99 protein-coding genes, 3 pseudogenes and 1 other annotated feature (1 of these 103 running past the window's edge) are annotated in these 115343 nt (G+C 47.3%); of the genes and pseudogenes, 26 read left to right on the forward strand and 76 right to left on the reverse strand.

What is annotated here, in order from left to right:
* Window positions 1–436 (forward strand): IS630 family transposase (locus tag KJS69_RS18570; protein ID WP_213585295.1); only part of this gene is annotated, 436 nt, incomplete at its 5' end.
* A 902-nt stretch (window positions 437–1338) separates the two neighbouring features.
* Here the strand turns inward: KJS69_RS18570 and KJS69_RS18575 are convergent.
* Window positions 1339–1659 carry a hypothetical protein gene (locus KJS69_RS18575; RefSeq protein WP_213585296.1) on the reverse strand — a complete coding sequence of 107 codons (321 nt, stop codon included), beginning with the start codon at window positions 1657–1659 and terminating at the stop codon, window positions 1339–1341.
* A 241-nt stretch (window positions 1660–1900) separates the two neighbouring features.
* On the opposite strand from KJS69_RS18575, the pseudogene KJS69_RS18580 reads away from it, so the two are divergent.
* Window positions 1901–2941 (forward strand): annotated as a pseudogene (locus KJS69_RS18580) (IS630 family transposase).
* Between the two features lie 50 nt (window positions 2942–2991).
* Here the strand turns inward: KJS69_RS18580 and KJS69_RS18585 are convergent.
* Complete coding sequence (locus KJS69_RS18585) at window positions 2992–4182, reverse strand: MFS transporter (RefSeq protein WP_213585297.1); 1191 nt, start codon at window positions 4180–4182, stop codon at window positions 2992–2994.
* A gap of 119 nt (window positions 4183–4301) precedes the next feature.
* Window positions 4302–4886 carry a TetR/AcrR family transcriptional regulator gene (locus KJS69_RS18590; protein WP_213585298.1) on the reverse strand — a complete coding sequence of 195 codons (585 nt, stop codon included), beginning with the start codon at window positions 4884–4886 and terminating at the stop codon, window positions 4302–4304.
* A gap of 275 nt (window positions 4887–5161) precedes the next feature.
* Between KJS69_RS18590 and KJS69_RS18595 the strand changes: the two genes are divergently transcribed.
* Together KJS69_RS18595 and KJS69_RS18600 are read left to right on the forward strand one after the other, a co-directional pair.
* Window positions 5162–5479 (forward strand): BBE domain-containing protein, encoded by a 318-nt coding sequence (locus tag KJS69_RS18595; protein ID WP_213585299.1) that lies wholly within the window; start codon window positions 5162–5164, stop codon window positions 5477–5479.
* 394 nt (window positions 5480–5873) lie between these two features.
* Window positions 5874–6509 carry a LysE family translocator gene (locus KJS69_RS18600; RefSeq protein ID WP_213585300.1) on the forward strand — a complete coding sequence of 212 codons (636 nt, stop codon included), beginning with the start codon at window positions 5874–5876 and terminating at the stop codon, window positions 6507–6509.
* Between the two features lie 202 nt (window positions 6510–6711).
* On the opposite strand, the gene KJS69_RS18605 is transcribed toward KJS69_RS18600, so the two are convergent.
* Window positions 6712–7281, reverse strand: coding sequence for a hypothetical protein (locus tag KJS69_RS18605; RefSeq protein WP_213585301.1), 570 nt, complete (start codon window positions 7279–7281; stop codon window positions 6712–6714).
* 177 nt (window positions 7282–7458) lie between these two features.
* Between KJS69_RS18605 and KJS69_RS18610 the strand changes: the two genes are divergently transcribed.
* The gene (locus KJS69_RS18610; RefSeq protein WP_213585472.1) at window positions 7459–8061 is read left to right on the forward strand and encodes a TetR/AcrR family transcriptional regulator; all 603 of its coding nucleotides are present in this window, start codon (window positions 7459–7461) and stop codon (window positions 8059–8061) included.
* A 534-nt stretch (window positions 8062–8595) separates the two neighbouring features.
* Entirely contained in the window at window positions 8596–8802 is a 207-nt protein-coding gene (locus KJS69_RS18615; protein WP_249730602.1) for a hypothetical protein, read from the forward strand.
* 313 nt (window positions 8803–9115) lie between these two features.
* Here KJS69_RS18615 and KJS69_RS18620 read toward each other — a convergent pair whose 3' ends face one another.
* The 8 genes and pseudogenes from KJS69_RS18620 to KJS69_RS18655 form a co-directional block, all read right to left on the reverse strand.
* A complete protein-coding gene (locus KJS69_RS18620; protein WP_213585302.1) occupies window positions 9116–9691 on the reverse strand; it encodes a PadR family transcriptional regulator in 576 nt (191 codons plus the stop codon).
* A gap of 151 nt (window positions 9692–9842) precedes the next feature.
* Entirely contained in the window at window positions 9843–11228 is a 1386-nt protein-coding gene (locus KJS69_RS18625) for an MDR family MFS transporter (RefSeq protein ID WP_213585303.1), read from the reverse strand.
* 43 nt (window positions 11229–11271) lie between these two features.
* Window positions 11272–11622 (reverse strand): VOC family protein, encoded by a 351-nt coding sequence (locus KJS69_RS18630; protein ID WP_036620559.1) that lies wholly within the window; start codon window positions 11620–11622, stop codon window positions 11272–11274.
* A gap of 338 nt (window positions 11623–11960) precedes the next feature.
* Window positions 11961–12584, reverse strand: a pseudogene (locus tag KJS69_RS18635) (LysE family translocator).
* 23 nt (window positions 12585–12607) lie between these two features.
* Window positions 12608–13210, reverse strand: coding sequence for a hypothetical protein (locus KJS69_RS18640; protein ID WP_213585304.1), 603 nt, complete (start codon window positions 13208–13210; stop codon window positions 12608–12610).
* A 146-nt stretch (window positions 13211–13356) separates the two neighbouring features.
* Window positions 13357–14118 carry an ABC transporter permease gene (locus KJS69_RS18645; protein WP_249730603.1) on the reverse strand — a complete coding sequence of 254 codons (762 nt, stop codon included), beginning with the start codon at window positions 14116–14118 and terminating at the stop codon, window positions 13357–13359.
* On the reverse strand, window positions 14115–15086 hold the full coding sequence (locus tag KJS69_RS18650) for an ATP-binding cassette domain-containing protein (protein WP_213585305.1): 972 nt from the start codon (window positions 15084–15086) through the stop codon (window positions 14115–14117). The genes KJS69_RS18645 and KJS69_RS18650 overlap by 4 nt, the downstream gene beginning before the upstream one ends.
* 69 nt (window positions 15087–15155) lie before the next feature.
* Window positions 15156–17189, reverse strand: coding sequence for a multicopper oxidase family protein (locus tag KJS69_RS18655; protein WP_213585306.1), 2034 nt, complete (start codon window positions 17187–17189; stop codon window positions 15156–15158).
* 254 nt (window positions 17190–17443) lie between these two features.
* Between KJS69_RS18655 and KJS69_RS18660 the strand changes: the two genes are divergently transcribed.
* Window positions 17444–17914 (forward strand): MarR family winged helix-turn-helix transcriptional regulator, encoded by a 471-nt coding sequence (locus tag KJS69_RS18660; protein WP_213585307.1) that lies wholly within the window; start codon window positions 17444–17446, stop codon window positions 17912–17914.
* Window positions 17915–18244: 330 nt separating this feature from the next.
* On the opposite strand, the gene KJS69_RS18665 is transcribed toward KJS69_RS18660, so the two are convergent.
* The 3 genes from KJS69_RS18665 to KJS69_RS18675 are packed head-to-tail and all read right to left on the reverse strand — an operon-like array spanning window position 18245 to window position 21010.
* Complete coding sequence (locus KJS69_RS18665) at window positions 18245–18676, reverse strand: SRPBCC family protein (RefSeq protein ID WP_213585308.1); 432 nt, start codon at window positions 18674–18676, stop codon at window positions 18245–18247.
* 34 nt (window positions 18677–18710) lie between these two features.
* Window positions 18711–20348 carry an FAD-dependent monooxygenase gene (locus tag KJS69_RS18670; protein ID WP_213585309.1) on the reverse strand — a complete coding sequence of 546 codons (1638 nt, stop codon included), beginning with the start codon at window positions 20346–20348 and terminating at the stop codon, window positions 18711–18713.
* 26 nt (window positions 20349–20374) lie between these two features.
* Window positions 20375–21010: a PadR family transcriptional regulator gene (locus KJS69_RS18675; RefSeq protein WP_249730604.1), complete on the reverse strand. Its 636-nt coding sequence runs from the start codon at window positions 21008–21010 to the stop codon at window positions 20375–20377.
* 466 nt (window positions 21011–21476) lie between these two features.
* Between KJS69_RS18675 and KJS69_RS18680 the strand changes: the two genes are divergently transcribed.
* Window positions 21477–22319, forward strand: coding sequence for a helix-turn-helix transcriptional regulator (locus KJS69_RS18680; RefSeq protein WP_249730605.1), 843 nt, complete (start codon window positions 21477–21479; stop codon window positions 22317–22319).
* Between the two features lie 77 nt (window positions 22320–22396).
* On the opposite strand, the gene KJS69_RS18685 is transcribed toward KJS69_RS18680, so the two are convergent.
* The 15 genes from KJS69_RS18685 to KJS69_RS18755 form a co-directional block, all read right to left on the reverse strand.
* Complete coding sequence (locus KJS69_RS18685) at window positions 22397–22828, reverse strand: transposase (RefSeq protein ID WP_249730620.1); 432 nt, start codon at window positions 22826–22828, stop codon at window positions 22397–22399.
* A 63-nt stretch (window positions 22829–22891) separates the two neighbouring features.
* Window positions 22892–24430, reverse strand: coding sequence for a glutamine-hydrolyzing GMP synthase (gene guaA / locus KJS69_RS18690; RefSeq protein WP_213585311.1), 1539 nt, complete (start codon window positions 24428–24430; stop codon window positions 22892–22894).
* Between the two features lie 211 nt (window positions 24431–24641).
* Window positions 24642–27347 carry a transglutaminase TgpA family protein gene (locus tag KJS69_RS18695; RefSeq protein ID WP_213585312.1) on the reverse strand — a complete coding sequence of 902 codons (2706 nt, stop codon included), beginning with the start codon at window positions 27345–27347 and terminating at the stop codon, window positions 24642–24644.
* Complete coding sequence (locus KJS69_RS18700; RefSeq protein ID WP_213585313.1) at window positions 27313–28557, reverse strand: DUF58 domain-containing protein; 1245 nt, start codon at window positions 28555–28557, stop codon at window positions 27313–27315. The genes KJS69_RS18695 and KJS69_RS18700 overlap by 35 nt, the downstream gene beginning before the upstream one ends.
* Window positions 28554–29570, reverse strand: a complete 1017-nt coding sequence (locus tag KJS69_RS18705; protein ID WP_213585314.1) for an AAA family ATPase — start codon at window positions 29568–29570, stop codon at window positions 28554–28556. The genes KJS69_RS18700 and KJS69_RS18705 overlap by 4 nt, the downstream gene beginning before the upstream one ends.
* A 151-nt stretch (window positions 29571–29721) precedes the next feature.
* Window positions 29722–30936, reverse strand: coding sequence for a BNR-4 repeat-containing protein (locus tag KJS69_RS18710; RefSeq protein WP_213585315.1), 1215 nt, complete (start codon window positions 30934–30936; stop codon window positions 29722–29724).
* 18 nt (window positions 30937–30954) lie between these two features.
* Window positions 30955–31491 carry a type 2 periplasmic-binding domain-containing protein gene (locus tag KJS69_RS18715; protein ID WP_213585316.1) on the reverse strand — a complete coding sequence of 179 codons (537 nt, stop codon included), beginning with the start codon at window positions 31489–31491 and terminating at the stop codon, window positions 30955–30957.
* Between the two features lie 375 nt (window positions 31492–31866).
* Window positions 31867–33249 carry a polysaccharide deacetylase family protein gene (locus KJS69_RS18720; RefSeq protein WP_213585317.1) on the reverse strand — a complete coding sequence of 461 codons (1383 nt, stop codon included), beginning with the start codon at window positions 33247–33249 and terminating at the stop codon, window positions 31867–31869.
* Between the two features lie 534 nt (window positions 33250–33783).
* Entirely contained in the window at window positions 33784–33966 is a 183-nt protein-coding gene (locus tag KJS69_RS18725; RefSeq protein ID WP_213585318.1) for a hypothetical protein, read from the reverse strand.
* 145 nt (window positions 33967–34111) lie between these two features.
* The gene (locus KJS69_RS18730; RefSeq protein ID WP_249730606.1) at window positions 34112–34828 is read right to left on the reverse strand and encodes a hypothetical protein; all 717 of its coding nucleotides are present in this window, start codon (window positions 34826–34828) and stop codon (window positions 34112–34114) included.
* A gap of 243 nt (window positions 34829–35071) precedes the next feature.
* Complete coding sequence (locus KJS69_RS18735) at window positions 35072–35950, reverse strand: hypothetical protein (protein ID WP_213585319.1); 879 nt, start codon at window positions 35948–35950, stop codon at window positions 35072–35074.
* Complete coding sequence (bcp, locus tag KJS69_RS18740; protein ID WP_213585320.1) at window positions 35947–36429, reverse strand: thioredoxin-dependent thiol peroxidase; 483 nt, start codon at window positions 36427–36429, stop codon at window positions 35947–35949. The genes KJS69_RS18735 and bcp overlap by 4 nt, the downstream gene beginning before the upstream one ends.
* 94 nt (window positions 36430–36523) lie before the next feature.
* The gene (locus tag KJS69_RS18745; RefSeq protein WP_213585321.1) at window positions 36524–37309 is read right to left on the reverse strand and encodes an ABC transporter permease; all 786 of its coding nucleotides are present in this window, start codon (window positions 37307–37309) and stop codon (window positions 36524–36526) included.
* Window positions 37310–37312: 3 nt separating this feature from the next.
* Window positions 37313–38107 (reverse strand): ABC transporter permease, encoded by a 795-nt coding sequence (locus tag KJS69_RS18750; RefSeq protein ID WP_213585322.1) that lies wholly within the window; start codon window positions 38105–38107, stop codon window positions 37313–37315.
* On the reverse strand, window positions 38104–39258 hold the full coding sequence (locus tag KJS69_RS18755) for an ABC transporter ATP-binding protein (RefSeq protein ID WP_283777475.1): 1155 nt from the start codon (window positions 39256–39258) through the stop codon (window positions 38104–38106). Before KJS69_RS18755 ends, KJS69_RS18750 begins: the two co-directional genes overlap by 4 nt.
* A gap of 282 nt (window positions 39259–39540) precedes the next feature.
* Here KJS69_RS18755 and KJS69_RS18760 point away from each other — a divergent pair, with 282 nt between their 5' ends.
* Together KJS69_RS18760 and KJS69_RS18765 are read left to right on the forward strand one after the other, a co-directional pair.
* Window positions 39541–40560, forward strand: a complete 1020-nt coding sequence (locus tag KJS69_RS18760) for an LCP family protein (RefSeq protein WP_213585324.1) — start codon at window positions 39541–39543, stop codon at window positions 40558–40560.
* Between the two features lie 84 nt (window positions 40561–40644).
* On the forward strand, window positions 40645–41976 hold the full coding sequence (locus KJS69_RS18765) for a glutamate-1-semialdehyde 2,1-aminomutase (protein WP_213585325.1): 1332 nt from the start codon (window positions 40645–40647) through the stop codon (window positions 41974–41976).
* 766 nt (window positions 41977–42742) lie between these two features.
* On the opposite strand, the gene KJS69_RS18770 is transcribed toward KJS69_RS18765, so the two are convergent.
* The 4 genes from KJS69_RS18770 to KJS69_RS18785 all read right to left on the reverse strand — a co-directional run bounded on the left by KJS69_RS18770 (window position 42743) and on the right by KJS69_RS18785 (window position 47502).
* A complete protein-coding gene (locus tag KJS69_RS18770; protein ID WP_213585326.1) occupies window positions 42743–43420 on the reverse strand; it encodes a PDDEXK family nuclease in 678 nt (225 codons plus the stop codon).
* A gap of 573 nt (window positions 43421–43993) precedes the next feature.
* Window positions 43994–45367 carry an extracellular solute-binding protein gene (locus tag KJS69_RS18775; RefSeq protein WP_213585327.1) on the reverse strand — a complete coding sequence of 458 codons (1374 nt, stop codon included), beginning with the start codon at window positions 45365–45367 and terminating at the stop codon, window positions 43994–43996.
* A 127-nt stretch (window positions 45368–45494) separates the two neighbouring features.
* Entirely contained in the window at window positions 45495–46352 is an 858-nt protein-coding gene (locus KJS69_RS18780; RefSeq protein ID WP_249730621.1) for a carbohydrate ABC transporter permease, read from the reverse strand.
* Between the two features lie 283 nt (window positions 46353–46635).
* Window positions 46636–47502, reverse strand: coding sequence for a carbohydrate ABC transporter permease (locus KJS69_RS18785; RefSeq protein WP_213585477.1), 867 nt, complete (start codon window positions 47500–47502; stop codon window positions 46636–46638).
* Window positions 47503–48095: 593 nt separating this feature from the next.
* On the opposite strand from KJS69_RS18785, the gene KJS69_RS18790 reads away from it, so the two are divergent.
* Window positions 48096–48950, forward strand: a complete 855-nt coding sequence (locus KJS69_RS18790) for a metallophosphoesterase family protein (RefSeq protein WP_213585328.1) — start codon at window positions 48096–48098, stop codon at window positions 48948–48950.
* Here the strand turns inward: KJS69_RS18790 and KJS69_RS18795 are convergent, their stop codons facing one another.
* Window positions 48951–50660: a response regulator transcription factor gene (locus KJS69_RS18795; RefSeq protein ID WP_213585329.1), complete on the reverse strand. Its 1710-nt coding sequence runs from the start codon at window positions 50658–50660 to the stop codon at window positions 48951–48953.
* A gap of 537 nt (window positions 50661–51197) precedes the next feature.
* On the opposite strand from KJS69_RS18795, the gene KJS69_RS30020 reads away from it, so the two are divergent.
* Together KJS69_RS30020 and KJS69_RS18800 are read left to right on the forward strand one after the other, a co-directional pair.
* Window positions 51198–51329, forward strand: coding sequence for a hypothetical protein (locus KJS69_RS30020; RefSeq protein WP_283777476.1), 132 nt, complete (start codon window positions 51198–51200; stop codon window positions 51327–51329).
* A gap of 50 nt (window positions 51330–51379) precedes the next feature.
* Window positions 51380–51787 carry a stalk domain-containing protein gene (locus tag KJS69_RS18800; protein WP_213585330.1) on the forward strand — a complete coding sequence of 136 codons (408 nt, stop codon included), beginning with the start codon at window positions 51380–51382 and terminating at the stop codon, window positions 51785–51787.
* A gap of 174 nt (window positions 51788–51961) precedes the next feature.
* On the opposite strand, the gene KJS69_RS18805 is transcribed toward KJS69_RS18800, so the two are convergent.
* From KJS69_RS18805 to bioB, 12 genes are all read right to left on the reverse strand, one after another.
* Window positions 51962–53044: a bifunctional 3-deoxy-7-phosphoheptulonate synthase/chorismate mutase gene (locus KJS69_RS18805; protein WP_213585331.1), complete on the reverse strand. Its 1083-nt coding sequence runs from the start codon at window positions 53042–53044 to the stop codon at window positions 51962–51964.
* 427 nt (window positions 53045–53471) lie between these two features.
* Entirely contained in the window at window positions 53472–54452 is a 981-nt protein-coding gene (locus KJS69_RS18810; protein WP_249730608.1) for a hypothetical protein, read from the reverse strand.
* 1074 nt (window positions 54453–55526) lie between these two features.
* Entirely contained in the window at window positions 55527–56816 is a 1290-nt protein-coding gene (locus KJS69_RS18815; RefSeq protein ID WP_213585332.1) for an AGE family epimerase/isomerase, read from the reverse strand.
* Window positions 56794–57699, reverse strand: a complete 906-nt coding sequence (locus tag KJS69_RS18820; protein ID WP_213585333.1) for an NAD(P)-dependent oxidoreductase — start codon at window positions 57697–57699, stop codon at window positions 56794–56796. The genes KJS69_RS18815 and KJS69_RS18820 overlap by 23 nt, the downstream gene beginning before the upstream one ends.
* A 366-nt stretch (window positions 57700–58065) precedes the next feature.
* The gene (locus KJS69_RS18825; RefSeq protein ID WP_213585334.1) at window positions 58066–59406 is read right to left on the reverse strand and encodes an ABC transporter substrate-binding protein; all 1341 of its coding nucleotides are present in this window, start codon (window positions 59404–59406) and stop codon (window positions 58066–58068) included.
* Between the two features lie 155 nt (window positions 59407–59561).
* The gene (locus tag KJS69_RS18830) at window positions 59562–60422 is read right to left on the reverse strand and encodes a carbohydrate ABC transporter permease (RefSeq protein WP_306434417.1); all 861 of its coding nucleotides are present in this window, start codon (window positions 60420–60422) and stop codon (window positions 59562–59564) included.
* Complete coding sequence (locus tag KJS69_RS18835; RefSeq protein WP_213585335.1) at window positions 60422–61303, reverse strand: carbohydrate ABC transporter permease; 882 nt, start codon at window positions 61301–61303, stop codon at window positions 60422–60424. The genes KJS69_RS18830 and KJS69_RS18835 overlap by 1 nt, the downstream gene beginning before the upstream one ends.
* A 23-nt stretch (window positions 61304–61326) precedes the next feature.
* Window positions 61327–62043 (reverse strand): GntR family transcriptional regulator, encoded by a 717-nt coding sequence (locus KJS69_RS18840; RefSeq protein ID WP_249730622.1) that lies wholly within the window; start codon window positions 62041–62043, stop codon window positions 61327–61329.
* Window positions 62044–62320: 277 nt separating this feature from the next.
* Entirely contained in the window at window positions 62321–62986 is a 666-nt protein-coding gene (locus tag KJS69_RS18845) for a bifunctional 2-keto-4-hydroxyglutarate aldolase/2-keto-3-deoxy-6-phosphogluconate aldolase (protein WP_213585336.1), read from the reverse strand.
* A gap of 166 nt (window positions 62987–63152) precedes the next feature.
* A complete protein-coding gene (locus tag KJS69_RS18850) occupies window positions 63153–64121 on the reverse strand; it encodes a sugar kinase (protein ID WP_249730609.1) in 969 nt (322 codons plus the stop codon).
* 1 nt (window position 64122) lies between these two features.
* The gene (kduD, locus tag KJS69_RS18855) at window positions 64123–64878 is read right to left on the reverse strand and encodes a 2-dehydro-3-deoxy-D-gluconate 5-dehydrogenase KduD (RefSeq protein WP_213585337.1); all 756 of its coding nucleotides are present in this window, start codon (window positions 64876–64878) and stop codon (window positions 64123–64125) included.
* Between the two features lie 105 nt (window positions 64879–64983).
* Entirely contained in the window at window positions 64984–65982 is a 999-nt protein-coding gene (gene bioB / locus KJS69_RS18860) for a biotin synthase BioB (RefSeq protein WP_213585338.1), read from the reverse strand.
* Window positions 65983–66912: 930 nt separating this feature from the next.
* Here bioB and KJS69_RS18865 point away from each other — a divergent pair.
* A complete protein-coding gene (locus KJS69_RS18865; protein ID WP_213585339.1) occupies window positions 66913–67218 on the forward strand; it encodes a hypothetical protein in 306 nt (101 codons plus the stop codon).
* Window positions 67219–67239: 21 nt separating this feature from the next.
* Here KJS69_RS18865 and KJS69_RS18870 read toward each other — a convergent pair whose 3' ends face one another.
* The 7 genes from KJS69_RS18870 to KJS69_RS18900 form a co-directional block, all read right to left on the reverse strand.
* Window positions 67240–67425 carry a hypothetical protein gene (locus KJS69_RS18870; RefSeq protein WP_213585340.1) on the reverse strand — a complete coding sequence of 62 codons (186 nt, stop codon included), beginning with the start codon at window positions 67423–67425 and terminating at the stop codon, window positions 67240–67242.
* Window positions 67426–67735: 310 nt separating this feature from the next.
* Window positions 67736–68278: a GrpB family protein gene (locus tag KJS69_RS18875; protein WP_213585341.1), complete on the reverse strand. Its 543-nt coding sequence runs from the start codon at window positions 68276–68278 to the stop codon at window positions 67736–67738.
* 142 nt (window positions 68279–68420) lie between these two features.
* The gene (locus tag KJS69_RS18880; RefSeq protein WP_213585342.1) at window positions 68421–69413 is read right to left on the reverse strand and encodes an N-acetylglucosamine kinase; all 993 of its coding nucleotides are present in this window, start codon (window positions 69411–69413) and stop codon (window positions 68421–68423) included.
* A gap of 345 nt (window positions 69414–69758) precedes the next feature.
* The gene (locus tag KJS69_RS18885; RefSeq protein ID WP_213585343.1) at window positions 69759–70151 is read right to left on the reverse strand and encodes a RidA family protein; all 393 of its coding nucleotides are present in this window, start codon (window positions 70149–70151) and stop codon (window positions 69759–69761) included.
* A 75-nt stretch (window positions 70152–70226) separates the two neighbouring features.
* Window positions 70227–71342, reverse strand: coding sequence for a type 2 periplasmic-binding domain-containing protein (locus KJS69_RS18890; RefSeq protein WP_213585344.1), 1116 nt, complete (start codon window positions 71340–71342; stop codon window positions 70227–70229).
* Window positions 71335–72120, reverse strand: coding sequence for a creatininase family protein (locus KJS69_RS18895; protein WP_249730610.1), 786 nt, complete (start codon window positions 72118–72120; stop codon window positions 71335–71337). Before KJS69_RS18895 ends, KJS69_RS18890 begins: the two co-directional genes overlap by 8 nt.
* Window positions 72117–72875: an SDR family NAD(P)-dependent oxidoreductase gene (locus KJS69_RS18900; protein ID WP_213585346.1), complete on the reverse strand. Its 759-nt coding sequence runs from the start codon at window positions 72873–72875 to the stop codon at window positions 72117–72119. The genes KJS69_RS18895 and KJS69_RS18900 overlap by 4 nt, the downstream gene beginning before the upstream one ends.
* A 273-nt stretch (window positions 72876–73148) precedes the next feature.
* On the opposite strand from KJS69_RS18900, the gene KJS69_RS18905 reads away from it, so the two are divergent.
* The 6 genes from KJS69_RS18905 to KJS69_RS18930 all read left to right on the forward strand — a co-directional run bounded on the left by KJS69_RS18905 (window position 73149) and on the right by KJS69_RS18930 (window position 81443).
* A complete protein-coding gene (locus tag KJS69_RS18905; RefSeq protein ID WP_249730611.1) occupies window positions 73149–74054 on the forward strand; it encodes a carbohydrate ABC transporter permease in 906 nt (301 codons plus the stop codon).
* A gap of 55 nt (window positions 74055–74109) precedes the next feature.
* A complete protein-coding gene (locus KJS69_RS18910; protein WP_213585482.1) occupies window positions 74110–74898 on the forward strand; it encodes a carbohydrate ABC transporter permease in 789 nt (262 codons plus the stop codon).
* A gap of 153 nt (window positions 74899–75051) precedes the next feature.
* Window positions 75052–76401: an ABC transporter substrate-binding protein gene (locus tag KJS69_RS18915; protein ID WP_213585348.1), complete on the forward strand. Its 1350-nt coding sequence runs from the start codon at window positions 75052–75054 to the stop codon at window positions 76399–76401.
* 111 nt (window positions 76402–76512) lie between these two features.
* Entirely contained in the window at window positions 76513–78315 is a 1803-nt protein-coding gene (locus KJS69_RS18920) for a cache domain-containing sensor histidine kinase (protein ID WP_213585349.1), read from the forward strand.
* 4 nt (window positions 78316–78319) lie between these two features.
* A complete protein-coding gene (locus KJS69_RS18925; RefSeq protein ID WP_213585350.1) occupies window positions 78320–79930 on the forward strand; it encodes a response regulator transcription factor in 1611 nt (536 codons plus the stop codon).
* 439 nt (window positions 79931–80369) lie between these two features.
* Window positions 80370–81443: a stalk domain-containing protein gene (locus KJS69_RS18930; RefSeq protein WP_213585351.1), complete on the forward strand. Its 1074-nt coding sequence runs from the start codon at window positions 80370–80372 to the stop codon at window positions 81441–81443.
* A 198-nt stretch (window positions 81444–81641) separates the two neighbouring features.
* Here KJS69_RS18930 and KJS69_RS18935 read toward each other — a convergent pair whose 3' ends face one another.
* From KJS69_RS18935 to KJS69_RS18950, 4 genes and pseudogenes are all read right to left on the reverse strand, one after another.
* Complete coding sequence (locus KJS69_RS18935) at window positions 81642–82472, reverse strand: helix-turn-helix domain-containing protein (protein ID WP_213585352.1); 831 nt, start codon at window positions 82470–82472, stop codon at window positions 81642–81644.
* A 157-nt stretch (window positions 82473–82629) separates the two neighbouring features.
* Complete coding sequence (locus KJS69_RS18940; protein ID WP_213585353.1) at window positions 82630–83028, reverse strand: HIT family protein; 399 nt, start codon at window positions 83026–83028, stop codon at window positions 82630–82632.
* Between the two features lie 173 nt (window positions 83029–83201).
* Window positions 83202–83924 carry a class I SAM-dependent methyltransferase gene (locus KJS69_RS18945; RefSeq protein WP_213585354.1) on the reverse strand — a complete coding sequence of 241 codons (723 nt, stop codon included), beginning with the start codon at window positions 83922–83924 and terminating at the stop codon, window positions 83202–83204.
* Window positions 83925–84005: 81 nt separating this feature from the next.
* Window positions 84006–84986, reverse strand: a pseudogene (locus tag KJS69_RS18950) (HD domain-containing protein).
* Between the two features lie 221 nt (window positions 84987–85207).
* Here KJS69_RS18950 and KJS69_RS18955 point away from each other — a divergent pair.
* A complete protein-coding gene (locus tag KJS69_RS18955; RefSeq protein ID WP_213585355.1) occupies window positions 85208–85525 on the forward strand; it encodes a hypothetical protein in 318 nt (105 codons plus the stop codon).
* Window positions 85526–85619: 94 nt separating this feature from the next.
* Here the strand turns inward: KJS69_RS18955 and KJS69_RS18960 are convergent, their stop codons facing one another.
* From KJS69_RS18960 to KJS69_RS19030, 15 genes are all read right to left on the reverse strand, one after another.
* Window positions 85620–86306, reverse strand: coding sequence for a phosphoribosylaminoimidazolesuccinocarboxamide synthase (locus tag KJS69_RS18960; RefSeq protein ID WP_213585356.1), 687 nt, complete (start codon window positions 86304–86306; stop codon window positions 85620–85622).
* 199 nt (window positions 86307–86505) lie between these two features.
* Window positions 86506–87204 carry an aminoglycoside adenylyltransferase domain-containing protein gene (locus tag KJS69_RS18965; RefSeq protein ID WP_249730612.1) on the reverse strand — a complete coding sequence of 233 codons (699 nt, stop codon included), beginning with the start codon at window positions 87202–87204 and terminating at the stop codon, window positions 86506–86508.
* 231 nt (window positions 87205–87435) lie between these two features.
* Entirely contained in the window at window positions 87436–87795 is a 360-nt protein-coding gene (locus tag KJS69_RS30290; RefSeq protein ID WP_374706676.1) for an RNHCP domain-containing protein, read from the reverse strand.
* Between the two features lie 73 nt (window positions 87796–87868).
* Window positions 87869–88021: a sequence feature (16S ribosomal RNA rRNA prediction is too short), on the reverse strand.
* Window positions 88022–88275: 254 nt separating this feature from the next.
* Window positions 88276–88644, reverse strand: a complete 369-nt coding sequence (locus KJS69_RS18975; protein WP_213585358.1) for a hypothetical protein — start codon at window positions 88642–88644, stop codon at window positions 88276–88278.
* A 679-nt stretch (window positions 88645–89323) separates the two neighbouring features.
* Complete coding sequence (rplK, locus tag KJS69_RS18980; RefSeq protein ID WP_213585359.1) at window positions 89324–89746, reverse strand: 50S ribosomal protein L11; 423 nt, start codon at window positions 89744–89746, stop codon at window positions 89324–89326.
* A 761-nt stretch (window positions 89747–90507) separates the two neighbouring features.
* The gene (locus tag KJS69_RS18985) at window positions 90508–91272 is read right to left on the reverse strand and encodes a MerR family transcriptional regulator (RefSeq protein ID WP_213585360.1); all 765 of its coding nucleotides are present in this window, start codon (window positions 91270–91272) and stop codon (window positions 90508–90510) included.
* Window positions 91273–91492: 220 nt separating this feature from the next.
* Window positions 91493–92422: a metallophosphoesterase family protein gene (locus KJS69_RS18990; RefSeq protein WP_213585361.1), complete on the reverse strand. Its 930-nt coding sequence runs from the start codon at window positions 92420–92422 to the stop codon at window positions 91493–91495.
* A gap of 521 nt (window positions 92423–92943) precedes the next feature.
* Window positions 92944–93834: a carbohydrate ABC transporter permease gene (locus tag KJS69_RS18995; protein WP_213585362.1), complete on the reverse strand. Its 891-nt coding sequence runs from the start codon at window positions 93832–93834 to the stop codon at window positions 92944–92946.
* 11 nt (window positions 93835–93845) lie between these two features.
* Window positions 93846–94736, reverse strand: coding sequence for an ABC transporter permease (locus tag KJS69_RS19000; protein WP_213585363.1), 891 nt, complete (start codon window positions 94734–94736; stop codon window positions 93846–93848).
* A 21-nt stretch (window positions 94737–94757) separates the two neighbouring features.
* A complete protein-coding gene (locus tag KJS69_RS19005) occupies window positions 94758–96428 on the reverse strand; it encodes an extracellular solute-binding protein (protein ID WP_213585364.1) in 1671 nt (556 codons plus the stop codon).
* 226 nt (window positions 96429–96654) lie between these two features.
* A complete protein-coding gene (locus tag KJS69_RS19010; RefSeq protein WP_213585365.1) occupies window positions 96655–97740 on the reverse strand; it encodes a response regulator transcription factor in 1086 nt (361 codons plus the stop codon).
* Window positions 97741–97785: 45 nt separating this feature from the next.
* Window positions 97786–99540, reverse strand: a complete 1755-nt coding sequence (locus tag KJS69_RS19015) for a sensor histidine kinase (RefSeq protein WP_213585366.1) — start codon at window positions 99538–99540, stop codon at window positions 97786–97788.
* A 112-nt stretch (window positions 99541–99652) separates the two neighbouring features.
* Window positions 99653–101938 carry a right-handed parallel beta-helix repeat-containing protein gene (locus tag KJS69_RS19020; protein ID WP_213585367.1) on the reverse strand — a complete coding sequence of 762 codons (2286 nt, stop codon included), beginning with the start codon at window positions 101936–101938 and terminating at the stop codon, window positions 99653–99655.
* A gap of 126 nt (window positions 101939–102064) precedes the next feature.
* Complete coding sequence (locus KJS69_RS19025; RefSeq protein ID WP_213585368.1) at window positions 102065–103690, reverse strand: glycosyltransferase family 4 protein; 1626 nt, start codon at window positions 103688–103690, stop codon at window positions 102065–102067.
* A 271-nt stretch (window positions 103691–103961) separates the two neighbouring features.
* Window positions 103962–106271: a helix-turn-helix domain-containing protein gene (locus KJS69_RS19030; protein ID WP_213585369.1), complete on the reverse strand. Its 2310-nt coding sequence runs from the start codon at window positions 106269–106271 to the stop codon at window positions 103962–103964.
* Between the two features lie 104 nt (window positions 106272–106375).
* Between KJS69_RS19030 and KJS69_RS19035 the strand changes: the two genes are divergently transcribed.
* The 5 genes from KJS69_RS19035 to KJS69_RS19055 all read left to right on the forward strand — a co-directional run bounded on the left by KJS69_RS19035 (window position 106376) and on the right by KJS69_RS19055 (window position 113422).
* Window positions 106376–107941 carry an extracellular solute-binding protein gene (locus KJS69_RS19035; RefSeq protein ID WP_213585370.1) on the forward strand — a complete coding sequence of 522 codons (1566 nt, stop codon included), beginning with the start codon at window positions 106376–106378 and terminating at the stop codon, window positions 107939–107941.
* Window positions 107942–108206: 265 nt separating this feature from the next.
* Complete coding sequence (locus tag KJS69_RS19040; protein ID WP_249730623.1) at window positions 108207–109109, forward strand: ABC transporter permease; 903 nt, start codon at window positions 108207–108209, stop codon at window positions 109107–109109.
* Window positions 109110–109123: 14 nt separating this feature from the next.
* Window positions 109124–110020 carry a carbohydrate ABC transporter permease gene (locus KJS69_RS19045; RefSeq protein ID WP_213585371.1) on the forward strand — a complete coding sequence of 299 codons (897 nt, stop codon included), beginning with the start codon at window positions 109124–109126 and terminating at the stop codon, window positions 110018–110020.
* Between the two features lie 69 nt (window positions 110021–110089).
* Window positions 110090–111700 carry an extracellular solute-binding protein gene (locus KJS69_RS19050; RefSeq protein WP_213585372.1) on the forward strand — a complete coding sequence of 537 codons (1611 nt, stop codon included), beginning with the start codon at window positions 110090–110092 and terminating at the stop codon, window positions 111698–111700.
* Window positions 111701–111721: 21 nt separating this feature from the next.
* Window positions 111722–113422: a DUF4855 domain-containing protein gene (locus KJS69_RS19055; RefSeq protein WP_213585373.1), complete on the forward strand. Its 1701-nt coding sequence runs from the start codon at window positions 111722–111724 to the stop codon at window positions 113420–113422.
* A gap of 301 nt (window positions 113423–113723) precedes the next feature.
* On the opposite strand, the gene KJS69_RS19060 is transcribed toward KJS69_RS19055, so the two are convergent.
* From KJS69_RS19060 to rpiA, 3 genes are all read right to left on the reverse strand, one after another.
* On the reverse strand, window positions 113724–113912 hold the full coding sequence (locus tag KJS69_RS19060) for a hypothetical protein (protein ID WP_213585374.1): 189 nt from the start codon (window positions 113910–113912) through the stop codon (window positions 113724–113726).
* Between the two features lie 37 nt (window positions 113913–113949).
* Window positions 113950–114960, reverse strand: a complete 1011-nt coding sequence (locus KJS69_RS19065; RefSeq protein WP_213585375.1) for a nucleotidyltransferase domain-containing protein — start codon at window positions 114958–114960, stop codon at window positions 113950–113952.
* Between the two features lie 335 nt (window positions 114961–115295).
* Window positions 115296–115343, reverse strand: partial view of a ribose-5-phosphate isomerase RpiA gene (rpiA, locus tag KJS69_RS19070; protein WP_213585376.1) — the 3' end only. The gene runs 636 nt beyond the window's last position; the window shows 48 of its 684 coding nt (coding positions 637–684); the start codon falls outside the window, past its right edge; its stop codon occupies window positions 115296–115298.

Here is a 115343-nt window from a genome sequence, read left to right on the forward strand (position 1 = left end):
TCGTGGCATAAAACTATTCTCCACGGTGGATTATGTCACGGGCAAAATCGTTTGGCAAGAAGATGAACAATACACTGCCGATAAGTTCCTGATGTTTCTACAGAAAGTTATGTCGGAATACCCTACAAGCAAAATCGCAATGGTATTGGACAATGCTCGAATTCACCATGCGAAACTGCTGGAATCATTTCTTAAAGAACAGCAAGATCGACTCACCCTCATTTTCCTTCCGCCTTATAGTCCTGAGTTGAATGTGGTAGAAGGGCTATGGAAATGGTTAAAGGCGGATGTGGTGAATAATGTCTTCTACCATACGGTTTCTGAAATTCGCAAAAACGTGCACGCATTCATGGATAAGATCAAGGGAGATCCCCTAAAGATCATTGACCGTCTTTGCATCAGGATGGAATCAGGCGAGCTTCAGGAAATTATTTAGTTCAACTTATATAGTAGTTTAATGTCGTCTGCATACATTTTATATATGTTTTTATGTTAGTCAATTGTTAACCAAATGGCTCTTACCTTATAATAAATCCTTTTATGACTGGGATACTTTGATAGTTTTGTCTGAGTATATTAGTTATTACTATATTCTTTAATATTAGTGTATCTTCATTGTTCTCAAAATCGATAAATCACCATTTAGTATTTTAATAGGAAAACGGCGATAATAAATTTACTTATCTTATTGTCGCCGTTAAAACTAATATCACCTATAATGATCTTTGTAATTTTCCTCTTGTGTACCCACACCTCAGATCAATTACCACTGAAACGGTAATGTGATTTTTAGTAATTTATTTCTAGTTTTTTCATCTTCTCCTACAATTGACAAAATGCTTGTGAAAGTGTTTAAAACTAAGGATTTCTATATAGTTTCTCTTTGTAGCAACGATACGTTCACTCCACATGGCTTGAGTGAATAGAATTAATGTTTTGCGATCTTTTCAACAATTGTTATGTTGCCCCTTATGGAGTATAATTCCAATATATTTACCATTATTAATCATTTTTAAAAAATTCTATTTATTCCCCAAATCATTCCTAATACTGTCAATTAAGTTGTTACGAGCTATGTCGATGTTATTCTCTAACAGATCATTTCCATCTCTAGCAGGATAGCCTGAGATGAATACATTATGTATAATCACTTCGAAGCTAACAAGAGCATTTCTAACATCTTGTCCCGCATAAAGAGTAAAAATAGATTTACCAGATTCAGAAAAGGACTTGTAATTATCCCGTGCCTTGAAATATTCATCTTGAATTTCAATTATCTTCTTTTTTGCATATTCCCGATTTGATATTTTCAATTCAATATCTTTTTTTTGTTCATAGCTATTTTTTTGGATTATTTAACTGACTTCTATAATCTTCAATTTGAAAATCTAACGATTTTAATGTAGTTTCAAATCTTTCAAATGAATAGCCAGGACCATGTTTAATATTGCCTAGAACATCAACTGGTGATTCATTAGGATAAGAATTGATTGCAGAAATTAAGGCTTGATACACTTCGCTTAGGTTATCCCGCTTTGATTGAAATTCTTTTTGTTTAAACCTTAAATTTTCTTTAAAGTTAGAAATGTATACCGTAGATATTTGACCTATTAATGTAATTACAGCCCCCAAAAATGCTGCTATCAAAGTATCAGACATAATATCCCTCCATGCTTTAACATCTATATTCCTAAAGAATATTTTTGGTTTTCTAAAAATCATTATCTTTCAACACTAAATTTTCTTCGATTTTCACTTACTCGTTTCTCATACTATTCACCACTAAATATTTCCTCAAACTATATAAGTTGAACTAAAGACTCCGACTTTTTTTGGAAAGGAATACAATACCCTTGGCCCGAATAAATAAAGAATTACAAATCGGCGGGTGAGGATGAGTATGGAATCCAAAACGGAAGCATTACAGCGAGTGGAGCAATTCCTGAAGCAAGAGAAAAGTCGTCGGATGTTTGAGCGATATCAAACGATTCGCCTATACTTACTTGGTCACGATTACAGCCAAATTGCAACATCGATTGGACGGTCGGAATATACAGTCAAGAATATATTCGCACCTACCGGAAGCATGGACTGGATGGTTTGCAGATGAAATTCTCGACCGGAGCTCCAGAACGATTAACGAAGGAACAACAGGCTCAGTTGAAACAAACCATCGTTGACTGCTTGCCTTATGAAGTCGGATTTACAGCGAAGTTTAATTGGACACTGGAAATCATCGCATCCTATATTAAACGTGAATTCGGACAAGAATACTCCATTCGAGGCGTATCTAAGATCATGCATCGGTTAGGACTCAGCTATACCAAGCCTACGTATACGCTGGCAGCTGCCGATGAAGAAAAGCAAAAAGAGTTTGTCGAAACCACGTTCCCAGGGTTAAAAAAATCACGAAAAGGGCGAAATTGATCACATTTTGTTTGAAGATGAAAGTATGATTCGAGATTATCAAGCTCTGCAGCACACCTGGTTTGAGAAAGGCAAACAACGAATCATTAAGACTACAGGCAAGCATAGAGGCGTAAAATTGCTGGCTACGCTCGATTACGCCACAGGACGAATTGTTTGGCAGGAAGATGAGCAATATACGGCTGAGACTTTCCTTCATTTTCTCAAGAAAGTCGTTGATGCCTATCCCTCCGGGAAGATCGTGATGATTTTGGATAACGCACGAATCCATCATGCAAAATTGCTTCAACCGTTTCTAGAGGAATTGAACGGAAGACTTGAACTGATCTTTCTCCCACCTTACAGTCCTCAACTTAATATCGTTGAAGGACTTTGGAAATGGCTGAAGTCCGATATCATCAACAATGTGTTCTATCATACTGTGAAGGAGATTCGCCAAAACGTTCGCACTTTCATGGAACAAATTATGACTGATCCCATGAATATTATTGATCGTTTATGTATCAGGATGTAGTTGCCTTCATTAGTTCAATATATATAGTTGGGCATAAAAATTTAAACATCCTATTGGATAGTACCTTGCCTATTTGAAAGGGAAATGGAGAGAAAAAAAGAAAATAAACCAACCAAGGTAATAAACCCTGCAAACCAACTTAGTGAGGTATAGGAATAGTGATTGCTAATGATTAATCCTCCCATTGCTGATCCTAAGGCAATACCTAATTGCATGAAAGATGTATTAACCGCAATAATCATATCCGCTAATTTTGGAGCCAAAGATCTAAGATATGTTTGATTCGCGGGAGTCGTCGCCCAGCCAGAAGCACTCCATGCCATCATGATCAGAAATAAAAAAATAGGATGTTCCCCAACCAGCGGAAGTAAAAACAATGTAAGTGTCCTACTACCTATCGTTACAAATAACGTCTTCTTGACACCCCACTTATCTACGCTATAACCACCTATATAACTTCCTAGAATACCAAATATGCCTAAAACAAAGAATGCGATTGTAATTTTTTCCATATTAAAACCAGCCAGATGATGCAAGAAGGGTGTGAAATACGTATACAGAGAAAATTGGCCAATAAATACGAACGCACTCACCAATTGACCCGTAACCATTGCGGGTTTTCGTAAGATAGAGAACTGTGTTTTTAGAGGTACTGGAGCCTCTCCTTTTACTTTTTGAGTAAATAGCCAAATTCCTAACATAGGAAGAAGAGTAACAAGCGCCACAAAGGTGAACGTCATTCTCCATCCAAATGCTTCTCCTACAACTGTTCCTAAAGGTACCCCTAAAACCAATGAAGAGCTAAATCCCATAACCGTTGTCCCGATTGCTTTCCCTGCTTTTTCGGGAGGGACTAGTTTGGCAGCAAATGCAATTGAAGACACACTAAATATCCCGGCACTAATTGCAGCAATAATTCTTGAGATCATAAGAAAGATATAATTTGGACTAATGGCTGCAATGACGTTACTAAGGATAAAAACGAATAACGAGAGTAATAACAGCTTTTTCCTCTCTATGCGGGAGGTTAACGTAATGAGAATAGGTGTACCTATTGCATAAATAACAGCATAAATGGTCACGAGCTGTCCCGTAGTTGCGACCGAAACTCCGAGGTCAGTGGATATCAGTTTCAACACTCCAGCAAAAACCAATTCAACTGTCCCGACAACAAACATTCCTATAGCAAGCATCAAAATGCCCAGATTCGTTTTAGAATCAAACCTTTTATTGTTCTCCACAATATCTCTCCTTTTTTGACCATACGGTCTAATATAATCGTAAAAAATCCAGTGAAAAATAGTTATTATAGACTGATCGGTCTAAAAAATCATAAAAAAAGAAAAAGGGCAACAATAGGTTAGTCTAAGACCGAGAGTGTAATTTTAACAATATCATTTAAAGCAACGGGATTCGAAGTGGATTTAGATGCAATAAACAAACTATATCGAGCTTGGTTCAAGAATCGGGCAAGTGCCATAAGATCATCGTGCCGCTCACTTAATTCACCTTCTTTTTGTGCGCGGATTAATGCTTGATAAAATGCGGACACTTCATGTTCCATGTTCGTTTCAACCAATCTTGAAATTTCCTGATCATGCGGCGCCAATTCTACTGCCGTATTTATCATAAAGCATCCTTTTTTTCGTTCTTCATCAATGAGAAATTTTACTAAATCGTAAAAAACAGCCTTTATGGATTTCTTTGGCGAGTCATATCTTTCAAGTGCATCATTTAGAAAAGTTATCTTCTGATCGGCATAATGTTTTAAAGAGGCTAAAAATAAGTCGTGTTTATTTCCATAGGTATCATACATACTTTGCTTTGCGATTCCCAAATGTTTCAGTAGTTCTTGAAGGGAAGTACCCTCATAGCCTCGATACCAAAAGAATTCCATTGCTTTACTAAGAACCTTTGCTTTATCAAATTCTTTATGTCGTGCCATGTGCCTTTTCCCCCTTTCTTTTAAAAGAATAACATTTTCAGAATGAATGGTCAAAAATTATAAGGACCTCTTCCTTCCTTTTAGACGACTACCTGCTAGCAGAGGTGGTCGTTTAATTTGGATCCCCCACTCGAATGTCCATGAGTAGATTCCGCTTGTAAGACCTCGTTTCATATTGGAAAATCATTAATTTAGCGGGACTTGAAGAAGTAAATCGGAATCTTTCTTCGAACGTCAGTATTCAAGTACGTGTACTTGGCGGAGCAATTAATCGAGTGCCAGAAAATCATACGGCATATACTCACCGGAATAAACCCTACTTGATCCACATATCAAATATTTTCACATCAATGGAAGAAGCAGATAATTATTACACTTGTATGGAGAATGTGTGGGAGAAATTAAAACCTTATGCTGCTGGAGCCGACGTGAACTTTATTGAGATTGGTGATACGGACAGATTGGAGGAGTTTTATTCAGAAGAAATACGACATCGTTTAATTAACTTAAAGAAACATTATGATCCAGAAAACATTTTTCGTAATAACTTGAATTTGAAGCCAGATACCACAAATTACCCATGGGAAGATTAGATTATATACAAGACACCATAACGAGTCACCGCAAAATTTAAGGAACCTCATAATATAGATATTTTAGATAGAACCATTCTTGGTGGAGAAATAATTGTTACTGATCGAGATTGAAAACCAGACTCCGGCGCTCATGATGGAAAGATCTTCAAAGTCTACTCATATTATATACAATACTGCGTTTTCGATATCTCTGTATACGAGTTGTTCACGAATAATAAAGTTATTTAAAAAAACGGTATGAAATCGGATTTTCATACCATCTTTTTCTGTTTTTCGGTATAATAAAAAAGAATATTTCGATATTCATTTAGTTTAGATTGGGTAAAAAATTAGCATATCATGATAATGAAAATGTTATGATTTTTTTATGGAAGAAAGGTTGAGTGACAACATGTTTTCATTTATTGTCGTTGTGTTTCTTTTATTTTTAGTCCCAGGTCCTGCGGTGATTATTACAATTTCTCAAACGATAAAAAGCGGGAGAAAAAATGGTATTATGACTGCTTGTGGAATCGCCTTAGGGGATAGTATTCACGTGTTGTTCGCTGTTTTAGGGTTATCAGCGATATTATTAAGTTCTGCTTTAGCATTTGAAATCGTCAAATATATCGGGGCTCTTTATTTATTTTACTTAGGGATTCAAATGTTACTTACAAAGACTAAACAAAAAGAAAAATCAAACCTTGAACAAATGTCTGGGAGTATAGATAAGAGCTCGAGTTGGAAATCAATTAAACAAGGCTTTTTAGCGGAAATATTGAATCCTAAAACAGCATTATTCTTTTTAGCATTTTTACCTCAATTTATCCAAAATGACGGAAGTAGTGTGACATTACAACTTTTTGTTTTAGGGATTGTATTTGTGCTAATGAGTATAGCATTCACTTCTTTTTTGGCTTATTGTACAAGTTTTATTGGAACAAAGATGTTCAAAACATCAGGTGTTTTTGCTAATAAAGTCGAGAAAATGGTTGGTGTGATTTATATTGGCTTAGGCATACGTTTAGCCCTTCAAACTCAAGAATAGATGGCGATATGAATTATACGCTTCACGAAACTTGCCCTACTTCATGATTCCTATAAAATGAAAGAAAACGCTTATTTTTAAATACTCTTAGTAACCATCTAGCTATAACAGATAGATGGTTACTTTATTTCCCAAGCACAAAATCAACAAACCTCATTTTCTTTGAGCAATGATCTCGAAATATTCATTCTAGCCGTAGTATTCATACTTCCTTTTTAGTAGTATGTTTGGTATTTCCATAATGATCGACAGCAAAGCTAAACAATACTTTCACCAGAAACAGTAAGCCAATGATCAACATATGTGGAGTTATTCCTGGCAGCATCGGCACGACCCCCAGACCAACAGACAAAAGCAAGCCCGCTACAAATAATTGCACATGCTTCCCAATAAGGGAGTTTACAATATAAGCCCCGATGATCGTATAAGCCCATATCCCTACTGAATACCCAATATTCGTATCGAGAAGAAGAGCAATAAGCACGATATGGACATGGATCGCGATGAATACGATTCGATTTTTTTTCCGCGCCGCATAAAAATTGCTAGTTGATACTGTAAAATTCGCTATAACGCCCGCAAAAACATCGAAAATCAATAATAATGCCAGGGCGCTACGCCATACTGGCAAATCGTTAGCCAATTCAGGGAATCGGTAATATAACGCAACCGTCAATATACCACCAAAAAGCAGTATCGCTAAAATGGATCCAACAGACTGTTTCTCACCAAATACATCGTGCAAAAAAGAAGGAATTCGAAGCTGTCTCATTTCACGCCACTCCCATCATCGATGATTAACACCTTTTTATAAAGTTATGTATTATGTATAGCATTTATCTCTAAAACTATTATATCTACATGAACTCCATTGTTCAACAATGTTTTATACTATTTTTATTGAATCAGTCTAAAACTTTGGTTACACTATCATATGAGGTGAACAATGATGAACGGTTACGAACGACGGAAAAGGAAAAAAATCGAGCAAATATTCAGTGCATCCATTGAATTATTTTTCAAATATGGCTTTCAAAAGGTTAGCGTGAATGAGATTGCGCATAAAGCAAATGTTTCCCCTGCAACTATATATAATTACTTCGGGACAAAAGAACAGCTTTATACTGATTCCCTGATGAATTGGCTGGACAAGCAGTTGGCACAGTATGAGGACATCCTGAATTCCGGGTTATCTTTTCTTGAAAAGACTAAAAAAATCATGCTGTTGGAGGCTAAAAATTTGAAAATTTTAGCAGATGAGTTTCCGAAATTCCCATCTTCTGATTTAAGAGGGTTAATACAAATAATGGACGGTTATAGCGAGCAGAAGGTCGTACCTTTTTTTAAGAAGTTTGTCGCACTTGGAAAACAAGAGGGGTATATTCGAAAAGATCAATCTGAAGAGATGATGATGCGTTATTTTACAATGTTCCAAAATGAACTGGTCCGGAATTGGGAGGGATTGAATCAAAAACGGATAACCGAGAATATGGATCATTTGATGGAGTTGTTCTTTTATGGGGTAGCTGGACGGACAAAGCCTCAGGAATAGTACAAACCGAGTCCCTTTTTTGCGAAATTAACAATACTTTTATTAGTGATCGTCTTGTAGTTGTGTGTCAGTATTTCCGTCAAACAATACTGCTTGTAGAGTGATAAGGGTCTCGCCTTCACCAAAGAAGTCTAACACTTTTTTGTTAATGGTAGAGACAATATTATATCGCGCAGTATCCAAGAGTGAAATAATTGGTAAAGAAGCTTTGGCTATTATCCGCCACCATTGACCTAGCTTTTGTCCGTGTTGTGAAACGTAAAGCAGGATGGCTAAAAATAAAGCCTAGAGGCTCACCCTGCATTTGATGGTAACACGGACAAATTGATTCTAAGTATTCGCTGATGTGGCCCCGCCCCCTTCCACCGCATACTTAGAATCGGGCACTACGGTCAATGGTAAGCAGCTATCGCTGTGGCTTTGAGCAAACATTAAATTTGATACTTCTATTTATAGCCAAAGGTAACGCAAATATTTAATTGTCAAAGATCAAATTTTTGTTTTTGAATTATATAATACAAGGGAGTGTTGAAAATGATAAAACAGGAAGAACTACTTGCCCACCAACTGCAGCTGCAAGCTGAAGCAGATGCAATTGTTGAAGAAATGCACCTTAAGCAATTGCTGGAAGAAGCCGGTACACCACTAAAGGTAGGGAGTGTGGCTCTAGGTTTAATGGTTTGGAGAGACCTCGATATGACAGTCGTTTGTTCTAAGTTAAACATCGCTACAATTTCTTGAATAGCTTCGCAATTGATGTCCAATCCTCAAGTCCGCGATTTGAAATTCATCAATGGATCCAGCCTATCCCGACGGTTATTTTCTAGGTATCATCGCCCCTTCCGTAACCTTCAATAGCGAGTAGATCACTGACAAGTCATCGACAGAAAACCATATATTCCGATTTTAGATCACTATGTTATATTGAATGACTTTCAACCATTTTCCGAAGAGCCAGAAAATAAAAGCGCGTGAGGAATAAACAAAGGGGCCAAGCCTTTTTAGCTCGCCCCCCCATCCTATTAATGATCTGCTATCCTTAAGCCTTTCAATTTCACTCCCGCTCAAGCCCTTGTCCATCCACGCGATGCCTCTCGATTAACTGCATAACCCACGTTTCATCAAATTGAAGCTTTTCCAACCGATGCCGGAAAAAGATCTGAATATATTTCTGCTCCTCACCGGGAATCCGTTCGTCTTTGCTCGCATATTCCAACCGTTCTTCCTCGTGACGGATTTCATAACGCAGGTAATCTTTGTATTGATGCAAAATTAAAAACTGCAATTCTTTGCTGATCAGTTCAAAATTTTTCAGTTTCGTATAAAAATGTAGCTCGTAATCCGGCGAATATGGAATCGGTTCTTCCATCAATCGAAAAAAACGTATTCTGCCTTCGTCCGTAAGTTTATAAGTCTTTATTTTTTTTCCTCTTCCCTGTTTGGCAACCTCCGGTTGCTCATCGTGAACCTGTTCGATCAGCCCGTCAGCAAGCATGCCGTGGATCAGCGGATAAATCGCCCCCCAGCTGACTTTTCGCGTAGGACCAACGATCCCGTTCAAAATCTGATGCAGCAAATAGCCGTGCATCGGGTTATTCATCAATTCGCCGAGTATGAACAATTCGTACAAACGAAAGCCCCCCCTTGTAGGTTTACTGCTTTTAAGCAGACAACAGTATAACATACGGCTGCCTGAAAAAACAGAAAAGCCGCAGGTCGCGACTTTTCCAGGCCGCATCCGTTTGCGGCCGTTTCCGGTATTTCGCTTTATTACCCTGCCGTTACGCCGAATGCTGCTGCGCCATCACTTGGCGGTGTTTCGGCAGGAATGATACGGCGAGCAGGTTCGCAATCGCGATCCCCAACATGAGTAGAAAAACGGCATGCATTCCGGCAGTCAGCTCCGTTTTGGAGCCGATTATGGTTACATACTGGTTGTAAATCGTGCCGAATACCGCGATGCCGACCGTTTGGCCCAGCGCACGGGCCAGCATGCTGGAAGCGTTGGCGACGCCGCGTTTTTCCCAGCCGACGACCGATTGCACAACAACGGTGGAGGGCGTCGCAACGAACCCCATTCCCAGTCCGATTAGCACGAGGATACCGATCCAAAATACGTAGGGTGAGTTCATCTGAAGCGCAATCAGCCAGATGGAGCCTGCCATGACCAGCGAAGAGCCGAATACGATCGATGCCTTCACCCCGACCCGGTACATGAGCCGGCCGGCGATGTTGGAGGCGAGCGGCCAGGCCAGCGACATCGGCATAACGATCAGGCCCGAGCTTGTCGCGGAATTACCGAGCACGGATTGAATCCAGATCGGCGAGTACACCGTCAACCCCGACGTAATGCTGAACGTCAGAAAACCGCTGATATTGGTGACGTTCAATACGCGGATCCGGAAAATCGATAACGGGATCATCGGTTCCTCCGCCCGTTTTTCAATCCAGAGGAACAACATAAAACATACGGCCGATGCCGCGAACAGCCCCACGATCACCGGGGAATCCCAGGTATGCCGTGACCCGCCGCTCAGCAGCGCATACAACAGCGCGGAGAAGGCAATGGTAAACATAATCGCGCCGAGGTAATCGATTTTTTTCGCCTGACGTTCGATCGGCTGGTGCAAAAATACGACGACCAGCAGCAGGGCGATGATGCCGATCGGCACGTTAATGTAGAAAATCCATCGCCAGGAAACTTGATCGACGAAGTAACCTCCGATTAGCGGGCCGAGAAGGCCAGCCACGGACCAAACGGACGAAAAGACACCCATCATTTTGCCGCGCTGCTTGCCCGAGAACAAATCGCCGATGACGGTAAAGCACACGGGCGCAAGCGCCCCGGCACCAAATCCTTGCAAAGCCCGGAACCAAATGAGCCCCGTCATCGATTGCGCGGCTCCGCACAAGATGGAACCGAGCACGAATAAACCGATGCTGGAGGCGAACACAAGTTTGCGACCGAACAAATCGGCGAGCTTGCCGAAAATGGGCGTCGCCACGCAGGTGGTCAACGTATAAATCGCAAACACCCAACTGAACAGCGTCTCGCCGTGCAAATCCTTGATCATATGCGGGGTAGCGGTGGCGACGACGGTCGCATCCAAAGCGTTCGCCGCCAGCAGTCCGGCGACAACCATGTTGACGTTGGTTTTCGAGGCCATGCAGAAAACGCCTCCTTACATTTTCTTTATGCCGCCCTTTGGTTTAACGATTGCAAACCAAGTAAAGGGTATTGCCTTCAGGATCGTTGAAATGCACGACATTGGCCGCCTTGCCTTCCACGGAATCGTGGAATTGAACGCCGCGGGATTTCAGCGTTTCGATGGCTGACTCCATGTCCTCCACCTCAAACCCTATGGACATGCTGCCCGATTTTTCCGGAAGGGAACCTTGTTCTCCGGCAAGATGCAGGAGACCGATCGTCAATCCAGGTGCCGCGATTTGCGCAAAATGCCCGTCACCGTGCTGCAGCTCCAATCCCAAGGTTTCGGCGTAAAATTTTACCGCCTTTTTCATATCCGCTACCATTACAGTCACATTGCCGCTTTTGAACATCTTATATTTCCTCCTTATTCGTTTGATCTATTTTATTATATCAAATTAATATAATAAGTAAACATATCTTATTGATATATTTTTATAAAAAATTGTGAGGAGCTACGTAAAAAAGAGAACGCCAAAGGGCGCTCTCTCTATCCGGGCAGCCTTGCGTCGCCCTCGATCCTGCCGCACGTGATGTGCCTTTCTCAATGATGGGTGAAGTATGCTAGACTAAAACAGCCTTAGCCCGATGAGAAGCTCGAGCTAAGGCGGCTTAGACATTTTGTTTTATTCCACCGTCTACTTGACGATATCACTAAAGGGCGGCTTTCAATCTTGACGTTATTGCATCATTACTGTCTTTGGAATGCAACCTTTAGGCCTAGTCCGGTATAGATTGTTCCGACGAATTTGCTACCTGGGCGGCTTAAACGGCTTATCCATGTCCTCCGTTTAACCAGTTTTCCAAGTGCAGAGATACCTAGTACCATCGAGGTTGTATACAATGCACTTAAAATCACAAAGACGACACCAAGGATCAAAAACTACGTGGTGACTTGACCTCGTTCGTGATGAACAAATTGAGGCAAAAAAGCCAGAAAAAACAGCGCTGTCTTTGGATTAAGAACTTCTGCAACAGTTGCCGAAAAGAATGACTTTAAAGCTCCTCCCGATTTAACCTTTGGAAGTTGCGGTTCTGATGGCTTACTCATCATTTCGCGAACTCCTAAATATAGTAAGTATACCGCTACTAAATTGAAAGCTAGAGCAGAGGTCATCAATATAGTGGAGAGCCCGACAGTAGCAAATAAGGTGTGAAGAAAATCCCCGATTGCTATGCCAAGCCCTGCCATAATGCCTCCTTTTCGCCCGTTTTGAACGGTACGAGTAATGGTAAGAAGAATGGCTGGTCCTGGAATTAAAAATAGAAGAATGACAACGATAACATACGCTAGTAAAGTTGAAAAATCCGACATCAGGCTTGCCCCTTCAAAAGCATTCAAGATGATATATTGTTGTTACGGTTTTGCAGCCATTGTTCAAATTCAGCGGGTGTGCTCACTTTATGATCTAATACAGCCGTATAGATATCAAAGCTTTTCACCTGTTTACCATACTCGGCTCTCGATGCCCAGACAGTTTTGATCCGCAGGATAGAGAGAACCGCCTCTTCATGAAGACGACCGGGCAACGTACGAATATGCCGCAGATCAGGTTGCTTCTCAGGATCATCAACGAACCAAATATCTAGCGACCATTGGTTCTCGCTTTTAGATAAGTAATCCAATCCAATAAAATACCCGTCCGGGTAAGCCGGATCGGTGTTCCAGCTACCGGTATCGTTCATAAATTTCATCTGCCGAATCTTGGGATTCAATATCAATTGCGAAGCAATTCGAGAGATTACAGCAATGTCCAACTTGGAACAAACGACCGTCATATCAAGGTCTCTCCAAGTCATTAAACCGAGTGCCGCACTTCCAACTTTGACGGGCATGCCGGCTGCTTTTAGCGATTGGATAAGGTTCAATTCTTCCACCACTGCAGCGGCCTCCGCTTGCAGCTGAAATTGACGAGCAAGCAGATCTTCACGTTTTATCATTTGTTCGCTCCCCTCTTGACGCGTTCATGCCAATTGTTCCTATAGTTTTTTCTATAGTGGTCAACCGCAAAGCCAAAGATGACTTTCAACATAAATAATTGAAGAAAGAATTATTCAATTCATTACTTTACCACTCCATTAAAATCTTATGCAATGGCCTTGTTATAAACGCGAGTTGACCAAATCAATGTGATAATCGTAATAACCGCAATGACAATAAATCCTACGAAAACTGATTGGTTTATAATTGATCCTTCCGCTAATTTTTTGGATGCTTCTACTCCATAATATAACGGATTGAAATGGGCGAGTACTTGTAACCACTTTGGTCCAAATGACATTGGTAATAAAATTCCGGAAAGTAAGGTTAACGGTAATTGTAAACTTGTTACTACGGCAGCAACCCCACCCACATCTTGGAAAATCAAACCCAGACTTCCAGACCATGCTGAAACCATCATTGTAAGAACCGAGAGTAATATTAATTGTAATAAAATACCAACAAAGTGCATTTCATAACCAAATAAACTTGAGATTACTAAAACGATAATTGCTGGAATAAGGAACGCTACGACATCTTTTAATACCCCTCCCATTAACATAGCGAACCGACTGGCTGGGGTTACACGTAAACGTTCAATAATCCCACTTTTTAGGTCAAAAACCATTGACCATCCAGCACCCATTCCTGAACTAAATGCTAAGAGAACTAAAATACCCGGCACAAACATATCTAAGACCTGAGCTGTAGTCATAGCAGGATGGGTAATGTTTTTCAATAATGGACTAAATAACAAGATATATAACAAGGGAGTCATCAAACCTGAGATTACCCAAACAATTTGGCGAGCTGACTCTTTTAATTTACGAACAAAGAAAATATTCGTTTCCCGTACAACCTGCATCATTGTTCTTCTTCCTTTCCGCCATCACGCAATTCTTTACCAGTTAATGTTAAAAAGACATCATTTAAGGAAGGCATTGATAACGATAAATTGGCTAATTCAATCTGATGTTCTTTTGTGAAGTTAATAATATCAGTAATTAATTCTTCACCTATGTCAGTGTAAATGGAAAATTTCATATTTGCTTCTGTCACTTTATCAAGTTCTAATTGTTTAAAAAATAGTTTCATTTTTTCGCTGTCCTGCAGATGTTTCATTTCTATTGAAACAACTTCACTCGAAATCTTTTTCTTTAATTCTGTAGGTGTTCCTTCAGCGATAATATTGCCGTGGTCTATGATAATTAAACGGTCACATAACGCGTCCGCTTCTTCTAAATAGTGAGTCGTTAGGAAAATGGTCATTCCATTGTCACGTAATTTTTTAATGTGCTGCCATAAATTAGCACGGTTTTGCGGATCAAGTCCTGTCGTTGGTTCATCAAGAAATAAAACTTTTGGTTCATGTAAAATTCCTTGAGCAATCTCCACACGACGTTTTTGCCCGCCAGACAATGTACGAACAAAGCGCGGAAGTAATTCATGAAAATCTAGCAATTTACTCAATTGCTCAATTCTTTGCACTGTAACATCATTTGATAGCCCATATAATTTTCCTGATAGTTCCAGATTTTCCCGTACTGTGGCGTTTGGATCAGCACCACCAAGCTGACTAACATAGCCTATATTTGCACGGACTTTTTTGGCTTCAGTTAACACATTATATCCAGCTATATAAGCTGTTCCGCTACTAATGGGCAACAATGTTGTCAGTATTCTTTGTGTAGTAGTTTTACCTGCTCCGCTCGGTCCAAGAAAACCAAAAATTTCTCCTTGATCGACTGTAAAGCTAATATTATCAACGGCAATAATTTTTTCCTTTTTGCTCACATAAGTCTTACTTAAACTTTCAACACTTATTAATTTGAACATAATGTTTACCCCCTTCTTTCTTTGTTTTTCAGCTTCTTTTAATACCCAAGCTTTACGATAGCATCAAGCCTATTCCGGACTATTACCCGTCTCACTTCCTATCGCGAAAGGAGTGTATACATTTTCATAAGCCACATGCATTGTCATTCCTTTTTGGGCATGATCTAGATTGTGGCAGTGATCCATCCATAGTCCGGGATTATTTGCCAAGAAAGCAACTTCAAACGTCTCGCCGGGTTCAATATTTACAGTATCTAGGACAAGTGGACTACCACTAATCGGTTTTCCATTTTTACTAATGACTTGGACATGGTGTCCATGAAGGTGCATCGGATGATCGGCAAAACTCCGATTTACAAATGTTGTCTTCACAAGATCTCCCTCCTTGACCATAAGGGTCGGAGTATCAGGAAACGTTTTTCCGTTAATAACCCACTGTTGTCCTGCCTCTCCGTTATAGACACCAAAATAGGTCTGATCAAGAATGAGTGTAAACGTTCTGTCGAACACGGTCGAGGTATTGAATGGAGTCTGTGCCGGTGATCCATATTTAGTGATATCTAAAACCTCTCCTTCATCGAGTACATTTCGTTTCCCATGTCCGTCTGGGCTATACACTATTCCTATTGGTTTGCCTTCCATTAGCATTGCCAGCGTAACGGCAGTGTCAGGCATGATGAATTCGACATCGTAACGCCCCCCTCCTCCGATTCGTAATAAACTAGTCGTCAGAGTACCTGGCTCATTCAACTCATAACCATCGATGGCTACAACCTTGAAAGGCACGCCGTTCAAGGAAAACGTACGAGTTAAATTACCCGCATTTACGAGACGGAGCCGTACAGGAGTTCCTGGATTAACCATTTTCCTTTGGAATGTATCTGCCGTATCGAGGGCTGGAATATTCCTGCCGTCCGGAGTGATCCAATCATGAGCCACAATCGTCGTATCCATCGTTTTTGTTTCATGTTGACTGGATGGATGTATGATAAAGGCCCCGAATAGCCCCTTTTGCACTTGAATGGAGGACTGCTGGTGGGAATGGTACCAATGAGTTCCCTCCTCTTTTACAACAAAACGATAGGTATACGACTCTCCAGGCATTACGGCATCCTGCGTCATCCCTGGAACGCCATCTTCACCATTAGGGACATCTACTCCGTGCCAATGAATGGTAACCCCACTATCGATATTTTTATTCACCAATCTTACTTCCACCAAATCCCCTTCATTGGCGACAAGCTCTGGGCCTGGGCTCTGACCATTAAACGTCCACGCTTCAATGGTTTCACCGGAAGCAAGGCGAATCTTCTTTGTCTCTGCGTAGAGGACGTATTTTTTGTCAGGAATGTCTGTTTGAGGTCCTTTCAACTCCACAACACTAATCGGCTTACTGTCTGAATTGGAATCATGACCGTCATGGTGGGCATTTGTATTTTCATCTAAGCTGGAATCTCCACCCCCAAAATCGGCAGTATGGTGATGGACCATATTCATCCTGCCAGGAAATTCACTCATCTTTTGAGAAACGACTAATCCTGTTATGGCTACTCCAAACACTAAAACGAAATATACAGCTCCTCTTATGATTCTTATGCTAAATCGGGGAAGCCGATTTTCCAGAATCCTTATCCTTCTTCCATGGTAAAGCCATAGCAGACCTGCTGAAATGATCAGTGCCCCGCCATAAATCAAAAGATCTTTTGTATTAGGAATGGCAGGTATGTCTATCGTTACTAGAAAAAAGGCAAGTATTGCTCCAACAGTCATTACATGTATAGACACAATAAAGAACAGTAAAGACTTTTTATTGGTTTCCCTCGATAAGTTAGGCAGCGCAAAGATCAACACAATTGCCGCTGGCAAGCTTAACAAAGGCAATAGGTTCAAGACCCGGTCCATGATAAATAGCCATCCGTAATTTACGAAAATTATCATGATGTCCAGTGCCCAAACCATGATTAGGGCGGTACCGATATAGACACCAACTTTGGCTGCTTTTAGCCATAATCGGAATCTCGATTCACTCTCTCCCACATATTTGAGGTGATTCGCGGCATAGCCAGTAGCCCCTGAGACACCCACTAGTAACAGTAATAACAAAAATTCTACTCCCATAAGGAATTCGAACACGACTGTTCCCTCTTTTCCTGAAATTTATCTTAATTATTAAGATATCTGGATGAATTATGTTTATTTCATAATATCAATCAGTCATTACCTTTACCTCAGTCTTAAGGCTGATTAAGAGTTCCTAAACTTTAGTTCTGACTTCCCCAACATATATTGCTTTTTCAGTGAATGGATCCCTTATGTTATACTGTATGAATCGAGATAAATTAAAGGTGGTATGTATTATGCGACCGACACAAACAGACCTTCATCTGTCACTTTTAGAAGCTTCCAAACAGTTATCCACTCAAACCGTCCTGTTTCATCAGGCGATAGCTGGGCATCTTGGCCTTAACATTACAGATCATAAGTGCTTAGATTTGATTCTAAGCAAAGGAAGAGCCACTGCCGGACAGCTAGCCGAATGGACAGGACTCACCACGGGTGCTATTACAAGCGTGCTAAATCGCTTAGAAAAAGCGGGCTATATCCGCCGGACGAAGGATCCTAACGATCTCAGAGTGGTCTATGCCGAGCCGCTCTATTCGCAATTGCATACGATTAAAAAGGTATTCGCTCCGTTAAACGATGCCATGCTTGAACTCTACTCGAAGTACAGTCAAGAGGAGTTACAGACCATACTCGATTACTTGATTCTCTCCTGTCAAACTCTTCGAAATCTTACCGATGACCTTCGTAAACCAACTATAGAGTAATCAGTAAAGCCGATGTCGTTAAAACATCGGCCACCTGTACTAGCATGATTGGGGCAAGTGTAATATTCTCTGGATTGCACCCCGGAAATCCGATTGCTCTCAGCGTGTTGTAGAAATACACCAGTGCATATTATAGATGACTAGTTGTTAGTCATTGAACGAATCCCCGCCTTCAATCGTGGCAGTCCAACTCATTTATCTTAATTATTAAGATAAATGACAAAAAAATGACGTATTACTGCTACAAATTTAGAACTAGTTTTAGTCCTAGACTTAGCAGGCGATGCTGAAACCTATGCCACTTTCGCACTGCAGCAAACTGTATGGAGGTTAACCCTTAAGGACAGCCTTCAAGCCAGCAGCTGTTTGCGGCTGCTCTTTCTTCATCGATTGACGCATGAAAAATTCAGCTACCTTCGGAACGTTGTCAACTTGAATTGAGAAATGAACACGGCAAGATTGATCCGAGATCGGCTCAATACGATAGCTTTCTCGAAACGATTGTTTTTCATCAGGAATTGTCTCCAGCGTTAACAATTGATCCTGAATAAGCTCGGTCACGATCATGTTTTTTTCGCTCTTGAAGCCTGAGTATTTTCCACTTTCGAAATACTTGGTCCCCAACTGAGCTGTTCCTTCAGGTGTAACTCGCGCCTCCATAATGCCCTTAATCCAGGAAGGTCGCCCCTTTAAATCGATGAGGCGTGAAAAAACGATAGATGCGGGATAATCATAGATTTCGGTATATTCAAATATAAGCATAATTATTATTCCTTTCCTTTTTGATGTAGTTGATTTAACGAAAAAGGATTGTCGACAGAGCATTGGTTAACACTTTTTCCATTTCTTCCTTATTCTCCTCTGTACCCGGTTTTCGCCAACCGATATACCCGTCTGGCCGCACGATAATAGCCCCTGTGGAAGTTATACCGTATGCATCAAGAAAATCGTTCCTAGGATTATTGAAATCAGCATTATGCCCATCAACCTGATAAATATCCATCGGGAAACGTAGCGTATCTTTAACATGTTTAGCAGCCTCCACCCAGTTTTGTCCGTCTGATCCAACGAGTAAAACAAATCGAGAACCAAATAGATCTAATGAGGAAATGCTATTGCCATCACGTTCGAGAACGATGTGCGCTGCGCGGGTTCCCGGCTGTCCCTTCCATAACTCGGGCGACTGTACAATAGGAAGGTTCTTTCCGTCCGCTTCCGGTACAAATGCGCCATCTTGATAACGATACCCCATATTGACATGCAGGGTGCTAACTGTAATCCCATCCGACCCTTCATGTTCGCGCTGCTGGGAAAGCGTGACTACCTGCTCTACCGTGTAATCTGCTACGGGGCGCCGTTCAGCATCGTATGTGGTAAGCAAATCCGAACCGGCTTCACCACGTAAGACAGCTGCCAGCTTCCAGGCAAGATTCTGCGCTTCAGCGATGCCGGTATTTCCTCCCAAACCGCCGCTTGGAGGCTGAACCCTTGCGGAATCGCCAACTAAAAAAATCCGGTCTTCTTGGAAACGATCAGCAACGCGACCAGCCATTTCCCAAGTTAGGATCTTTTTAATCGTAACAGGGATGTCAGGAATTCCGATTGCCGCTCGAACTAATGACATACAACGTTCTTCTGGATAATCCTCAATGGTTTCCTCTTCGGGATCATATATAACATCCAACCGATATATATGCGGTCTTCTGAAAGTTCCAGGGTACAGAACAAGACTTCCGCTTACAGTATCATTGGCGAAAAAACACATATGCGCGTTTTGCCTTCTAAACAGTTCATGAATGTCTGCATCAAAAACTATGCTGATCAGATGGAAGAGCGTACCTTCTCCGTGTTGGCCAATACCTAATTGTTTGCGGATCCCACTTTTACTTCCATCCGCACCTACCATGTATTTGGTTCGAACACGGCGCGTATCGCCGCTAACTCGATCACGAATCAAGGCCGAGATGCCATCCTCATCCGTTTCAAACTCGATCAACTCCGTATTATAGCGCAAATCAACACCGATTTTCTCGGCCTGTGCACGTAGAACCGGCTCAAGCAGATCTTGTGCAATGCCGTTTCCTTCAACAGGACTAGCATCCGTAAAGTAGGCACTCATGTCTTCCATCAAATTGTCAAATAATTGCCCAGCCAAGCTCTCTACAAACATAATGCCAAACTCCCGCGGAAAAGGGGGCTCTTCACGGCGAATCTCCTCATCGATCCCTGCCGAACGAAAAATTTCCATCGTTCTGGCGGTTAGGCTCGAAACGCGCGGGTGAATGGACGTTCCTGGATGGCGCTCTACGACCAATGGCTTAATTCCCTGGCGAGCCAGAAAAAGGGAGAATGACAGGCCTATCAGACTCCCTCCAACAACGAGTACAGGCACCGTTTCATCGAATGATGAAGACTTACTTAATCGTGTATTCATTAAAAAATCAACCTTTCCTATATAAGTTAGTTTTCTTTCTCTCGCAGTTCTTCCATGCTCCATTTTAGCTTTTTAGCATGAATATCCTCGATGATGGATTGGATCCATTCCATTTCAGCCGCAAGTACTTTTTGTTGATATTCAGTCTCCAGTAAAAATAATCGCGGAAGATCCAACGATGCTCCTTTCTGAAACTGATCTTCAAGATGTGAAAGTGTCTTTTCAAGAGCGCTTACTCTTTGTTGGAAGAGCAATGCGACATCTTCAGGGGTTAACAATGCCAGAAAAGACACGGCAGCAGGAAACTCTAAAAACTCCTGAGCTGGTGTAGAAATCATTTTCCGGATCCATGAATAAGCAGCATTTCGACCCAGGTCCGTAATTTCATAAACAATTAAATCGGGTCTCCCTTCATTCTTTTTCTTTTCTTGGATGGCAATGGCCCCGTCTCGATGCAAACGATCAATCGTTTGGTAAATACTCGTTCGATGACGAACGTTAATGACCTCATCTTTCCCCCTCTCTTTAATAAGCTGTTGCATACGATAAGGATGCATAGGCTCCTCAATCAAAAAACAAAGTATGGCTAAAGCGACAGGTGATTTTTTAATCATGTTGTTTTTCATAGTAATAATATTACTATTAATAATATGACGTGTCAAGATGGACACCACATATTTTTTGATAAGCGGAGCGGTAAGGATTTCGAGCAGCCGCGATATCAGCCAAGCACATGATGCTCCGCGGAGGAGACCTGGTGTATTAGGACGCATCGGATCGGCAGGGATTACGATGGGATATGGAAATACATCACGCGAGGGATCGGGGCAGAAATTGTATGCCTGGATAACGAAACGTTATCCGATTCCCGGAAGTTCAAAACGATCCAGCGACTTTGGGAAAGTCATGGAGGAGCAGTTTTTAAGTTGGCTTGTGTAAGGGGTAGAACAGAAGCGGAAGAAGAACCGACAGCGCTAAACTGTATTGATTTTCGGTAAGCTATTCGATTTGTACGGTAGAAAGCTGATTCTCACTGTCAGTTGCCGTGTTTTTCTTATCGAGCAGCCAGTATGGTCTTTTTACTTGATTTAACCATTGCTCGCCATCAGTTTAAGGATCACGGTCACTTTGTATGCCATTATCGTTCAATTAGCTTTCGTACCTTCCATGAGCGGCGTTGTAACTGTGACCAGTCGAGTGGATATAAAGTTGTGTAAAAAACACACGGTTATTGATTACGATTATATTAAGCGAATGTATGTCTTTTTAAACAGCTATAGAAGGAAAATGACAACCAAGGAGTTGGCAACTGAACTTGAGGTTTCAGAAAGAACAATTCTAAGGGATATGGACGCCTTAAGTCACGCGGGGATACCGATAACTTCGAATCGAGGGAAAGATGGAGGTTGGCGTCTGTTAGATAATTTTCGCACTCACTTAAGCGGGTTGAACATTGGCGATGTCAAATCGCTCTTTCTTTTCCCTTCGGAAGAATTGCTGAAAGACTTAGGATTCAATAAACAAACATTGGATACGAGACAAAAATTATTAGCCTCCATCCCTGATACTTTTCAAGAAGAGGCACAAGTGAGCTGGGAAAGAATTCATATCGACTCAGGTACTTGGCGACAAACTAAGGAAAGCGTTCATGCTCTTAAAACAGTCCAGCAAGCAGTGTGGGAAAGCAAACGGCTAACAATCGTTTATATACAGGCGAATGGAGAACAAAAGGAAAGGCTGGTTGAACCATTAGGATTGGTAGCAATAGGGAATAGGTGGTATCTTGTGGCATCAAGAAATGAGAACTGCGTAATTAAAGGGTATCACGCATACACACAGCAAAGATTGAAGATGAAACTTTCAGTAGGCCGCTTGATTTCAATTTGGGGATTACTGGGTGCAATCCAAAGTAGAGCTTATACAAAATTTGCCCAAATTTTATGTACAAGTAGAAATACATCCGTCCATTAAGAAAAGAATTAATTTTACAGGTAAGTTTGTTCAAGTGAAAAAATAGAGGGTAATCGGAAAATAGTGTGGAAGGAGGGTTAAAAAATACCCTCCTCCATTGCCTTAGTCAGTGTGGAAAAATCAGCACCATAGATTTCTTCATACACCCATTCATAGCCAGTTAGTTCCCAATTTGGGAATTGATCAGGTAACACTTTTCCGAAAGTAACTTCAATTTTTTTGAATTTCTTTTTCTTCTTAACTTTACGATAGCCTTGTGTAAACAAAATTTTTGCTCTAAGGGCTTCGAAAGAATAACCACGACCAACATGATTCATTGTCTTAATTAAACGGTTCAAGGACTCGGTATAGGCGTTGGTAATCGGAGAATCGAAATAGTTGAATATCTCTTCTTCCCAATTATTCATTGACTTTATAAGATCTTTAAAATATGTCATTAATTCTTTAGGAACATTTGAAAGCCAGTTTTTGGTACAGTTTATAGGCTTCATCAATTGATTCAGCTTCATAGATTTCAAAGAAATGCTCTTTGCAGTCAAATCAACGTTTTCACTTCAAATGCTCTTAGTGAATTATTCCCATTCAATTGTAGCCGGAGGCTTGGAGGTAATGTCATACACGACTCGATTCACATTCTCTACCTCGTTCACGATCCGGTTGGAGATCCGTTCAAGCACATCGAAAGGAATACGCGCCCAATCCGCTGTCATGCCGTCGACAGAAGTGACCGCTCGAACGCCGACCGTATAGGAATAGGTGCGGGCATCACCCATCACTCCGACACTCTTCATGTTGGGCAAAGCTGTAAAGTACTGCCATATTTCCCGATCAAGACCGGATTTCGCAATCTCATCGCGCAGAACCGCATCGGATTCCCGTACGATTTTAAGCTTCTCCTCCGTTACTTCGCCCAGCACGCGAATCGCAAGCCCCGGTCCCGGGAACGGCTGACGCCATACGATGGCCGCAGGCAGGCCGCATTCTTCCCCGACTTTGCGCACCTCATCCTTAAATAAAGCTTTCAATGGCTCGACCAGCTCGAATTTCATATCTTCTGGCAGGCCGCCGACATTATGATGGGATTTGATCGTCTGTGCTGTCGCCGTCCCGCTCTCGATAATGTCCGTGTACAATGTGCCTTGCGCCAAAAATTCAAAATCGCCCAATTTAGCCGATTCTTCTTCAAAAACGCGAATAAACTCGGTTCCGATAATTTTCCGTTTTTGCTCAGGCTCTTCTACCCCTTGCAATTTCCCAAGAAAACGTTGGCTTGCATCGATTTTGATAACTTTCATATCGAATTTGCCGACGAACGTTTCCATCACACCATCGGCTTCTCCCTTGCGAAGAAGGCCATGATCGATAAACATACAGGTCAGTTGATCACCGATCGCCTTATGAACCAGCATAGCGACAACAGAGGAATCGACCCCTCCGCTTAACGCGCACAGCACCCTGCGATCCCCGACCTGACGACGAATATCGTTCACCGTTTCTTCGATGAAAGATTCCATGCTCCAATTCCCTTCACAGCCACAGATGCTGAACAGGAAGTTGCGGATCATCTCGTTGCCGGATAACGAATGGCGTACTTCCGGATGGAACTGGACGGCATACATCCGTTTATCCGGGTGGCTCATCGCCGCAAGCGGCGCATGGTCTGTTTCCGCTTCTACGATAAATCCGGCCGGAAGCTCGACAACCTTATCGCCATGACTCATCCAGACCACTTGTTTATGATCCAAATCCTGCAGCAAATCACTGCCTTCGCGGAATTCGACCTCAGCCTTGCCATATTCCCGTTTATCGGCCCGCTGAACCTTGCCCCCTAGCTGGTGAGCCATCAATTGCATGCCGTAACAAATACCAAGCACCGGTATTCCCAAGTCATATATAGCCGGGTCCATATGAGGGGCATTCTCCTCATATACGCTCGAAGGGCCTCCGGACAGAACGATTCCTTTGGGAGCGAGTTCCTTTATTTGATCTACAGTCGTATTGAACGGCAGCAATTCACTGTATACTCCCAGGTCGCGAATTCTTCTGGCAATCAATTGATTGTACTGACCGCCAAAATCAAGCACTACAATCATTTCATTCGGTTTATTCATCCCGTACCTACCCTTTATCGTTTATTTCAAGCCGCAAACTGAACGGCTTGGCCTCTTCATCAATGAAGTTAATTATATATAACTTAAAAGATAGGCGTCAAGAATCCCGAAAGAATGATCAAACGAAGACAGTCCCTTCCTTACGGGAAACAGTCATGAAGTACCTTATCTTTCCGCAGGCCCACGGCATTTAGAAGGTATGAAAAGGATGCTACCGGCGGAGCGGACTGATCTCTTTATGATCGATAGCGATTTGAAATCGACGACGAAAGCTGGAAATATCGGCATCGGAAGGAAAAGCCCCGTCCTTTCTCCCGTAGCAGACATTCTCATAGAGCTTGGCCCATTCCGCCATTAAGCGCGCAGTTGACTCGTCCGCAATATGAAGGCTGCGAGTGTACTCCCTAAATGTCAGGTTAGCCGGTTTGGGCCCGGTGATGCGGTACAGCATCATCCAGATCTTGTCCATGCTTCGTATCAGCTTTAGCTGATGACTACAGCCCCTTCCTGTCATTTGCAGGGCGGGACGAACACTACGGCTTCGGCGGATAGATGGACGGAAGAAGTAAGTCAGAGAAATCACGACAGCTGCGGCCAGTGCGGCACCCAGCCAAATGACAGGTGAAGCGGGCGGCCTCGCCCCGATTACTCTTCGCACTTCCTCCATCCTGTTATCCAGCCATGAGGTCAACAGCGATAGTCCTTGCCCTTGTTCTTGTCCTTTCCTCCCCTCAGAGGACTGATGGGCTGTAGCCGCCCCGTTCTCGCTACCCGTAGTGTTCACACCGGCAGCTACCTGATTCGACGTATCGGATGAACCTTGCTCCGCTTTCCCACTTTCCGTATCCGAAGGGCCTAAGCCCGGAGATACGTTCACGCCGATTCCATCTGAGGAGCTGCCATAACCGGGAGTCGGTTCGAACGGCACCCACCCATAGCCCGGAAAAAACACCTCCGGCCAAGAGTGAGCATGCAGGTTGCGAACAGTCGCTTCATAGCGGAGATTTGTCCTGGCTTCGTCAGGTTCCGCCTCTGCCGCTGCGGCCTCGGCCCATTCTTCGTTATGCCGGGCTTCATTGTCGGAGTCGGCAGCAGCTACATAGGAAGATGTGGGCGGACCGGCAAATGTCCTGGATGAAGTCACTGTCTCTATAACCGAGGACTCCCCATTATTCTTGGGTCGGGGATAAGCAGCCAGCACGGTATCTTCATCGGTCAGTCTGATCTCTCCAGGCGCGAACCCTTTGACCCAGCGGGCGGGGACACCTGCAGCCCGTAAAAGTACAACCATCGAAGTCGAAAAATAATCACAATACCCCGTCTGGTGACCGAATAAGAAGGAGTCGACGAAGTCTTCATCCTGCGATGGTGCTGCGGCCTCCATACTATATTGAAAGTTTTCTTGTAGGAATAATTCAATCGCTTTGGCCCGTTCGTAATCGCTGCCGGCATCTTTCGTTAGTTGCTCCGCCAAATCTATAACCCTTTGCGGAAGCGATTCGGGCAGCTGCACATACTGCTCCCCTACCTCCCGCAAATCGGGCGGTCCGGCCGCCGACAATCGTTCAGGCCGGTTCTCCGGCAGAGCGACCTTCACCGTGTAGGAGCGCAGCCGCTGTTTGCCCTCGGCGGCCACCACTGCGTCCGATAACGGACGATAGGCCGCCCGCTCCGCCGGAAGCGCACTGCCGTCCGCCGCCGTCAGCTGCTCCACCGCGAGGACAGTGCCCCCAGCAAAGATTAAATTGCCGGGGGACGTGTCGCGAAACAGCACCCGCTGCGTAATGACGCGCGGATGAGCTTCCTCGGCGTCGCTCGCGTCGTCCCGAGGGGCGAGGGCCTGGCCGGCCTCCGGCGAGATCGTCGAGGGCTCGCCGGACAGCGACCACCCGCGGCCATCGTACGTGTCCCTCGTCTCGCCGCGCCAGTAGGTCGGCTCGTCCGTGAGCGCGACGAAGAAGCTGCCTTCGTCGGGGACGACTGGCCCGCCCAGCGCCGCATCGCCCAGCGAGTAGCCCGTGCGGGCGGCGGCCTCCGCCCAGCGGATCCCCGCCGCCTCTTGTGGCGCGGACGCGGCCAGTCCGGACAACCGGTCGGTAATGAATCGCTCTGCGGCCTGCCGGTATTGCGGAAGCTTCCACGCTTCCGATACCGGGCCCCCGAGCGATGCACCGACCGTTCCGGACAGCAGGCAGGCCGCGATCAGCAGGGCCGAGCCGGCGGACCAGCGCGTGAGCCAGCCCTTGCCGGCGCCCACGGCGGCATATTGCTGCTTAAGGCGGGGAATCCGATTGGCCGCAGCCAAGGTAAGGCCGACTGCCATCGTCCGCAGCAAGGCGGCCTCGGCGGCCACGTGGAACCACGCATCCAGCGCAAGCAAATAAACGGCGGTCGCGGCGACGAGCCACAAAATCCGCTTTTTGACAAGAAGCAAGGATTGCACGGCTTCCGCCAGAAGCGCAAGGCTGATAAACAGCCATAAAGTCCGTGACGGCCCGCTGATGGAAGGCCAGCGCCCGTCCCATAACGCTATCAGATCGTCCATTAAGACGCCGCCATAAGCCGGCAGCCATCCGCCTAAAGGAAATAATGCGGAATAATATAGGAGGCCGACCCAAGCCAAGGCGATACCAAGCTTCATCGCCCAGGTTAAGACTGCCGGCAGCCGCAGCAGATCCAAGATTAGGTACCCGGCGATGCCTATCACAAAAGGAGTTGACGACGAAAGCAGGCTAACGCCTGGAATCTGAGGCAGTGGCGCCAGCCATTCTCGAAGCAAAACAAACAATAGAAGTGTCGATACCGCGTCCGTCATCCATTGCGTCAAGGATGAACCAGCCAATGGCGGGAACCCTTTCCGGTCCGGGCCGGGGATTCCGGTACTAGCCGTTGGAGTAGGCAACGATAAGTTCGTCATCGTCTATCCCCCCTTCCGTCCGAAGCGCCGTTGAATCTGTCATCACTTCACAGCCCATGTAACGGAGCGCCTGCTCCCATTTATTCTGATCAGGCGCGGCATGAGAACCTGGCACATACAGGATAGTAAGTTGTCTTCTTCCCGAGCGAACCAGCTTCAAGCTTTGAACCAATCTCTCGTCTATTCGCGAAGGGAGGCAGTAGATCTGTGTCTCCTCCCCGGGGCGCAGCCCATAATGCAGCAGTTCATCCGTCATTCGCATCGGGCTGCCGTTCTCCGGTTCCAGCTCGGCCAACTGCTTATGCATCCGAATAAACTCCATTTCCCCTGAACCAGGGGACCCCGTATGCGGAACGCCGCCACAGTACAGACTGACTTCCCGGCCCGATCGTCTGGCAGCCTCCAGCAACCCGGCGGCCAAAGAAATTCTTCTTTCCCAGCATGGGTCTACTACGCCGGACCTCATGCCCTCCCGAGAGCCGGCTCCTTCCAGGGAACGATCGAGAAAAATAAGCGTTCTTCCCCGGATAGCCCCTGCGGACTCCCTTGTTCGCAAGGATCCGTTCCTGGCTGTTGCTTTCCAATGGATTCGGTTAAGCGGATCGCCCGGCTCGTAATTGCGCACCAATCCTGAAAATCCTTCCCCCGATGATACGGGAAGGCCTGTCGGAGTATCCGTTTGAAGAGCAGCTTTATCCGTTCTTCCCGGGATTGCCGCAGGATGGGCAAAAACGATCAGCTCCGCCGATTCCAGAGAAGTTTTCCTTTTATCGACTAAACCAAACCAATCGCCTGTGATCGCTTCTGTCCGTTCGAACCGATAAGTTCCTCTGCTCAAGCCGCGAATCGAGTAGGAATAAGCCGCTTCCTTGCGAAACCAGGGAAACAATAAGCGTGACGAAGTATAAGTCTGTCCGCTGGATAGATGAGTCCACTCCTCGCGAACAATTAGCCAGGGCAAAGGGAGGAGGGAGCGCCAGCTCAGCTTAATTTCTACATTTGCCATTTCTCCTGCGGGAACATAATTTCGTGTAATATGACGTTGTATGCGACAATCGTGCAGGCAAAAAACAGGAATCAATAAAGCATGCAGCGCCAACACGCTTAAGCTGACGAGGGCTAACGCCGACGCTCTCTCCGCCCCTGCCGCCAACGTCCATAGGAACATTCCAGCAAGCGGCAGAAGCAGCAGGATTCTTCCCCACCTCATCTGGCTCTCCCCCTGAGAGAGCTTGGGCCATTTGGACCGTAGAGCCCGGGAATGTTTCTCTGCTCGACCAGCTGCTCCAGCAATCGATCTGCGCTTTGGCCCGCCAGCTTGGCCTCGGGAGTCAACCACAGACGGTGAGCTAGCGTCATAGCTGCCACCTCTTTAATATCGTCCGGAATGACATAGCCTCTTCCTTGCATGAGGGCCTTCGCCTGGGCCGTATGCATAAGCGCCAAAGAAGCGCGGGGGCTGGCTCCCAGCTCAAGATCAGGATGATTTCTCGTCGCCGTCACGAGCTCGACAATGTAATGCTTTAACGAATCGTCCACGTGCACGGATCTTACCCTTTTTTGCAGCTTGATCAGCTCTTCCTGGAGCAATACGGTTTTGACATAATCGGCCGGATGCCGCTCCCTATCCTGACTTCTCCCCAGCAGCTCTACCTCATGCCGCTTGTCGGGATACCCCAAGCCTATGCGGATAAGAAAACGATCCATTTGTGCCTCTGGCAGCCGATAGGTTCCTTCATATTCAATCGGATTCTGGGTGGCTAACAAGATAAAAGGGGATGGAAGCCGGTAGGTTATTCCGTCCACGGTCACATGCTTCTCCTCCATGGCTTCCAGCAGCGCAGCTTGAGTTTTGGCCGGGGTTCGATTTAATTCGTCGGCCAGCACAATATTGGAAAATAAAGGACCCGGACGAAACTCAAACTCATTCGTATGACGATTAAATACCGAAACGCCGGTAATATCGGACGGCAGCATATCCGGAGTGAATTGAATCCGCTTGAAGCTGCAATCCATCGTTCGGGCTAAAGCCCGGACCAGTGTTGTCTTGCCTACCCCGGGAACATCCTCCAGCAGCACGTGCCCGCCGCACAGAACCGCAATAAGCACTTGCTCCACCGCATCCCGCTTGCCGATTACCGCTTGTTCCACATTGGATATGATCCGCTCGATCCACTCCTCCGGTTGATCAAAGAGCAGAGAAGGATTAGTTGATATTGACATGGATAGCCAGCCTCCCTAACTAAGGACTTTTAAATCTAGCTTTGCCATCCTATCAATTTTTTAGACGTGATAGAGCTTGGGCCGCTTGATAAGGAGCCGCATAATGAATAAAATCGCCAACCCGGGGAACGGCCCGAATTGACGATTGTTTTTACTTTACTTCTATCATCCGTAAAACGGTATCGTACTCTACATATTTATAATAGTCGCCGTTCATCCATAACAAAACAGCGGGCTCCCCTGCCGCAGAACGGGAAAGAAACGGGCGCACATGATTTTTGTCCGATTGCTGCGTCAAGGTACGGTGTTGCCACGTACGTCCCCCGTCTGTTGTATGCCAATGCTCGATTTCAAACCTTTCACCTGTTTTCCTCGAAAGATAGACTTGGGAAGGATCACGCTGATCCAAAACGATGCCGCCTGAATAATACGGTTCCGTTTCCACCGTACCGGCGCGTGTCTGTGGAAACCATGGCCCGGCCGCCGTCATTTCATTCGTTTCCCAGCCTCCCTTATGCCAACGGCTATAATAATAACGGTGATCCGTTTGCGTTACAAATACGGCATACACCACGACCGGAGCGCCATGAGCGTCTTGGGCGACATCCCAGATCCATGTATTTCGCTCTTCACGGCGGGCATCGTACACGATGTGCATTTCCTCCAGCTTCAGCGGCAATTCGCTTGCTTGTTTAATTAGCGTTCCGTCGGCCCGGTAAAAAGCGCCTTGTTTATATTGCACATAGTATATATTGTTGTGCTGATATGCATTCGGATGGCCGTCGGTGCACGCGATGTGTATCGTATTGGTTCCATTCGTGGCAAATCGAGTGTACGGGCGGTGACCGCTGTTTTCGATTAAAGTCTGCGCCGCGGACCAATTATTCGATCTCACATCGCGGGTTGTGCTGAAGCTTGGGTTAAAATTGCCTCCGCGCCAAAACAAATACAACTGCTCCTCGTTTGTTAAATATATCGGTGTCGGGTAGGTGTACCCTTTCGATCCTTCCGTGTTCACGGCCAGCAAGTTTTCTTCGCCGAACGAGTATAAGTCTTCGGCTCGCTTCGTCGTGCGATAAAACAGTTCTTTGCCGTTATGCGCCGAATAAAAAATTGTGATATGTCCGCTTTCATCAATATACAGTGTTGGGTTGGCGTGATCGTCCTGCTGCAGTTCAGGATGAATTACGACGGCGTCCGTGGATTTAGACTGGTGATCATAATACCCGGCCATAATGGCCCCTTTCATTGTAATCCAACCTGCATAAGTCCGCTGATGATGCCCGGCAAAGTAGACCGCCCGCGGATCGGCAAAAAAACACCATGCGCCGTCCGCCGCGAACGTTTGATAAGAATGATTATCCATAATATATAACCTCCCCTATTAGTTGACACGTTTATAGGCTTCGCGAGTAATATCCATAAGCTCATCCAGACCAAGATTTATAGCTTCCTGCACATACTGATCCCACTCGCTCAGATCGCGATCCCCTAGAATAAACCGGGTAATTTGTTCTTCGCGATGCTTGTTGATCGCTGTCTGCAACAAGGAAACACGGTTCAGCTCGCTTTCCACATATTGCGGCCCCACACGGAATGCGCTGTCATGCTGGCGGGCAAGTTCGTAAGCCTGTCTCTGCTCCTCGGTGGCCGGAACCAAGTGGGCGTCATAGTCAAACCACGCATAGGCCGTGTTCGTGGCCAAACCGGTCTTTTTACGCACATCACTCACATCCAGATACTCTGGGCGCAGCTTTTTGACGCCGTTATCTGTCACGTACACCTCATCGCCTTTGCCCCAGCTGAGCACTTCTTTCCCTTCCTCGCTAAAAAACCAATCATACGCCTGCAGGATTTCTTTGCTCTTGTTTGATTTAGAAGAAACCGCTACTCCCGCTTCAATATATATATGGATTGACATTAAACCCGGGCAAACCTTCCGGCGGAGGCATAAACGCCAAGTTGAAATCGGGATTCGTCTCTTTCATCGGGATGTTGAAAAGGTCCAGCCGGCCGATATAATCAAGCAGAATAAATGTTTGATCGATCGCATGTTTAAAAGGTTCAGCGGAAGAATGTAACCGCGGGAGTACCGCAAAACCCGCTTATCCGATACGGATTCGATTTCAGCACAGCTCTAGCTGTTGTATTGTTCGGATCGTGCGAGACTGATCCTGTTTCTTTACGACGGCACCGTCAGCTAACCGCAGCCAAAATCGTTAAACGACAATCCCCCGGCATACAGACGAATGAAGCGTGCACCGTGTTTTTCTTGGATGATGGATGGTGGGACGCTTTAGGGTTTGCTTTTCGATAGGGCCGAAGCAGGTGTTCTCTCCCAAGGGAGCCAGAGGCCCTTCTCGGATTCGATCTGCACCGTCCGCTCATCCGGCTCGAGTGAATAATCCGTTATCCGATAGTGAAACAGCTCCGCCATCATTCGCAGGCCAACGTAGATCTCTCCATCCACCCACTGCACATCCGCCATGTGATAGGTTCCGCTTTCGCCAAAAAAGCTCCAGTGAATGACCCCATGAGTCGGATCGATTTCGGCCTCTCTCATCCCGGACCGCAGGATTACCGTTCCCTCTTCACCCCCGGGACCGCTCCATTCCAATTCCGCTCCCCATGCGTCTGCCAGCTTCTGCAATGGTACAGTAAACCGTCCCTTCTCAAATTGATATTGGCCGGGGTTCAGCGTCCATGGCTCCCCGTCCCAACTGATCTGTAGAGGAATGGAGCGCTCCTCTGCGTTTTCCTCCTGGGGAAACTCCATGTTTGCGTATTCCTGATGATGCTTGCGCACCTTCATCGTCTGCTGCACAAACTGGTCATACCTGGTATTACGCTGCCATTTGAGCGGACCTACTTTGAACTGGACCGGATCTTCCTTCTCCTCCAATGCAGCAAAAGAGTAACCTTTATCCTTATAAAACTTAATAATGTCGGGAAGCGCTTTAACCGTTTCCTGATGCCCTTGGCCATCATGTAAAAGCACGGTCAGCTCATGCCGCAGCGGGCTTTGCTTCACCGTCGCGATAATTTCGGAAGCCGGAACCCCCCGGCGTTTGGAGTCCCCGCTATCGACATTCCAATCGACGATCCGATATCCCGCCTCCTTTAAATAGTAGAAGTAGAAGGCGTCAAAGTTTGTATAAGTCCCGCCCGGCGCACGAAGCAAGGTGGGACGCTTCCCGGTCAGTTCCTCCAAGATTTGTTCTGTAGTTACCGTCTGTTCCCAGAAATGATCAAAATCTCGATATAGATCTTTATAAACGTGATTATATGAATGATTCCCAAGGCTATGTCCTTCGTCTACTATTCTAGCAATCGTCTCCGGGTACTGCTCCGCCATCTGGCCAAGTACGAAGAAAGTCGCCGGAATTCCTTCCTCTGCCAACAAATCCAACACCTGCGGCGTCAGACCGCTCGGACCATCATCAAACGTTAAATAAACCGTAGGCTGGGCTGGAGGCTCCGCATCCATCGGCTCTTCCCCTACGCTTCCGCCCCTCAGCTTGGAATACAGTTCGGCAAGCCCCTGCTCGCTGTCTAATGAAGAAGCATCCGTCGTTGCTGCAGTCAACCAAGCCATTGTGATCAATCCAATGCTCACCAGAAAGACGAGCCGCACCGCAGCCCGAATCCATAAAGGGGTCGAATAAGTAGGATGAATCAAGGAAATCCCTCCGCTCAGCTCTATCATCAATCGATTCTGATAGAGTATATGGAAACGGCTGGGACAATATGACTGAAAAACGCAGGGATACGGGAGAAGAGTATAAGTAGGGTACAGTATTACTTTCCTTCCCGCAGCGATTTTCATGAGGCGGGCTTACATCCGCGCCGCTCGCACTCACGCGCCTCCCGACGTACGGCAGAGCATAGCATGAACGGAAGTCGGCGCGCGATGATAATTAGCCCTATGGCTGGTAAAAGTGTTGACTGCAAATGTGCAGTCGTTTGCCTACATTTTCTTGAGATTTGAATGGTTTACTGCAAAAATACATTCAAACGGAGGAAAAAGGTTCAAATTTCAAGAATTTAGAGGTTTTGACTGCATTTTTGCATTAGAATGACCCGTATTTGTGATATACGCCCGAATCGACTGCACTTTTGCAGTGGGAGAACTCTCTGGAGCACCTCAACATTAAACTAACGACACATCCTTAACCCACTTTGCCAAATTCAAAAGCTCAAAGGAGCGGCGGCTTCATTCCGTCCGAACTTCTTTGATCTCGTGCCGCTCTCTCCCTCTCGCTTTCCTCTCCCTCTCGCTTTTCCCCTCCCTCACCTTCTCGCTTTCCTCTCCCTCTCGCTTTTCCCCTCCCTCACCTTCTCGCTTTCCCCTCCCTCTCGCTTTCCTCTCCCCCTCGCTTCCCTCTCCCGTTTCCAATCCCATTCCTCCGTCTAATTCTTCGCTATTTTCTAAGAAAGTCCGGCCTAAGTCACTTTCAACTTCCCCTGGTCTATTCCCGTTTTTATTTTCCAGTTTCATTCCCTGGGGTGCTTTCTCCGTTTCATCTCCTGGTCCTTCATTCCTACCACCAGCCCACATCATCTAAATTAGTCTTTACCAATTCGTACTTGATCTTGTGCCCCCTTTCAGATGTGATGGGCCGCAACCATCCTTGTACACATAAAGAGTGCAGATAACGGACGGCCGTTCTGTGATTAACTGCCAGATGCTCTTCCACGTCCTTGGGACGGATGGCCCTTGCCAGTTGAAAAGAAAGCAAGATAATCTCTTTGCAGGCGAGACTGGTTAGCTTGGCTGGCGTTTCAACAGGTTGATACCGACTTAAAAGTAGTCGCATCAAAGTGATGCAAAGTTCAGGCTGGTGCGCTATATCATCATAAGCAAACGAAACTACGCGAAAGCCCATCGCTTGAAAAAACGTTTCCCGATTCAATTCTTCACTGTACCTTTTTCGGTCCATATCCCTCACATGGGGGCCATATCCCTTGATTTCCCATGCGATTTTAATATGCCCTGGCAGCCAGACAAAATCAGCAAAATAAGATCGTCCCCTCCAATCCAAAACTTCATATTCCGGATGCAGATGTTCAAAATGACCTAAAAGCGGCCACCAAACATTTTTCAAAAATAATTGTTCTCCATGCTGATGGCCTCGCTCCAATCGTCCCTTCCGTTCTCCTGAACGCCTATTAAGATGAGATTGAATCCAATCGGTATGCGCCTTGTCGAAACTCACTGATTCTGCCACCTCCGAAATTGCTTGTAATTTACGAAACAAGGTTAAACTCCTGCGGTTTTCTTGGTTTTGATCAAGAAAGCCTGCGTTTACCGTCGGAATTTATCGATAACGATTTTATAAATTCAATATTTTATAAAAAAACGCCCCCATCCATCACTTGATGGATAGGGACGTTCTTCGTCACCGATACGAATAGTATAACACATGAGTCTAACCATTTCCCATACCGGACCGCAGCACTCCTTGGGAGGAATCGTTTAGACTCCAGGGGCCGTGGAGATGCTAAACATTAGGTTCAAGCTCGGGCTGTCTTTTAAACTCGGTGTCGTATTGCAGGCCGGACCATATTTTATCCATAACCTTGGACAGGTTGGAGACTCCTTCTTTATCTTTCGTCGCCGAGCAGAAATAATAAGGATGACCCTTCTCGATGGCAACGGTGTCTCTGCGAAGCGGGGGACGGAACAACGAAAACCTCCACCAAGTAGCCCAATCGCTCCAGCCGGGCTGACGAAGACGGTAAACCCGCTCCCTCCATTCTTGACGGACGTGGCATTCTGGTGATCCGACCTGGATAACATGAGGCACAGAGTAGCCCTGCTCGCTCAACAGCCTGGCCGCCCCATAAGCCGCGACTCCTCCACCGCTATGACCGATAAGCACGATATCCCCGCTTCCGTTGATTCCGTAATCCTGGCGGATTTCCTGAGTTAATCGGAGTATAGCCGGAGAGCGTTCAGGTCGGCGGTACATATCGTAAATCACCTGAAGCGCCTGACGGAACATCGTCCAACGAACCATGTGGCGGGGCAGATGATCCATCACCCCGTACGGGTACAAGGCAGCCGTATGAATTTCCCCCCGTCCTTCCTGCCGGAATCGTTCCTGCAGAAGCTGCATAGCGGAACCAAATGTATTGCCAGACCTCCAAGTTCCGATACCTGCAACAAAATAAGCAGTAATTTTACGCATGTAAGGAAATGCTGAGGAAGCTTGCCTTTTTAATCCGGCGGTCTTGGACTGAAATTCTCCTTTGGTCTCCGCCCGGTCTTCGTCTGCCGTCGAGAATTCACTTAATTCATCGCTCGCAAACGGGCCTTCTTGTGCCGTCGTAAATTCACTTAACCGCTCGGATACGGGTTGGCTTTCTTGTTCGGTCATGGCCTGACCTCCCCGTCTGCAACCACGCCCAGAACCGTCTTGACATGATCTTTAATTCTAACTTTGCGCCATTCTTTAATAAGCTGTCCTTGCTCATTAATAGCAAAGGTCGATCTTTCTACGCCCATGTATTCGCGGCCGAACATTTTTTTAAGCTTCCAGACTCCATACAGTTCACAAACCTTATGCTCTTCATCCGCCAACAGCAGAAATGGAAGATTGTACTTCTCAATAAATTTACTGTGAGATTTTAATGGATCGGGACTGATTCCGATCACAACCGCTCCGGCCTGCTTAAATTTAGAATAATCATCTCTAAAGTCACAGGTTTGCTGAGTGCAAGTCGGCGTCATATCTTTAGGATAAAAAAAGAGGACCACTTTACTGCCGCGAAAATCGCTTAAGCTGACTTCTTTGCCGTCAGACCCCGGCAAGGTAAATTCAGGGACGGTCTCACCCGGTTGAAATTGCACAGTCATACTGTTACTCCCCCCTTTCCATCTAATATGCTTCAAAACTGCCCCGGATAAACCAGGAGGCTAAAGCTTTTTCCTCTTCGTCGGGCAGCTGACATCAGGAGCCGGCTCCGCGATATTTGCTTACCCCGTAATTCCATATACTCAAGCCGATTCCGGCAAAAATGAGTCCGACTAATGGCGTCAAGAGAGCGGTTATGGCCCAATTATCCCGGTCCAAAAAATACGCAGCCGGATAAAAGCCTACAAAAGCAAAAGGAATGATCCAGGTGAGCAGTGCTTTGATGATCCGGTTATATACGTTAACAGGATACCGGCCGTAATTCTGAATATTCCACATTAAAGGCAAAATTCCGGTCGGAGCGTCGATGAAGAAGGACACGGCCGTCAAGGAAGCATAAACCCCCAAGTAAATAAGGATGGCCCCAATCAATAACAAAATAAAGATTAACGGGTCGTACCAAGCCAAAGACAGATCCAGTTGAGTCCAGGCATACCCCATGATCACCATCCCTGCCAACGATCCAATCAAGGAAGCAGGGTCCATGTTCTCCAGCACCAGCTGTGACAAATGATAGGCGGGCCGGGTCAATATGCGGTCCATTTCCCCTTTCACAATATATCTTTCTGTAAAATTCCACAAATTGAAAAAGCAGCTAAATATCCCGTATGGAACCATGAAAAATCCGTAAATAAACAAAATTTCCGCCTGAGTCCAGCCTCCCAATAAATCGGTATGAAGGAATACGGCCAGAATGAAAAACAGATTCATTCCCTGAAACAGCAGGTCCGATAGCACTTCGATCCAAAAATCAGCGCGGTAGGTCAGCCTTGTTTTCATGTAGTTTTTTAAATAATCCCAAAATAAAGATACGTAAAACATCGCCTACCCTCCCTGCACAAACAACCGGTTCCTGGCCGCACGCCACATGACAACGATAGGAACGGTCAGCACTGCAAACCAAAGAAGCTGAATGCTCAAAACACTGGAGACCGTGGTTCCCGCTGCATTGCCGGCAAATACGGCCCCTGGCAAGTAAGTAATGGCTTGAAACGGCAGCAGCTTCATAACGGCCTGGCCCCATTCCGGAAAGAAGGAAATCGGAATAATCAAGCCGGAGAACAAATCGACCGCTACCCGCTTCATGCGCATCATGCCCTCATTGTTCTCTACGAAGAAGGCGAACAGCCCGGTCAGAATATTAATCTGCGAATTAATCAAAAAGCTGAATAATAGCATTCCGGCAAAAGCAAGCCATATCCCGGCATCGGAAGGCAGACGAACCGGAAACAGCAGTGAAGCTATAATCATTCCCGGAACCGAGAAAAGAAGCAGACGGAACAGTCCCTCTCCCATAGCCTGCATCATTTTGACAACCAAATAATTATAGGGCCGGATCATCTGGACGGCCACACTGCCATCCCGAATTTCATTAGCGATTTCCCGATCCAGATTGTTGAAGTAAAAAGCTCTGGCCATCCAGGAGATGGCCACATAGGTCGTCATTTGGACGGCATCCAGCCCGGCCAGCGAATCCTTGCCCTGATAAATCGCCTGCCATAAAAAGTATTGCGCTCCAATATTGATGACATAAATAACAATACCTGAATAATAATTAACTCTATAAGCGAGCATCATTAAAAAACGAATGCGAATTAAATCCAAATACGCGCTCATCATGAAGAAGCACGGCTCCTTCCGGCGCCGACAGGCTCCTTGTCCTGATTTCCGTCGGTATTTCCCGGCTGATCTCCCGAGCCGGAATCCGCAATCAGGTGCTTGGCGGAAGAGCTTCCCGTCTTGTATATTTCGCGAACAATATCATCGGTCTCGGTCTCTATAATTTTGACGTCTTCTACCGGAGCAGCTCCTACCACTCTCCCCAGCACCTCGGATATGCTCGCTTTTTCCACAGGCACCCATACTTTAGCCATAGTGGTCATTCCTGCGGCACTGTTGGGGGTGGAACTATTTGCCGCTGCGCTCATTTCTGTCGTCCATTTGACCTCTAATCCGGCGGTCATGGCCTCCAACTGCTCCAGCGTGTATGGCGAAGCAAAACGGAAGACGACTTCCTTTCCTTGGCCCCAGCGGCTCTTGAGCTCCTCCAGCCCGCCATCGTATATAATCTTGCCCTCATCCAGCATGATCACTCTGGAACATAAAGCTTCTATATCCTGTAAATCATGGGTTGTCAGCAGGATCGTCGTCCCGTGCTTCTGATTCAATGATTTCAAAAAATCGCGAATTTCCGTCTTAACGACAATATCCAGACCGATCGTGGGCTCGTCCAGAAATAAGATAGATGGATTATGCAAAAGCGATGCGGCCAATTCACACCGCATCCGCTGCCCCAGGCTCAGCTTGCGCACCGGGCGATGAAGCAGCTCCTGCAGCTGCAGCCGCTCGATCAGCTCATCCAGGCGCTGGCGGAAATCATTCAGCTCCACCCGGTACACTTTGCGGAGCAATTGGAACGATTCGATCACTCCAATGTCCCACCACAACTGACTGCGTTGGCCGAATACGACACCGATTCCGCGAACGAATTTCTCTCTTTCCTTATAAGGCACATAGCCGTTTACTTTCAATCCGCCGGAGGTGGGAACGAGAATCCCGGTGAGCATTTTGATCGTTGTCGATTTACCGGCTCCATTTTCCCCAATATATCCACAAATTTCTCCGGCCGGAATGTCGAATGATATATGGTCGACCGCCGTTATATGACGATACTCCCTTTTGAACAGGTCCTGAAGAGCTCCTTTGAGACCTTCCCTGTTTTTCTGCACTTTAAACTGTTTATATAGGTCTATGACCTCGATGGCCGACAAGTACATCTCCCCCTTAGTATGTCAAATCTAGCAAAATCGGCCCACTTGCGGTTGTACGGACGAAAGAACTATAATAAGTGATAGATTTTATAGAGACTGCCAGTTGCTGTCGTTTTTTGTCCTTTCCTTCTTATGCAAAGAGGGAGGCCGCAGCTGACATGTTATTGATCCTCTATTAGAGTTGTTTTGCCCTCATTAGTTAATAATACATGAACACGTCTCTATTGCCAAAGTCGTCAAAGTCGCACTCCTTGTGCACATTCTTAATGAAGGGAGTTTCCCATGCGTAAAAAAATCAAATGGATTGTGGTTTCACTCTGCATTCTATTGTTGGGAACCATATTTTATTTTGCGTATCACATATACAATTTTGCGGGTAATATTTACATTGATCCGAATAAGGAACAATCCAAATTTTTCTCGCCGGCTAATCCGACAACCAACCCTCCCCCGCCTAAATGGGAAGGAAAAGAGAGAGTCAATATTCTCCTGCTCGGAGGAGATGCGAGGGACCCGAATGAGGCGCCTCGTTCAGATACAATGCTTGTGGCATCCATCGATCCCGTAACGAAGAAAACGTACTTATTTTCTATTCTAAGAGACACTTATGTGAAAATTCCCGGGCATAATTCCGATCGGATTAATGCGGCTCTCGCTTCCGGCGGACCCAATCTCGCTATGAGAACGGCGGGTGAATTACTGGGTATTCCGATACAGTACTATATTTACACGGACTTCCAGGGCTTTGTCGCGTTAGTGGACGCTGTGGGCGGAATTGATTATGAAGTGGAAAAAGACATGTATTACTATGACAGCTTCGACAACTTTAAAATTGATCTGAAAAAAGGTTATCAGCATTTGGACGGAGACAAAGCAATTCAGTACGTCCGCTTCCGGCATGATGCAACTGGTGATTATACCAGAACCGAGCGACAGCGTAATTTATTGACCGCCGTAGCTAAAAAGATGCAAACCACGACGTCGCTGCTGAGGCTGCCCAACATCCTGCAAAGCATCGATCCTTATATCGAGACGAATATTCCGATGAACGATATGCTGAAGCTGGCATCGCTCGGATATGACGCCAAGACGGAAGGATTGACCAGCGTCCAAATTCCGCCAATGAACCTGCTTCAGGAGAAAAAAATCGGAGGAGCAGACGTAATCGTTGTCGATACCAAGAAGCTGCATCAATATATAGACGATTTATTCCAGGAGCAAGAAAACCCGGCATCGCCATCTCCTTCGCCGGGGCCTAATTCCTCGCCGTCAACTAAAGCGACGCCTAATCCCAGGAAGTAACGGGTAAAGAGGTTAAGTGGCAAGGAGGAACCGAAGCAGCTTATCTTTTTTATAGTTATAAAATGCTAAAAAGGAATGAAGGATATGAATAGAAAAAAATCCGAAGCGCTGTATCAAGAAGCGCTGAAGCATATTGTCGGAGGGGTTAACAGCCCCTCCCGTTCTTTTAAAGCGGTCGGTGGCGGAGTGCCGGTTTTTATGAACAAGGGACAGGGCGCTTACTTCTGGGACGAGGACGGGAATCGATACATCGATTATCTCGCGGCTTACGGCCCCATCATTCTGGGACATGCTCATCCGAAGGTGACCGAAGCAATTTGCCGGGCGGCCGAGAACGGAACGTTGTACGGAACTCCGACGGAGCTGGAAATTACTTTTGCCCGCAAATTGAAGCAGGCGATCCCTTCTTTGGATAAAGTCCGGTTTGTGAATTCGGGGACGGAGGCGGTCATGACGACGATCCGTGTAGCCCGGGCTTATACCGGCCGGACCAAAATCATTAAATTCGCTGGCTGCTACCATGGGCATTCCGATCTCGTGCTGGTGGCCGCAGGATCGGGCCCTTCGACTCTGGGCACTCCAGACAGTGCCGGGGTGCCGGTTTCGATCGCCAACGAGGTGATCACCGTGCCGTTCAATGATTTATCCGCGCTGGCCACCGCATTGGAGCGATGGGGAAGCGAAACCGCGGCGGTGATGGTGGAGCCGATCGTCGGCAACTTCGGTATGGTGATGCCGCAGCCAGGCTTCCTCGAAGGCCTGTGCCGGCTGGCACGGCAGCACGGGGCGCTCGTCATCTATGACGAGGTCATCACTGCCTTCCGCTTCCATTACGGCTCCGCACAGACCTACCGCGGTCTCGGGCTGACTACCGAGGAGGCCCGGCGGGCGATCGAGCCCGACCTGACCGCCCTCGGTAAAATCATCGGCGGAGGCTTGCCGATCGGCGCCTACGGCGGACGCCAGGAAATCATGGAGCAGGTTGCCCCATTGGGACCGGCTTATCAAGCCGGAACGATGGCCGGCAACCCGGCTTCGATTTCCGCAGGCATCGCCTGTCTGGAGGTGCTGGAGCAGCCCGGCACCTACGACAGGCTGGAGCGTCTGGCCCTGCGCCTGACGGAAGGCATCGCCGCCGCTGCGGAGAACGCGGGCATTCCGCTAACGATCAATCGGATCGGCAGCGCGTTCTCCGCCCATTTTTGCGCCCATCCGGTAACGAACTACGATGAGGCGCAAAATACGGATAGCGAGCAGTTCGCGCGATTCTTCCAGCTGATGCTTGAACAAGGCATCTGCCTCGCTCCTTCCAAATATGAAGCGTGGTTCCTCACAACCGCTCATTCGGAAGAAGATATCGAAGCGACCATTCAAGCAGCAGAGCATGCCTTCCGGCAAATGGCCCTTGGACGCTGACCGGACTTTTTAGCCGGCGCCGTAACGCATGCCTGGGAAGTCGTGCGTTGCGGACATGCACAGGGAGGCACGCGTTGCGGACATGCACGGAGAGACGTGCGCTACAGCCAGGCGCGGGGAGGCGTGCGTTGCGGACATGCACAGGGAGGCGGGCGCTACGGCCATGCATGGAGAGGTGCGCGTCACGGACATGCGCGGAGAGGCGCGCGCTACAGCCGCGGGGAGGCGGGCGCTACGGCCATGCATGGAGGAGGTGCGCGTCACGGACATGCACGGGGAGGCGGGCGCTACGGCCATGCATGGAGAGGTGCGCATCACGGACATGCGCGGGGAGGCGTGCGTTGCGGACATGTACAGGGAGGCGTGCGTTACGGCCATGCTGGGGAGAGGCATACGTTTCGGCGCCTGCACGTTGGAGGGCTGACCCCCAACCTTTCCCATAGATCGAGTGATGTAACTGGATTTTATGTAGGTGTTTTGGGATATTTTGTAAATAACAGCTGGGCTAAATGGAAAATCTGCCTTTAATATGAGAGAATTTTGTTAATATCGCCTGTTTTGCACAAAATAAATGGAGGATTTCCACTTAGTTTTCATTTTTTCCTCTTAAAGAGTAAACTAACTGTATGAATTCCATTTAGTCCCATGCACATACCCATGGCGGACTGCCCTGAGTGATTAAAAGATGTTTAAATTTCAAGAAAGACCCTCATTCCGCTGACGAGGCATCGTCGAACGATGACCTGATGGAAATTATCAAAATCGTTTATATCAAACCGCTATCCAAGCCTTGTTTTGTAACCTCGTAAGAAAGAATTCTTTGACCTGTCCCACGGATGATCGGCTTTAACCATCCTTTATGACATAGCCTTTTTAGACGAGCTACCGCCGTACGATGATCGATAGAGAAATAACGGGAAATATCGATAGGCCGGATAGGTCGAGCCAGAAATAAAGAGTAGCGCAAGATTTCATTATCTGCAAAAAATACCCTCTCCACATTGGCATTGGCTGATTCGTATCGATTAAGCAATATACGCAGCAAATAAATACATAGATCAGGACGTTGAGCCACATCGTCATAAGCAAACGAAATAACGCGGAATCCCATACCGCTCAAAAATGTTTCCCGATTCAGTTCGTTACAATATTTTCTACGATCCATGTTGGCAACATGTTCGCTGAAGCCTTTAATTTCAATGAGAATTCTCCATAATTTCGGTGCAAACACAAAATCAGCAAAATATGACCTTCCCCGCCAATCGGGCACTTCATATTCCGGATGCAGTTCATCGAAATGCCCCTTTAAAGGCCACCATATATTTTGGGCAAACAGGGTCTCCGCGTGCCCATGGCCTCTTTCCAATCTACCGCGTCTTTCTCCCGATCGTTTGTTTAGATGATCTTCGATGAAAGCCGAGTGTGCCTCTTTAAATCCTTTCATATTACATCAACTCCTTTTAATAAATTAGTCCCTTTAAAATTAGTCCCTTAGAAAAAAATAAACGCCCTCACTCATCAACAGATGAATAAGGACGTTCTTCGTCACTTGTTTTCATTATAGAGTAAAATGGTGCATTGATCCAGCATGAAAGCTAGCGTCAATAATTAAAAATGAGTATCCGCTTGATCATTTGCATGATACGGAGTTCCGATCAAGAAACGGACTGCATGAGAACGCCTTCCTATGGCCGCAGAGATGTGCTGCACGCTTTGCCGCAAGCTTCCTGATAACTTCCACAAACTTACTGCTAAACTACCGCAGTCTTCATGATAACTTCCCTCAAACTTCCTCTAACTTCCCAACAGACTTCCTGCTAGCTTCCCTCAGTCTGCCCGCTAGCTTCCCTCAGTCTGCCCGCTAGCTTCCCTCAGTCTGCCCGCTAGCTTCCCTCAGTCTGCCCGCTAACTTCCCAACAGACTTCCTGCTAGCTTCCCTCAGTCTGCCCGCTACCTTCCCAACAGACTTCCTGCTAGCTTCCCTCAGTCTGCCCGCTAGCTTCCCAACAGAGCTGGCTTACTTCAAATTAGCGGACCAGTTCTCTGCCCGCTTCTGAAGATCATCCAGAAATGGCTGGATGTCTGGCGCATTGCCTGTTGCCGCTTTACTGATAAAGCCGTTGACCGCAGGAACAATGTCGCTCATAAAGAATGGATTGGCTTCGTCCATCAGCTCCGAGTGCCCGACTTCCGCAATTTGCAAAGCCGTCTGGATAAATTTATCCTCCTTATCGACGAAGTCGGCATTTTTCAAAGTAGGTGTATTGGAGAAATTCTCATAGAGATACTTCTGAGTCTGATAGCTCGACAAAAACTTCATCGCCTCCCAAGCAGCATCCACGTCCTTGGCATCCTTGGCCATGACGAACGGGTCGACTGCGACCCAGCCTTCCCCTTTAGGCCCCATATTCATACGGGATTCAAACCGATCCAATAGCTCTTTATTGTTATTCGAGCGGTATTCACTCATCGTGGAACCGCCGGTCTGGTCAATTCCGATGGCGATGACATTCTTCTCCCTCCCGAAATTCTCCGCTCCCTGCGCGTTGACGAATCCGGCCGGAGGCAGCTTGGCGGCTTCCTTGAGCCACTCCATCACCTTAACCATTTCCGGAGTATTCAGCTTCCACTTGATCCCCTTCAAATCGGTCAGATTTCCTTCCGCCCCCGGGGCGTTAAAGGCCAGCGTCAGAGCTACGAAGGTAGAGCCGTTGAGCGAATTTCCGCTCCAATACAATCCATAGTTATCTTCGCCGGTCTTCGGATTTTTGCCGGTCATCTTCTTGGCCTTCTCCAATATTTCTTCCGGTGTCGGCTTCTCGGAAATCGGCTCGACGCCCCAATCCTCAAATAGCTGTTTATCAAAGACGATCAGCCTGCGTCCCAATATGGCGGGAATTCCGAATTGCTTGGACCCGTCCGGAGACTTGGTACTGTAAGAATTATTCCAGATTCCCTCCAAATAGATGCTCGGATCAAAGCTGCTATCCTTGGCAATCAAATCGTCAATATCGCGCAGCAGCCCTTCATTATACCATTGAGAGGCGAAAGCTCCTCCCGAATAGAGAATATCCACATCCTTGGACATCAGCATGGCCGTCTGCTTGGCCTTGGCATTCTCCCATGGAATTTGATAAATCTCCAGCTTGATGTTTGGATACATCTTGTTAAAGGTTTGCTTCAAGTATTGATTGAGTCCTACCGTCTTTTTCCCGGTCTGGGCATCGAGACCATTGTCCAGACTCCAACCGGCCAGTGCTACCCGAACGGTGCCCTTCATATCGGAAACTTTGCTGACATCCCCGTAGTCGCTTCCGCCAGAACCCGAGGAACATGCGGCGATCGAAACCGCCATAAGGATGGAAAGCAGGATTAACACGATTTTTTTCATGGAATAACCCCTTCCTTTTTTATGAACTCCGGTTGAAAGCATAAATTTTGCTGAAGGGACGATCCGCTTCTTGCTAAGCCACGGGATCTCTCTCCATTTAGAACCATTTGCCGCGCCCGCGGAAATGCTATTGTTTAATTCCCGTCAATGCAATACTTTCAATAATGTAGCGCTGCAGGAACAAGTAGACGACAACGACCGGAATAAGGCTCACTGTAGTTGCCGCCATAATAATGGACGGCTGTTGGTTGATGCCGTTGTTATAGGTGAACATGGCCAACCCGATCTGGATTGTATATTTATCTGGAGTTTTGAGCGCAAGCAGCGGCCACAGCATATCGTTCCACACTCCGAGAAAAAGCAAAATGATCATCGTTGCGATAATGGGAGTGCATAAAGGAAAATAAATTTTCCAAAAAACCGAGAATTCGCTGGCTCCATCAATGACCCCTGCTTCCCTTAAGCTGGATGGCAATTGATCGATGAACGCCTTCGCCAGGAACGTACCGAACGCATAGTTCATAGCGGGCAGGTAGAATGCCCAATACGTATCAATCAGCCCGATTTTGCTGAATAACAGATACTGCGGGATCATCGTCATCTCGAACGGGATCATCATTGTGCTTAATGCCAGCAGCAAGACGATGTTCGCTCCTTTGAAACGGATTTTGGACAAGGAATAACCCGACAGCAGCGCGGACATAGCACTTACAAAAATAACTCCGGCGCTGACCAGAACCGAGTTCAATATATACCTGCCCATTGGAATGTTGGTAAAAGCCGCTTCATACGTCTTCAAGGACGGCTCTTCCGGCCAAATCTTCGGAGGGAAAGTAATGTTTAGACGGGCCCCCCAGTCAAAGCTTGTGATCAGCATCCATAAAAATGGAATGATCATAACAAAAGAGCCAAGAAAAAGAAGGATGAAAAGGAAGGTCTGTGTCGCGGTTTCCCTTCTTCGTCGACTGCCGACTTCGGGCTGCACCAATGGTGATTGCGGCTGCAGGGTGTTGGTTTGGGACAATGCTCTCCCCCCTTAAGAAGTTTCTACTTTAACTGCCATTCGACTTCTCATGGACTCGCCCCCCGAATGGTCAATAAAAATAAATAGCTTTAATCGTCTGCGACAAGCTTCTCCCCTCCAAAGTAAGCGTTTACCATTATATTCGGTCCTTATGGTTACGGGAACAGGCGCAATATAATTTTGTGGAATCCCGCTCTTTTACGCTCTTGAGAAGCTTCTAACGGGCTTCAATAACAGGGACGGTTTAGTCGATGCTGTTCTTCCTCCGATTCATCAGCATCATGAAGATAGTCAAAATCAAAATGATAATGAACAGTAAATAGGAAGCTGCCGTCGCCACTCCCATCTGGGAAGCGAGGAAAGCATTACGGTAAATGTACAGAACTGCGGTCATTAAGCTGCCGCCCGGATTGCCTGCGGTGCCTCCGATTAACCATACATCGGTAAATCTCTTCATTCCGCCGATCGTTCCCATAATCAGCATGAAAACAAAAATCGGCCTCAGATACGGAATTGTGATGTAGTACCACCGCTTCAGCCCTCCCGCTCCATCCACCTCCGCCGCTTCATACAGATCCCGGGGAACGCTTTGCAGGCCGGCGAGGAAAATGATCGTATTGTAGCCAAGAGCTCCCCATAAACTCATCAGCACGATGCTGAACCGGGAATATCGGGGATCGGTGAACCAGCCGACCGGCTCGATATTGAACCAACCGACAACGAAGTTCAGCAATCCTTCTTTAGCCGGATAAAACAGAAAGGAGAATAACAAGCTGGTGGCAACAGCCGAGACAACGTTGGGAAGAAAATAAACGCCTTTAAAAAAGTTTTTACCCAGATCCCATTTCAGACTATTGATCAAGCTTGCGAGGATAAAGGATAAACCAATTCCAAGAATAACTGAGAATATGCCCATATAGAACGTGTTGTATAAAGACTGCCAGAAAATCGGATCCTTCATAACATACTCGTAATTGCTCGCACCAACCCATGTGCCGGACATCGCGGATCCGCCGGTCTGGAGGAAGCTCATATACAGGGCGGCAAACATGGGATATATGGCGAACGCCAGCACTCCGATAATCAAAGGGGTGCTAAACAAATAACCCATCCAGTCGTTGCGGGTAAGGAATCGTTTGCGGCGTCGCACAGGTACTCGCGGTCGATCGATATCCACTCCGGTTTTTAAGGGCAAGTCAAGATCCCTCCTCCGATGTCGAAATTCCACTTTATTTACTTACAAACCCAGTTTGGTGTGGGCATGCCCCAACTGTTTGGCGGGCTACGCTCCAACCGTCTGACTCCATTATCCTTTCCTCCAAAGGCAGCCTGACAGAGAAAGCATGGACTACTGTGTCTGCATTCCAAGCTACCGCCACCTCCGTCGCCGCTACCACCTCCCTGGTTCACAGAAATAAGGTATCACCAAAAATACTACAACTGCCAACGGCTAACGCCAATGTCATAGAATCACTTAATTTTGCACAATTTTCAGATAATTATGATAATACATCTTAATCATTTATCCCATTAACCAATAAAAGTGGAGCATTTTCAGTTAGGGGTGGATAAAAATCAGCTAAGGCGATCTTAACGAAAAGTTTACCCGATGTTGATTTATCTCTAACAGATTCCAGGTAGTCTAAACATAAGGTAGAAAAAGGCTTTACTATGACCTACATTATCTTCAGGGAGGTTGATCGAATGAAACTGGCGTTATTGGGTGATCTGCATTATCCGCGATTACATCATGGCACACCCGAGCTGATTCGCATCCGGGACCGGTTCTACAGCGGAATGCTTCGGCAATTCGCACTAAGCCGTGCGGATGTCTACATTTCATTGGGAGATCTTACGAACGAAGGGGTCCCCGAAGAACTGTCCGGGATAATGGAGTTATGGAAGGATTGCTCGCCGGGAAATAAGCTGGTCCATGTCATCGGCAACCACGACGCTTATTCGCTGCCCAAATCAGAAATTCGGACCTATACAAGGCAGGAACGATATTATTCTGTCGATACAGATGAAGCGGTGCTGTTAATTGTAGATACGGCAAGAGAAATGAACCCGCGGGATTGGGGAGGGTTCCTCGACTCCGAGCAGCTCGATTGGCTGGATGCGAAGATCATCGAATCTGCGAGCAAGCCTGTGCTTGTCTTTGCTCACCATCCTGTATACGATACGACCTCCCGTTCGACTCAGGATAAGCTGTCCGTTCATCCCAAGGTTGATATCTGGAGTATTTTAAAGAAAAAAAAGGGTTACGGCTTCTACTTCAATGGCCATAACCATCAAAATTCAATCTGTCGCCGAGACCAGTGGCACTTTATTCAGACGGCCGCTTGTCTCGATATTCCGGGCTACCGTCTGGTAGAAATCAAGGACGGCCTAATCCAGATCCAACTCGTCCGCCTTATAGATGATCAGATGCTGGAGCAAGCTGAGTCGCTAGGGTTGCAAATGGTCTACTTCCACCCTATGACGGAAGCGCTCGGCCAGTCTCGGGATTGGAACCTGACGATTTCTCTGACAGATTCCAGCGCCGTAATCGGGCTATAACTATATAAACTGACTATCCCGCACTTTCGAATGGCTCTCTCGATCTTGCCCCTTATCGTTCATGGAGTGCTTGAATTCCATTGGACTCAGGCCGGTGTGCTGCTTGAATACCCGGCTGAAATAACGGAAATCGCTAAAGCCTATCTTATCTGATATTTCGGATACCGTATCTGAGGTCTGCATGATTAGCTGCTTAGCCCTGTCCACCCGGATTCCATTCAAATAACGGGTGAAATTGATGCCGGTTTCCAGCTTGAAAAGCTGGGATAAATAATTTTTATTCATATGAAAATGCTTGGCTGTTTGCTCCAGTGTAATTTTGTTGGCATAGTTCACGGATAAGTAGCTTTGAATTTCCACGATGACTCTTCTTCTCCCCGTATCCATCAGCCTCCGCTTGCGGTCCAGCAAGTAAGAGCAATACTGCTTCAGGCTGTCCTTGGTCCGGTCGATGCTCCAATGAAGGTTGAACCCCCGTGCCCCCCATTCTTCGACCGGGCCTACATCTTTAGCAGACGGATAGCTGTTAAGCTCCATCGCACACACTCTCATTAAAGCGGCCGCTTTATCGATACATATCTCCGCAGTTCGGATGGAGCAACGGTCTTCCTGCAGCAAGGCAAAATACTCCTCAATCGTCTCCAGTGCCTCCTCTTCTTTGCCATAGGTAAGCGCATGCGTGATCCGCTGCCGGAAACGGCTGTCAAAGAGAGCGATCAGGTCACAATCTTTGCCGGCATTCGGCTGGACAAGCGAGTCCGACGAATCCTCCGGATAGTCCGGCAATTCACGACTATGCACAGTCGAGCTCTCCTTGCGAAACATGTTTAACTCTGCGGCTTTCTTCGCATTGTGGTAGGCTGTTAACAGACGCTCCAAATGGCACAGGCCGCTTATGCCAAAACGAACGTCCAGCTTAAGATATTTCTGGATATGACCAGCCAATTCTATCCACCTTCGGGTCAGTCTGTTTTCATAGTCGCACAGGCTTTCTTGCGGGCGGCTATCCATGATGAATACATATTCGTCATGCTCCACTGTGAAGAAATCCAGATCTTCATATTTTTTAATAAAGTCCTCGATCAAATTGATCAGCGAGAAGCTGATCAGGTAGCTGCCGTCTTCGCCGAATCGAAATAAAGCCTCCTTCAAATTCACTTGCATGACTGTCACGGAGAACCGGGAAAGAGTCGAACGGAGACGGTACAGACTGGACATTTCTTTGATCTGAGCTGCCGCATGCTTATAGGTCAGAATATCTCTAAAGAAGCTTCCCACTTTATAGTGATCCTCCGTCAGGACGCTCTGCCTTCCGCTCTTCGGCTTTTTCTCCTCTATCATTTGTTTAGCGATTCTGCTAACGCATTCCGTCAGGTCATCGGGCCGGATCGTCATCTTCAACAAATAATCGGAGGCCCCAAGCAGCAGGGCTTCCTTAACATACGCGAAATCATTGGTGCAGCTTAAGACAATAAATTTGCAGGAGGACTTGCGGGCTTTGACCTGCCGGATCAGCTCCATTCCATTGATGTCCGGCATGATCATATCGGTAATGATTAAATCGGGCTGCCAATCGTCTAAACGGTCTATAACTTCCTTCCCACTTGACGCTTCCTCTACCCTGCTGAAACTCAGCTCTTTCCAGGGTACGGAAAGACGGATTCCATGACGGACAATGGCCTCATCGTCAACTATGACCAGATTCAGCATCCTCATCCTTCCTTTCGTTATTAAGGCAGTGTGACCGCAACTATCATCCCTTCTCCGGAGCGCTTTCGCGCTGGTCCTGTGGTATTGCCTTCCTGCTCCACAATGACCACCGTCCGGTATCGCTGTATTATATTCGTTGGGATGTAATCTTTTTCCTACTGCGTTCGAGGGAAATAATGGTCTTTAATCCTGAATAAGGTTTCCAAGCCGGGAGGAGACATTAATTGGGAGGCATTATTCCGAAGATAAACTAATTCAGTGGGGAGGATTCTCTGATTAAGGTGCAAATGTACACCCCAATCCTGTAGATTTAGCAACTAGAGCCCCACTAGTTGCGACTCTCTAAATCATCAGACTTATTGAAATGCCATTTGGAACAACCCATGGTCATTAAGTGTCTATCATTCAAGAAGAGACAATCTACTTAGCAAGAATAATAGATTTGCCTAAATATTTAGCGGAGGATAGATCTAGGATGCTGCTGGATTGACCATTATTTATTAAAAGAACGAGAGTAAACGTAAAGGGGGGTACATAATGACCTGGATCATCGTTATTCTGCTCTTAATCAATACGGCCATTCTATTAAACATTAATTACAAAATTAAAGGACGGGATTTGGCCCAGGAGGCCTACGAGAGAGATCAGCAAAATAAACAGCGAAACTAAAAGAAAGGAAAAGCGTACCTATTTATGATTAAGGAAGGAAGTGTGGCGATTTGAAAAAGCTTACGACAGGAATATGCTGTGGTGTCGTGGCCGTGCTGCTTACAGCCGCCGTATCCTCCAACACTATCCAGGCTACGCTGTTTCCCAGTATGGTAACGATTCATAATGGAAGTCAAGTAACCGCTATCGATGGGGAGAATGAAATCATTAACTATAATAATAAAGCCTATATTCCCCTGCGAAGCTTTGCAGAAGCGATGGGAGCTGATGTAAATTACCAGTATGCTTCCGATCAGACCAATGGAAGACACCTGATCGACATTACTCCTAAGCCTCCGCTTCAGTGGGAATTGTCCACCTGGTTAGCCTCCACGGCATCCTGCTATGTAACTCCATTCTATATTATCCCTACTATACCGAAGTCGGGAGTGGAGAACATAGACGAGCTGCCGCGGTAGGTTGTTCAGTCCGAATGACCACGCGGCGTGGCGCGATAGATGCCCCTTATTAGTTGACCGGCCCTTTCTTACCGGAATTTAACAAGTGCGGTGAGAAAGGGCCGGCTTTTATTGTTTGGAAGCATTTTTGCTAACTATACTTTTCCTATACGAATACGATGAAATTTAAGTATGTTAATAAATCGTTTGGCCCGAACGGTTCCATAGGCTGGAAGCCATCAATTGATCGGCGAAGGTTCTGAACTGCTCGAGATCAATTTGCTGCTCGGAATCGGACAGCGCCTCTGGCGGATTCGGATGGACCTCCACCATCACCCCATCGGCCCCGGCGGCCAGAGCAGCCTTGGCGCATGGAAGCAATATATCTTTACGCCCCGTCGAATGACTGACATCGACCAGTACCGGCAAGTGACTCTCCTGCTTCAGGATCGGCACGGCGGAAATATCAAGTGTATTGCGCGTCCACTTCTCATAGGTACGAATGCCTCTTTCAATGAGCATTACCTTTCCGTTGCCGCCAGACACAATGTATTCGGCCGCCATCAGAAATTCCTCCAGCGTCGCGGCCAGCCCTCTTTTTAACAAGACGGGCACTTGCATCTTTCCGGCCTCCTTAAGCAGCTCGAAATTCTGCATGTTCCGGGCGCCGATCTGCACGATGTCCAGGTAGGGAGCGGCGGCTTCCAAATGAGCGGGCGTGACTACTTCGCTAATCGTCAGCAGGCCAAATTCATCGGCCACTTCCTTCATCAGCTTCAGCCCATCGATTCCGAGTCCCTGGAAGTCATAGGGCGAAGTCCGCGGCTTGAAGGCTCCCCCTCGAATAATTCGCACTCCCTTCTCCCGCAAAGCCTCCGCCGTCTGGCGCATCTGATCATAGGACTCGATCGAACACGGTCCAGCGATCAGCTCGGTGCTGCCCCCTCCAAGCTCCAAGTCGCCGAAACGAATGACCGTATCTTCCCTCTGGGCTTGGCGGCTTACTCTAGGCACGGGACGAGACGGCTTGGCGGGCGCTTGAGTCGCCTTGACAATTTCTTGGAGCAGGCGCCGGATCGTGCTTCCATCCAATGAATAACCATCCGGCTCTTTATTCGCCGCTTCGTCCCATACCGATTCTACATATCGGATAGACCGAGCGCTGGACTCGGGTGGGAGCTCCTTGAACAAGCGAGATCTTTCGTTCAATAGTCGAATAAGAACATTGTCGATTTCATTAACTTTTCCCTGAAGGGCATGGAGCTGCTGATTATTCATAGGTGATCTCTCCTTTAATTTTTTTGTTTTTATGAGAAAGCTCTTTATTGGCGATAATTGGTCAAGTTAGAACATCAGATGAAACTAAAAAAGCCGCCTAACTCCGGGACGCGTCGACGTGGTACCACCCGAATTTAGACAGCTTCAATACACAAGCTTCTCTCTCGATCATGATAACGGTGTGAAACCGGAACTCTCCTATTGGGCATAATGCCGTTCAGAGGTCAGCTTAGGAGTGAACTTCGGCTAACCGTACCCCCGGAACGCTCTCAGTCTACCGGCGTTCCGTCCCTGTAGGGACTGTTTCGCTTACTCTCTCCGTCATAGCTATTGGAAAAATGTAAATTTTCACATTATTATATGCATGTTTTTCGGAGGTTGCAAATACGTGCTTAACAGCGAACCAGCTTTAAAGCAGCAAAGCTAGTCATTGATCCTCTTTCAGGCATTTCCGAGGGTCTATGTGAACCAGCTGCCATTTCCCCTGCGGATCTTGGCGATACTGGGCGACCAGCACATCGGTATCATTCGTCAGTTGAACAAAAATAAACCGATACTCCTTCCCATCCGTCCCGGAAAAATCGATCTGTTTAACGTAGCCTTCCTGCAGGGTAGGCTCTCTCTTCTTTACCAGCTTGCACCAATTCCCATACTCGATGTCCACCACGGCCTCGGCCATATGACTCCAACCATGATAGGCAGCGCACAGGAAGTCTTCACCGTGCAGCTCAACATCAGAAATTTCATAACGGTCCCCGATTTTCTGAATATAAACATAGCCGTAATAATAAGCGAAGGGAGTCAACGGCTTCGAAGAACCTTCAATCGTCTCCAGCTCGATAAAATACCGCTGTTCCTTCGGTCGATCCGGGTCCGCGGGAACAGGCTTCAGCTTGATGAGATTAATATGGGCGATCTCCTGGAAGGACTGGACATACGCCTTGAATGGCAATCTATCCCGGTAAGCCTCTGTCAAAAAATGATACGCAACCGGATAAGGAAGCTTCGCATTTCCTACCGTTCCGCACCCGCCGGTCGTTTCGCACAGATTCTCAGCCTCTCTAAGAATGCTGAAATAGTTGAGAATCGTGTTGTCGGGAGTGTCCATCAGGGAGGAAGGAAGTTCAATTTCATCGATTTTTTTATTATAATATGCATCAAAAAAGGAGGAGGGGACCCTGTCGTTGAGAACAGGCAGCTTGGAGGGGCGAAAATACCGCTCCACCTCATGTTCCGAGCGAATCGAAGCATTAGTTGGAATGGGTGTAAATTCCAAGCATGCGGATTCTGGGGTTACCTTCGCTCCCATGACGGTTAAATTCGAAGCGTCTTCACTTGGAGTTAGCCAAACGGCCAAAGCCGCTCCCAGAAGTAACATGAAACCAACGAGCCATTTAATTTGTTTCATCCTCAAAGTCAGAAAAATGATTATCCCCCCTTATTAATATCATTTATGATATTAATTTTTCAGTTCGCAAACATTTATATTAATCTTGGGTTGGGTTCATTCTTGGGTTCATTCTTGGGTTCGTTCTTGGGTTCGTTCTTGGGTTCGTTCTTGGGTTCGTTCTTGGGTTCGTTCCTGGATTCGCTACTTGTACCCATTTCATTTATCCTTATTTACTCCATACCCTAGGCTTACTTTTCAGGGAAGAATAGATTACAAGAGGACTGGCTGTCCCTATGAATATATTCGGACTATACGCTGGAAAGAACCATCCGTGTATCCTTCCCAATGATGTATTATTTATATCATTATCGACAATAATAATAATAACGATGATGATGAGCGCAAAGTAATTGACGTGAAATCGTGAAGTGAAGCGTAGTACGTAGTGGAAGCAGCTTAACCCCGAAGTCAGTGCTCGACTTCCTGTTCACGCTCAAACTGGATTTTATACATGTGAATTTAGTGAGATCAGACGAATATTGTAAATCTAGCCAATCTGTCCATACCATCGTTACATGGAATATAGGTGAAGTTTAGAAGTAAACATGGTATGGAATGTAGGTGAAGTATAGGTGAAGCGCGACAGGGCTAATCGTCCAATAGTCCTGACTGTAAAAGCAATCGCTCAAATCGTAATGCAAAAATGCAGGTAATTTGGCTGTATTCAGCTATTTCTCCCAAATGACGTGCGAAAGTGCATGTCATTGACCACCTTAATCCAAAAATCGGCCAAAACACTAAATTCAACTGCATATTTGCATGTCATTAGCTGATTTCAGCCGAACTCCCCGCAAAGACCTGTATTTTTGCAGGTTAATCGCGGGTTTCCCATCTCACGCCTCAAGACCGGTCTATCATCACCTGTCTCCTAGCAATCCACCTCCCGTCTCAAAAATGAGAAAGAACCCCCTCCCCGCCACTATACAGCACCATTTTAAGTGTGCTGGAAGACAGAGAAGCGAGGTCCTTAACTTGACCTGCGTATTATTTTATATCACTTCAACGGTTCAGATCCTTTCTGATCGCTCTATATCACTTAGACGCTTCCATATCATGCAGCAACTCGATAATGTAGATGACATTACGAATGATATGATACGGGTCTTTAACCGGCAGCGCCACGACCTTGTCGATCGGTTCGCCGTTCTGCTTCCGAATTTGAATCCATTCTCCCACTTCCTTATTCGGGTTCGGAAATGTGGAGAAGGTGTAATCGTGGATTTTCTTATAATCGCATACAAACTGCTCGTCCCCACTGAGCCGATAGCACAGCAGAGTCGTATAGAGCGCCTCGGAATGCGGCCACCACAATTTATTGGCCCAATTGTCCCTGATTTGCTTGACCATCGGTTCATTCTCCAGACCCGCCGGCGCCTCGCCAACAGGAGGGCCGCCGCAGCGGTCAATGAACAGGAGCAGGCCGCCGTGTTCGCTATCCCACCCCAGCTCGACCATCTTGCGGGTCGTCTGAATCGCTTGGGGAATGTAGGATTCCAGATTCAGCTTCTGCGCCGCGTGAATGAGGAACCACATGTCTTCAATGACATGGCCGGGATTGCAATACCGTCCCAGCAGCGTATCCTCACGCCGGTTATCCGCTAGAATCTTTTCATTGAGAACACCCGAATCGTCCCTAAAATGAAGGGTGATTTCATCCATATCCCGCTTCATATTAGCCGCAAGTCTGTCCGTATCGGTATCCTTCAACGACACGGAGGCTTCCCACAGCTCCTGGGTTACATTCAGCAGGATCATCGGAATGTTATGCGATTTATATCCTTTGGGCGTAGGATAAGGGGCCATATAATACTCGTTACGGTCGATGCGATCCGTCACGGAGTCATATAGCTTTCGTGCAAAAGCAAGAGTTTCGTTGTCCCCCGCTTCTGCTGCATATTTGGCCAAGCCTGCGATGACAAAGCAGTCGGCAAAGATGCTTGAGTCATACGAGTCGCCCGGGGTATTCACTTTAGGGTTCCCTTGTTTGTCCATGACAAAGGTGCAGTGCCCATTGTCAAGCAGACAGTGCTTCTTTAAAAATTCAGCCCCATGCCGAGCCAGATTCAGAAATTGCTTCCTCTCCTCCTCGTTGAAAATGTCCGCTGTCGTAGATGCCAGCTTGGCGTACATCCAGACGAACCTGCCTTGGGACCATGTATATTTATCTTCACTGACGAGCACTTCTCCGGTATTGTCATAGCAATTATAATAACCTCCATCTTCCCAATCGACGGAACGAAGCCAGAACGGCAGCAGCGTATTTTGTAAATGATCTGTATAAAAATCTAGTAAGGCCTGTCTATCCAGTGACTCCATTATCATCGTGTCCCTCTTTTCCTTCCGTGCCTAAATATTCCCTTACGACCCTGGCCATCTCGGAAAGATCCTTGTCGCCGTAACCTTTGAGGTGTCCGAGACGCAAGAGCGTCAAGCCTCCGTCCAGAATGAAGGAGGGCATCGAATATTCCTCGAACAGCTTCTTCACATAGGTAATATCTTTAAGTGCCAGGTCGAGAGAAAACGACGGATCGTAGGTTTGGTTAACAATCTTGGAACCGTTGCTCTGATACATCGCGCAGTTCACTCCGCTCTGCCCCATCGTCTCAAACAGCTTCTGTGTGTCAAAACCGAGCTTTTCGGCCAGCGGAAAAATTTCCGCATAAAGCGCAGTATACATAATGGCCAAATAGTTGTTGGCCAGCTTGGCGATATTTCCGGCCCCGGGCCCTCCCATGTATTGAACACCTCGGGAAGCGAAGCTGGCGATAATCCCCCGGGTAGCCTCGAATGTCTCTCGATCTCCTCCGAACGTAACGATAAGCGTCCCTTGCTCGGCATGAATCGGCGTTCCCGTCAGTGAAGCGTCAGCGAAGCGGCCTCCTGCGGCGGTAACCTTGTCATATAACTGTCTTGAGGACAGCGGATAGCTCGTGCTTAAATCGATAATAGATTTGCCTTCCACTCCCTGGGCTATAAATTCCAGAACGGTCTCTTCCACTTGAACAGAGCTTGGCAGCGATAAAAATATAATGTCACACCGGTTCAACAGCTCACCCGGGTCCTGCGCGATAGCAGCGTCAGAGGCAAACAGCTGCACTTGCTCCTTATTAATATCATAAACCGTAACGGCGTACTCTTGCAGAATTAAATTTCGACAAATTCCCCGGCCCATTCTTCCCAGTCCGATTATTCCAATCTTATTCACAGTCGTAACCCTTCCTTCTAGTTGTATGCAAGGATAAACGGCTATCTCCGTCCTTTGGACAGGCGCGTTTACCGATGAAATATAAGAGCAGGTATAAGGTGAAAACTTATACTTTCTTAAATTGTGAGAAAAGGGCAATCGCACCCGCTATCAGAGTACGCCGCCCGTTCCCTATATATATGGCACTAAAGAAAGCTTCATTCCGTTCCGAAGGAAAGTGCCTCCAAAGCTTCAAACATCTTGTTTTGTATTCCTTCTATATGGATGGGCCTTCGGATGGTTGGAATACAAAGCCAAAACTCGCCCTGGAAGCATCTTTCTTTCTCCACTTCATGAGCTTTGAAATCTTTAGTGCCGAGTATATAGTTACTGGGATTGCTTTTCCTTATCTATCAACTCTTGAAATTCCTTCTGCGCCTTGTCTACAAAGTTCTGAATATCCTTACCTTCAATAGCCGCGCTAATCGGTTGACTGATAATATCTCTGGCTTCCGCCACGCCGATCACCTGGGGCCGATCCGACCCGACTCCGATTTTGCTGCTTTCGGTAATCACCTTGACCAGATCAGCCGGCCAATCCTTGGTCGATTCCGGATTATCCCACACCGATTGTCTGGCTCCGGGATTTCCGGCGGATTGCGTTTTAAGAGTCGTTTCCTTGCTTGTCGCCCATTTAATAAATTCCGCTGCCGCTTCTTTATTTTTGGAGAATGGGCTGATCGACAGCCCGCCGGAGCTTACATTAAAGGTTTTGGCCCCTGCCGGTCCGGCCGGGAACATGGCGTAACCTACCTGATCACTGACCGCGGATTTGGATGGATCCGCAACGTTGATGTAGATCGCATCGGCATCCGTGAACATGGCCACCTTGCCTTGAGCGAAAGCGTTAGCTGCCTCGGGCCAGTGCATGTTAATCGTCCCTGGCGGGCCGTATTTGTTCAGAATATCGCCGTAAAATTGAAAGGCCTGCATCGCTTCCGGCGTATTCAAAGTAGCCGTGTCTCCCTCATGAAATTGACCTCCGAAGCTGAAGAGGTAGCTGGAAAATTGCGTGACCGCGACCGACTTTTTCCCGCGGGCAACAAATCCGTACATGCCGTTAGCCGGATCGTGCAGCTTCTCCGCAGCCGCCATCATCTCGTCGAGCGTAGCAGGCACAGCAATATTGTGCTTCTCAAATAGATCTTTCCGATAATACAGAATTTCACGCTCGGTCGTAATCGGGATCCCGATCAGCTTGCCTTCGTAGGTGACCGAATCGAGAGCGGAAGGGATAAAATCATCCAGATCATATTCCCCGTCCCCTTTGAAATAGCTGTCGAGCGGCTCCACCCAGCCATTTCGGGTGAACAGCTTGGTTTCGTCAAGAGGGCGAATAAACATCACATCGAGAGACGAGGTTTTAGCCGTCATTTCTACAGCCATCTTATTGCTCGTCTGCTCCTGACTGTACGATTCCACATTGACCTTGATCCCGGTTTGTTCTTCGAATTCCGGAAGCAGCGTTTTGATCGAATCCAGCCATGGATGAACCGCCATCATGAAACGAATAGTCGTCCCTGCATAAGGCTTGTCCTTATCGACCTGCCCCGCAACTTCGGGGGCTTTCCCTTGATCCGGACCACTCGCCGAGCCGCAACCGGTTAACATTCCCGCGACCATAACCGAGGCCAGCATTGCGGACAGGGCCTTTGCTTTTCTCTCCATACTTTAACCCTCCTGAATCTTTGTACTTAATTATTATGAACCCCGTTGTAAGTTGTCATGTCTGACCGGATGCTTTCATCTGAATCGCTCCATATCCGGAAGCGATCCCGCTTTTTCACCACCCCCTTCCAACAAGTTCAAAGCTCCTTCCTGCCCTATCCTTTAACCGCGCCGGCTGTCAGGCCTTGAATAATAAACCGCTGTGCCAACAAAGAGAGAATCAGAATCGGGATCGTGATGAGAACGGCTGCTGCCATTAAGGCTCCCCAATCAATCACCGCATACGAAATAAAGTTAAAGATGGCAAGCGGCAGCGTCTGAGTATTCCCGCCGGAAAGCGCCATGGAGAAAACCAGGTTATTCCATGAAAAAATAAAGGAAAGCAGCGATGCGGTAACTACGCCCGGTATGGACAGCGGAAGGATAATCCGCAGGAACACTCCGACGACCGACGAACCGTCGACTATGGCAGCTTCCTCCAATTCTCTGGGCAGTGAGTCGAAATACGGGATCATGATCCAAATAATAAAGGGCAAATTAATCAACAGATGGCTTAGGGACAGCGCAAAATGGGTGTCAACCAGACCGAGCCTGGAAAAAATGATATACCACGGAATCAGGAAGGTAATTCCCGGAATAAAACGGACCATCAAAATGATCAGTCCCAGTATGTTCTGCCTGTAGCGGGAAATGGCGTAAGCCGCCGGAAGCCCGAGCAGAATCGACAACGCAGTCGATGCCACTCCGACGATCGCACTGTTCACGATCGGTTTAACGAACTCATACTCGCTAAAGACCGTCCTGTAATTATTCAAAGTCGGCTGAAAAATAAACAGTTTGTCCATCGACATAATTTGGACCTGCATTTTGAACGAAGCCAGAATCATCCAGATAAACGGAAAGCAGACGACAAGTAAAACCGCAGCCAGACCGGCATAGAAAAACATCGGGTTCCCCCTCTTCAGGACGGCTCGCGAGACATGCACATGCTTATCCTCTTGAAGGTTCGCTTTCATTAATGATCCACCCCCACCTTATTGCGCACAAAAACAAACAGGAGGCTAATGATGGCAACAAGCAGAAGAAACAGCATAATGAGTGCCGAGCCTAAACCGATCTTGAAATAACCGAAGCCAAGTGTATATCCGTATGTATTAAGCGTTTCCGATGCTGTCCCCGGTCCGCCTTGGGTTGTCGCATAGATAATATCGAACGTCTTGAGCGCATCGATCATCCGCAGCAGCATGGCTACAACAATCGTCGGAATCAGGAGAGGAAATGTGATTTTCCAGAAAATTTGCCAACGATTCGCCCCGTCCACCACCGCAGATTCGTAAGGCTCTTGAGGAAGCGTTGTCATTCCGGCAAGCACGATCAAAGTCACCATAGGGGTCCATTCCCATATGTCGATCAGCATAAGCGAATGCAGCACCGTATCCGATGAAGTCAGCCACAGCTGCGGACCCAGCCCTAATTTGCCGAGCAAGGTATTGGCCAATCCGACGGTCGGTTCATAAATAAGCATCCATACCATGGCAATCGCCACCGGTGTGGAAACCATCGGCAATAAGAACAGCGTTTTGACGACATTTTTAAGTGCAAAGTGACGGTTGAGCAGCACCGCGATCGCCACTCCGAGAACGGTTTCGACCAGTATGGCGCCGAATGAAAAATAGAGGGTATGCCAAGTCGCTTCCCAAAATCTTGAATCCGTCAGCAAGGAAATGTAATTAGCGAAGCCGACCCATTGAGGCGGGGTCATGCCGGACATGCTCCACTCGTGCAGGCTGATCCAGGCCGTATAGCCCAGTGGAAAAATAACCATCAGCACGACAAACAGGACGGCTGGAAGGGAGAAGAGATAACGGATGTTCCTGTCAATCCAGTTAATAACCATGAGGGATCACCTTTCCTGCTGTGCTAGAGCATTTTTTTTAATGGGGGGAATTGCCTGTCGGCCGACTCCTTGAAATAATTCGGGTACTTCTTCAGCAAAGCATCCTTCTCAAAACGGGTCTTCAAGTGGGATCTGAGCTCCTGCTCCACCATTTCAAAGTTACGGTTGCGAATATACTCTACGATTCTCATATGCTGCAAAATAATAGTTTCCCAGTCAAAATAGACCGCCAGCAGCAAATTCCTGAACCGTTTATAATGGCCCAGCATCTGCTGAATGACGTTCCAGGTCCATTCCTTGCCGCATTTAATAAACAGCGTGCGATGAAACTCTTCATCCAGAGCGTGCAATTTCTCTAAATTGGCCTTCTCGTAGTCGCTATTCCCGCTGTAGATGACTTGCTGTGAAATAAGCGCCTCCAAATCCAGCAAGTCTTTCTCCTCGAAGGTCGCGCAGGCGATTCTCAATATCGCCGCTTCCATATGCTCGCGCACAAACCGGGCTTCATCGACCTGCTCCAAATCGATCAGGGATACAAAGGAGCCCTTCTGAGGATAGATCACAATCAGCTCTTCCTCCGCCAGCTTAATGAAGGCTTCTCGCGTAGGAGTCCGGCTGACCTTAAGCTTCTCGGAAATTTCCTTCTCGGAAATCAAGGTTCCCGGCTCCAGCTTCATGTTTAATATATTATTTTTCACAATTTCATAAACGTAATCCCGATTTGAGCCTCTCTGGGTCACCAATGATCATCTGCTCCCTGCTCTTTTATTCTTCTAGTATACTAGTACACTAGCATTTTTGTTTCCATAAATCAACATAATTTACCATTTTATTTGAAAGTTTCCCTTTTTATTTATTTATTTTGCGAAAAAAGACAAATTTCGTAGAAGATTGGATAGCACTAAAAAAGTTGATCGGCCTTCCCGGCAAAAAAAAGAGTCTTTCGCCTATAGAGCAAAGGACTCTTATAGGGAAAAGACTCTTGGCCTAGTTCATGCTGCACTAACGTTCAATCGATTACTTCGCTTTTGCCGCTAAATAAGCTTCTTTGTACTGAGCGGCCTTCTTCGCTACGAGGCTGAAGTCTCCGGTTTTGGCCGCCTCGGACGTAAGATCCGAGCCGATGCCGACCGCCACCGCTCCCGCGCGGATCCAATCTCCCAGATTATCCAGCGATACGCCCCCCGTAGGCATGATATTGGCCTGTGGAAGCGGGCCCTTGATCGCTTTGATCATCGAGGGGGAGAACAGGTTGCCAGGGAACAGCTTGACGATGTCCACGCCAAGCTCCAGCGCGCTCTGGATCTCCTGAATCGTCATAACCCCCGGCATCACCGGGATCCGGTAGCGGTGACACAGCGTAACCGTCGCCGGATTCAGCGACGGGCCGACCACGAATTCGGCTCCGGACAGAATCGCCGCCCTCGCCGTCTCGGGGTCGAGCACCGTTCCCACGCCGATAATGGCATACTTGTCCGGGTCCTCCGCAGTCACGGAGTAGCGCTTGCCCAATTCTTCTATCGCCCGCAATGCGAAGGGAACGGTCATCGTCACCTCTATCGCCTTGATCCCTCCGGCAATAGCCTGCTCGGCTATTTCCACCACTTCTTCCGGGGTCTCGCCGCGCAATACGGCGACAACGCCTTCCTCCATCAGTTGGTTGGTTACTAACAATTTTTTCATCCGCTTTTACACTTCCGTCCTGTTAAGGATTAGTTTCTTTTTTGTCCGTGTCACAAAAAATGATTTCGCCATGCGCCTCACATTGTAGTTTAACCACGGCCATGCATCGGCAAACCGTGTGCCGGGAGCTCCCATACGATGCATAATTCCCGGCCTGGGCTGCTGTCTACCTTTCCACATGGGCGACCCGGTTCAAAGTGGCCTGCACCTGATCCCAGGTGGGAATGCCTTCCCAATCGCCTTCCATCTGGATGACCATGGAGCCGATCAGGTTACCCAAGCGCACCGCTTCATCGAGCGAATAGCTCTTCAACAGGCCGGCGATAAACCCGGCGCAAAAGCCGTCTCCGGCTCCAACGGTATCGACGATCCGCTCCGCTTTGAAGTACGGGATCGCACGAACATCGCCCTGCTCCACGATGTAGGTTTCGTCCTCTCCGCCCTTGACGATAGACACGGCTTGCAGCCGGCCCAGCTCCTCCACGATCCGGTCGAAATCTTCCGTACCATACAGCAGCTTCAGCTCATCGAGGCCGGGAAGGAAATAATCTGCCTCTTGTGCAAACGTGAACAATACCTCTCGTGCTTGTTCGACATCCCATAGCTTCAACCGCAGATTCGGGTCGAAGCAAACCTTGACTCCGTTGCGGCGGGCTATTGCTATCGCCTCGGCGACGGTCTCCCGGCACGATTCGCTTAGCGCCGGAGTAATGCCGGTGACATGAAGAATCGATGCCTGACGAATGTAGGATTCGTCCAGATGCTCGGGCTTCATCCGGCTCGCTGCGGAATGCTTGCGGTAATAATAGACCGACGATTTGCCGGCTACGTTCTCCCGCAGAATAAGCCCTGTCGGCGCTTCCGGAGTCAATTCGGCGCGGGATACATCGACCCCTTCTCCGCGGATTCGCTTCAGAATCATCCGCCCCAGCGGGTCTTCGCCCAGCCGCCCGAACCAGCCCGCCCGGTGGCCCAGACGGGAGATGCCGATCGCTACGTTGCTTTCAGCGCCGCCGAACGATTTCTCCAACAGGGACGTATACTCGATCCCTTTGGAGCCATCCGGCATAAGAAGGGCCATCGTCTCTCCGAACGTGACCACTTCGGGTTGGAACATCTGCTTCCCGTCCGTCATCTTATCTGCCCATCCATCCGCCGTCCACGTCAAGCACATGGCCGTTCATATAATCCGATGCTGCGGAAGCGAGGAACACGACAGGACCTTGCAAATCTTCGGTAGTTCCCCAGCGTCCAGCCGGAATGCGCTCCAGAATCGATTTGTTGCGCGCTTCGTCGGCACGAATGGCCGCCGTGTTATCCGTGGACATGTAGCCCGGAGCAATGGCGTTCACACACACCCCTTTGCCGGCCCATTCGTTCGCCAATGCTTTCGTAATTCCGGCTACGCCGTGCTTCGCTGCCGTATATCCGGGAACGTTGATTCCGCCCTGGTAGCTGAGCATGGAGGCGATATTAATAATTTTACCCGATCCTTGCTTGATCATTTCACGACCGGCGAGCTGACAGAGGAAGAAAACGGAGTTCAGGTTTAAGTTAATAACCGCATGCCAATCCTCCGCCGAGTGGTCTGCTGCAGGAGTACGACGAATAATTCCGGAATTGTTTACCAAAATATCGATTTTGCCGAACACTTCCAAAGTTTCGTTGATGACTTGCGGAAGCTTGCTCTCATCACTAAGATCCGCGACGATGGTATGAGCCTTGCGCCCCATCGCTTCAATTTCGTTATGGACATCACGGGATTTGTCTCGGCTGGTTACAAGAACGACATCCGCTCCCGCTTTAGCCAGACCCAGCGCCATCCCCCCACCCAAGCCTACGGCTCCTCCGGTGACGATAGCTGTTTTACCAGATAAATCAAATAAATTCATGAAGCTGCACCCCATCCGTTATTCAGTATTGAAGAGCGGACACGCTGTCCGATTCTCCCCTCATTATAGTCCAAACGGGGCTTCTGTGCCAGTGACCGGCCTTCATCAGCCCAAGGCGCACCGCTCAATCTCGAATCCGAGATCTTCAATCATCCGGTGATCGTCCAACGATTGCTGACCTTCGGTAGTCAAATAATCCCCGACAAAAACCGAATTCGCCGCATACAAGCTTAGCGGTTGAAGCGAACGAAGCTGCAGCTCGCGTCCTCCCGACACCCGGATTTCCTTGGTCGGACAGATCAAGCGGAACAAAGCCAGCACCTTCAAGCAGCGGCGCGGATTCAGATCGTTCCGCCCGGCCAGCGGCGTTCCATCGATCGGATGGAGAAAGTTGATCGGGATCGAATCCGCTCCTAGCTCTCGCAGCGACCAAGCGATGTCGATGATATCCTCATCCGTCTCGCCCATGCCGATAATGCAGCCGGAGCATGGCGACATTCCCGCCATTTGGGCTTGCTCCACGGTATGTACCCGATCATCATAAGTATGGGTCGTCGTAATGCTCCCGAAATGGCTCGAACTTGTGTTCAAATTATGGTTGTAGCGGTCGACTCCCGCCTCCTTCAGCCTCTTCGCCTGCTCCTCGTTCAGAATACCGAGACAAGCGCATATTTTCATTGGCATCGTTGCCTTGATTTCCTGAACAGCCGCTACGACCTGATCCACCTCCCGGTGACTTGGCCCCCGACCGCTTGCGACAATACAGTACGTCCCCGCCTTCAACTCCATCGCCTTGCGGGCTCCGTCCACCAGCGTATCCTTATCGAGCAAGGAATACTTCTCAATGGGGGCACTCGACACAATCGACTGCGAGCAGTAGCCGCAATCCTCCGGGCACAATCCGCTCTTGGCGTTCATGATCAAATTCAGCTTAACCTTGATGCCGTAATAATGCTTTCTTACCTTATATGCCGCTTGCAAGATGGCCAACAACTCCCCGTCATCCGCCTGCAGAACGGACAGTGCTTCCTCATGCGTCAATCTTTCCCCACGCAGTGCTTTATCCGCATATTCATTCCAGTTTGTTTGTTGAATAGTCGACATTGCTTCTCCTCCCGCACATCGCTGGTCATTAGTTTTTCTAACTTTATTTTGGTTTTGCGCAAAAATAGACTGGCTTCGGTCAAGCAAATCAAGCAGTCAAGCCTCGCTCTGACCCTGGTCACGATTGATCAAGGGCATCGCACGCGCGGGCAGTTCTTGCTCTCTGCCCCACCAATAATTGTTAACCAAATACTTATGAAATAAGGTTAACATTAAAAGGCCACATAAGGCAAGAATGAGCATTCCATTTTATATGAACTCCTTCGAGGACGAGCGACTGCCGCAATCGACGACAATCGACTGCAAAAATACATCACTTTGAATCAGAATCGGCTTCTTTGGCGTCATCGCCTGCAAATATACAGTAGAATCATTCGATTAATCCATTTTCGAATCGGCATGGCCGAATCCACTGTATTTTTGCATTAGATCCAGCGAAATGGGGCCGATAATCAGCAAATGACTGCACTTTTGCAGCCGTGATAAATTTGCTCGACACACAGTAAGACATACCAGACACGATGTGGTGCAGTGGTGAACTGAAAAAGAAAAAGGGGACTAGATACTATGGCGCACTAGATGCTATAGAGTACAGATACTATGGTGAACTAAAGCAATAACAGCAGCAGTCATGACGGATGGGCCTTCCCCAATCACTAAAACCATGTATATAAACGGTCAGACGGAAGCTCGAGAGAGGTCAATGAGTTTATCGATATCCGCAAATGGGTAAAAAGAAGATAAGGAGAGACAATGGGAGGAAAGGATTTCCCTTTCTTGGGGGGGGACTCTTCCGCACCGCGCGAGACTCCCAGCGCGCGGTGTTCGGTGTCGCATGACGGTGGTGACGGTGGTCAACCCCAATCCCTGGGCAAGGGCAACAATGTCCAAAATACCGGCCCCTACAAACGAAGAAAGGAGTGAGGAATAATGGTTGAATGGTTACGGTCACTGGGACCCGTGCAGTTATTTCTGGTGGTCATTCTGGTTTGCTGTTCGGTGGCAGCCGCTATTGTTCTACTTTTCCCCGGCCGCAAAGAGAACGGGGAAGATGTCGATTTCGACGAGCTGGCCTCCTTTTTCAAGGAAGTTAAACCAACCATGAATCACTATAACATCCCGGAGGAGGAAGAGTTTAAGAGAGACGAAGACGAGAAGTGGAGAACGGAGGGCGGCTTGATTGCCAAAGAAAAGGCAGCGAGCGACGGAGAAGATCGCGAGCTTTTCAAATCCTGATTCCCCTCCACAATTTCTCTGTTATTGGACAACCCTGGTCATCATCTGGTTCGTACGGGGGAGCGACAACGGCCATTTGTCGGGACAGACCCCATAGGCTTGACCCGCCCAAGCCAACGCCGCAACGCAAGCCGGGAGAGGCTCGCGGCTAGAAATCTGCCTGTCATTCACCAAAGCAGACAAGGACAGGCTTCCCGCTATCTCCATCGAGATTGCTCCCCCGAACGGGCTGATTTAGTATATCCTCCGCGCTCCACTACCCTATTTTCATTTTTGAACGCCGTTCTAGGAACACAAAAAAGCCGTGAATGAACCAGCTTAGATTCATCACGGCATCTTGCAAACTTTACTGTTTTTACACGTGGGTAAACAGTATATTTAACGGCATTATGATGATTAAGTTCATTGACAGCTGACACTTGAAAAATGACACGACAAATCAACCCTGTTCATCTATAAGTGGCACTAAAGAAAGCAATCATTCCGTTCCGAAGGAAAGTGCCTCCGAAGCTTCTACCTATATATCCGGTTCCCCGGGCCTCCATCCAGCTTCCTGGCTCCATGAGCTGGCTTTCGTCATGATTTTCCAAATTACCGGACCCTTCTCTTCGACATACCGATGCCGCTGATCTCCAAAGCGTTCCATCAACTCATATTTCACCTTGGCATATTCTCTGCTGTCCTCTGGATGTTGTCGCAAATAATCTCTGAACAGCAGGGCAAATTGCTCGGACCAGCTTCCCGCCTCCCGGACGTGGATATGCGTTCTTTTCCTTCCCTTGCCTTCTCTGAAGTAGCGTTTAGTTAAATCCGGATTATCCGCCCTATAATAATACCCTACATTTTCCAGAAGGGGTTGATAAACCATCGGCTCCAATGACCGTACTGAAATTTGGATATCGACTATCGGTTTGGCAGCTAAACCGGCTATGGACGTGGAACCGATATGATCTATCCGAACCGCGATTGTGTCTAGCGCCTCCCTAATTCTCGTACCGATTTGCAGAAATTCTTCCTGCCACTGTGGATCATAGGGGACGACAAGAATAGGATCAGACATGAGGCCTCCTCCTACATTTCTAATAAGGTTTTGAGCGAGCAGCTTCTTCGTGCGTTCCAAATGTTCTTGGTTCTTCAGGTGCATACTTAAATTTTAATTAATGGAGTTAAGAACAGAAGAAGAAGGTTCATACGAAACCATGCTAGCCCACCAACACTTGATACTGAGACTGTGGATGTTTAAGTAAATTGCGTAACGTCTGCTCATCGACCGGAGCCTGAAGCCGCTTTAGGGCCATAATAACCGCCCCGGAAACGGCGGACAGAGCGGGCTCAACCACCGCATAGAATTTGTTGTTTCCTTCTTTCAAGCGTTCGGTTAGTGCTGCTTTCATGTATGGACTTTGAATGACACTGCCAATCCCCGTTACGGTGACAGGGCTCTCCCGGAAACAAGCCCCCAGCAGTTCCACCCCAACAACAATTTGTTGAACGGCCCGGTCGCAGACCGTTCTCGCTAGCGGACTCCCCTCTTGAGCCGCCTTGGTGACGATGGGAGCCATTTGCCCAAATTTTTTGTCCCGCTCTTTACGGTCTTCCATAAACCCGCCGCTAGCCAGCTTATGTAATTCATCTATCCGATTCACCGCCCAAAACTTAAGAATCTGCTGCGCCATAGCTTCATCAGATTGTTGCCGATTCCCCGCAAGCAATTCATACACCGCATCGTAAGACAGAAATCTTGCCGCACTGGAAGCATAATGGCCGAAATCATAATTCCTTAGATGGGTCCCGTCCTCGGTTATGGCAAAGAGAATCGAGCCGGTTCCCGAAACGACAACAATTCCGGGCTTCTCGAGGAAGGCCCCCGCATGAGCGATCACCGCATCATTGACGTGCCATTTCGGGCAATTCAGCCCGGGGACATCGGTTAACCCTTCTACCCACGCCAAATCTTCCTCAGAATCCAAACCGGCTACCCCCGCACATAGTCCCTTCACTTGCTGCGGCGCGCATCCTGCGCTTTCCAGCGCATGTATGATCGCCTGCCGGGCGTTTTCTTTAGCCTGATTATCCTTTCTTATCGATGAACCTCCGTGCTCCACATAGGATAGGATCTGTCCCTGAAGATCGCTTACCATAACCCTCGTATGGGTCCCTCCGCCATCCATCCCGATAACTACTGTATTTTCCATCGTCATTGCAGACCTCCTTCGGATGAACTATATAGCAATCTTGTAAACATCATACAGCGAATGTATGATTTAAGATAATAGTTAATTAATATAACCGTTATACAGGGAGGATATAGCTATTATCCATTTAGAATTATATCGGGTAAGTGGAATTCGGCATTGTGCGGCTGCAGGATTTTCCTCTCTCGATTGCGGCAAATCAATTCATTGAACAAATCCTGTCCTCCTGCGAATCGGGAGAAACGTTAGGGCCGAAGTCTCACACAGAGCCGATGCGCCACGCGGCGCTGGAAAGTCATATAACGCTGGGATACTTGTAATTGAGATGCCTGTGGTGCGCTTCGCTCAGACTATTACGGAAAGAGGTTTCTCACGAGAGGCAATCACATCTATCTCGACCAGCAAATCGTAATTCAGAGCACAATAAACCAAAGTTCGTGCGGGAAAAAAGGAATTAAAATAACGGGCGTAGATTTGGTTAAATTCCTCATACAGGCTGCGGTCGGCCAAGTAGACGTTCACCTTAACTACGTGCTCCCAATCCAGGCTTGCAGCGGTGAGCACCTCCCTTATATTGTCCATGGTCTGCCTGGTTTGAGACTCCAGGTCCAGACCGACAATACAATGGGTCTGCGGGTCAATCCCTCCCTGTCCGGATACGTACACATAAGACCCTGTTTGAACAGCAGACGAAAATGGCAGTCTCTTTTCCTTCCCGGCCGTAAACTTCTTACTCATCCCTGTATCCCTCCCCCTTTTCCTGTGGCTCCTTCTTCATTATTTAATAGGTTGATGATTATTGTCGTTGAATGTTTATAAGGGTTGATATGAAATGTGCAGCTCCGGCGTATTTATCCTCGCTTGCTTGTACAGGGATTCCATACCTAAATCGATCAGTCCTGTCGTCATTAGCGTTCGTTCGATCGGAACAGGCGACTGCCTGCTTACTATTAACCTTTCTACATACTGGGTGAGGCGCTCGAAGTGGTTGAACGGCCGGCTTGTCTGAGTGATCCAGCGGGATGAAGAGATCTGTCCATCCTGACAACGGAAGGCGCTCAGCCATTGATTGACATAATTTTGCAGCTGAATCACATACCCCTTCGTACCATCCCTATATTCGATGCTAAGCAGCACAGGGTCCGCCACTTGGTCGCGCGGATGTCCCGGAACAAGGTCCGGCATAGTGGACAACGCTTCGAACAGCAAGTCCTCCGGCCACTCGCCGCGATCCATCGCCTCCCATACGGCTGCTCCCTCCATAGCTTGAATGGACGCCACCCCCTGCTCCCCGCCGATCCGCTGCTCGGCTATCCTCTGTAATACCTCCATGCCGTGAAAACCATAGGCTTCAATAGAGGAAGAGAAGCTGACTACGAGAATTTCCCGGGCCGATCGGGCCGTCTCAACCTGAAAGGGAGGAACCGTGTCCGCAAGCGGAACCGATGATCCCCCCATGAAGGGGATTCCTCTTTGCTTGAGCTGTTCGTACATCCACAGCGCATCCGACATATCGTAAGCCAGATGCTTATCCGAAAAAACGGGGATGCATAAATTTAACCGATCCAACGCCTGCAGTACTTCTTCGAGCAGACGCCGCCGCGGATACATCTTTTGCCTTTTTTCATTCTCCGGATAATCGCCATGCTCGCCTATAATGACTACACCGTCTATCCGATCCTTCTCCTGGCCAATCGCAATCGCTTCGGCGATCGTCGGAAAGATGGGAATCCCGTATTTCTCCGCCTTCTCCCGGCTCATATCGTTAGACGGCACCTGATCGGTATAGAGAGAGGCAACTTTCAGCTGAGGCGTATAATCAAACTCGCCCAATAACCGCCCCAGGATAACATCGGCATGAGAATTATGCCGATATTCCGTGACGATGACCGCTACCTTCAGTTCTTGCTCCCTGACTGGCTTACTCATAACTTAGGTCCCCCTTATCCATAGCCTCGCATGTCGACACCAACCAATCTGTCACGGCAGCAATAATCGTTGTCAGGTAGAGTCGGCCTTGCTCTGCAGTCGCACCGTACGGAGCGTCAGTGTAACCGTCGAAGCCGGTCAATTCTCCGTGCTTGCCGATAAATGTTCCCGGCGGACCGGAGTTAATCCATGGACGCATCGCATGGCGGTCACTCATATGCTCCGTTCTAACCAATTCCGGACGCAGAGCAAGGATTAAAGCGGTTTCGAACGCACCGGCATGCCCCGGCACCATCCCTGATTCGTGAGCGTTAACACGTTGCAGCGCGGCACCGGCGAGGTTCCAATAGGAAGCCGAGGCCGTCCAGACCGAATGGAGAACAGCCAAATCATTGGCCGTTTGATTCATCATATGGGCGTTGCCTCCATGCCCATTGAGAAATATAATTTTGCGAAAACCGCAGGTGACCAGGCTCTCCCCGATATCTCTTAACACATTCAGATAGGTGGAAGAGCTGAAGGATAGCGTCCCGCCAAAGCTTAAATGATGCTCGGAGCAGCCGATAGTCAGAACCGGTACGGCCAACATCGGGATGACTGCAGAGGCTTGCTGGACGGCATGCGTCACAATATGTTCGCCGATGATGCTGTCCGTATAAACCGGCAGATGCGGACCATGCTGCTCCGTTGCCGCCAGCGGGACGACAACCGGGCAGCCGGCTTTAGCCATAGCGGAAATTTCATCCCGTGTATGATGATGAAAGAAAATAGAATTCACAAGCTGTACCCTCCGTCCATGCATATTAGACTGCCCGTCATATAGGCTGCGGCATCGGACAATAAATAGGCCGCGAGCTCGGCAAGTTCTTCCGGAGTGCCCGTCCGTCCCAACAGAAATCTTTCATTATGGGCTTTCCGCGCCTCGGGAGTCAGCCGCGCCAAATCTTCCTCCACTTTGAAATCTCCCGGCAGCAGGACGTTGGCCCGAATTCCCTGCTTTGCATATTCCAGTGCAATCACCTTTGTCAACTGATTCATGCCCGCTTTGGCGGCCCCGTATGCCGCATTGTTTATTTTAGCTGTTTGCGATAAAACCGATGACGTATTGACGATCGCCCCGCCTCCCGAAGAAATCATTAGAGCTATGGAATATTTACACACAAGATAAGTACTGGTCAAGGAACCTTTAATGGCCGCGTTCCATTCATCCAGCGGCAATTCCAGCACCGGCTTGACTGCTTGCTTGTAAGCATTGTGAAAGGTGCCGTCCAATCGGCCGAATTTCTCCTCCACTGCGAGGAAGCTGGCCCGAACCTCTTCCTCCTCACTGGCATCCGCACGAATAAAGCAGAATTGACGGTCACCATGCTTCTCCTGTAACCGCAGAAGCTCAGGGGATTGCTCTATGGGGCAAATATCCGTCCCCACCACAATCGCACCTTTGGCAATAAACAAGCTCGCGGCGGCTCGCCCCAATCGTCCCGCAGCCCCGGTAATCAAAATCACTTTATCTTGCAGTTGCAAAGCACTCATTAAACTCCCCCCTCAGCCCTTCGAAAATGGACTCCAGCAATCCGCTCTGGAGCTGAATAAAGCCATGTCAAGCAGCACATGATGATTGTCTAAAATGCTAGCATATTCCAATATATTTTGTAAATATAAAAAACATTCTTATTTGTAAAAAAATTGCGATTTATAGAACCTTCCACTATTTGTAAATGTCAAAATATTTTTGAATCAGTCATCTTTTTAACTTCTCCAAGCCCGTCTCTGTTCTTTAATATATAGATTACGATGCTGCACAACATGACGAAAGGCGTGATTGCAATAAATAAGCAGAAATGGAGGGAAACGTTAACCGGATATTTGTTTATTGCTCCCATGCTTATAGGAGTCACCATATTTTTAATTATGCCGATTATCGCTTCCTTTATATTAAGCTTCACTCACTGGAATCATATTTTGGGCTTTAAAGGTGTGGAATTTGCAGGGCTTACTCATTTTAAAAACTTGCTGAATGATGATTTATTCTGGAAATCTATCACAAACAACCTGATCTTTTTGCTCGTCGTTCCTATCACTTTGGCTATATCCTTATTTTTAGCCGTCATTATTAACAAAAGTGTCTATTTCAAAAGCTTTTTTAAAGTCGTTTATTTTATGCCGTATATTTCCAGCATTGTTGCTGTAGCGATGGTGTGGCAAGTGCTGTTCCATCCCTCCTATGGCCCCATCAACAGCCTGTTAATGTCTCTCGGGATTGCGGATCCTCCCAAGTGGATCGCGGATGTTCATTTTGCCCTCCCTTCGGTTATGATGATCATGGTTTGGGTATCCATCGGCTACAATATGATCATTTATATTGCCGGCTTGCAGTCCATCCCGCAAGAGCTGTATGAGGCTGCAGATATCGACGGCGCTACGGCTTCCCAAAAGTTCAAATCGATCACGCTGCCTTTGCTGTCGCCTACGACCTTCTTTTTGCTGATTACCGGAATTATCGGCACCTTCAAAGTATTTGACATTATCCAGGTTTTGACCAAGGGCGGCCCGGCAGGCTCGACCTCTGTCGTCGTCTACTATTTATATGAAACGGCCTTTATCAACCTGAAGATGAGCTACGCTTCAACGATGGCCTTGTTCCTGTTCTTCGCGATCTTTATCATTACGCTTATCCAATGGTACGGACAGCGCAGATGGGTGAACTATTAAGGGGGATTGACACTTGAACAACAATAAATGGAAAAAAGCTTTCATTACCTTATTGATGTTCCTCATCGGGATTACGTTTTTATTACCCTTTATCTGGATGCTGTCCGCATCGTTCAAGCCCGAGACGGATGTGTTCAAATATCCGATCGAATGGATTCCGAGCAAGTGGAACATCGTCGAAAACTACAAAGAAGTGTGGCTCGGTAAATATCCGCTTTATTTATTTTATTGGAATTCCATTAAAGTAACGGTTCTGACCACGCTGGTTTCCGTGCTCGTTTCTTGCATGGCCGCTTACGCCTTCGCGAAGGTTCAATTCAAGGGCAAAAACGTGGCTTTCCTGGTGGTGCTGTCTACTTTTATGATTCCGAGCCAGGCCGTTCTCGTCCCGCAATTTATTCTTTACCGCCAGCTGGGATTATTCGATACCCACTTCGGACTCATCCTTCTGGGCAGCTTCAGTGTGCTGGGGACATTCTTGCTCCGCCAATTTTTCCTCGGGGTGAATAACGAGTACTTGGAAGCAGCCCGCATAGACGGCGCCGGACATTGGAAAATCTTCTTCACTATCGCGCTGCCGCTAGTACGCCCGGCTATTGCCACTTACGGAATTTTACGATTTATCTGGACCTGGAACGACTATCAGAACCCGTTAATTTTCCTGCGTTCCGAGAATCTGCTGACCTTGCAGGTCGGCATCCGGAAATTTGCCGACGCTTATGGCGAGTTCTATTCGTTAATGATGGCGGGCTCTGTCATCGCCATTGTTCCTCTGCTGTTAATCTTTATCATCGGGCAGAAGCAAGTCATCGAAGGCATCTCGTTAGGCGGTGTCAAGGGATAGTAGGATTCTTTGTTCTACATCACATTACCATTGTAAAGAACTTAAAGATTCCTATGTGGTAAAAAAATTTTGAATCCAGTCAAAAATTTGAAATGTTGATCATTTCCGAACATGGTAGGATGAAACCTGAACAAATATAAGAGGGGTGTAAAAATGATTCGTAGAAAACAAGCAGCAAGCTGGTCTCTTGTTCTTCTCCTTGTTGTAAGCTTAATTTTAAGCGCTTGCACCAAGAAGGACGCTGCTCCCGATGCTAATGAAGACGGCAAACCGCAGCAAGTCACCATCAAGTTTCATGCACAAGAAGTTACCTTTAGTAAAGAGATGATGCAGCCGGTTATTGAACAATTTGAAAAGCTGAACCCCGGCATCAAAGTTGATTACGTACCGATGACCGAACCGACGAATGACGAAATCATGAAAAAAATTGACCTGTATTCCGCTTCCGGCGAGACCCTCGACGTCTTCCTGATCGCCGATGAAAGAAGCTACGCCCAGAGAGCCGCGAACGGGATGCTGGAGCCATTGAACACCTTCATTGAACAGGACGGCTTCAATTACGAGGAAGAATACAAAACCAATACAGGCATTAATGGCAGTTATTATGCACTCCCGGGAACGTTCAGCACCTGGTTCGTCATGTTGAACGAGGATCATTTGAAGGAAGCCAACTTAGCAGTGCCGACGATCGATTGGACCTGGGATGATTTCATGGAGTATGCCAAGCAGATGACGGCCGGCGAAGGAGCCGACAAACGCTATGGAACGTATCATCACACCTGGACGGACTACTACACTTTAGGCTTATGGCATCAGCCCAAGAACAACGACATTATTTTGCCGGATCTGACGATCAACCTGGATGATCCCGGTGTCCGCAAATCGATCGAAATTCGCCAACAAACCGAAATGGTGGATAAATCCGCCGTTCCGCTCGTGGATGTCATTTCTCAAAAAATGTCCTACCGCCCACTCTACTTCAACGGCAAGGCAAGCATGATTGTCATCGGCTCCTGGATGATCGGTGAAGCGGGCGGAACAGACCAGTACGAAGCCAGCCATAAAACGATCTTTGCGCCGGTTCCGAAAAACAACCCCGAGGATGAAGGCGGTTATGCTGTGTCGTCCTCCAACTATTTAGTGGTCTCGTCGACTTCGAAGCATAAAGAAGAAGCTTACAAATTCGCCAGATATCTCTCGACAGAAGGACTTTCCGCTATGGAGAAGTACTTGACCTCCTGGAAGAAGGAAGATACGGGCAAGCTTCTCGAAGCCATTATCAACCAGACAAAGAAACCGGAAATGGTAGATAAGGAATCCCTGCTTTATGTATTGGATCATGCCAAAATGACTTCCCTGCCCCCGGCCCATCCATTCCAGGCCGAGGTCTATAAAGCTTATCAGGATGAAGTCGATCTCGTTCTGCTGGGACAGCAGGATATAGACCAGGCGATAGCTAACGCTAAAGACAAAATTCAAAAAATCATTAACGCAAATAAATAGTTTTGCTGACAAAACCGTCAAGGGAGTAGAAATATTCTGCTCCCTTATGTATATTATGATAGCGATTTACTATTATAGAGAATTATGCAGTTAAAGGAGCTTTGGAAGTCAATGCGATTAACGAACCTGTACCGAAAAAAATCATTGCGCCAAAAGCTCATCCTGTCTTCCATTCTATGTCTCGTCATTCCGACGATTATTACATTAAGCCTCTCCGATTACACTTCCAAGAAGGTGCTTAAAGAGGAAGCGGTCCGAACGGCCTCCGAGACTCTGGAGGTTATAGAACAGTATATTGAGAACCGAATCAATAAAATGATCTATATCTCCAACTTCATCCAGTTCGATAACGAAATCCGGTCCATTGTCATGCAGCGAAGAAACGAACATCGATTAAATCTGGTCCAGGACGAGATAGAGTTATTTGAAAGCCGCAAAAAAATTACAGCCAAGCTGGATAATATCTCTTTTCCCGATGAAAAAACCTATATTACCATCCTGCTGCCGGACGGCACGAACTATACGAATTATCCTTATTCTGAATTCGACCCTGTCGGTCTTTTTGAAGAGCCTTGGTTTGCCGAGCTCCCGGATTTCCCGGCTTCCAGCACCTTCTGGGTCGGGGCCCATCCGGCCTATATTGAATCCGAGCACAAACAGAATGAAAAATTCATGACCATAGTCCGGACGATCAAAACCTTCTCTTCCGAACTATACGGTTATATTATTATAAGCATTAGCGAAAGCCAGGTTAGCCGAGTGTTTTCCAATGATCGGGCGGAAGGTGAGAAGCTGCTGCTAACCGGCTCCGGCATCATCTTATCCCATGCGGATAAATCGCAAATCGGACAGCCCTTTGCTCATAGCCAAGCACTTCCTGAAGGCGAGAACAGCAGTCAATTCATTCATTTGAATGGAAAGCAATACCTGGTCGTCGCTAACAAAACAATTTATTCCGACTGGTATCTTCTCAGCATGACTCCCTATGATACCGCTTTAGGCCAGGTCCATCAAATTTTACGAACGAACGTTTTTTTGCAAATTGTGTTCTTCTCCGTCTTTCTAATGATTCTTGTTTATTTAGTCCGCCAATTTACGAAGCCGATTGTCCGTCTGGGACAGATCGCCTCCGAGGTTGAATCCGGCAATCTCGATGTACGCTCACGGATTCGGGGACCGGATGAGATTGGAAGGCTGGGCCGGTCCTTTGACCAAATGCTGGGGCGAATTCAGCATATGATCGAGCAAATCACGCTGGAGCAAACCCTTAAACGGAAAGCGGAGCTTAAGATGCTGCAGGCGCAAATCAACCCTCATTTTTTATTTAATATCCTTAATTCTATCCGGATGAAAATATGGCTCAAGGGCGATGAGGAGAACGCCGCCTTGATCAGCTCTTTGGCAAAATTGCTAAGAATGACCATTAGTCAGAAGGATGAATTGGTTACTCTCCAGGAAGAAGTGGACACGTCTGTCAGTTATATGAAGCTGATGAATTTCCGGCATCATGGAACGCTTAAATGGGAGATTAACTTGCTGGCGGAGACGCTTTATGAGAAGGTTCCCCGCTTTTTCTTGCAGCCGCTGATCGAGAATGCCATTATTCACGGCTTTAATCAAGAAAAGGGGACGATTCGAATTTTCTCCCGAATCGCAGCGGACGAGCTGGCCATCCGAATTGAAGACGACGGTGCAGGAATGAATACGGAGCGCTTAAACCGATTGAAGGAGAATCTCAAGCAGCCTATCCATCCCGAGCAGCAGGAGGATGAATCCTTCTCGGGAATCGGTGTCAAGAATGTGTATGACCGGTTGAGATTAATCTATGGGAATCGGTTCAATATCGAAATCGAAAGCATGCCGGGACAAGGCACGCAAATTACACTTTACATCCCAAGGGTAAAGGAGGAGTAAATCTATGCTGAAAGTAATGCTGGTGGATGACGATATTCCGGTCTTGCAGTTTTTGCAGCAAACGATTCCATGGGACAGGCTGCAATTACAGCTTGCCGGCCTATTCGAGAACGGCTTGAAGGCCTACGAGCATGTAAAGCAGGAGCCTCCCGACCTTCTGATCACCGATATCGGAATGCCGCTAATGGACGGCATCGAATTGATCCGTCTGACCAAAGAAATCAACCCGGACGTCATGGTCATTATTTTATCCTGCCACGACGATTTTAAGTTAGCGCAGCAAGCGATTAAGCTTAATGTGCATGATTATTTACTTAAAGAAACGATCGAATCGGAAACCGTCGTCCATCTGCTGGAAGATTGGCTCCAGCAGCAGGCCAATAAAGAAGCTTCTCAGATGCCTCTGGAAGCACCTCTCCTTCCTCATTCCCACAAGCAAATTATGAAGGAGCAATTCATTCGCTCCACCTTATACAACCCGGTGTGGGACGAGGCGGAATGGCTGGGGAAAGCCCGGCAGTTCAGCATACAGCTGCAGCAGCGGCCTTATATGCCCGTTCTCGGCTATGTCGACGAATACCGGACAGCCCGGAGCAAATTTATATCGGAGGAAAGTTGTATTTTTGCCGTAGAGAATGTCGTTGAAGAAATTCTGGAGCCCCAGGAAGGAACCGTCCTGTTCCGTCTGTCGATGCAGGAGATTCTATTATTATTCGACAGCTCCAACTCTCTGAAGGTGAACGACTTCGATGTCGTTCGCCGAAGCTTGAAGCAAATTCAGTTTGCCTTGAACAAATATTTGAAAATCCATCTGTCCTTTGTGTTGGGAGACCTGAATGCTTCCTTTAAACCATTAAAAGATAACATTCTCACCCTGATGAAAAGCAAGGAGCAGCGCTTCTATAAGGAATACGGCTCCATTTACAAGCATCGTCCGTTCCCTTATGCTGCGGACGACCTGTACTTGCACTACACGGCTGCCGTTGAGCAATTTCAAAAAATTGTGTTGGAAAGAAAAACAGAGGCCATTGAAGCGGAGGTCGACCACTGGCTCGAATGGATCAGGCAGAACCATTATAACCCGGAGGTGGTCAAGGAATGGTTTCTCAAAATGATCCTGAGCCTGCAGATCAAATTCAAAAGTATGCAGCATTTTCGCACCCTGTACTCCCAGGAGGTTCTGCATCGGATCTTCCTCGATATCGAAAACATCTACGCCCTGCGAGCGGTCATTATTGATTTTCTGCAGGAAGCGATTGCCTTCACCAGTCAATTATACGGTCAGCCTAATAGACTGGAGATATGGGAAGCGCAGCGTTTTGTCGCCATGAATTTGCACCGTAAAGTAACCTTGGAAGAAGTCGCCAAGCATTTGCACCTTAACCCCAGCTATTTCAGCCGATTGTACAAGAAGGAAACCGGTGAAAATTTCATCGAATATGTGATTCGCTCCAAGATGGAGAAGGCCCAAGAGTTACTGGACCAGTCAACGCGCAGCATCGACAACATAGCGGATTCATTAGGCTATGATAATAAAAGCTACTTCAACAAGCTGTTTAAAAACTTTAGCGGAATGCCCCCTAACGATTACAGAATGAGATTCCAATCTCACTAGGGATAGAATGGATTTCTTTTTTCGTCACTTGAAAGAAGTCGGGTGAAAAAGCTACAAGAACCTGAAAAAATGCAGGTCTTTGGTGAGGTTTTTACTCAAATCAGCTAATGACATGCAAATGTGCAGGTGGATTTAGCTATATCGCCTGTTTTTCTCTTTTGATGGGGAATGACATGCACTTTTGCATGTCTTCTTCGATATTTAGCGGATTTTCGCAAACGGACATGCAGTTTTGCATGTCTTTGTGCATTTCAAATAGCTGCTTCCATCACAGAGGCCAAAAATCGAGTCATTTTAGTTTGCTGCATGTTTCACCGGACTTTTAAACTGGAAATCACTATGTACAATCTGACACTTCCCAGAAACAGGAACAAAAACAATCCACACATCGTCTAAATAGGTATAAGTTTAATATTTTATTTATACGAGGAGGGTTCAAATGAAGAAATTTATTATCGGCTTCCTATGTGGTGCAGCTCTCGCCATGTCAACGGCAGTGGCCGCCTCCGATTCGATTCAGGCTTATCTGTTTCCTAGTCTAGTTCAGATTCACAGCGAAGAGATGACCAGAACGATCGATGGTACTGACGCAGAACCAATCATCAATTACAACAACCAGGCCTATATTCCTTTGCGTGCGTTTGCCGAAGCCATGGGAGCAAAGGTCACCTACGAAGCGGCTTCTCCTGCGAACCAGTACGTGCATCAAATCGGCATATTCGACGAGTCGGAAGAATACGGCGAAGAATTGCGCGATCCGGAAGGCTACATATCCATCGAGCAACTGGATAGGGGCAAAATCTCCAACGGCTCCGCCATCATTTCATCGGGTACGTTCAAGGTGAATAAAGAGCTGAACGACAAACAAATCGAGATCGTGCTGTTGGATAGAAGCGGACTACAAAGGGGGAGCTCAGAATATGTGTATATCGTCGATTCAGACATTCGTCCGCCTCAGGCCGAAGAGACCCGTTCTTTCCTGACCAGTATTATCTTCGACGACAAACTCGATATCGGTTCGTACCAGATCAAGGTACGTGATCGGATGCAGTTGTTCCGCTATGAAGAAGCGCCGATGTTCCTGGAAGGCGGGATCGTTGCGGCCCTGTATCCTCCCAATTCATTAGACGACGGGCATATCAAGGCGGATCAAATAGCTCCTTTCAAAGTCATCTTCGATAATAATAGCGAGTATAATATCATCCTGAACAAATTTAAGTGGCAATTTAACGTCTACAAGCTGGATGAGCAAGAGCAGCCGGCGGACCTCGTTTATAGTGAAGCCTTGCCTTCCGTCGAAGGAGCTATGCCGAGTTTATCCGGATATAGATTGATTATTCCCTGGAATCCTGTGGACGAGGATGGAGCCCCCTTGGAATCCGGGCGCTACAGGGTGTCGCTGGAGATGCCCCGTGATGTAAGTTATTCGTTACAAGGAAGCCATGAGCTCATTACGGAAGACCGATTAATGAATACCCGTACCCCCTCCGCCTTTCACGTTGAAATAGAATAGCCCCGATTTGTCCTTAAACAGACTGCTGCAGAAAACAAAAACCAACCGTCCCTTGAACTGCACCTCCAATGTTAGATGCTGTCCAACAATTGGGGTCACTTCACCTTGATGAGCGCTGCGGTTGGTTTTTTCGCACAAATCGGGCAACCCCCTTCTCTTTTATTAAAGGCAAGGACCGCCGAAATAGACTTATATTGTTTATTTAACCTCAGAAACTTTCTGAGCTATCATTTTCGTCATGGCGTGCTTATGGGGAATGCCCGACGAGTTGCAATCAAACACAACCTCGGAGCTATCGGGAATAAGCCAGTCATGGTAATACCCGAGCAATTCGCCGGAATGCCATTTGAACGCATTAGGCTCCTTTTCAGGAGGGGGAGCAATAAAGGGCTTATTGACAAACACATTAAAAACATGAATCCCATTCGTATTGGTAAATTGTTTATAATTGCTGAATATTTCTTCCCGATAATCCGGCTTGATGTAATGCAGAACCCCGCTGGAGAAGAGGATATCAAATTTGGAGTCCAGGCGAAAATCCAAAATATCGGCTTTTAGTACTTTAATGGATACTCCTATCTTTTCGGCGAGCCTTTTCGTCTTATCCAGGCCGGCATCAGAAATATCGAGTGCTGTGACTTCATAGCCGTTGCGGGCGAAAAACACGGCATCCTTCCCTTCTCCGCAGCCAATGTCCAGCAATCTTAAATATCGGGTAGGCGGCAGAAGTTCCAGAACCCGGTAACACATTTGGGACGGCTCCAATCCCCAATAATAGTCCGAAGTCTTATATTCCTCTTCGTAAATTGAAATTTTCTTATCCTGAAAAGCATACCCCAACAGCTTATCAATGCTGACCCCCAGCACCTGGGACAGCGCCGGCAGCAGGGACAGGTCCGGCATCGTCTGGGCATTCTCCCACTTGGAAACCGCCTGATACGTCAGCCCAAGCTTCTGGGCAAGTCCCTCCTGGGTTAATCCTTTTTCTTTGCGATATATGCTTATATTTCGGGCAAGCTTATCTTTCATTCTTTTCACGCTCCTTCATCACTTCCAGTTTATTAAGGTTGTCGGGAGCGCACAATAACCTCTTATTTGATCTTGCGCAAAACTCAACCGGGAGTTGAGTTTTTTGTGACGACGGGGCAATTTGTGCTGAATATACCTCTTGATTTTTAGTAGGCAGCTACTGCAATTTGGATAATAAGTCATCAAACCTCGTTCTCCATTCCTTATGAGTTGTCCATTGAATATCTTGCTGATCACCTTTGGATCTGGGAACAATATGAAAATGCAAATGAAACACATCCTGCTGTGCTTCAGCTCCGGAACTATTACCCACTTGAACATTGCTGATTCCCAGCTTACGATTGTACAAGGAAACTACCTTCTTAACAACCGTCATCACTTTCATTAATTCATCTTCAGGAATATCAAATATATTTTCGTAATGCTTCTTAGGGATCACTAGGGTGTGATACTCACTGACGGGGTTAATATCAAGAAAGGCATATGCCCTCTGATCTTCATATACTTTCCATGATTTAGCTTCCCCTTGGACGATTTTACAAAATATGCAGTCCATTCCTCTTCCCCCTTTTTATCCGATAACTCTATCTTTTCCAAATATTTCATATAACTAAATTAAATGGTCCGTACAAACCCTATAACAGCCATCGTCCGAAACCTCCAAAGGGGATATAAAATCTTGCTTTGATCAATGATATCTGCTCTTCCTCATAATCTCCCCTTCCATAATCACTTCTTCCGGCAAATGATGTTGCCGTCTTCCTGAAATAGAATGTTAAAGCCGTTTCTGGTTAGTTCCTCTCTTAGAGCTTCCTTCTTCAAATGCCTTCTATTAGGTATCCACCATTCATTATGGATTTGAACGGCTTCATCGTATTGCTCCGGCGATGATATACGATCATATACCATTCCAGTATCTTGATCATAATAAGTGTCACCATCATAGGAACGCTTGTCATTATACATGGCTGATGCGAGGATGTAATAACCCGAGTCCTTCAACCCTGTTTGGATTACAGTAAAAAGCTTAGATCGATCCTCATCCGTTACAATACTTTGTAAACAATAGTTATCCAATACAAGATCATATTCCTCTTGCAAGCTGGTCAGTTCCAACAAATCCTGCTTGCAGTAATTAATGGTTAAATTGCGATCGATCGCTATCTTCTTAGCCAGTTCAATAGCCGTCGGTGAAATATCAATAGCATCGACAACAAATCCTCTTGCAGCTAAAAAACATGCTCCCGCCCCCGTTCCACATCCATATTCAAACACCTTTGTCTCTGCGGGATTAACATTAATCAAATCTAAGGCTTTCTCCAGGAAAGGTCTCATCATAAAATGGTCAAAGTTATATTTCTCGGGATCATGGAATTGGTCCCAGGCCATTAGGTGGTTTCTCTTGATTTTCTGGTAAGTCGTTTCATGCTCTTCATAATAATATTTCTTCATTGGTGCATCCCCCAAATAGTCATTTTAGAGAAGCTTCCGATGCGCCAATGCGCTGTTGAAAGAAACTGCTGTTAGACCCGGTTATAAATTTGAAATTATTTTTACATACATCCCGTTCTCGGCTTTCTCCTTGGCCTTTTCATTCATGCGTTTAACATCCTCAGATAATTTAGAGGCACTTATTAGTTTGTTTTCATAAAGAACAGATGGGTCAATAAGTCTCACTTTATTCCTGCGGTGCAAATCATATTCACTTTTAGCTTCCTTTACATTTACACCTCGATGAATTTGATTCAAAAGAGTTTTTACTTCTTGGTCTTCAGATAAACGCAACAAGTGCATTACTTCTTAATCCGTTCCGCGCAACGTATTAAGGTTAATAATATTTTTGTCCAATGCTAATTTTAAAGTCTTGGCCAAGAAATCATAGCCGTAAACATTCAGAGGATTCATAAAAAAATCAATAACCTCTTTATAGTAAGTTTTGACAAACCATTCAGCCGTTTCTATATTTTTCAGGTACATTGTTCCATCTATTATTATTATATTGTCGATAAAATTAATAACTTCTTCTAAGGTAATGCTGCCATAATGATACATATCCCGCAAAGTATAGTCTACTCTATCCGCACATAACTCAGGAGCTGGTTGTTCGAGTAATTTCCATTTAGAATCGTTTAAGAGTATCTTTTTATAATCGTATCCATATCTTCTAAGGATAGAAGGGATTTCAGAGTCAGTAATCATAGAGCGATAAATTTTTTCGTGGTAATCTTCATCATTATTTTCAAGCACAAAATCAATAACATGTGAGAATGCTGTATGCGATACATCGTGAAGCAATCCTGCTATCTGTTCCTCTAAGGAGCCGCCGAATTTTTTAATTAATAGCATTACACCTATGGAGTGTTCATATCTTGTAACACTCCACTTTTCATTAACTAAATAACTTGCCCCGCCTTGGTAAACACCTTTTAGTCTTTGTACCGGGTTGCTGGTAATTAATTCTTCAAGAAGCCCATCTATGCTATATTCCCCATAAATTGTATCTGTTACTATCAAGATACTCCCCCCTTGAATAACAAGTTCACTGGCTTCTGTTATCCATTCTATTAGCGTCCTTAAAAACCCTCTAAACAAAGGCTCTTACTCTTAAATAGGCTCTAATATATTTTAAATGAATTTCCGTAGCTAGTTCTTGTTCGATGGATGGCTGGACTAACTGTAAAGCCTACATTAAAATTAGAGTTTGGATGGATAAATATGGTGTGGGGGCGGGATGGTTGAATAAATATGGACCAGAAAACGAAAAGGTCTATTTAAAATTTTGGAGGAAAGTCGAGGAAAAGTTGATTTATAAAATGGTCTTTGCCCTATGCTTGGGACTATGCGGAGCATTATTTGCCTCTCTGATTGCAGCGCTAGTATTAATATCCCGAGGCATAGATCTCCAGTGGACACTATTACTTATCGGAATTGGATTTATTATTCCAATCATACTGAGTCCGATTCAGTACAAAAGATTCAGCAAACGTTATCATGAACATATCCAATTTCATAAAAATAAAAACACTGATGATTTCCTTAAAAAACTTAATTAAAAATAATTACGCATGGTTCCAAAATTAAGAGGAAAGTCTCCATTCCGGACTTTCCTCTCTCGCGTCTCGCGTTTTGGTCAAGTATATAGCTGTTTTAGCCTTCTAACATTAATCTGGTTAATTCTAACGGCTCTACATACTTGCCGTCTTTGTAAGCTCTCATATTTCCGCCGGAAATCTCGTCAATAAGCGCGATTTGACCGTCATCCCCGACTCGGCCAAACTCCAATTTGATATCATATAGCTCCATTCCTTTATGAGCCAGTTCGGTTTTGACTACATTAGCAATGGACTGGGTTAGCTCCTTCAACACCTTGTATTCCGCTGTAGAGAGAATCCCGAGCATATCGAGCGCATCCTCGGAGATCGGCGGGTCCTGACGTTCGTCATCCTTAAGCGTGACTTCGACGAAAGCGTCCAAGGCTTGTCCCTCCTCGGCATATAGACCGTAGCGGCGAAGGAAGCTGCCTACCGCTCTGTACCGGCAAATGACCTCCAGTCCTTTGCCAAATACCGTAGCCGGCTTGACCGTCATGGTAGCTTCATCAATATTAGCTTCTACATAGTGTGTTGGAATTTCTTTTTCCTGTAACCGTTCAAAGAAGTACTTGGTCAATCTAAGGCCCGCTTTGCCGGCCCCTTCCATAGTTAACCCAACCGTATTGGCCCCCGGATCAAATACGCCATTCTCCCCGGTCACATCATCTTTAAATCTAAGCAAATAGTTCCCGTTATCCAAGGCATAGACATCTTTCGTTTTACCTGTGTAGATATGCTTCATGGTTACGATCCTTTCTGACAACAAATTTATACTTATAAATATATCATGATTTGCAGGCTGCTCCAATTTTCATTCATTTGGAGCCCCCATAAAAATTTCTTATATCATGGACATAACCTTGGTTCATATCGCCATTGCCAAAGCGCTGGATAAAACATTGGATCAATTCTTACGGTTCGTGCCCGAGACTAGACTAACTTTACTGCAGGGACAGAGCGTTTTCAATTCTCTCCAGCATGTATTTTGCGAAATCGACTAATTGTGATTGACTAAGCTCTAACTTATCGCAATGCCCGTTATATTGGGCCAGGCATTGATCCGCCACAATCGCGTATTCAGATGGCAAAGCCTTCAAGGCCCATTCGCCGCCCTCTCTCTTGGAGGCGATCATCCCCAGTTTCAGAAAAAGAAGAACCCTGCATAAGTTCAAAGCATAATATACCGGTTCGTTGACGATTTCCTTTAAAGCTTCATCCACATCAGATCTTATCGACTGAAGAAAGTATCTCCTATCCACGGGCTTAAATACTTCACGGACTGGTTTACCGTAAAGGCAAATTCCTCGCTGATAGGTCACGCCAAAATGAGCGGCCAGGTCCGGATCTTCGGAATTGCCGCAAAAATAGTTTTCATCTGCTTTATATCTCCCTCTATGAAACGGTGAGTAATGAAATTCAAACGGGGTAGGGTAAACCAAGCATCGGACAACAGACTCCAATACAATACTGAACTCAATCCCCTTGACCCCCAGTCTCTCCTCTTCTGCCATAAGCTGTTTTGCTATTCTTTTATAAGTCTCCTTGGACTGCTTGTCCTTAATGACCGCTAGCAAATCTATATCGCTATGGTCCGGATGATAACATCCCATGGCCATGGAACCGTGCAGATACAGGCCCACTAGGGAGTCTGATATCTCTCTCCTGATCAACTGAACTATGCGGTCTAAATCGACGGGTAGCTTCAGAACAATCCCACCTTACGAGGATATCTTTGTAAACACAATCGGCGCGATATGGCGCCATTCCGGATTCAATCGGTAACTAATCGGTTCGACCGTAATCTGTGGGTGCCGATAACATCAGTGTATAAAACGAACATTATCTATCCGTGGCATGAGGAGTATGAGTTGTTAATTCATAGAATTATGATGTTTTATCAATTGAAGGATTAGCTCATAATTATCTTCTTGTACTGTGTTTTGAGCGATGACATTTGCTTTTTTAGCACCGCAATTCATACATTCGTGTAGAAGCTGCATTCCTTTTTTTGAGTTGAAAATGACTCCGATGGGTCTCATCAAACCATGACAGGTTTGGTTCCGGTCCCCCGGTTGAATATCCACATGCATGGAATACAGGCAGTATGGACAGTGGTTCCTGTAGCTTCCGTTAGTCAAAGCATGTACATGTTTACAACAATGCTTGCAAACAAATGATTGATTTTGTGCTTCTCGACTCAAGTCCTTCTCCTCCCAGATCTGAAAATACATAGATCTGTTTGGAATAAGGGTTCCGTTCCATTCTTCTCATCAAAGATGAGCCTCAGGCTTCCGCCAGACGAGTGACCGATTCACCGCAAATCTTTAGAACCTGCGATTACTTCTGGTTCCAGCTTCATTGCAGCTTATTTCATCTGCAAATCCGGACCACGACTGAGTTTAGAAAAATTGTCTCAGCCACTGTAAGACAGGGTCTCCCCCACCTTCCACCAGTAGGTTTTTGTCTGGAGTCACTGACTTTGGCTTCGTCCCCTATAGTTCTTGGATCGAATTGACGACTACCATACGCAGCACACCTTTCCCCTCATGCCACTCGAGAACATTATACCAATAAAAAAACGGACCGACGCACCAGAAGCTGTGAGTACCGATATTCAACTCTTTAAACTATTTCCTATGGATCCATCTCATTCCCGGTTATCCATGGGACGCTCTTCAAAACCAAACTTCTTATAAAATTCGAATTTATCTTTAGCCGCAAAGAGCTGCACCATAAGGATTTCGTGCTCTTTGCATTTGAACAATAGTCGCTTTAATATGGGCGGCAAAGTGGGTAAAGAAGAGCAGTTCATTTGTCAGTTCGGCGTCCCCAAGTTCTTGTGCAACAATTCCATAGTAATTTCTCCAGAATTGCTCCTCTTCGTTCCAATTTGAAATCCAATGATGATTATCAAAAAAAGCTTGCTTATACTTATTAGCCTTAATAACCGCCATATCAATCTTCGATTGGGAAAAGCCTCTTCCCGTCATTAAATGGCTGATTCTTTCATCACTTTTAAAAAAAGTATCGAAAAGAACACCGCCCGCATCCAAAAAAACGGCTTTCACTTCATTATCCAATTGTTCATAAATCCTCCTTTCAAATTTCAATTTGCTTCGCGGTCGGAACTCCCGATTTGCAGCATGGATTGAACGGGTTCATCCTGTGTTAATCCTATTATACGGGATAGGCGGATTGGTTTGACCGAAATATGAAAAAGACTCCAACAAAACTCTTTTTGCTGAAGTCTTTTATGATTTGAGAATGGACGTCGTCCGTCGAAACTTGGGGCCGTCTCATAAGTCGGTCTGCATACGAAACTCGAAATCGCTATTCACAAAATCGAAGATCATGGAGCAGACCTCAGTTTTTACAACGGACATCGGGGACCCTTATCCGTCCCAAAAGGGGCTTTTCGAAAACGTAATGGACACCAATGACCCTAAGCGGAGAAAATGATGCGAAATTAGGAGATTTTCTCAAATAACGGTCATCCATATCCGTTAGAATAAAGAAACCGTCTCATTTGGCGGGTTATGGTCGTTCATGACCGTTACGTTTCATTTTTTGTGCTGTACAACCGTTGGACTTTGTCACGAATACAATCATCCTATCCTTCGCCTTGTCCAAAATGCTTCGACATCCTACTCAAGTTCGTAAGCGAGACTGAATCCGGGCCATGCGAGCAGCATATGATGGTCTGGAATCGATTTATCAAGCTGTTTGAGACAGCCCCGCCCCAAGCTCCATCTGGTTTCCCTAATCTTCGATGCGGACTCCCATATTCTTCGCCGTGCCGGCAATGATGCGCATGGCGCTTTCCAGGCTTGTTGTATTCAGATCGGGCAGCTTGATCTCCGCAATTTGCCGTAATTGATCCCGGGTAATGGAGCCAACAACGGTACGACCCGGGGTTGCCGATCCCTTCTGTATCCCGGCGTACTGCTTAAGAAGGAAGGAGGCCGGCGGTGTTTTTAATGTAATGTCAAACGACCGATCCTCGTACACTTTGATCTCGGCCGGTACGATCTGCCCAAGCTTGCCTTTAGTCAGCTCGTTGTACTGGGTGCAAAATTGCATTAAATGAATGCCGGTCGGGGCGAGATCCTTCCCTACTCTGGCGGGATTCGCTTTTCCTGCCTCCAACGCCAATTTTACTATCCGTATTACTTCTTTAGCCATATGTGCTCACCTTTCTTTGTTAAATAATTGGGAATAGTCTGACAAACTCGAGTATAAAGATTTACGCAGCGTTAATGTCAAGAACATATCCCCAGGCGAGCAATCCGGTATAGGCATGGCCCTCATCAGTCTCGTGTCGCCATGGAATCGGCCCCTCAAATAGCTTTGTATCGTTTTGAGCCCTCTAACTTGCCTTTGCGGTCATTCGTGGGGGCCACAACCTCTTTCTCTATCCTTTTGACTGCTATCCCTTTCGCTCAGTAGCTTCATGGCGGACCCTTACCTCCTCCCCTATCCCTTTTGGCTGTTATCCCTCTCTCGATCAGTAGCTTTATAGCGGATTCTTACTTCTTTTCCCCGTCCCTTTTGCCTGTTATCCCTTTCGCTCAGCAGTTTCATGGTGGGGGCTTTGCTTCCTTCCCCATCCCTTTTGACTGCTATCCCTTTCGCTCAGTAGCTTTCGGAAAAATTAGAGGAGACCTTATCAGGTCTGGAAGTTACAGGATGAAGGAGTCAGGGTAAATGAAACCCGGTGCGTCGATCTTTTCTGAGTCAAGGGGATAACGGTCCAAAGCTTCGACAAAGGCATAGATGTATTATCGCCAAAAAAGTAACTTGACGCCCGCTCTCACTCGAACGAGACCTCTCCTGCAAAAAAAGACATGCTGAAGTCGCCGGAAAAGTTGATTGATTTACTCAAACAAGCGTTGGCCTGCGGAGACATCATCAAGCAAGAGGAACCTGCCTATCAGCAGCACCGGTCACTTATTGATCCCTGTGTATATATGAATGGCATCTCGCAGAAATTCGGCGGTACCCGGCTGATTCTTATCGTAATGAGCGGTGAACCGTTCGTCATCCACATACATTTGAGCCAGGCCGGCATGAGCCTCCGGGCTATAGTCATCCCAGTAAAACATAAGCCATTGTTTATGCAATGCGGCAGCCTTCTGCGCCAATTCTCCGGCAGGATCTCCGGTGCGAAACGCTTCGGCCAAAACATCACTCAATGCCTCCGCGAGACGCGTGCCTTCTTCATATTCTGCCTGCGACATATTCATCAGCTTCCGGTTGGACTTGTTCACCGTCTCTTCACCGTATTTCTCGCGCACCTCCTTGCCATATTTCTTCTCATTCTCTTCAATCAACTGCCGCTTGAAGCCTGCAAATTTTTCCTGATCTTTCATTTCGATTCTCCCTTCCTGCCAAGCCATCGTTTTCTCCACGTTGGCAATCAGCTTATCTAATTGTTTTCTTTTGTCCAGGAGCTTCTCATGATGCTCCCGAAGGGCTTCCCCCGCGTCAAAAGTCGGAGAAGTCACCATTTCTTTAATGCGGTTCAGATCGACTCCCAATTCCCGGTAGAACAGAATTTGCTGCAGTCTGTCCACTTCCTTCTGCCCGTATATCCGATATCCCGAAGAATTGATCCGGGCCGGCTTCAGAATGCCGATCTCATCGTAATAACGCAGTGTCCGTGAGCTGACTCCCGCCAATCTGCCAAGCTTCTGTACCGTATATTCCACTAGCTCACCTCCTGACAAAATTCACTATACACCTTTACGTAACGTAAATGTCAAGATTCTTTGTCGGCTTCAAGCCAACAAAAAAAAGGATAGAGTACAATGGAAGATCCACTCTGCCCCATCCCGTTGTTAATTATATCGGATAGTGCTATTCTTACTATCCTTCTATACTTCGCAAGCGTCAAATCAATCGATAGGAGAAATGAAGAAATAAATCCCTTCAATATTTAAGAATTCTGTCAGAAATTTTAGCCGTTAGCTCGTGGCCCCCATAATGATTCCGGTGTCCACATTCCGCCGGGGTCGGGCCGACAAATTTGGATTCCCTTCCTTGTATGGTCAACCGCCCCGGTTCAAGTGTCATCACGGCATATAGAGGGTCCCGGTAGGGGGCGGTGCGGGGAAGAAGCGGATAGGCGTCCGACACTTCCTGGGAATAGCGGACCGTTTCATACTCCTTGCCCATGTAAAAGTAGGACATGCTGTTAATGTGAACATAATACAGGTCGTCAATCACTTTGACTCCATCCAGATGATTATGTCCATTCATGCAGGCGATGACCTTGCGGAAGCCGGCCTTCCGGTTCGCCTCTCGGATGACCTCGCGAAATTCACTGCTATTGCGGAGCCCGTAGTTGAAATCATTATAGGGGCTTTCCAGATTTTGATGGCTGAATACGATCGTTGTCTTATTAGTCTCCGCCAGATCCTCTCTAAGCCAATCCAATTGCTCCGGGGTCAAATGATTAATGGCTTGCGGATACCGGTGGTAATTACCGTGCTCGTAATCAATATACTTACCGTCTATAAACAAATGGCTTGCATCCAGCACAACAAAATGATAATCTCCGCAATCAAAGGAATAGTAGCTGTTCTCCATTCCCAAATAGTCCATGATCGTCTTCTTATCGCAGCGGTCCATATCGTGATTGCCCAGCACATGGTATCTCGGACCCTCAAACTTTTCCCACAGGTTTACAAAGGAGCGGTTTTCCTCCGTCGGAAAACAGAAGTCTCCCAGTTGAATAATGAAATCGACCCGCTGACGGTTCATCTGTTCGATAAACTCCTTCAGCCTGTCTTCCGCACGATACATGAAATCCTGATGAATGTCAGCCATCACGCCAAACTTAATTATGGAACCGCTCATAATGTCCTCCCGGTAGTTTTGGTATCTGCCGAACTTTTCTGTACTAGCGCGTCTTTAATTATTGCCGCCTGCTCTCATTCTGCCTACAGGATTGTTCACTTATGACTATCTTGCTTCTACCCTTCAGGATCATTGATTTTTGACCATCCTGCCTCTATCCTTCAGGATCGTTGGTTTATGACTATCCTGTTCTTTCTATTCCAATTCTTAATCTAACTTTTACAAGTCCGTCCAAAGGTCATAAGAACCGGCAAATATGCAGGTCTTTGATGAGTTTTTCATTAAAGTCAACTATTGACATGCAAATGTGCAGGTAGATTCAGCTATATAGCCGAGTTTCTTCTTTTGGTGGGGATTGACATGCATTTTTGCAAGTCTTCTTCGATATTGACCGGATTTTCGCAAATGGACATGCCATTTTGCATGTCTTTACGCTTTTCAAAGCGGCTTCTTCCAACGTGAGGCTAAAATCGAATAATATTTGCATGCTCGCGGTATCCGGCTCTCTCTACTCTATTCTACTACTCTTTAACCGAGCCGAGTACAATCCCATGAATGAAATATCTCTGCAAAAAAGGATAGACCATCAAAATCGGAATCATGCTGACCATAATTTTGGCGGCATTCAAGCCCTGATCCGAGGTTTGCATGAGTGCCTTCAGTGTCTCGGGGTCCATATCCTCCATCTGGGCCGGCTGCAGCAGGAAGGTGTTGATGTACGTCTGCAGGGGCATCTTATCTACACTGTGGATCAGAATCAGCCCGTCGAAGAAGGCGTTCCAGTGCCCCACTATACTCAACAGCGTGACCGTGGCAATAGCCGGGAGCCCCAAGGGGAGGTAGATGGTGAACAGCATCCGCCATGGCCCCGCTCCATCCATCATCGCCGCTTCATCCAGATCCCTGGGCAGCCCCCGAAAGAAATTCATCAGCAGGATGACATTAAACACAGGTACGGCTCCGGGCAGCACGAGCGCCCATATCGTATCCGTCAGCCCGACCGACCGGATCGTCACGTACCAGGGAATGAGCCCTCCGCTGAACAGCATCGCTATGACAAGCGCCCACATGTAAAAGTTTCTGCCCTTGAACCTCTGAGGTGCCCGGGAGAGGGCAAAGGCCATCATCAGAGTGAGAATGAACTGGATGGCCCCGCCCAATAGCACTCTTCGTACCGACACGCCGAAGGAGACAAAAAATTGACTGTCTCCCATCAGAGTCCGATAGTTGGCCAAACTGAAATCGACCGGAAACAGGGTTACTTTTCCGGCGGACACCGCCGCTTTTTCACTGAAAGACACGGACAGCGAGTTCAATACCGGAAACAAAGAGATGAAGGTTGCAGCCAGCAAAATAATCAAAATAACGGCATCGGCTAGGCGGGAGCCGAAGCTTTTGTCGTAGTGATACATGATTCTCCCTCCTAGAAAATACGATAATTGGCGAAGCGCGAGGCCAACTGATAGGCCAATACAATCAGAAAGAAGCTGATGACCGACTTCATCAATCCTACGGCACTGGCTATCCCGTACTGGGAATTGAGCAGGCCGACCCGATACACATACGTATCGATAACATCGCCGGAAGCGTAAACAAGCGGGTTATACAGATTGAGGATTTGCTCGAACCCGGCACTGAGCACGTTCTCCAGCGACAGGGTGGCCAGCAGAATGATGGTGGTCGAAATGCCCGGGATCGTAATATGACGCAGCTTCTGGAAGCGGCTGGCCCCATCGATCTCCGCCGCCTCATAAAGCGCCGGATTGATAGCTGTTAAAGCGGCCAAATAAACGATCGCCGAGAAGCCGTAGCCTTTCCACACATCCGTAGCCACAAGCACGTAGGGAAACCAGGCATTGCTGCCAAGAAACAAGATCGGCTCGACGCCAAACCAGCCCAAGATCTGGTTAACGATTCCCTTCAGGGACAAGAGCTGAGTTAAAATAACGGCCAGAATGACCCACGACATAAAATGCGGCAAATAAACAATCGTCTGAATCCATCTCTTCACATAGCGGATGCGGATTTCGTTCAACAGCAGAGCGAACAGGAGCGGGAACAGTAAATTGCCGACAATTTTCATACTTGCGATATAAATCGTATTAAAGAAGACGATCTTGCTGTCGGAAATTTGAAACATATACAGGAAGTTTTCCAGCCCTACCCAAGGGGAGCCCCAGATCCCCTTGGCAGGCAGAAATTTCTTGAAGGCGATGACGGCGCCGGCCATCGGATAGTAATGAAAGACAGCGAGAATGATCATCCCCGGCAGCAGCATAAGGTGATAATGAATTTGGGTTCGTTTGCTCTCCATAAGGTTCCCCTTCCGCCTGCCTTAATTGTTCAACCGGGCGACTTCTTCCCGAACTTCCTTCGTGACGATGTCCCCTCCTTGCCGGTGCCACTCTTCCACGAAGGTGTCGAAATAATCGAGCGGTTTGTCTCCGACAATAATGCGCAGGAAGGCTTCGTTCTCCAGCTTGGTCAGATTGGCCCAGCGGGTTTCCATCGATTTGGTCAATCCGTAAAATTCGCTGTATACTTCCACGTTGGCAGGATTAAGGATGGTGGCCCCGCCATTGAATTGATAGAGGATATAGGCCCATTCCGCCGGGTCTTTCTTCAGCTCCTCCCAGCCTTTCTGGAACTGTTCGAACAAATTGACGTCGGACTCCGGGAGATCATCCTTCGTTATTTTACCGGCAGCGGCATCTTGGAATCGTTGAAAACGGTCCACTACCGTAGATTTGACCCGGAACGTCCTTTGCACCGGCCGGACCTGCCAGTTGGTAGACGGGCTGTCATGGTACGATTTGGGCGATCCCGGAATGTTATTGTCCATCTCCGTAAATAAATTAATGAGTTTAACAATCGCTTCCGGATTGCGGGTTCCTTTCTTCACGACCATAATCCGCCCCATCGGATTAGGCTGCCGGTTGTACCATTTGCCGTCATCGGCTGCCAGAATGAAGGAATCCCATTCCGCAGTCGGATCATTCTTGACCGAGTCGGCAAGCAATTTGGCCGGGGCCCACGAATAACCGGTGGCCATCCCCGCTTTGCCTGCACTGATGTCTTTGGCTACCTGATCGGATTTCAGAGTCCCGAACTCACGGTCGATCAAGCCTTGGGCATACCAGTCCTGAAGCTTGCCCAGCGCTTCTTTCACTTCCGGACGGGTAGAGCCATACACGATCTCTCCCTTGTCATCCTTGATCCAGATTTTCGGGAAAGCCTTGTGGGCAGTGAAGATCCCGTCCAACGAATTGTAGCCGGTCGTTCCGGTGAAGAAGGCCGCTTGGCTCTGTATTCCATAGGTGTCCTTCTGTCCGTTGCCGTCCGGATCCTCTTCGATAAAGGCCCTCGCCACCTTCTCCAGATCATCGATTGTTATGACCTTGTCCAGCTCGATCCCTACCTTCTCCAGCCAATCCGTGCGGATCCAGAAGATGTTGTCATTGTCGTGGGCGGGCACAGTGGAAGGAATGCCGTACAATTTATCCTTGTAAGTGACTTTGCGGATAAAATCGGGACCGAACCCGCTTATGACATCCTTAAGCAGAGGTGAAGCGTACTTCTCATAAATCTCCGTCAAATCCTCCAACATCTCCGATTCAGCCAAGATGTTGAAGTCGCTCAAGTTAACAAACAGAAAATCCGGGATGTCGTTGCTCGATACAAGCAGGCTGACCTTCTGATCATAAGCAGACTGCGGAACTTCAAATGCGTACTTAATATCAATGTTGAACCGTTCCTTGATTAATCGGGTGTAACGATTATCGGTCAGTGTATCGTTAGACCCTTCCGGCCACTGGTTCTCTGCCGGAGTGTAGAACCCGAGATTGACCGTCACCGGCTCGCTATATTTGCCCTGCGGGTCCCCCTCCGCTTCCGTCACCCCGGCCGGCGAACCTCCCGGCTTGGCGTTATTTCCCCCTGTGCATGCAGTCGCAGTCAGTGCCAATATGACTGTGGCCGGCACTAAGGCATGTTTAAACCATCTCATTTTGTGTCCCCCCATCTTCACGGCATTTATGAATACGCTTTAATTTTATAAGAGTCTTAGCATCAAGCGTGAGATAAACCGGATTTTAGTTTATGTAGAAAAAAGAAAAAACGTCCAGACCAAAATCACACCTGAATGCATTCCGCTTCCTACCTGCTGCAAGGGTATATATCTGCTATGGGATTTTACCTATTAGGAGGGGACACTTCATCCGGCGTCACAGCGCTTACTTCCGCCATTCCTCTTCATGATGCCGGAACTCCGACGGAAGCATACCCGTCCTCTCCCTAAACTGTCTGCTGAAATAGCGGTGATCCAGAAAGCCGCATTCCTCGGCAATGTCGGCTATCGGCTTGGACGTTTGCAGCAGAAGTGTCATCGCTCGGGAAATCCGGATTTCGCGAATATAATCCTGAAAGGGCATGCCGATTAATTCCTTGAAGCTTTTGCTGAAATAACTGCGGCTCAGCTTCATTCTCTGGGCCAGATGATGCTGGGTCATCCGGGTATCGGTTTGCTTCCTGACCAGCTCGGCCGCCTCCAATATGCGCAGCACTACATCATCCGGATAAGCCGCTGTCCGCATCAACTGACGCATATACTTGCGAAAATCGGAAATGAAGCTGCGCCAATCGTCCCAACTGCCGACAGCTTCCACCCTCGTTAACCATTCATGCAAAAAATCCGCAGTCAGCCTGCGGTTCCACTCGACGATTAAATAATGGCTGACTTTCTGTAATTTGGGAATGGGGGGAGCCAAATCCTCTATTTGCCGACACAGGTGAAGAAATTGCTCTTCATTGATTGTCCAGTAGAGCGGCAGCCACTGCTCCACCACGGTCTGCAGCTGCTTCTCCTCCTCCTCTGTCCATGCCTCGATTGAAACTGATGACCACCAGTGGGGCTGCTCCGGCTTCTGGTCTATTTCATTCTGTTCGTTTAGACGGGAAGAAATTCTTCTGAGGGAATTCTGCATCGTGTCATTTTCCAGCTCCGTCTTCACAATATAGTCGATCGCGCCCAGACGCAGGGCATCCTGGATATATTTGAAATCTTCATGACAAGTAAGAACCGCGATCCGAATCCGGGGATACCGCTCGCGGACTTCCCGCATAAGATCGAAGCCATTCATGGCGGGCATGGACAGATCCGTAATTAATAAATCGGCGGGCTCTTGTTCCAGCCATTCCAGCGCCTTCTTGCCGTTCCCGGCTTCACCGGCTATCTGAATGCCGAACTCTTCCCAAGGCATAGTAGAAATCAGCCCTTTGCGGACAAAATATTCATCATCAACGATCAAGGCACGTATCATTCTATGACCTCCTCAAGAAGTGATAAGTTTAAGTTAAGCCCGCTACTACGTGTCGTCGTTAAGAGGGATGCGAAAAAACATGGTCGTTCCTTGCTCGGGAGAGCTTGCAGCCTGCAGCCTGGAGGTTTCTCCAAAGTGGGCTTTCAGCATCGTGTTCACGTAGTTCAACCCAATGCCCATACCGATTTTGTCACGCTCCGGAATGTCATTTACCAGCAGCGCTTCGATCTCTTCCTCCGTCATTCCGACTCCGTTATCCGTAATTTGCACCAGAATATGCGCCCCTTGCTCCACCTTTATCGCCAATTCAATGGAGCTGTTCTCTCCAGTCAGCCCGTGATACAGTGCATTTTCGATGAGCGGCTGAAGCAAAAAACGCGGAACAAGCGCGTCCAACGCCTGGTCATCCGCCGACAGCTTGACGGAGAACTCGTGATTATAGCGGATTTGCTGCATGGACACATAATCTTGCAGCGCATCTATTTCATTGCGGAGCCGGACCATACCGCCATCCTTCCCGAGATTATAGCGCAGCAGGCGGATAAACACCGTCACCAGCTGGACAATCTCGTCCTGCTGTCTGGCCTTGGCGATCCACTGTACCGTATTTAACGTATTGTACAGAAAATGGGGATTGATTTGCGCGATCACCTTTTCCACTTCCAGATGGCGTTTATCTTCCTCCTGCTGCTTGACTTCGGCCATCAGTGCCCATATTTTAGACCTCATTTCCTGAAACTGCTTCAGCAGAATATCAAATTCCACTACATGAGTAAGGCTCAGCTGCTCCCGGCTTTCCACCTTGTCCAATCCGTTATTTCCGAAACGGCGGATCTCCAGGTTCAGCTTGCGCAGCGGAAAATAAACCATTCTCCAAATAACACCGGCTATGGCTACACTCAGCAGCAGAGAAAGCAAAGCTATGCCCAGCCAGGCCATCGTCCAGCTCCAAACTTCTTTCTGAAAAATGCTTTTATGGATAAGCGTATAGATCGACCAGTCTCTTGCCGCACTATGCTCCGCAAAAAAATAGTAGTCCCCCAGCGTTTCATACATCACATTATCCCGATCACCCGCTGCCAGCACCGTCCCCAGAGGGAAGGCCGAGCCGTCCTGGCTGAACACAACCTTTCCCTCTTTATCCGTTACGATATGCACTACATCCATGCCATACTGGCTGGTGTTCAACAGTTGGCCGTACAGCTCCTTGTTCGATTCTACGTAAATATTTTGCGGAGAACGCTTTACGATATTGAGCGGACGGGAAACCGATAAAACCAAAGCATCCTCATGCGCGGCAAAGGCGGAATGAGGGGCATGGTAAGTAACGCCTTTATATTGGGACATCACAGGCAGTTCCTGACCGTCGGCCTCAGCCTTGACCGGTTGGTTGGCATAGAACAGGTCGTTGGTTTCAGGGTTAAAAATATAGAACAATCCGGTATCTGGATTAGTAAAGCCGACCAACTGAAGATGTTCAAAAATACGCTGGCTCAGCACGTATTTCTCCGCCGGGTCGTCCGACAGGAAGAGCAGCTGTTGATCCCGGCTGGCTAGCTGCTGGGAGACATAGTTCAGATTATCGTACGCTTGTTCCATGTTTCGGCTAACCTGATGCAGCGTGCTGCGGATGCTGTTGGCGGTTTTGTTGTCCAGGATATGGTAGATGACGTAATACGAGACAGCCCCTAATAGGAGCAAAGGGACAATAGAGCTTAAAACAAGGCCGGTAATCAGCCTTGTTTTAAGTGAACGGGGTTTATGGGGAAATTGTTCCATACGCCGTAAGGGATTCATCATGTGCTCACAACCTGTTCTCCCTGTTTCTGGAGCTACTCTCTAATTCGTCGAGTCACTTCCCAATTCAGTGAATTCATGTAATAGTCCGCACGGATCCAATTCCATTCAGTGGCTAATTCACCTTCTGCACCTGCAGCGTGCCCGCATTGTCGACAAACAGGCTATACCCCTCTCCATTGGGAGCATACAGACTGAACGTGTCGGACGAGCTACTTGCTTGATTGTAGTAAGCCTCCTCCGCGGCCAGAAGATTGTGGCAGGTGACAATATGACTGCAACTGGCGGTTATGGCGAGACCATACCGGTTCTGATTGCCTTGCTGGCTCATTCTTACCGTATTGTAGCGGACCTCCCCGTGATGGACGGCATTATCCAATTTGATACCAGAATAAGTTGCTGCAGCTTCACGTCCTGAGGAAGCTACGAAATTGTTCTCTATTGTAAAATTGTTCGTCTCTGTTAATTGAATGCCGTCTTTAGCCGCTTCTTTAATCCGGTTATCGCTGATTAGAGTCTCACTGCCTTTGGCCGCCCAGATCCCTTCAAAGGCGGTGGTATCTATCTGATTGTCACATATTTGAATATAGTCCGTATTTTCGGTGTAAATTCCGCGACGCGTCTTTTCAATCTGATTTCCAGTAATCTGGACGTTGCGGCTTCGGGTTACGACAATCGACGTTTTGCCGGGCAGCACGGAGGTGATGATATTGTTGGCAATGACGACCTGCTCAAGCTTCACATCTCCGGAACCATAGCAGGAAATCGCTTCGTAAGCGGTCGTTCCGACAATCAGATTATCGGTGATCACAATCCGCTCTCCCGTTTGGGGAGTCCCGCGCTGCACCCCATCCTTATCCCGGGTGGAATTGCTGTTCGCCGCTGGAGTAGCCGCCGCCACACCGCCGCCGCATTGATACATCGTATTGCCCTGTACCAGGCAGTCACTGTATTTGAACAACCGGACCGCCACGTAGCCAAGCTGGTCAAATGTATTATTAACTACCTTGATATTGCGGGTCCAAACATCATGGATGGCCGTATGAGTCCCTACGCCTCCTCCCCAGGAAGTAGTACCAGGTGTGCCGCTGGGCCCAAAATAGCAGTCCTTCACGGTAATGTGCTCACATGGAGTACCGTCGTAAGCCCCAAACCATGGGAAGGCGGAGCTCGTCGGAACATCGATCTGCACCGCTTCCGCGTAGTACCGCGAACCATCTGCCGCATTCATGAAGCCGATGAATTTGCAATGCTCAATCCGTACATCGGAGCTTGAGTTAATCTCTATGGCATGGCCCCAGGAAATGTCCTTAATGGTCGTATCCCGGATGGTCACGCACCTCGCATGGGCAATGTTCAGACCGGCGAAGGCATCTGGATAATCCACTACGTTTCCATCCCAGATTCCTCCTTCTATAATAAGATTCCCGTGTCCTTCATAACCGGGATACTGCTGACCGTTATCTCCATTATAGAGGAAACTGTTGTCATGGAAGCGCTTAATTATTGCATTATGATTTAGCGTAAGCTTCGTATTTTTATAAATGCGTAAGGAATCCGTCACTTTGTAGGTTCCTTTGCTTAAATACACCGAAATTCCCCCGTTGGTCTTGGCCAGATTGAGTGCCTGCTGGATAGCATGCCTGTCGTCCGCCGCACCATCGCCTTGGGCTCCCCACCACTGGGGATAAACCGTTCGGCCGCCAAGCGCTCCCACGACCGTACCCCCGCCGGCGAAAATCGTCCGTTGTCCTGCATAAATAGCGGAATCCACGGTCAATACTACACCGGTATCCGGCGATAATGACGCTCCATGATCGATACGAAGGTCCAGCCATGACGGGAGCGTCAAATGCGATCCGATGCGATAAATGCCCTTGGGGATATAAAGGGTCGCTTTTCCTTGGGAGGACAAGCTGCCGATTAATTGGGACAGGGCGCCATAGTTGTCATAACTTCCATCCCCATCAGCACCAAATTGCTGCACATTAACCCAACCGGAGCCAGCCATCGGTTTGTCCGGCTTTCCTGGTTGATCTGGCTTTCCCGGCTTTACAGGAGGTCCCGGACTGACGCTTGGGCCGTAGACCGCATCCGTTACCGTGCCCTCCTCCGCATAAGCGTGATCACTCCCCATGTTCAATAAATGACCGGAAGCCATTGCCGCGCCCGCCAATCCCATCGCTTTAAGCAGCTTTCTGCGAGTCATTCGATGATCCTTCTGAGCCGGTATCGAAGATGCCATATTCTCCTCCGGATCCGGCAGGAGTTCCTGCGAATCCAGCACAACTTCCTGCTGGTTCTGTAAAGCTCTTCCCGAATCCTGCATAACTTCCTGCGTATTCCGCAATGTATCCTTCCGTGCCGGCTGCTCTCCGTTCCCTTGCTTTGGCCTTCTCATTTCATTCCTCCCCCCGGTATATAGAGCAAAGAGTTTGTCAGAGATATAGTATACCAATCGTCGTCTCTAATGGGAGGCAATATGGTTTTTGAAGATGTTGAAATTGGTTTTTATGTATCCACAAATTTAAGCCCGAGCTTTAAAAAGAATAAAGCCCTCGAGATACAGATTCCAGGTGACATGAATGCAGGAGGATAACTCGGATCCTGATTGCTGCGCTATCTCTTCTAAAGTAAAGAAACCATCGACATACCGGATCCTATCCCATTCCTGCCGTGTCAAGAATCGGCGATGCGGCCAGATCGGGTCTTCGTTAGAAAGGAGAAGCCGGGCAGAATCCATCGTCACGGAAGCTGCAAAATAAGGGACATGCTGAGGAGTCACCGATTCCATCCCCCATTCCTCCGCAAGGCGTGTGGAATAGGGCCCCATGAGAGTTTCATACAGCCCGTAGTCATCACCCTGAAACATGGGCGGATGCCACGGTGCTTCCTGCGATCCGCCCGCCGCGTACCATCCGGAGGCGCTTTTGTTGGCTTCATACCTCTCTGCAAATGCATTGGGCGAATATGTACTCTCCTCTCGCCAAGTAGTATTGCCTGGTAACACTTCGTACACCACTCCACGCAAATGGTTCGCAAGAGCTTCAAGACTAAAATGTTTCTTCGCAAATTGTGCTGCTCTCCTCCCCATTTCTTCACGGAGGCTTCGCTGCTGCAGCAGTTGAATAAGGACATTGACACCGGAGGCCCAGTCCACTCTGATTCCGTTTTTGGTCAGGACAGCATCGACGAAATAACCGGTCTCCCCATGCCGGACCACGTCCTTGAAGCCGCCCCAGGCGGTACAGACGACCGACACCCCGCACGAAGCAGCCTCAGCCTGCGACAGGCCAAAATTTTCACGATGATAAATCCCCATATTCACGACCACATCCGCGGCAGAGTACATTATCGCAAGCTCTTCCCCGAAGCGGGGCCCTATCCATTTCACACTCTCCGAAATTCCCAGTCCGTCTGAAATCCCGCGCAGCCATTCTACATAGCCCGTATTCCGAACACGAAACTCTCCGAAGGCGATGTCGTCCTCCTCGCCCACTATGCAGAGATAAGCGTCCTGTACTTGTTCCTTCACGGCGGCAAACAGGCGGAGTAAGGTATGAAGATTTTTCTGCACATTTAACCGTCCCACATAGAGCAGAACAGGGGCATCCGGCGGGATCGAGAACTGCTTTCTCGCTTCTTGCCGTTCGCTCGCCGTGCGCGGGTAGAAAACCGTCTGGTCCACACTAAGCGGGACGACCCATTCTTGTAAATGACTCCACTGCACAAGACGCTTCCAAATCTGTTGATCCGCACGGCAGTTGAACAGAATTCCATCCTTCGCCTGCAGAAGCTTCTTCCAAGGAAACAGCATGGCCTCCGCCCCCTTGGGCATCGCTCCCCCGGCAAACAGCACGGCGGGAATACCCAGCCCCAATTGTTTGCGCAGAGTCAGAGCCAGGGCGCTGGATGGGTAGAGGTCGGCCCAGAGAAGATCAATCTTTTGCAGAAATGCCTTCATTTCTTCCCGTTCATCCTCTTTCTTCTCCGGCGGCAGGTAGGGGATCACTTCCGCTGTTTCCCGCAGGGCATAAGTCACATCCCGCGCCACTCTCCCCATACTCCACAGCTTTCCCAATTTCTTGGGAGCCGACGTCCAGGGAAAATCCCCCCACAGCATTCCGATGCGAGGCTGCCGATTATCGTTCATGGATTGTACCTCCTATTTAGGGCGGACTGTTTCTATCATTATCCGCCGCGATGATGAGCAGATCCATAACACGTTTTTTAAAGAAGCGACTTGCCGCTCCGTCAACGTGTGGGCAACGAGAGGCATTGGTTCGCGTCGTCCAGAAGTTCTGAATGCACGGATCTGCAACAGATCATGCGGGCTGCTGGCGTTAGAGCGCTGAATTGGTATTTGTTCGTCGATTGGCATTAAGATGCTGAAATTGCAGGGGTTCCACAGGAACCGGAAAACATTATATTTTGTCCGTCAACTGTTCGTTGCCTCCTCGATATTGATTACGGAATTGACCGGGCGGTGTTCCCGTTATTTTTTTGAAAATGCGGGTAAAATTATGAACGGTAGTGTAGCGCAGCCGTTCGGCAATTTCTTTGATCGGAAGATCGGTATGAATTAACCATTCCTTGGCCTGCTCGATGCGTATTTCGATTAAATAGGTGCTGAAATTGACATTTTTCTCTTCCTTGAACCACTTGCTTAATTGCGAAGGCGACAGTTCAAAGCGTTCGGCGACCTGCTGCAGCGAAAGATCGGTCTGAAAGTTCTCTAGCATATACTGGACGACTTGAGAGATCGTTGTCTGCCGTTCGTCCCGGTTTAATGCCGCCAGCTTATCCTTCATGGCTCCGATGACTGATGTCGCCAACCATGTCTTCATGTTATGGAGAGAGGTCATTTGATGGAGTTCCTGGTACAAATCGGTTTCGTATACCTCTTCGATGCTGTAGCCCATCTCATGAATTAAGCGATGCAGCTCGCCGATCAAATACGAAACAAGGCCCATAACGGCATCCGTATGGCGGAAGGAGACGGAAAGCTCCCGGAAAATATCCTCTATTTTCGATTCTGCGCCGGAAAAATCGGCCTGACTGACATCAAAAACAACGGATCTGACCATTTCCTGCATTATGGCATAGGGCTGTTTGTCTGCGGAGGACACTTCAGCGCGAATAATCGTTGAATCTTTACCGGCGAATAATCGATAATCCAACAGGGATAGCGCTTGGGAATAAGCTGCGGCCATATGCTTGTACCCCTGACAGGGATCGCTGACGGATACTGTAACCGTAAAGCGCAAGAACTGCTTTATATTTTCTCTTATAGTGTCTCCTAACGCCTTGTATTGTGCGGCCTCTGCTCCTTTCCCCCGATGAACGCTTATAATGAGGACGATTTGCCCATGCTTCGGGACGAGAGACAGGCAGGGCCCCCGTTGTTCGCAAATTTCTTCGGCCATTTTACGAACGGCGTACATAATGAGAGAGCTATCGCTATTACTGTATTTCTCCAGCATCTCTGTGATGTCGGCTTGAATAATAAGAAGCACAAACCGCGGATCGAGAGCGGTCAGCCCGTACCGGGCGGCTTGCCGTTTAAATTCCTTGTCTCCGATCTGGCCTGACAGAAGCTGCAGAAGTACGTTTTGTTCCACATAAGGAAGCTGCTCTTCCAGCTTTTGGCGCAAATCTTGGTTGGAGCGGGTCAGGCGGAGCAGCGAAATCTCCAGGTCCTTCAAACCGTCGTTTGATGCTTGTCCTCCCGATGAAAATTTGGAGGAAAGATTCTCGATCGGAAAGTAGAGCCTTTTGGATGCAGCAATGGAAATATATATCCATAAAGTGGCTAGAGCGGCAACGAAAATCCACGTCAACGCAACAATACTGCCGGATTTTCCCGTTAGTTCCTTGGCCGGAGTAAGGGTGACGAACGACCAATCATGCAGGCTGGAGTCCATTTGCGACAAATAATAATTCTCGTCGCGCCACGGAATCATCTGAGCAAATCCGTAAGCGCTTTCTAACGGCTTCTGAACATTTGCTATGGCTGACAATTCAAGGCCGATATCTTCTTGATCCTGGCTGGCTACGATGCTGTCGCGATGATCGAGAATTAATATTTTACGATTATATCCCAAATCAATAGTTTCCAGAAGCCGGCTGAGTCTGTCGGCAGGGACATGAAGGAGCACATACCCTTCGGCGTTGCGTTCCATTAACGGTACGGGACGGATGACCAGCAGCTCATTCTGCCCGGGATAGGTATTGGGGGAGATGATCGATGCATTGTCCTGTTTCACAGCTTGTTCTAGAATAGGTTTATATGGAAACTCGGATAACGGGACATAGCCGAAACGGTTGGAGTAGACTTTGCCGAATTGGTTATAGATGACAGAAACGTCGAAATCCAGATCGGCATGACTCCGAAATTGATGAATCGTATCAACGACAAGCGACGAATCATCGAAGGTCTGCACAGACATTCCTTCGCGAATCGATTTTTCGATAACCGGACTGGTAACGATTTGGATCGCGGATTGATGCAGTTGATTAAGAAATGAATCTACTTCCCGTCCGATCTGTTTTAATATAATCTGATGATTGAGAACGACCTCTTCCTGAATATTTTTGACGCTCAAATGAGAGGACGCCATTCCGAGCGCAAGCAAGGGAATCAGGCTGGCAGCAATGGAAAAAGAGATCAGCTTTTGTTTGAAAGTCATTGTACTGGAGAGTAGGCGCAATCGCTCTATTAATCTCTTCATCATGCTCTCCTTCGGACGATTATATTAGTATAATTTCATTTATTATAAAAGGATAGTCCGGATAACTCAATGCTGGATCAACCAAGTACAGGAGAGTGATCGGCAATATGAAAAAGGCCCTCGGTACATGGCATGGGATAGTCATCCCATGGCTGGCCTTAACGGCTTTGACCGCCGCCTGCTCCGCTGCCGGTTCCCCGGCGGTAGACAGGGAAAATGAGCGCCGAAGCATGAAAATTACGGCCATTGATTTCGAATGGGATGCCGTGCCCGAGCATGGAATCGGCTTGAATATGATTAATGAGCGGTTTCAGGTCGATTACCGCCCGGCCTTTTATTTGGCGGACCGTTATTACGACAAACTTGTATCCGTGCTCACCTCTAATCGCATCCCGGATATTATCTCTTTCCCTAACGACAGCCTCAAATTTATACAATTCGCCAAGCAGGGGCTGTTCTTGCCGCTCAATGATTATATCGATACTTATTCGACATTCAAAGCTGTTCCGCCTGCAATGTATGAGCGGTTTTCTGTAAACGGAAACATATACGGCATTCCGCAGTATTACCCGAGCTACAATATAACTCCGATCATCCGCAAAGATTGGCTTGATAATCTGGGCTTATCCATGCCAACCAATTTCGAGGAATTGAAGCAGGTGGCTATTGCTTTTACCCGCGACGATCCGGACGGCAACGGCAGGGATGATACATACGGTATTGTAACGGGCAGAAATTATTATCCGGAATACGACTTCGGGGCATATTGGGATTCGGCGGCCTGGCTGCATAAGAATGAAGCCGGTGATTACATTCCAGGCTCGGTCTCGGAAGGCTTCAAACAACAAATAGCGACAATGGCCGAACTGTATGCCGAGGGCGCACTGGCGGAAAATTTTCCGTTTATGACCTGGAACCAGTTGAATGAGGAATTTTATAGCGGCAAGGCCGGGATCTATATCGGATCGCCCAATGGGATGATTCAAGAGCTGATGAAGCAATTGGTCGCGGCCGATCCGGAGGCGGAGGTCGTCCCGGTCCCTCCATTCACCGATCCGAACGGACGGCGGGGCTTCCTAGCCACGGAAGGCTTCATCGGCATTACGGCATTATCGGGAAATCTATCCGGAAACTCGGAGAAAATTGAAACGATTCTGGAGATGATCGATTTCGGGCGCAGGTATTATTCGCTCGAGGAATTAACGCCGGACAACCCGGATTTCGACTGGTACATGGGTTATGTTGGTCAGGGATATGATTATGTGCACGGGAAAATCGTTGCCAAGGAAAACTCCTTTAGCCAAGGGTTAGCTCCAGTAACTTTCTTTGTGGACAGCTTCGAATGGGTGCCCGAAGACAAAATCCCTCAATACCACAAACGCTATATATTTCCGCAGACGGCAGAGCTGTCGGAGCGGCTGGAGCAAATGTGGACGGACAGCGACAAGTACATAAGCCCGCTTTCCGGCACCTATTCTCCGGCTCATGACGAGAAAGGAGCGGCTCTTCATCAATGGCTGCGGGATGAACAGATCAAAATCATTCTCGGATTAAAGCCGTTGGAGGAATGGGATGATCTGGTCGCCGAGTATATGAGAAAAGGCGGCTCGCAAATGATAAAGGAATTTAATCAGGAAATCAGGCAGAAGGAACGGCAGGATTATTGGGAATAAGGTTAGAACGCCGGTAAAATAGCGAAGGGCAGGGGATTACTCCCCGCCCTTCGCTATTTTTATCTTTATTTTCCCCCTTTTATCCTTGTTTGCCCTTGCCCGGATTTAAAAGAGAATTGCAGTTAAACCGCGGCGGTGGTTACATGGATTTGAATTTATCAGACAAGGGGGATAGTTAATCGTGAATGTGCAATCGGGTCGCTCCAATACCCGCATAACTTTGGAACGGCCGCCGGAACCTTCCAGGGGGCTCGCCCGGGGATGGATTAGCTGGAAAACCGATTTGCGGAAAAACAAATGGCTCTATCTGTTGTTTCTGCCCGTTTTCATTTGGTATGTGCTGTTTGCCTATTGGCCGATGTATGGGCTGGTCATCTCGTTTCAGGACTATAACATCGTCAAGGGCATTGCGGGCAGCGACTGGGCGGGATTCAAGCATTTTAAAGATTTTTTCAATGATCCTTATTTTTTCCGGTTGATCCGCAACACCTTTCTGCTTAACTTCTACGGGCTTCTCTTCGGATTTCCGGTGCCGATCCTGCTGGCGCTCATGTTCAACGAGATTCGCAGCTTATGGCTGAGGAAGCTTTCGCAAACCATCAGTTACTTGCCGCATTTTATATCTACCGTTGTTGTTGCGGGGATGGCGCTCACGTTCCTGTCGCCGAGCAGCGGCATAATTAATGTGCTGATCAACAAGCTGGGATGGGAAAGCATCCATTTCTTCCAGGAGCCCGAATGGTTCCGGACGATCTATGTCGGTCTCGGCATTTGGCAAAGTGCCGGCTTCTCCGCGATTATTTACTTCGCGGCCTTATCCGGAATCAGCCCGGAATTGTATGAGGCGGCCCGCATGGACGGCGCCAACCGCTGGAATCAGATGCGCTACATTACGCTGCCGGGACTTGTCCCGACGATTGTCATCCTGCTCATTCTGAACATTGGCGGTATGCTGGGAGCCGATTTCCAGAAAATTATATTGCTCTACAATTCGACCATCTATGAAACGGCCGATGTGCTGAACACTTACGTTTACCGCAAGGGGCTGCTCGATTATAACTTCGGTTTTGCCACTACGGTAGGCCTCTTTCAAGGAATCGTCGGTTTCGTTCTGGTCTATATGGCGAATTGGATAAGCCGTAAAGTTAACGAAACGTCACTTTGGTAAAAGGAGGGCGGATAATGAGCGCAAAAGTCAAATCTATTCGAAATCTTAGCTTGTCGGACTTTATTTTCAAATGCTTCGTGTTCGTATTTGTCGTTCTCGTTTGTTTCGTCACGCTGTATCCGTTCTACTATATCCTTATCGTTTCGCTTAGCGGCACCTCGGCGGTTATGCGCAATGCGGTTTTCTGGTGGCCGGAAGGGCTGAATTGGTCCGCTTACCGGACGGTGCTCGGTTACGACGGCATTTGGCTGGCCTATTTCAACACGGTGTTTTACACGGTTGCCGGAACGGCAATCAGTCTGCTGCTGACGGCGCTGGCCGCCTATCCGTTATCCTGCAAAGACTGGAAATTACGGCGTTTCTCCACCCTGTTCCTGGCGATTACATTGTGGTTCGGCGGCGGGCTCATTCCGTTTTATCTGGTTGTTCGCCAACTGGGCTTGCTGGATACTCGTCTCGGTATTTTGCTGTATGCGGCGATATCGACTTTTTATGTGATCATTATGCGCACTTACTTCGAAAGCCTTCCGCAGGAACTGAAAGAGTCGGCCAAAATAGACGGAGCCAGCGATTTGCGCATCCTGTTTCAAATCTTCATTCCACTTTCCAAACCGGTTTTTGCCGCTCTGGGACTATATTATGCTGTCGGGAAATGGAATTCCTTTTTCTGGGAATCCGTTTTTCTGAATAACGAGAAATTAATGCCGATGCAGGTTTTATTGATGCGCATCATTCGCAACAGTGCCTTCGACAAGCAATTGGCACAGGCGATTATGCTGGAGTCGGATGTGATGCCTATTACGATTCAATATGCGACGATCATCGTTACATCGCTGCCGATTATTCTCGTGTATCCGTTCTTGCAAAAGTACTTTGTAAAGGGGGTTATGATCGGAGCGATTAAGAGCTGAAGCTGAGAAACAGGCAGGATGAAATGCAGGAATGAAAGTGATTCGAACCAGAATTGGAGGGTCTGAAAAATGAAACCGGTAAAAAGCCTCGCTTGGGGCAGATTGATTTCCATGTTCATGGCGCTCATCATCGTTTTCGGTATGGCCGCTTGCAGCGCGGATTCCGGAAAGAAGCCGGAATCCGGCGGCGACTCGCCGCAGTCGCCTGAATCCCCATCGTCCCAAGGCAAGACGAAGCTCTCATTATTTATTGTCAGCCGCTCTCCGGATGCGTTATATGACAATAACATGCTGGTCTGGAAGGAGCTTGGGGAGAAGTTTAATGTCGAATTCGATTTTATTACCGGCGATAACGCGACGATGACGGAGAAATTCCGCTTTACGATGTCATCGGGAGATTACCCCGATATTATAGCAGGGCAAGTGGAGGACATTAACAAGTTTGGCCAGGACGGGGCTTTCATTAAACTAAATGACTTGATCGAACAGAAGGCGCCCAACATCAAGAAGTACCTGCTGGACGACAAGGACGCTTATATGCAAACCTCGGACGGTGAAGGAGATTTATATGCGGTGCCGATGCAGTCGGCCATCCGCACATCGTGGGGGCCGATGATCCGTACGGATTGGCTGGAACGGGTCGGTCTGGACATGCCGGAAACGATCGAAGACTGGTATAACGTATTGAAGGCGTTCAAAGAACAGGATGCCAACGGAAATGGCGATCCGAACGACGAAATTCCGTTTTCTACCGAAGCGCATGGGGATTATTATATGGGCTTTCTCGATGCCTGGGGACTCGATATGGACCGCCGCTGGACGTTCGAGAACGACCGGCTGATTTATACACCGACAGACCCCCGCTTCAAGCAGTTCCTGGAGACGATGCATCAATGGTATCAGGAAGGGCTGCTCGATAAGGAGCTTATGTCGAAGCAGAAGGTGGATCTGGACGCGGATCTTCTGAACAATAAGGTGGGCGCCACCTACCATTGGATCGGACATATCGCCGGATTCAATTCGCGCCCCGAGGTGCAGGAGATCGACGGCTTCAAGTATCAGGTGGTGCCGCCTCCGGTGTTAAACAAGGGCGATAAGCCGCTTACGCACAAGCAGCAGCAGAAAGTGGTCATGCTCGGTTGGGGGATTAGCTCCCAGAATGAACACGTCGACCTGACGATGCAAATCTTCGATTACATCTATAGCGAAGAAGGTCAGATGCTGTGGAACTTCGGGAAGGAAGGCGACACCTATGTGCTTGATGAGCAAGGCCAGCCGAAATATACGGAGAAAATAACGTCCAGTCCCGACGGAATTTACAAGGCGCTGCTTCGCTTCGGCGGGCAAGCGTGGGTCGGTTTCAGGCAGGATCCGCGCTATGAGAAAGAAATGGTGAACGATCCCGACGTGTTTGAGCAGATGAACAGCTATATTGAAAACGATTATTTCCGCGATCCCTTCCCGACTCTGAAATATCCGGATAATGATTTCAAGCGGTTCACGGAACTGAAGGGTCAAATTGATACTTACGTGGAAGAAATGACGGCCAAATTTGTTATCGGCAGAGAGCCGTTAAGCAAATTCGACGCTTTTGTCCAGCAGGTGGAGAAGATGGGACTGAAAGAAATGCAGGAAATTCAGGATCGGGCGTACGAACGCTACAAGGAAATGATTAAATAAAGCTTACGAGGAGTAGATATTGTGAACAAACCAGGGATGGTTCGGTTATGTTTATTCAGCATGCTTATAAGCTTGCTGCTCCTTCCTAGCCCAATAGCAGCGATGGCAGAGGAGGAGGGGGCCGGGCAGGCTCCCCTTGCGCGGGAAGGTTCGAAATTCAATCTGGCCGAGGGCAAGTCGTATACGGTTAACGAACCGGCGGACGGCCAATATCCGGATGCCGGTGGCAAACTGACCGACGGCAAAATTGGCGGGGTAGACTATACAGATGAAGCTTGGGCCGGATTCCTGCGTGGATCGTCCCGGGAAATCACGATAGATCTGGGCGGTATGCATTCGGTCGAGTCCATCCGTGCCGGTTTTTTGCAGCAGACGGAATCCGCCATCCGCTATCCGAATGCCGTATCGATATTCGTCTCCAACAATGGCGTGCATTGGACCGCATTGAAGCATGCCGGTCCACCGGTGCCGTTCTGGATCGGTCCGGCGCAGAAGCATACTTTCGAGTGGAATGGACGGATTGATGGCGTTCCGGGGGCCAAAGAACAGACAGAACTGGCCTATACCCGCTATGTTAAAGTTCAGTTTCAGACCGCCCTATGGGTATTTGCCGACGAAATCGAGGTACTGGGGTACGAAGGGCATGTTCAAGGGGCGAAAGTGCCGAAGGCAGATAAGCCGGAATACCTTCGTCCCGGCGACCGCACCGGCGGAATATCCGATTTGCTGCTGCTGTACAACGGACACTACCATAATGGGCTCGGGGACTGGACGAAAGAGAACCTCATTCCTTATATAGCCTATGTAAATAATGACGGTGAACCGCAAGGCTGGTTTTTTGACGGAATTTTATATTTGGGGCTCAGTTCTCCTGAAGGGCGGGCTTACGAAATGTCGCTGAAGGCGTCCAATTGGGACGACTGGAAGTGGTATCTGGACAAAACGTTCGCCGATGGCGGGGATCTCGACGAGTTGAATGAGGCGGTTGCTTATGTGGAGGATCGGCTCGGAAAACGGAAAGAGCCGTATCCGGTTGTGCTGATGATCCCGTATCCGGCTGAACCGCAAACCAACTTCGGCGACGTGGACGGTGATGGATTAACGGAGAATTTCAATGCCGCCGAAGTCGGGGCAGAGGCCTCGTTGGCGAACAAGAAGAAAGCGGCTGCCTGGTATATCGACCAGGTGCTGGAGCGTTGGGCTGCCAAAGAATACGGCCATTTGCGCCTGGCCGGGCTGTATTGGCTGAACGAAGAGGTGGCGCCGGACAGTACGGGCGATGCCGAATTGATCCGGTATGCGGGGGAGCTTGTTCATCAACATTCCCTGAACTATTTCTGGATTCCCCGTTACCATGCGTTTCAGTTCTTTACATGGGATCAACTCGGGTTTGACGCCGCCGCTTATCAGCCTAACCACTTCTTCCAAACGGAAAGCAGCGCCGACCGAATTCGCGATGCGGCCCAATGGGCGAAGCAGCTCGGCATGGGAATGGAGCTGGAATTCGATGAGCGGATCCTTACAGAGCCGGATGCGGTCCAGCGGTACTTTAACTATCTGGACGGAGCCAATTCGTACGGATACCTGAAGCATGCCTTTAAAGCTTATTATCAAGGCAATAACGCATTATTGCAGGCCGCACAGCATCCCGATCCGGAGGTTCGCGCCAGCTATGATGTGATGTATCAGTTTGTAAAAGGGAAGTACAAAGGCGGCAAGTGAACGGCGGCTGATATGGTTTCCCGATTGCCCGGCAACAGCAATTTCTTTGGCTATGGTTGAGGGAGATGGGTAATCCTTAAGATATCGCTCCCATGGTTTGACGTACAAAGATAGAGTAGGCGCATACCCACCATGCACCTACTCTATTTCTCATCCTTGAAACGATCTTCCATTAAAGACCCTTCTGGAGTAACGAAAAAAGTCCAATTGCTCAATTTTAATACTGAGAAATTGGTTTGAGCTGCCAATTACCGCATATAGCGGATATTCATTAGTGGGTTGCCCGCCCTTTTTAATAAATTTATCCCTGACCCATGATTCTGTTTCTTTTTCTGAACTGAAGATATTGAACCGGCTCTTTAAATCGCGCAAATAAGGGGGATTCGTCACAAAGCTCTTCCATAACTTGTATTGCTTCGCTTTCAGGAAGTGCCCGTAGACTTCGAAAAGGCCGCGATCCCCTTTTATAATAATGCGTTAATAATTCCAAGCTGCTCCCTCCTCATCATCCGCCTTACATGATATCCCTATACAGACAATATCTCATCACCCAAACGCTGCAAGCCCTCATACCTGTGCCGAGCTTCCTCTATGCTGCCGACTATGCCCAGCCAATCCGGATAAGTTTCGAGCGGTTGGTCCCACAGATTTTTCATCTCGTATCTGGCGAAGACCCTCAGCACGTCCCGGGCATCCTGAACTTCTGTCAACTCCTCCCCAATGGACCGTCTGCACTTATAGGAAAGACGATGCCGGTTTCTAATCCAATCTGGCGAGACGCTCAATCTATATAGAACAGCTTCATCATCAAAAGATTTCATCTGATTGATTTGGTCCGCCAGATGCTCTTGCTGTTTAGCCCGGGCTAACCTCTCGAAACGGGTTCCGAGACGGGCAAAGGAATGATCCCGCTCTCCCCAGCTTTCCAGCAGATAAGTTCTCAAATGCTCCACAGCTTCATTAAGATAAAAAGTCGCCGCCAGATGCTTTTGATCCGCAATCGATTGATCTGACTTGGTCAAGCTGACGGCAAAGGATTTCGCCAGCTTGCTTTTTCTTAGGGAAACTACATGACCTGCAAAACGATGAGCATTAAACCATCGCACCAAATCGCTTCCAACTCCGTCCGGATCGACTAATGGCCGGCCTCTGTAGGCCTTATCCAGACAGTGATAACAAGAGACGTTATCCAGAAGAGAGTCCAGATCGTCAGGTCGGGAATCAACGACACGGGAAACCATCTCCACATTAAAATAAAGGGTCCCTACGTCCAAAGCCGTTCTCCAGCCGGCTTGCTCCCACTCTTGAACTAATTCTGCCCGCAGCTCTTTAATCCGCTCATTAGCCTCATCCTCGTGATTGTTATCATATATGGGAATAATATCAATATCGGATAAAGGCCACGGTTCCCCTCTCCCCAAGCTGCCTCCCAGAATAAGAGCCCGAACCCCGGGAATCTGACGGAAACGGCTCGCGACTTCCTCCGCTCTATTCTCAAGAATCGTCCTCCAATTCGCCAAGTAAATCTCTTCGTTCATGCGGCTCCCTCCCTTCTGATCATTCTGATTCCTAACTTACGGCTTTTTGGGCAGCTACGAACCATAGGTGCAGATCTTCCGTTTCCCTCTTAATGTTAATCTAGCGAAACTGTGCAGCCTTATTTGTGCAGAAACAGGTGCGGCGGAATTGTAGCGAAACTACGCAACGCTATAAGCGAAAAAATCGATAAAAAGAGGCGAAAAAACGAAATTAGCGATGCACAGTTTCTTTAGAAATTGAAACAAGGTGAACATAGCGATTTAACGATATGAAGTTTCGTTACGATTCGCAAATTGCGACACTACGAACTAAATCCCGCTCGTCGTCCCGCCAACTAACTATCGCTTCCTTTCACATTAGTCCTTATCGAAACGCCGTGTGC

This window comes from Paenibacillus sp. J2TS4 (genome assembly GCF_018403245.1).
In the GTDB taxonomy this organism is placed as follows: domain Bacteria; phylum Bacillota; class Bacilli; order Paenibacillales; family NBRC-103111; genus Paenibacillus_L.

Excerpts from the sequence above, each read along its gene's own strand:
- KJS69_RS18575 (WP_213585296.1), bottom strand. The coding sequence starts at position 1,659 with ATGTCTGATACTTTGATAGCAGCATTTTTGGGGGCTGTAATTACATTA.
- KJS69_RS18590 (WP_213585298.1), bottom strand. The coding sequence starts at position 4,886 with ATGGCACGACATAAAGAATTTGATAAAGCAAAGGTTCTTAGTAAAGCA.
- KJS69_RS18600 (WP_213585300.1), top strand. The coding sequence starts at position 5,874 with ATGTTTTCATTTATTGTCGTTGTGTTTCTTTTATTTTTAGTCCCAGGT.
- KJS69_RS18605 (WP_213585301.1), bottom strand. The coding sequence starts at position 7,281 with ATGAGACAGCTTCGAATTCCTTCTTTTTTGCACGATGTATTTGGTGAG.
- KJS69_RS18610 (WP_213585472.1), top strand. The coding sequence starts at position 7,459 with ATGAACGGTTACGAACGACGGAAAAGGAAAAAAATCGAGCAAATATTC.
- KJS69_RS18615 (WP_249730602.1), top strand. The coding sequence starts at position 8,596 with ATGATAAAACAGGAAGAACTACTTGCCCACCAACTGCAGCTGCAAGCT.
- KJS69_RS18625 (WP_213585303.1), bottom strand. The coding sequence starts at position 11,228 with ATGGCCTCGAAAACCAACGTCAACATGGTTGTCGCCGGACTGCTGGCG.
- KJS69_RS18630 (WP_036620559.1), bottom strand. The coding sequence starts at position 11,622 with ATGTTCAAAAGCGGCAATGTGACTGTAATGGTAGCGGATATGAAAAAG.
- KJS69_RS18640 (WP_213585304.1), bottom strand. The coding sequence starts at position 13,210 with ATGATAAAACGTGAAGATCTGCTTGCTCGTCAATTTCAGCTGCAAGCG.
- KJS69_RS18645 (WP_249730603.1), bottom strand. The coding sequence starts at position 14,118 with ATGATGCAGGTTGTACGGGAAACGAATATTTTCTTTGTTCGTAAATTA.
- KJS69_RS18650 (WP_213585305.1), bottom strand. The coding sequence starts at position 15,086 with ATGTTCAAATTAATAAGTGTTGAAAGTTTAAGTAAGACTTATGTGAGC.
- KJS69_RS18660 (WP_213585307.1), top strand. The coding sequence starts at position 17,444 with ATGCGACCGACACAAACAGACCTTCATCTGTCACTTTTAGAAGCTTCC.
- KJS69_RS18665 (WP_213585308.1), bottom strand. The coding sequence starts at position 18,676 with ATGCTTATATTTGAATATACCGAAATCTATGATTATCCCGCATCTATC.
- KJS69_RS18670 (WP_213585309.1), bottom strand. The coding sequence starts at position 20,348 with ATGAATACACGATTAAGTAAGTCTTCATCATTCGATGAAACGGTGCCT.
- KJS69_RS18685 (WP_249730620.1), bottom strand. The coding sequence starts at position 22,828 with ATGAAGCTGAATCAATTGATGAAGCCTATAAACTGTACCAAAAACTGG.
- guaA (WP_213585311.1), bottom strand. The coding sequence starts at position 24,430 with ATGAATAAACCGAATGAAATGATTGTAGTGCTTGATTTTGGCGGTCAG.
- KJS69_RS18695 (WP_213585312.1), bottom strand. The coding sequence starts at position 27,347 with ATGACGAACTTATCGTTGCCTACTCCAACGGCTAGTACCGGAATCCCC.
- KJS69_RS18700 (WP_213585313.1), bottom strand. The coding sequence starts at position 28,557 with ATGAGGTGGGGAAGAATCCTGCTGCTTCTGCCGCTTGCTGGAATGTTC.
- KJS69_RS18705 (WP_213585314.1), bottom strand. The coding sequence starts at position 29,570 with ATGTCAATATCAACTAATCCTTCTCTGCTCTTTGATCAACCGGAGGAG.
- KJS69_RS18710 (WP_213585315.1), bottom strand. The coding sequence starts at position 30,936 with ATGGATAATCATTCTTATCAAACGTTCGCGGCGGACGGCGCATGGTGT.
- KJS69_RS18715 (WP_213585316.1), bottom strand. The coding sequence starts at position 31,491 with ATGTCAATCCATATATATATTGAAGCGGGAGTAGCGGTTTCTTCTAAA.
- KJS69_RS18735 (WP_213585319.1), bottom strand. The coding sequence starts at position 35,950 with ATGACCGAACAAGAAAGCCAACCCGTATCCGAGCGGTTAAGTGAATTT.
- bcp (WP_213585320.1), bottom strand. The coding sequence starts at position 36,429 with ATGACTGTGCAATTTCAACCGGGTGAGACCGTCCCTGAATTTACCTTG.
- KJS69_RS18745 (WP_213585321.1), bottom strand. The coding sequence starts at position 37,309 with ATGTTTTACGTATCTTTATTTTGGGATTATTTAAAAAACTACATGAAA.
- KJS69_RS18750 (WP_213585322.1), bottom strand. The coding sequence starts at position 38,107 with ATGATGAGCGCGTATTTGGATTTAATTCGCATTCGTTTTTTAATGATG.
- KJS69_RS18760 (WP_213585324.1), top strand. The coding sequence starts at position 39,541 with ATGCGTAAAAAAATCAAATGGATTGTGGTTTCACTCTGCATTCTATTG.
- KJS69_RS18765 (WP_213585325.1), top strand. The coding sequence starts at position 40,645 with ATGAATAGAAAAAAATCCGAAGCGCTGTATCAAGAAGCGCTGAAGCAT.
- KJS69_RS18770 (WP_213585326.1), bottom strand. The coding sequence starts at position 43,420 with ATGAAAGGATTTAAAGAGGCACACTCGGCTTTCATCGAAGATCATCTA.
- KJS69_RS18775 (WP_213585327.1), bottom strand. The coding sequence starts at position 45,367 with ATGAAAAAAATCGTGTTAATCCTGCTTTCCATCCTTATGGCGGTTTCG.
- KJS69_RS18785 (WP_213585477.1), bottom strand. The coding sequence starts at position 47,502 with ATGGGTTATTTGTTTAGCACCCCTTTGATTATCGGAGTGCTGGCGTTC.
- KJS69_RS18790 (WP_213585328.1), top strand. The coding sequence starts at position 48,096 with ATGAAACTGGCGTTATTGGGTGATCTGCATTATCCGCGATTACATCAT.
- KJS69_RS18795 (WP_213585329.1), bottom strand. The coding sequence starts at position 50,660 with ATGCTGAATCTGGTCATAGTTGACGATGAGGCCATTGTCCGTCATGGA.
- KJS69_RS30020 (WP_283777476.1), top strand. The coding sequence starts at position 51,198 with ATGACCTGGATCATCGTTATTCTGCTCTTAATCAATACGGCCATTCTA.
- KJS69_RS18805 (WP_213585331.1), bottom strand. The coding sequence starts at position 53,044 with ATGAATAATCAGCAGCTCCATGCCCTTCAGGGAAAAGTTAATGAAATC.
- KJS69_RS18810 (WP_249730608.1), bottom strand. The coding sequence starts at position 54,452 with ATGAAACAAATTAAATGGCTCGTTGGTTTCATGTTACTTCTGGGAGCG.
- KJS69_RS18815 (WP_213585332.1), bottom strand. The coding sequence starts at position 56,816 with ATGATAATGGAGTCACTGGATAGACAGGCCTTACTAGATTTTTATACA.
- KJS69_RS18825 (WP_213585334.1), bottom strand. The coding sequence starts at position 59,406 with ATGGAGAGAAAAGCAAAGGCCCTGTCCGCAATGCTGGCCTCGGTTATG.
- KJS69_RS18830 (WP_306434417.1), bottom strand. The coding sequence starts at position 60,422 with ATGAAAGCGAACCTTCAAGAGGATAAGCATGTGCATGTCTCGCGAGCC.
- KJS69_RS18835 (WP_213585335.1), bottom strand. The coding sequence starts at position 61,303 with ATGGTTATTAACTGGATTGACAGGAACATCCGTTATCTCTTCTCCCTT.
- KJS69_RS18845 (WP_213585336.1), bottom strand. The coding sequence starts at position 62,986 with ATGAAAAAATTGTTAGTAACCAACCAACTGATGGAGGAAGGCGTTGTC.
- KJS69_RS18850 (WP_249730609.1), bottom strand. The coding sequence starts at position 64,121 with ATGACGGACGGGAAGCAGATGTTCCAACCCGAAGTGGTCACGTTCGGA.
- kduD (WP_213585337.1), bottom strand. The coding sequence starts at position 64,878 with ATGAATTTATTTGATTTATCTGGTAAAACAGCTATCGTCACCGGAGGA.
- bioB (WP_213585338.1), bottom strand. The coding sequence starts at position 65,982 with ATGTCGACTATTCAACAAACAAACTGGAATGAATATGCGGATAAAGCA.
- KJS69_RS18865 (WP_213585339.1), top strand. The coding sequence starts at position 66,913 with ATGGTTGAATGGTTACGGTCACTGGGACCCGTGCAGTTATTTCTGGTG.
- KJS69_RS18870 (WP_213585340.1), bottom strand. The coding sequence starts at position 67,425 with ATGGAGATAGCGGGAAGCCTGTCCTTGTCTGCTTTGGTGAATGACAGG.
- KJS69_RS18875 (WP_213585341.1), bottom strand. The coding sequence starts at position 68,278 with ATGTCTGATCCTATTCTTGTCGTCCCCTATGATCCACAGTGGCAGGAA.
- KJS69_RS18880 (WP_213585342.1), bottom strand. The coding sequence starts at position 69,413 with ATGGAAAATACAGTAGTTATCGGGATGGATGGCGGAGGGACCCATACG.
- KJS69_RS18885 (WP_213585343.1), bottom strand. The coding sequence starts at position 70,151 with ATGAGTAAGAAGTTTACGGCCGGGAAGGAAAAGAGACTGCCATTTTCG.
- KJS69_RS18890 (WP_213585344.1), bottom strand. The coding sequence starts at position 71,342 with ATGAGTAAGCCAGTCAGGGAGCAAGAACTGAAGGTAGCGGTCATCGTC.
- KJS69_RS18900 (WP_213585346.1), bottom strand. The coding sequence starts at position 72,875 with ATGAGTGCTTTGCAACTGCAAGATAAAGTGATTTTGATTACCGGGGCT.
- KJS69_RS18905 (WP_249730611.1), top strand. The coding sequence starts at position 73,149 with ATGACGAAAGGCGTGATTGCAATAAATAAGCAGAAATGGAGGGAAACG.
- KJS69_RS18910 (WP_213585482.1), top strand. The coding sequence starts at position 74,110 with ATGTTCCTCATCGGGATTACGTTTTTATTACCCTTTATCTGGATGCTG.
- KJS69_RS18915 (WP_213585348.1), top strand. The coding sequence starts at position 75,052 with ATGATTCGTAGAAAACAAGCAGCAAGCTGGTCTCTTGTTCTTCTCCTT.
- KJS69_RS18920 (WP_213585349.1), top strand. The coding sequence starts at position 76,513 with ATGCGATTAACGAACCTGTACCGAAAAAAATCATTGCGCCAAAAGCTC.
- KJS69_RS18925 (WP_213585350.1), top strand. The coding sequence starts at position 78,320 with ATGCTGAAAGTAATGCTGGTGGATGACGATATTCCGGTCTTGCAGTTT.
- KJS69_RS18930 (WP_213585351.1), top strand. The coding sequence starts at position 80,370 with ATGAAGAAATTTATTATCGGCTTCCTATGTGGTGCAGCTCTCGCCATG.
- KJS69_RS18935 (WP_213585352.1), bottom strand. The coding sequence starts at position 82,472 with ATGAAAGATAAGCTTGCCCGAAATATAAGCATATATCGCAAAGAAAAA.
- KJS69_RS18940 (WP_213585353.1), bottom strand. The coding sequence starts at position 83,028 with ATGGACTGCATATTTTGTAAAATCGTCCAAGGGGAAGCTAAATCATGG.
- KJS69_RS18945 (WP_213585354.1), bottom strand. The coding sequence starts at position 83,924 with ATGAAGAAATATTATTATGAAGAGCATGAAACGACTTACCAGAAAATC.
- KJS69_RS18960 (WP_213585356.1), bottom strand. The coding sequence starts at position 86,306 with ATGAAGCATATCTACACAGGTAAAACGAAAGATGTCTATGCCTTGGAT.
- KJS69_RS30290 (WP_374706676.1), bottom strand. The coding sequence starts at position 87,795 with ATGTATTTTCAGATCTGGGAGGAGAAGGACTTGAGTCGAGAAGCACAA.
- rplK (WP_213585359.1), bottom strand. The coding sequence starts at position 89,746 with ATGGCTAAAGAAGTAATACGGATAGTAAAATTGGCGTTGGAGGCAGGA.
- KJS69_RS18990 (WP_213585361.1), bottom strand. The coding sequence starts at position 92,422 with ATGAGCGGTTCCATAATTAAGTTTGGCGTGATGGCTGACATTCATCAG.
- KJS69_RS18995 (WP_213585362.1), bottom strand. The coding sequence starts at position 93,834 with ATGTATCACTACGACAAAAGCTTCGGCTCCCGCCTAGCCGATGCCGTT.
- KJS69_RS19000 (WP_213585363.1), bottom strand. The coding sequence starts at position 94,736 with ATGGAGAGCAAACGAACCCAAATTCATTATCACCTTATGCTGCTGCCG.
- KJS69_RS19005 (WP_213585364.1), bottom strand. The coding sequence starts at position 96,428 with ATGAGATGGTTTAAACATGCCTTAGTGCCGGCCACAGTCATATTGGCA.
- KJS69_RS19010 (WP_213585365.1), bottom strand. The coding sequence starts at position 97,740 with ATGATACGTGCCTTGATCGTTGATGATGAATATTTTGTCCGCAAAGGG.
- KJS69_RS19015 (WP_213585366.1), bottom strand. The coding sequence starts at position 99,540 with ATGATGAATCCCTTACGGCGTATGGAACAATTTCCCCATAAACCCCGT.
- KJS69_RS19020 (WP_213585367.1), bottom strand. The coding sequence starts at position 101,938 with ATGAGAAGGCCAAAGCAAGGGAACGGAGAGCAGCCGGCACGGAAGGAT.
- KJS69_RS19025 (WP_213585368.1), bottom strand. The coding sequence starts at position 103,690 with ATGAACGATAATCGGCAGCCTCGCATCGGAATGCTGTGGGGGGATTTT.
- KJS69_RS19030 (WP_213585369.1), bottom strand. The coding sequence starts at position 106,271 with ATGATGAAGAGATTAATAGAGCGATTGCGCCTACTCTCCAGTACAATG.
- KJS69_RS19035 (WP_213585370.1), top strand. The coding sequence starts at position 106,376 with ATGAAAAAGGCCCTCGGTACATGGCATGGGATAGTCATCCCATGGCTG.
- KJS69_RS19045 (WP_213585371.1), top strand. The coding sequence starts at position 109,124 with ATGAGCGCAAAAGTCAAATCTATTCGAAATCTTAGCTTGTCGGACTTT.
- KJS69_RS19050 (WP_213585372.1), top strand. The coding sequence starts at position 110,090 with ATGAAACCGGTAAAAAGCCTCGCTTGGGGCAGATTGATTTCCATGTTC.
- KJS69_RS19065 (WP_213585375.1), bottom strand. The coding sequence starts at position 114,960 with ATGAACGAAGAGATTTACTTGGCGAATTGGAGGACGATTCTTGAGAAT.